Genomic DNA, 115,343 nt, shown 5'->3' on the forward strand with positions numbered 1-115,343 from the left:
CCATCATTATCATAATTAATTTTATCACCAACTCTAGCAGCATTGTTAGGATTGTTAGCATTGTTATTATCTAAAAAATACTGACCTCCTAATAAATCTGTTACCTCTTGAAAGTGAATTCCTTTATATGATCTTAAATCTAAACCAACTTGTAAAACCATTTGGTCATTTAAATTGGTTTTTAAATTTGATAATACACCATACCAATTATGATCATTTCTAGAAGCTCTTAAAATAGTTTCAGAACCTAAAGCTCCTAAATCTTCATTTTCTTGAGCAATTTTATCAAAATCTATTGGCCCGTATAGTCCATCTCTATAATCACTTGTTCCATCTGCATTAAAGGTAAATTTGTTTACACCTCTAATACCTCCTCCACCTCCAGAACCGAAGGATACGTAAGCTGATGAGTTTATTGATGTATTATCGTTTAAATTCCAGTAGTGGTTTAAAGATATTTGTGGTTTGTGATAAAAGTTATCCTCTTGAAAAGTAACTTGCCCGTTGTAGTATCCCCAATCGGCATTAAACTTTCTTCCTCTCTCACTATTTCTGTAAGTTTCAATAAGTTGTCTATTTTGTCTTTGTCCATGACGTTGTTTAGCCCCAAACGCAGAAAAAGATAATTTATGAAAATCGTTGATTTCCTTTGAGATATTTACAAAATAAGATACCCCTGTAAATTGAGTTCCATCTACATAACCATCTCCTTCTGTTCTTGCCGCTGAAACTGTAGCAGCAAAACCATTATCTAACAAACCTGTAGAGTAAGTTAAACCATATTTGAAGTAACCATCATTACCAATTGATGTCATTACATTTCCACCTTCTTCAACATCGGTAGTTTTTGTAATAATATTAATTGTTCCACCTATAGACGGTACAGCAATTTTAGCAGCTCCTAACCCTCTTTGTGTTTGCATAGTACTTGTTACATCACCTAAACCTGCCCAGTTACTCCAAAATACACGTCCGTTTTCCATATCATTAACAGGTATACCGTTAATCATTACAGCAACATTTTCAGAGTTGAAACCTCTCATTCTAATTTGACCATCACCAAATCCTCCTCCTGCTTTAGTTACATAAACTCCAGGGGTAGATTTCAAAATTTCAGGAAATTCTTGAGTTCCTAATTTAAGCTCAATATCTGCAGCTTTTACAGTAGAAACAGCCACAGGCGTTTTTCTATCAACTGCTACAGAAGCAATAATTTGAACCTCTTCAAGACCAACTTGACTTGATTCTAAAGTTACATTACTCAGTGCCATATCTCCAGAAAAAGAGATTGTTTTAGAGTTGTAACCAATATAAGATATTACAATATCTCCAGAAGAAGATTTAGTCTTGATAGTAAAATTACCATCAAAATCTGTAGTAACACCATTAGAAGTACCTTTCTCTATAACATTAGCCCCAGGTAACGGAACATTAGTCCCAGCTTCTAAAACTGTACCAGAGATTGTACTTTGTGCCATAACAACAACTGAAAACAGCATTGCTACAGTAAACATTAAAAAACGCGTAGTTCTTTTCATAATTAATTGTTTGAAATTAGTCGACGCAAAAATACGCATAATATTACTTTTTATATTATGCATGCATAAATTAAATGTTAACAAAAAATTAAGGGTTTAAATATTAGCTGTTAATAACATTAATATTTAAACCCTTAATTCAAATGTTGCAAACTATTGAAAAACAGTTGTTTATTTTAATTTTTTATAGTGACTAAGTAAATTACTCGTAGAAGAATCATGATTATCAACAGATGCATTGTTAAATTCTTTTAAAATTTTTGATGCTAACTGTTTTCCTAATTCCACTCCAAACTGGTCATAACTAAAAATATTCCAGATAACACCTTGTACAAATATTTTATGCTCATACATTGCTATTAACTTTCCTAAACTTTCAGGGGACAACTTATTTATAAAAATAGTGTTGGTTGGTTTATTTCCTTGAAATATCTTAAATGGAATGATATCTTCACGTGTCCCTTCAGCAACAACTTCAGCTTCTGTTTTACCATTTAATAAGGCTTCTGTTTGTGCTAAAAAGTTTGATATTAACTTATCTTGATGATCTTGATTTCCGTGTAAAGATTTTGTAAAACCAATAAAATCTGCAGGAATCAACTTGGTTCCTTGATGAATTAATTGAAAAAACGCATGTTGCGAATTTGTTCCTGGTTCTCCCCAAATCAATGTTCCTGTTTCATAATCAATAGGATTTCCATTTCTATCAATACTTTTCCCGTTACTTTCCATAATACCTTGTTGCAAGTATGTTGCAAACTGATTTAAGTATTGAGAATAAGGAATAACAGCTTCACTTTCAGCATTAAAAAAATTGTTATACCAGACACTGATTAAAGCTAAAACAACAGGGATATTGTTTTCAAAATCTTCATTTTTAAAATGGGTATCCATTTTATGAGCGCCTTTTAATAAGCTATCATAATTATCATAACCAACAGCTAAACTTATAGATAAACCTACTGCACTCCATAAAGAAAAACGACCGCCAACCCAATCCCACATGGGAAATATGTTATTCGGATCAATACCAAAATTCTTAACAGAATCAATATTTGTTGAAACCGCTACAAAATGTTTAGCTATATCAGCTTCACTAGCATATTTTAAAAACCAAGCCTTAATCGTATTAGCATTAGATAATGTTTCTTGTGTTGTAAATGTTTTAGAAACCACAACAAACAAGGTTGTTTCTGGGTCTAATTTCTTAATAACTTCATTTACATGATCGCCATCAACATTACTTACAAAATGAGTTGTTAAATGGTTTTTATAGTACTGTAATGAATCTACAACCATGGCAGGTCCTAAATCTGATCCACCAATACCTATATTAACTACATCAGTAAATGCCTTACCTGTAAAACCTTTTCTTTCTCCATTAACAACTTCACTAGTAAAAGCTTTAATCTTATTTTTTACTTTATAAATTTCTGGTAATACATTCTCACCATCTACTGTAACATTGTAAGACTCTGGTGCTCTTAAAGCAGTGTGCAATACAGCTCTTCCTTCCGTTATATTTATTATTTCTCCTGAAAACTGACTTTCAATAGCCTCTTTAAGTTTTACATCTTCAGCTAATTCTAAAAGATATTTAAAGGTGTCTTCAGTAATTCTATTTTTTGAAAAATCTACATAAAAGTCGTCCCACTTAATTGTAAATTCATTTGCTCTATTCTTATCTTCTGCAAACAAATCTTTCATGTGAACATCTTTTATATAATTAAAATGTTCTTGTAATTTTTTCCACGAATTTGTTGTAGTGGGATTTATATTTGGTAATGGCATTGTATTAATGGTTAAATGATATTGGATTATTATTTTGTTTTATATCGTATTCAGGTTGATTTTGATCTTCAAAAACATCTTCTAAAAAGTGAATATTATCCAATTGGGTTTTTATCGGCTCAATAAAGTTCAAGTATTCAACTTTTAAAGAATCTGAAATTGGTTTAGCCTCTGGCAATTTTTGTTTAAACGGATCGACTTGTTTTCCATTTTTCCAAAAACGATAACAGACATGAGGTCCACCAGTGTTTCCTGTCATACCTACCCAACCAATTACATCACCTTGTTTAACAAACTCACCAACTTTGGCTTTACGCTTTTTCATGTGAAGGTATTGAGTCTCATAGGTGGCATTATGCCTAATCTTTACATAATTACCATTTCCTCCTCGTCTTCTGGAATCAATAACAGTTCCATTAGCTGTTGCCATAATTGGCGTACCAATTGGTGCAGCAAAATCAGTGCCTTTATGAGGACGCACTTTATACCCGTAAACAGCTATTCTTCGTTTTAAATTATAACGCGATGATATTCTACTAAATTTCACCGGAGCTTTTAAAAAGGCACGACGTAAATTTTTAGCTTCTTCGTTAAAATAATCTACAATTCCCTTTGCAGAGTCAGTTACAAATTCAAAAGCATAAAAAGGCTCTTTGTTATGCTCAAAATAGGCTGCTTTTACTTTATGCACACCAGTATAAATTGTGTCATCAATATATTTATCAGTGTAGATAACTTTAAATCTATCTCCTTTTTGAAGTCTTCTAAAGTCAATAGTCCATGCATAAATCTCATCAGCCATTTTATAAGCTAATCTTGGGCTAAGCCCTTGTTCTTCTAAAGTTTCAGAAATATTACTGTTTATTATTCCTGTAGCCGTTTTTTCAACATACTTGATAGGCTTTCTGTTTGTGTAAGCATGAATTGAATCTTGAAAATCTATAACAACATATTCCTCCAAATTAGGTTGATAAATAAAACATCTTGGAGTTTCTAAAGAATCCTTAGCGCATAAAAGTGTATACGGCTTACCTACTTGTAGGCGTCTTATATCAAAAGAATCTTTTGCTTTTTCAGCGATATTGAAAATTTTAGGATACCCAACATGGTTACGTTCTAATATTTCACCAAAACTATCACCACGCTTAATCGTGTCTCTTTTAATAATGTAATCCTCTACATTAAATCCAAATTCAAAAACGTCTTTTGGCTCTTCAACTATCGCCAAAGGTTCCTCAATTATAGTTTTCTCATCGTCTTTACACCCAAACAAACTAAGGGTTAATATTACTATTACTAAATATCTGTACCCCACGTTTCTATTTCTTTATCGGTCCATAAATCAGGAAAAAATATTCTTTTTTGATATTTAGGATGCATATACTTAACCCATTCACTACCTCCAGTAGCTTCTGCAGTTTTTCCACCTATATTTAAATAATGATTTGCAGTGTTATAATGAGCCATAACCCATTTTATATTTACTGTGTAATCGTAATGCCTCATCGCTTTGATCAAACCTTTATTAGACTGATCTTCATTAGGCAAAGTTTTAAACTTACTCCATAAGTTGTTCTCTTGATAAAATTTGGTAAACCTTATAAACTCATCTTTATAGCGATCTTCGAAAGCAGATAAAGTATAACTCTTTTTACCTGTTTTATAATCTTTACCAGCGGCTTGCCAATACAAATGCTCAAAAGCATGCTCATAAGTAGAATTTCTATCAATAGTATCTCTAAAGCGCTTATCGATAAGGTTTATTAACTCTGTAGATGCAAATTCAATTTTTCTATACTGGGCGCTTTGAAACCCACTTGCAGGTGTTAATGTAGTTCTAAACTTATTATATTGCTCAACATCCATTCCATCTTTCATTATACTAAAAGACGAGGTTAACACATCAAAATAACGGCTAATGCGCATTATTTTAGACGTAAATGTATCTGTATCAATATTTTTATGTCTTGCAATCTGATCTATTTCAGAAAGCACCATTTTAAACAACAATTCGTTAACCTGATGATACATAATAAATACGTTCTCATCTGGGAAAACAGTACGTTGTACTTGTAGATTTAATAAAGCATCAGTTTGAATATAATCCCAATAATTAATGGGTTTACTATGCAGTAAGCCTTCTAAATGCACCTCTGCATCTTGGTCTATGGCTTCGTATTTTTCTTTAAGTTGGTCGGTTATTTTAGAGTTCAAAATGCCTTAATTATTAACAACTATTTTAAATGGATGTTTGAGTCCTTTAAAAGCTTCTAAGTCTGCTCTTAAAGACCCCACAGCCAAATCTGCCTTAATGCGCAAAGGTACTTTATTTTTGTCTTTTGACACCCATAGTGTTAAACTTTCTTCCTCTTTAAAAACACGTCCTGCCATAACATAAGGTCTAAATTTTAAAGACTCTACATCTCCAAAATCTGTATCAATGGTTTCCTCACCCAAATACTTCAATTTAAACCCATAATTCTCTTCATCAAAAAACATATCAATCTTAACCTCATCTCCAATTTTTAAGTTTTTTGTATCCAAATTATTACGCAAATAGTAAAACGTAGATACCATATCTTGAATATTAGGCTTCGTATCAATAACTTTTTTAGTTTTCTTCTTCTTATTATTTATATGCGCCTTATTGTTTTTTTGGTCAAACTCAATCTCTAAATTTTTGGTATGCCCACCTTCATTAATATTTCTAACAAACTTATAAGGCATTATAGTCTGTTTGTCAAAATAACTTTCATACCTGTCTTTAACCTTAAAAAACCATTTAATCATACCTGTAGTCCAGCCTTTCCCTACTACATGATAAACATCTTTATTATTTAGTGTTGCATCTTTTACTGCAAGTGTTGCGTTACCAGCTTTAAGCCAATTACTGTAGCTCATTTTAAACTTAAACCATTCGCCATCTTGAAAAGCCGACTCTTGCTGAGAAAAAGCCGTTTGCATAGATATTAATGCGATACATATGAGTAGTAGTTTTTTCATATTCATTGGGTAATTGTAATGTAACTCCTCTGTGCCACATTTATTGTTTTTAAGTAAGAAATTACAATTACTGTTCCAAAAATAAAAATTTTATTGTATTAGCAGTAGTTATGCGTGTTATAGTTGTGTTAGATTAACAAAAATTAACGGTTTATCTGTATTTGGGCGTTACCACAAGGGTCGGGCTATTCGTTACAAGTCCTCGCACTTCCTTCGTCAGGCTGTGGGCTATCCACTGCTATCCCTAACGCAGAAAACCTGCTAGTAAAAAACTAACAGGTTTTTATTTATATAATAGTTAAAAATTAAAGCGTACCTCTTTTTGCTTGCTCGCGCTCAATAGATTCAAACAATGCCTTAAAGTTTCCAGCACCAAAACCTCTTGCCCCCATACGTTGAATAATTTCAAAAAACAAAGTTGGTCTGTCTTCAACTGGTTTAGTAAAAATTTGTAATAAGTAGCCTTCCTCGTCAGCATCAATCATAATTCCCAATTTTTTTAGAGCTTCAATATCTTCACGTAGTTCATGACTATGCTCTTCTAATCTTCCTGGAACTGCTCGATAATACTCCTCTGGCGGAATAGATAAAAACTCTACACCTCTACTTCTTAATTGGCTTACCGTTTTAATAATATCATCTGTAGCAACTGCAATATGTTGCACACCAGAGCCTTCATAAAAATCAAGATACTCCTCAATTTGAGACCTTTTTTTACCTTCAGCAGGCTCATTAATCGGGAATTTTATACGTCCGTTACCATTACTCATGACTTTACTCATGAGTGCAGAATATTCTGTATGGATTTGCTTATCATCAAAAGATAAAAAGTTTTCAAATCCCATAACATCTTCATACCATTTTACCCATTTGTTCATTTGCCCCCAACCCACGTTACCAACCATATGGTCTATATACTTTAAACCTGCTGGTTCTGGGTTATAATCACTCTCCCAAACTTCAAAACCTGGTAAAAAGGCTCCATTGTAGTTTTTGCGCTCTACAAACATGTGTACCGTTTCACCGTAAGTGTATATTCCTGCTCTAACAACTTCACCGTGTTCGTCTTTTTCAACGGTTGGTTCCATGTATGATTTAGCGCCTCTGCTTGTAGTTTCTTGATATGCTTTTCTAGCATCTTCAACCCAAAGTGCAACTACTTTTACACCATCACCATGTTTTACTATATGATCATTAATTGGTGATTTACTACTTAGTGGCGTTGTTAAAACCAATTTTATTTTATCCTGTTTTAACACATAACTTACTGAGTCTTTAGACCCCGTTTCTAAACCTCTATAGGCATAAGATTGAAAACCAAATGCTGTTTTGTAAAAATGTGCCGATTGTTTTGCGTTACCTACATAGAATTCTACATAGTCTGTTCCTAGAAGTGGCAAAAAATCTTGCGCTCCCTCAAATATTTTTTCTAAACCGTAGTTTACTGATTTTATTTCTTTACTCATTGTCTTAAAGTTTATTCGTTTATGAGTTTAATTGTTTTTTTTAAAAAGTTTAATTTTTAACTCTACACCCTAGCCCTGATTGAAACGGCATCCTTTTTTGATTTTTCTTCAAAAAAGATATAGTGGAAAGCAGGAAATAGCTTCTAATGATAAAATTACTCCAACCATGATTTATGGTAACTATCATCGGCTATTTTCATGCCTTCTTCTGTTACCATTAATGGTTTAAAGGTATCTACCATAACAGCAAGTTCTTCGGTTTCTGTTTTTCCAATACTGCGTTCTGTAGCTCCGGGATGTGGACCGTGCGGAATACCTGCTGGATGCAACGAAATATGACCAGCCTCAACATCGTTTCTACTCATAAAATCGCCATCTACATAATACAACACCTCATCACTATCAATATTACTATGATTGTATGGCGCTGGTATAGATTGCGGATGATAATCATACAATCGAGGTACAAAACTGCACACCACAAACGCATCGGTTTCAAAAGTTTGATGCACTGGTGGCGGTTGATGTATACGCCCCGTTATAGGTTCAAAATCATGAATTGAAAAGGCATACGGATAATTATAACCATCGTACCCAATTACATCAAAAGGATGCGATGCGTAAGTCATTTCAATAATATCATCTTGTTTTTTTACTTTGATTAGAAAATCTCCAGACTCATTGTATGTTTCCAATTCTTCCGGTCTACGGATATCACGTTCACAGAATGGTGAATGTTCTAACAACTGCCCAAACCAGTTTCTATACCGTTTTGGCGTGTAAATGGGTCTGCGAGATTCAACAATAAAAAGTCGGTTATCTTCGGTATCAAAATCTATTTTATAGATTATTCCTCTAGGGATTAAAAGATAATCACCATATTTAAAATCGAGATTCCCTAACATGGTCCTCAATTTACCAGTGCCTTTATGGACGAAAATCAATTCATCTGCATCGGTATTTTTATAAAAATAATCTTGAGTAGATTGTTTTGGAGCTGCTAAAATAATGGCACAATCGCTATTAATTAAAACCGTTTTTCTACTATCTAAAAAATCGTTTTCAGGCTGTACTTGAAAGCCTTTTAAACGATACGATTTTATATTATTTGCATTGGCTATTTTTGGCGCCACACTATATTGTTTTCCTATTTTTTTTACTTGTGTAGGGCGTTGCTCATGATAACTGTTTGTAGACATTCCATCAAACCCAATAGTTCCAAACAATTGTTCGTAATACAAACTACCATTTGGTTTCCTGAATTGGATATGTCGTTTATGCGGAATGTTTCCTAATTTATGATAAAAAGGCATACTTTAAATTTTTAAAAATGAATATTAAGTGCTGTCTTAAGCTTTACTTAAGTTGCTAAATAACTCGTATTTATAAAGATACAAAAAGTATACTCATTCAGGATTTCTCTTGATGAGGTAGTGAAGATGTGCCAATAAGTCTTTCCAAAAAGGCTTCATAGTTTCACAAATATCGTAAAAATTATTGACAGTAATATGAAATGAAATTTTAAAAAAACAAGCACTTAAAACCAAAAGCCTATATTAAAAAACCATGTTCCTTCTTTTTGCTCTGGAGAGTAACTGTATTTTGTTTGAATAGGACCAAGAAATGTTTCTATAGCATATCCTAAAGCATAGCCTCTATAATCTGGAAGCGTAAACCATTCACCAGTATCAAAAATATTATCATTAACATTTGCCCAATTTGCTTCAAACGTAAGGTGGTGATTTTTAAAAGCCTCAAAATCTCCAATCACAGATGCTTTTACATAACTATTTCCTGTCAAGGATATAAAATCATAGCCTAAGAAAGGAATAAAATTATTTATTAAATTATTACCATATCCTCCTAGTGCAAAATCTAGAGTTTGGTTAGACTTATCTCCTAATTTAAAACCACCGCTAGTTTTAAAGTTAAACGCTAATTTATCCGAAGCACTAAAAGCATATCCAATATCTGCTTTTGCAATCGAAAAATCTTCAAAATCTTCAACAAACCCTGATGCATTCAAATAAATATTTAAATCGCCATTAAAGTACACACCTCGTTTAGGAAAGTATTTATTATCATAAGTGTCTAATTTTAAATTTCCAAAGAGGCTTATATAATCTGTTTTTTCTAGTAAAAAATCTTCATCAGGATCATCTCCAGAAATTGTTTCAGAATTTATTTCTAATCGTTTATGTTCTAAACCTAGGCTTAATGAGAAATCGCGTCTAAATAAAGTTTGCAAATAAACCTGATTGGTTTGATCTCTGAGCTTAACATCAAGTTTGTTTAAACCCGTGGTCATCATTTGAGCGTCATCCAATACTAATTGAGCGTTTATATTTTTGCGAAATTGATTATATCTAGATTTTATACCAACACTCCAATAAAATCCTTTATCTATTAAATATTCAAAATTATAACGCACATTATCACCTAAAATAACATCTAAAGACCCTACATCATTTTTAAAAAACAACTGCTTCTTTGTTAGATTTATTAAGGCTGCACTTTTGTATAAATCATCAAAATGTATTCCTAGTTTTAAAAACGTATTAACTTCAGACTCCTTTACATTAGCTATTAAATTGTAACCTTCTTTGTTTGGTGTATCTTTTAATTGATAAGTAAAAGCATCAAAATTATTAGTAGCAATCAGATTATTTACTCCTTTACCAAAATCTTTATAACTGATTTTTTCGTTATTTCTAATTTTAAGTTTCCCTAGCACATAGGCTCTCGTATAATTTTTATTACCAACTACTTGAGTGTTATTTATAGTTAAGCTGTCTATTGGTTTTAACTTTGTTTTTTGATTTATAAATGGTTTTTTAGTTGCTACTTCTTTAAGCGTATTTAACTTTAATAAGGCTGCTATTTTGCCAGATTTAATAATAGCATTCCCTTGATTAAAAGAGACTACATTAAAATCTTTTATGTTAGGCTTAATATAAATATCCGTTTTTTTAACCTTAGACTTCATAGCGTTAATCGTTCTAAAATTATTTATTTGAATCAAAACTTCCGGAGCAGATGTTAGTTCTTCACGTGATGCCAAACCATCTTGTACATCAACTCCAATAACAATATCTATATCCTTGGCGCGTAATTCATCAATAGGATAATTATTTACAACGCCACCGTCAATTAAAATATCATCATTGATTGTTACAGGCTGAAATAACGAAGGCAATGCACCACTTGCCATAATAGATTGAGTAAGGTTACCTTTATCTAAAATAACTTGCTTTCCTGTTTCAATGTTTGTTGCTATACAAAAAAACGGAATTGGGAGTTTACTAAAATCATCAACTTGGTTAACATGTATTAGCAACTTTAACAGTAACCCATAAGTATTTTGACCTCTTGATAGGGCCGAAGGTAATTTAATTTTAAAATCGTTGAAGGGTAATTTTACAGCATACTTCTCCATATTATCCCGTTCGCTAAAAGCTGTAGAAGAACGTGGTAAATCATCATTAATAATTTTATCAAAATCAACGTTTTGGAAAATAGAATCGAGTTGTTTTCCTGAATATCCTGAAGCATATAATGCACCAATTATTGAACCCATACTGGTACCGGCAACATAATCAATTTTAACACCTAAACTATCAATAACTTTTAAAACCCCAATATGCGCTAACCCTTTTGCACCACCACCACTTAACACCAAACCTACTTTTGGTCTAGTATTTTCCTTTACTTCGTTTTGCGCTTTCGCGGAAAGTGAAGCGATTAGGAATAGGGTTAATATGATGGGGTTTAGGTTCAAGTTTACTTTTTCTTATTTAAGTGGTTATTTTATCTTTAATTAACTTCACAATTGTTTCAGCTTTTTCAAAATCTACATTTTGCAACCATATTTTCAAAGTATGATTTACCGTTTTTAATTTTATGTTAGCCTCATTTTTATAATTTTCTCCACCTCCACCTGCAATAAATAAATCTACAATCCAACTTAAAGTTGTAACAAACCAATCTGTTTTTTTGGAAGTTAACTCAATATTTATAATATCATTAAATGAAAATGATCCACAATTTTTTGCTTGTGAAGCATCTGTAATTTCAATGCCTAGTCCATCTAACTTTATTTTTAGTAGTGGTTTATATCTCAACTCAAAAGTTTCTGTCATTTAAATACTAAAATTCAATTTTATTCCAAACCTACAAGGTTTTTAAAACCTTGCAGGTTGTTTACGTTTTATGATAATAATTATAAACCTTTTCAGCTCTAGAAACGCCAACCACAGCTTCCAACTCATCTAACTTAGCATTGGCTACCCGTTTTGCCGATTTAAAATGCCTTAGCAATTCTACAACCGTTTTTTCGCCAACGCCACTTATGGTTTCTAGCTCTGTGTTTAACGCTGTTTTACTACGCTTATTTCTGTGATGTTCGATTCCAAAACGGTGGGCTTCGTTTCGTAGCTGTTGAATAATTTTTAGGGTTTCGCTTTTTTTATCTAAATATAAGGGAATTGGATCGTTTGGGTAAAATAATTCTTCCAAACGTTTTGCAATTCCGATAATGGCAATCTTGCCTCTTAAGTTTAAAGCATCTAAACTTTTTAATGCAGAAGATAATTGGCCTTTTCCTCCATCAATGATTATAAGTTGCGGTAGAGGTTGCTCTTCTTCAACCAAACGTTTATAGCGTCGATACACCACTTCTTCCATAGATGCAAAATCGTCTGGACCTTCAACAGTTTTAATGTTAAAATGACGATAATCCTTTTTACTTGGTTTTCCATTTTTAAAAACTACACAAGCTGCCACAGGATGTGTGCCCTGAATATTTGAATTATCGAAACACTCAATATGTCGCGGTTCTTCAGACAAACGTAAATCGGCTTTCATTTGTGCCATAATTCTATTGGCATGTCTATCTGGGTCTACAATTTTCATTTGTTTGAAACGCTCCATTCGGAAGTATTTCGCATTTCTTAATGATAAGTCTAAAATATGTTTTTTATCTCCTAACTGTGGGATAGTCACTTTTACCGCTTCACCTAAATCAACCTTAAAAGGCACATAAATTTCTTTGGAATTGGAGTTAAAACGCTGCCTAATTTCTGTAATAGCCAGTTCTAATAATGCTTTATCAGTTTCGTCAAGTTTTTTCTTTATTTCAAGCGTATGTGAACGGATGATTGAGCCATAAGACAATTGTAAAAAGTTGATATAACCATAACTCTCGTCGCTCATAATAGAAAACACATCTACATTACTAATTTTAGGGTTAACGATGGTAGATTTAGCTTGATAATTTTCTAAAACCTCAACTTTTTCTTTTATTTTTTGGGCTTCTTCAAACTGCATGTTTTCAGCATACTGTTTCATTTGCGTTTTAAACTGAGACAACGAATCTTTAAAGTTTCCTTTTAAAATTTCCTTTATAGCTTTAATATTTTTATTGTACTCTACTTCAGTTTCTAAGCCTTCGCAAGCACCTTTACAGTTTCCTAAGTGGTATTCTAAACAAACTTTATATTTTCCAGCTTCAACTTTTTCTTCTGATAAATTAAAATTGCAAGTTCTTAAACTATACAAACCTCTAATTAAACCTAAAAGAGTATGTACTGTTTTTCCGCTGGTATAAGGTCCAAAATATTCACCGCTTCCTTTAAAAACGCGTCTGGTAGAAAACACTCTGGGGAAACGTTCTTTTTTTATGCAAATCCAAGGGTACGATTTATCATCTTTAAGCAATACATTATAACGTGGCTTATGCTTTTTAATGAGGTTGTTTTCTAGCAAAAGTGCATCCGTTTCAGTCTCAACTACAATATGCTTTATGTTAGCTATTTTTTTAACCAGCACTCTGGTTTTACCATTTTCATGGGTTTTAGTAAAATAAGAACTGACTCGCTTTTTTAAATTTTTTGCTTTTCCAACATAGATTATCGTCCCGTCTTTATCATAATATTGATAAACTCCAGGTTGATTTGGTAAAGTTTTTAATTGTATCTCTAAATTAGGGGTCTCCATTCCCTCAAAGGTATATTAAATTCTAGATAATGTAAAAATTCGTTTCCCTTTTTTAGTATATTGCATTGATAGGCTAAACCGCTTTTATGAATATAGTTATACTCTCTAGAAATCCTAATTTATACTCCACTGATCGTTTAGTTGAAGAAGGTGTAAAAAGAGGACATAAAGTAGAAGTCATAGATCCGCTTAAATGCGATATTATTATCGAAAAGGAAAAACCAACCATCTATTATAAAGATAGATATTTGGACTATGTTGATGCCATTATTCCAAGAATTGGAGCTTCAGTAACTTTTTACGGCTGTGCAGTGGTAAGACAATTTGAAATGATGGGTGTTTTTACTATTGTAACCTCTGATGCGATACAACGTTCTAGAGATAAATTACGCAGTTTACAACGTTTAAGTAAAGCAGGTATTGGTATGCCTAAAACCGTTTTCACTAATTATTCAAGAGATGTTGAAGAAGTTATTGAGCACGTTGGCGGAACACCAGTAATTATTAAGCTTTTAGAGGGCACACAAGGTTTAGGAGTTGTTTTAGCTGAAACTAAAAATGCTGCCGAATCCGTTTTAGAGGCTTTTAATGGTTTGCAGGCACGCGTGATTGTTCAAGAATTTATAAAAGAAGCTGGTGGTGCAGATTTACGTGCTCTAGTTGTGGATGGTCATGTTGTTGGCGCCATGAAACGCCAAGGTAAAGAAGGCGAGTTTCGTTCTAATTTACACCGTGGAGGTTCTGCTAATATTATTAAGTTAAATCATGACGAATTGAAGTTAGCTATGAATGCTTCCAAAGCTTTAAAACTTCCTGTTTGTGGCGTAGATATGTTACAATCTTCTCGCGGACCTTTACTTTTAGAGGTGAATTCTACTCCCGGGTTAGAAGGTATTGAAACTGCTACAGGTAGAAATATAGCCAAAGCCATAATACGTTTTATTGAAAAAAACAGACGATAAATGACGCAAATTAATGATGGTGTTTTAACCATTCTGGGAGAATCTATTAAACCCGGAGAAAGTAAAGAAGTTAATTTTGATGTAGCGAATTTGCACACTTCAACCCCTGTAAATGTTCCTGTTATTGTTGAGCGTTCAAAAAAGCCAGGACCAACCGTTTTATTTACAGCTGGCATTCATGGTGATGAAGTAAATGGTGTTGAAATTGTTAGGCAACTTATTGCTAAAGGTATAAATAAACCCAAATGCGGAACCATTATTTGTATGCCCGTTATAAATATTTTTGGTTTTATTAATTTGAAAAGAGAATTCCCTGATGGCCGTGATTTAAATCGTGTTTTCCCGGGAAGTCCATCTGGTTCTTTGGCTGGACGAGTAGCTCATAAATTAATAAATCAAGTGGTTCCACATGTTGATTTAATTATCGATTTTCATACGGGTGGTTCAGGCAGATTTAATGCCCCTCAGCTTAGATATAGTAAAGAGAATAAAGAGCTAAACGATTTAGCTAAAGTGTTTGGAGCCCCTTTTGTTTTATACTCTAAAAATTTATCAAAATCATTTAGAACAACGTGTTATAAATTAGGGAAACCGCTTTTGCTTTTTGAAGGCGGAAAATCGTTTCATATCGATGATGTGGTAACTAATTCAGGGGTTAATGGTTCTAAACGTATTTTAAAACATTTAGGCATGCTTAAAACGGTTTTTAAATCATCAAAACCAAAAAAAGCATGTGTATTTATAAACGAAAGTAAATGGCAACGTGCTAAATATTCTGGCATGTTTAAAGCTGCTGTTACTATGGGCTCTCATGTTGAAAAAGATGCTATTCTAGGAAATATTACAGACCCTTATGGCAAGTTCAATTATTTTGTTAGAGCGTCTCATACAGGATATATCATTAATGTAAATGAGTCGCCAATTGTGTATCAAGGGGATGCTTTATTTCATATTTCTACCAAACTTAAAAAGTAGAATTATGACAAAAGCTGAATTACGAAAAACATACAAAGCACTTCGGAAAAACTTATCTGAAACTCAGATTGACGATTTGAGTTTAGCTATTTCAAATCAGCTTTTAAAACTTCCTATTTGGGAATATTCATTTTATCATATCTTCCTTCCTATTGAAGAACAGAAAGAGGTAAACACTGAATATATTTTGAATATTCTATCAGGTAAAGACAAAAACATTCTTATTTCTAAAAGTGATTTTACAACTGGTGATATGACGCATTATCTGTTGACTGATAATACCGTTATTAATAAAAACAGTTATAATATTCCCGAACCTGTTGATGGTATAGAAATTACTAATGATAAAATTGAGGTTGTTTTTATTCCTTTATTGGCTTTTGATAAAAAAGGGAATCGTGTAGGCTACGGAAAGGGATTTTATGATCGGTTTTTAGCCAGTTGTAAACCTGAAACTTTAAAAATTGGATTATCTTTTTTTGAGGCTGAAGTAGAAATTAGTGATGTTTTTGATGGGGATATTGGGTTGGATTATTGTGTGACGGCTAATAAAATTTATCAATTCTAACTATTTCTTTTCTTAACAAGACATAATATCATTGAAATTAAAGTTAGAATAAATAATATTATAATCCCCATTATGACTAATTTAATCCAAATTTCAACATAATTTAATTCTGGAGCTACATTCCTTAAAACTGATTCTGCTGAAAAACACCAAATAATTGATAACGCAATAAACGCTGCAAAGTGAAGTAATATTATTTTCCAATTTTTCACTCTTTCGAAAATGCCTTCTTATTAAACACAATAAGCATAATAAAACCTGTACTTATAGCCATATCAGCAATATTAAACACTGGGTCGAAAAAGCTAAAGCGTTTCCCACCATAAAAAGGAAACCACTCGGGTAAATCAACTTCAAATAATGGAAAATGAAGCATGTCGACTACTTTACCATGAAGCAAACTATCGTAACCTCCTGTTTCAGGTAAAAAATTTGCTACTTGACTGTAGCTATCATCAAACAAAACGCCATAAAACACAGAATCAATAATATTTCCTAAAGCACCAGAAAAAATTAAAGCAATGGCTATAATTAATATTTTAGAGCTTTGCTTTTTTGTAGCGTCGTACAGCCAATAACCAATCCCGAAGATAGCCACAATTCTAAATGAGGTTAATATCACTTTAGCTGTTCTGTCTGATATAAAAGACACAAAATCACTAATTTTTGTACCCCAAGCCATTCCATCGTTCTCAACAAAAATAATCTCAAACCAACTAAAAATATCTACACTTTCTTGTAGTGCAAAATTGGTTTTGATGTAAATCTTACTAACCTGATCGATTAATAAAATGATGATGATTAGGATTATGGATTTTTTTAGTGACATCTAACGAAAATCTTCTTTTAATAATGGATTCCTGCCTACGCAGGAATGACAAATAAAAAACGCCTCAAGACTCTTGAGACGTTTCAAATATATCATTTTAAAAAACTATTGTTGCATATTTTTAGCTTCAATACTTAATGTGGCATGTGGCACAAGCTCTAATCGTTTTTTATTGATTAGCTTTCCTGTTACACGACAAACACCATAGGTTTTATTTTCTATTCTTATTAATGCATTCTTTAAATCACGAATAAACTTTTCTTGACGAATAGCTAATTGAGAATTAGATTCTTTACTCATAACAGCACTTCCTTCATCAAAAGCTTTAAATGTTGGTGATGTATCTTCAGTACCATTATTATGGTCATTCATATACGCACTTTTAATCAGCTCTAAATCGCGTTGTGCTTTTTCAATTTTTTCTCCTATCACCCCTTTAAAGTGCTCTAAATCAGCATCTGAATATCTTACGTTATCTGCCATAATTTTTAATGTTTTTGGATAAATAATTTGGTATTTACATCATCAAAAGCAATTTCTATACCATCTTCCAGTTTATCTATAATTTCAAGTTCGTTTGTTAATGTTTCTGTTTTAATGTAAGTCATATTAGCATCAACTGCATGTATAACTTGCTCATCTTTTTGAAGGGTTACATCAATTCTGTCTGTGACTTCAAAACCAGAATCTTTACGTAGATTCTGTATTCTATTAATCAACTCTCTTGCAATACCTTCTTTTTTCAAATCTTCGGTAATTGTTACATCTAAAGCTACCGTTAAAGCACCTTCATTTGCAACCAACCACCCTTCGATATCTTGAGATGTAATCTCTACATCTGTACGTTCTAAAGTAATACTTTTTCCGTTTACTTCGACGTCTAAATTACCATTTTGTTCGATTTTTTTAATATCGTCAGGTGTAAAGTTATTAACTACTTGAGCAACAGCTTTCATGTCTTTTCCAAAACGAGGACCAAGAACTTTAAAGTTTGGTTTTATCTGTTTTACTAAAATATCAGACGCATCTTCTAGAACTTCAATTTCTTTTATATTAACCTCAGATTTTATAAGGTCTGCAACGGCTAATATTTCATTTTTTTGTGATTCGCTATCAATAGGAATCATTATTTTCTGTAATGGCTGTCTTACTTTTATTTTCTCTTTTGCTCTTAACGACAATACTAACGATGATATTGTTTGAGCACTTTCCATCTTGTTTTCCAGAGACTTATCAACATAAGCTTCATCAAAAACAGGAAAGTTTGCTAAATGCACACTCTCAAAATCTTCTTTTTTTGTGGCTGCATTTAAATCTAAATACAAACGATCCATAAAAAATGGAGCAATTGGTGCACCTAATTTAGCAATGGTTTCCATACACGTGTAAAGCGTTTGGTATGCTGAAATTTTATCTTGTTGGTAATCGCCTTTCCAGAAACGTCTTCTACTTAAACGTACAAACCAGTTACTTACATAATCTTGAGTAAAATCTGAAATGGCTCTTGCCGCTCTTGTAGGCTCGTAATCTGCATAAAATGCATCCACTTTTTGAATTAATGTATGTAATTCTGAAAGTATCCAACGATCTATTTCTGGCCTTTCATTTAAAGGAATATCAGCTTCACTATATGTAAAATTATCTAGGTTAGCATATAACTGAAAAAATGAATAGGTATTGTAAAGTGTTCCGAAAAACTTACGTTTAACCTCTTCAATACCATCTAAATCAAACTTTAAATTATCCCAAGGATTAGCGTTTGAAATCATATACCAACGTGTGGCATCTGCACCGTAATTGCCAAGTGTTTCAAAAGGATCCACAGCGTTTCCTAAACGTTTAGACATTTTTTGCCCGTTCTTATCTAACACCAATCCGTTCGACACCACGTTTTTATATGCTACAGAATCAAAAACCATAGTTCCGATAGCGTGAAGCGTATAAAACCAACCTCTAGTTTGATCGACACCTTCTGCTATAAAATCTGCTGGATATGTTGTGCCTTTATCAATTAAATCTTTGTTCTCAAACGGGTAATGCCATTGTGCGTAAGGCATGGAACCAGAATCGAACCAAACATCAATAAGATCGCTTTCTCGGAACATTTTTTGACCTGTTTTAGATACTAATACAATATCATCAACAATATTTTTATGTAAATCAATTTTAGCGTAATTGGCTTCAGAATTGTTCCCAACTTCAAAATCAGCAAAAATATCTGCTTTCAAAACACCTGCTGAAACAGCCTTAAACATTTCATTCTTCAATTCTTCAACCGAACCAATACAAATTTCCTCTTTACCATCTTCAGTTCTCCATATTGGCAATGGAATTCCCCAATAACGTGAACGTGATAAATTCCAATCATTAGCATTTGCTAACCAATTACCAAAACGCCCTGTACCAGTTGATTTTGGCTTCCAGTTTATAGTTTCGTTAAGTTCAAACATTCTGTCCTTAACATCTGTAACTTTTACAAACCAAGAATCTAATGGGTAGTATAAAATAGGTTTATCTGTTCTCCAGCAATTTGGGTAGCTATGTTTATATTTTTCAACCTTAAAGGCTTTATTTTCTTCCTTTAATTTAATAGCTAGCTCAACATCTATAGAACGTTCTGGTGCTTCGCCATCATTATAATATTCATTTTTAACATATTTACCAGCAAATTCAGCCATTTCTGGTCTAAACTTTCCTTGTAAATCTACTAAAGGCACTAAATTATCATTCTCATCCTTAACCAACATTGGTGGAATTTCAGGTGATGCTTGTTTTGCCACTAATGCATCATCTGCTCCAAAAGTTGGTGCGGTATGAACAATTCCTGTCCCATCTTCAGTAGTTACAAAATCTCCAGAAATGACTCTAAATGCATCCTGAGGATTATCATTTGGAAGCGCGTATTTTAAAAGCTGCTCGTATCTTATTCCTAGTAAATCTTCACCTTTACATTCAGCAGCAATTAAAAAAGGAATTTTTTTGTTCTCTTTTGAATAGCTAGATAATTCTGAAACATCTTCAGTTTGCTGATATTTTCCAGTAAATTGTTTACCAACTAAGTTTTTAGCAAGAATAACATGAACAGGCTCAAATGTATATTGATTGTAAGTTGCCACTACAACATAATCAATCTTAGAACCAACTGTTAATGCTGTATTACTTGGTAATGTCCAAGGTGTGGTAGTCCAAGTTAAAAAATGTAAATGATCAAATCTTTTTAAGAATTCAGGTAATGTATTCTCAATTACTTTAAACTGAGCTACCACAGTTGTATCTGTAACATCTTGATAGGTTCCTGGTTGGTTTAACTCATGTGAACTTAGACCTGTACCAGCCTTTGGAGAATATGGTTGAATTGTATACCCCTTGTATAATAAGCTTTTGTTGTAAATCTGTTTTAATAACCACCAAACAGATTCCATATATTTAGGCTCATAGGTAATGTATGGATCGTCCATATCTACCCAATAACCCATTTTTTGAGTAAGGTCGTTCCAAACATCTGTATAGCGCATTACTGCTTTACGACAAGCAGCATTATAATCTTCAACAGAAATGCTTTTACCGATATCTTCTTTAGTAATTCCTAATTCTTTTTCAACACCTAACTCAATAGGTAAACCGTGTGTGTCCCAACCTGCTTTACGCTTAACTTGGAAGCCTTTCATGGTTTTATAACGCGGAAAGATATCTTTAATAGCACGTGCTAAAACGTGGTGTACTCCTGGAAGTCCGTTTGCAGAAGGAGGTCCTTCAAAAAACACGTAAGATTCTTTACCTTCTCTTGTAGATACACTTTTTTCAAAGATGTTGTTTTCTTGCCAATATTGTAGAACTTCGTTTGCTACATTTGGTAAGTCAAGTCCTTTATATTCAGGAAATTTAGCGCTCATTTACTGTTGATTCTTATAAGTTCGCGAATTTAATGAATTATCCTTAAAACATGAATCTTAAAAACAAAAAAGACTACTTAAAAAAGTAGTCTTTTAAAATTTAATTATTTGACATTATTTTAATTTACAATAATTTTTTTAGTAAGCACTTCATTTGTTTCTGTTCTCATACATACTACATAAGCTCCAGATGATACATTGCTGAATTGAATTCCATTCTCTAATTGCGCTCTAGATACATCTGTTAGTTCTATTACTGCCTGCCCACGCATATTTATTAACGATAACTTACCAACATCGCTGCTTAACTTTTTAGCAAATAATGTGTTGGTTGTGTTCTGATAACGAACATAATTTTCACTCACTAATGATTCTTCTGTACTTAAACTTGCTTGCTCTCCTTGGAATACAATCTCAAACCTATCATTGAATATCCCTTGATATGATGTGAAACTATAAGTAGCTTCATTCCTCAAATCAAAATACGTTCCAGTTACATTATCTTTTATGTAAATCTCCTGGTCTGATTCTATGTTGCCTAACTCAGTAATTCTTATTTCAAAACTATTATCACCTGATGATCTGAAGTTTAATGGTACCGTTTTGTCTTCTGTAATCTCAGAATAGGCCTGCATATTCATATTCTGTCCTTCTAACTCTAAATTCAAATCATTATTACTAACCTCTGTGTTTTTGGCATCATAACCATAATCAAAAGCATCTGTTGTATAATCACTAAAGCCTAATAAAAGTTCTCTTGTGGTTTCTGGCCCTGAGGTAGAGTTGAATTCTATACGGATTCTTTGCATACTATCTTCAGACACATCTGTCTTAGAACTGGTATTTGAGGTTTTGCCCTTTGATGTACTTCTTCTTGAAAAGGTAGAACCATTGTTATATGTACCATCTGCGTCTGCTTCTTTTATAAAAATACGTTGGCTGTTGTTAAACTCTACTTGTCCTGTAGCTACTATTTCTGCAATAAATCCTTGCCCTACTGGAAGGTATCTGGTTGGTACAATGGTACCATCTTGATTGCCATTATGGTCTCCATAAAAACTAACAAATTGATAGGCTCTTGTTGATCCTAATTTGTTTACTTGGGCATAACCACCATGGTATTCGTTAAGATTATGTGAGGTTCCGCCCCATTGTTGCCATAGTTGTAAAGTACCATCTATAACACCTACATTATCATCTATAAATTTATGCACGTCTAGTGCTGATGCATAAGGATTACCTAATAAATATTCTGTTTTTGATACATTGGCCACTGATCCTGGTCCGCCAACATCTTCTACGTCTAATAAAATAGTCCCATTGTTTGGTTTGCCTTCAAAGATGTATTCTCCAGTTGCTCCATTTCCTTTTTGTGTATATCCAACCCCTGAACTTAATCCTGTTGACGTTGATATTTGCGCCCAATCCCAATAGGTCTTACCATTTATAAACGTATATAACCAATACGTGCTTATGTTTCCACTTCCTGTATAGCCTGAGGTAAACAAACAATCAGATCCAGATTCATCTTTTAGCATGTTTAATCTAAAATCGGTATTGTTAGTATTATTAGTTGTAGCATTATTATCTGTTAAACTTGTAGCTGATAAAGCGCCTACTGGAGATGACCAATAGTTATACCAATATGGGCTTGATGTCCCTTCTTGTCGCCTTAATATCTTACCTGTTGAAGAGGTTACTAAATCACTCGTTGTGGTTTGAATTAACTGGGAATCATCTTCTAAATCTAATGTCCCGTTAAGCTCTAAATACCAATCATTCTCAACCACACTGTCACTATGAACGGTTAGTTTTGAACTTGAGTCTATTATTAATCCTGAGGCTTTTATTTCATGACAGGCTAAAACTTCGCTTGATATTTTTATTATGTTCCAATCTTTATTACTTGAGGTCTGGTTAATATCCCAAACATCTCCATGTAACCAAACACTTTCACTTGTCCAATTACCATTACTTGAACTCTCATACGGCATTGGTGCTGTTTGCTCTTGAATTGTTGTTATGTTGTGCAAGTATCCTGTATGTCCATTCCCTGAATAATCTGTAGTTCGGCCTGTTTGAATATCTGTCATCGGATAGTAAGCCTTTAAACTTGACCATGGTAATATTGAAGAGGTAGTATTATCTATTATTGGCTTTGGGACTACTGAACCTATAACGTTACCTGAGTCAGATGTCACCTCTTGATATATGATTTTTTGAAGCTGATTTTGTGTTAAAGGTGTATTAAATACACGTACTTCATCTATATTACCTTTAAATAGTTTTAAATGATCTAATCCTCTGGCACCTATGGTAAACTTATTAGTTGAAGTATAAATGGAAGACGACAAAGATGCATTATTACTTGTAGCTGTTAGCACACCATTAATGTAAGCCTTAAGTTTTGATGTTGATAATGAATTATCAAATACTATAGCTACATGCGTCCAAAGATCTTTTTCTATAGATGGCATTGTTACTAATACATTATTAACTCTTGCCCATATTTGTCTTGAACTATGCGCTTCTATACTTAAATCTCCAAAACTCAGTATCTCTGATGAGGTTGTAAAATTCTCATCTAACTTTATCCAAGCCATAAGTGTGGCTTGATTGTAGCCTGTTAAATCTAAATCACTCTCTATATAATCATCAATACCATCAAAATCTATGGTTGCAGATGCTGGTGGGTTAACATTGAATATATCTCGGTAATCTAAATCTCCTCCTGTTGCCAAATCGCCATCACCATCTGGTAAAATACTTAAATCTGTAGGATCGTCAATATCTTCGTTTACATCTAAATTAGCATCATTAATCCCATTCGTTTCAAAAGCATTATCTAAACCATCATTATCAGAATCAGTACCTATAAGTGAATTAGCCATCCCATTCTCTTGTATATCTAGAATACCATCATTATCACTATCTGTATCTAAATAATCAGGTGTCCCATCACCATCTGTATCTTCAGGAGTCATTCCTGTTCCATAATTATCCCACAACCCTGCATAAGGACCAGATGCATTAACTGTTCCACTTGGCGCTATATAACCTGACGTAGTTTGAATTTCTATATTATTAGGAATTCCATCATTATCTGAATCAATATCTATTGGGGGAACACATGCTAAACTATATGCAAAAGTGTCTAAACCATGCGGCTCATGAGTACTAATAATTAATTGCCCAGAAACAACTATGTGCCTAATTGAAACTTTACTCATTCCAGAATTCGATGTAATACCAAAAGTATTTTCAATATTTTGTCCAGCTATTACAGATGTTTTTAAAACCCCATCAGCATCATATAAATTTATTGCTCCAACTGCATCATCTCCTATAAAATTATCATTAAAATAACCTACTAAATTACCATCAACATAAATCTCATAACTATTAACAGTTCCATTACCTGTAGTATCGAAAATATCAATCATATCAAAACTAAAAGAACGAACTGGTGTTGTGAAATTAATATTTACAGTGTAGTAATCCCCCGCTTGGGCTCCAGTTTCTGGGTAAACATAAACACCTTGACCAGAATTACCTGAAATAAACCCTCCAGAGGTTGTTGTCCTCAAAACTGCTATTCTAGGAGAAGTGGTTCTACGATAGTAATTAGACTCAAAGTCTATTGTACCATTTGCAAATGTTCCAACACTTGTATTAGCACTTCCTGCTGTCCATGAACTACCTGGAAAACTATAATCACTTGAACCGTTTAAAACAGTTAAAGCCTCTCCTTTTGAATAGACCTCTTGTTGAAAGCCAGATTCTTGATACCCTAAACCATTAGTATTATTACCAATAGTAAAAATATTTAAACCATTTTTAGACCAAGTTACTGCATCTCCTTTTGGTGATGAAGCTCCAGATAAAGGAGAACAAGTTGCAGTATCAATAATACCATCATTATTATTATCTACATCAAAAGCATCTAACACTCCATCATTATCTACGTCTTGCCCTTTTACAATTTGAGGAAGAAATAATAATCCTATAAGTAGAGTTATTAATTGTAATTTTATTTTCATAATTAATAGATTTGGGTAAACCTTAATTAGTTAATTGTCAGAAAATTAATAGTTTAAAAACTTAACTCTAAAAAATTATACATATAATTAACGTAGCTAAATGATACCCAAATTTTTGATACATTTAACCTGATTCAATTTATATGCCAAAACTATACTGAAACTATACTTGAGGGAAGAATACTTCGATTTTTAGAATCTAACTCTTAAGACTCCTAATAAATTAATAGACAATAATACTACAAATAATCGATAAAAACCAATAAATATCAGTTTAAGTGATTTATTTTTTCGACGAAATACATTTTTAATGAAATGAAAAGATTATATATTTTCAATAAAAAAAAGCAAATTTTAAACAACAAAACCTACCAAATCTTCAATTTTAGAAATCAATTGAATTTTAATAACAGTATTTTTAAGTGAAATTTTATTGTATTTAGATACAAAAATGGTTGAAAATCCAAGCTTTTCTGCTTCTAAAATTCGTTGCTCTACGCGTTGAACCGGACGTATCTCACCAGATAAGCCAACCTCAGCTGCAAAGCAAAAATCTTTTTGAAGCGCTACATCTTCATTAGATGACAAGATAGAAGCTACTACAGCTAAATCTATTGCAGGATCATCAACCGTAATACCACCTGTGATATTTAGAAATACATCTTTGGCTCCTAGACGGAACCCAGCTCGTTTTTCTAAAACTGCCAAAAGCATATTTAAACGTTTGGCATTAAAACCTGTGGCGCTACGTTGTGGTGTGCCATATACAGCTGTACTTACTAAGGCTTGAACTTCAATCATAAGTGGACGCATACCCTCCAAAGTTGCAGCAATAGCATTTCCAGATAATTCTTCGTCTTTTTTAGAAATTAAAATTTCTGAAGGGTTAGAAACCTCTCTTAAACCAGAGCCTTGCATTTCATAAATGCCTAATTCATTGGTAGAACCAAAGCGGTTTTTATGTGCTCTTAAAATCCTAAATACATGGTTCCTGTCGCCTTCAAATTGTAAAACAGTATCTACCATGTGTTCTAAAATTTTAGGACCAGCAATGTTACCATCTTTAGTAATATGACCAATTAACAAAACAGGTGTGGCAGTTTCTTTAGCAAACTTTATTAGTTCAGTTGTACACTCTTTTATTTGGGAAATACTTCCAGAAGACGATTCAATATAATCACTATGTAGGGTTTGAATAGAATCTATTATAACAATATCAGGTTCTAAAGCTTCTATTTGTTTGAATATATTTTGCGTTTTAGTTTCTGTTAAAATATAGCAATTACTATTTTCAGGATTGATGCGTTCAGCACGCATTTTTATTTGTTTTTGACTTTCTTCACCAGAAACATATAACGTTTTGTACGGTAATTTTAATGAGATTTGAAGTAACAACGTACTTTTACCAATTCCGGGTTCTCCTCCTAATAATGTTAATGACCCTGGGACAATTCCACCACCTAATACACGATTAAACTCTGCATCAAAAGTATTTAATCTTGGCTCTTTTGAAGTATCAATTTCATTTATTCTTAATGGAATTGAGGCTTTTTTTACAGGCGATGTTGGAGATTTCCAATCGCTCTTTTCAGGTTTTTGAATAAGCTCTTCAACTATAGTATTCCATTCTTTACAAGCATTACATTGCCCTTGCCATTTAGCATATTGAGACCCGCAATTCTGACAAAAAAAAGTAGTTTTAACTTTAGCCATTTTTAATATCCAAAATCTTCTTTAATTAAATCTGCTTTTTCAAGCATTAAGTCTTTTGTAAGTCCCGCAATTTCTTCTAAAGTATAGGCAGATTGATAGGTGCGCATTGCTTTTTTAGGCTCTCCAGTTTCTTCATAAAAGCGGGCAATATAGTAAGTCCCTAAAAGCGTTTCAGGATATGCTTTTCTAGCCATTTTTCCTAATTCTTCATAATACTCGTATAATTCATTTTTTTCAATAGCTGCAGATATCGCTTTAAAATCATTAATTAAAACTTTCTTTTCTATACTAAACAAATCAGAAATAGCTTGATATTTTTCTTGAAGATAAAGCACTGGAGATATTTCCAGTTCTAATATTACATCTTTGTATTCCTTTTTTGAAATAGGCTGAAACACATTGAAAATATTTTCTAAAGCTTTAGGAATAGCATGAGTTGGCACTGAATAATGAGACGGTCCATTAAAACTGTCAAAATTATATACTAAGTTTTCATTTTCAATAGCATTAACATCAGTATTTAACGCTTCTGTCATTCGCTTTATTGATTTAGCATCACTATTTGTATTTGCTAAATAGTAAAATGTTTTAGATTCAATTTTAGTCATCACTTCAGGTAAATAATCTATCATTTGAGGTGCTAATTCTGGACTTATACTAATATATCCTTGAAATAATGACCTAGGCTTTAATAAATAATAGTTTATAAAGTTTGCTGTTTCACCATGTCCTATGGCCACTCTAAAATTACCTGCTCTGTATGTTTTTTCAATGTACGGCAATAACTCCATACCTATAAATTCAAAAAAAGCAGCACCAGTTTCAATAGGCAATGAGTTTTGTTCAGAATACATACAATCGTCAAATCGTTTATCAATTTGATTAATCCCAACAACAATAGACTCTGGCATGTCTTCCCAATAGGAGTAATAATCAACATTTCCTGCAACTGCTTCAAACAAATAGTCTCCATCTAAAACAACAAATACTGGGTAAGTTTTATCAACATCAGAATTATACCCTCTTGGTAATTGAATTTTTATTTGTCTTTCTTCTCCTAATTTTGAAGATTGAATTGTTTCGTATTTAACTTGAGCATTTGAAGTATTAAAAACTGCAAAAAGAAGCAATAAGAAAACTGCTGTTTTTTTCATCTTAGAATGATTTGAGATTTATAATGGCAAGGTAATAAATTGAACCAAGGATTGAAAGCAAAGATTTTTAAGCTGTAAACAACCTTTTAAACATTTTCTGAAGTTTTCTTTCTGTTATAAATAGGTAAATAAATTAAAGAAAGTCCTCCAAAAATAATAATCATAAGTGTTTGTGAAGCCCACATAATCCATCCGAAAGCAATACTAGGATCTTCAGGAATTCCAAAAATTGAGAATGCTGCATAAATAGCTAATGGGTAAGACCCAATGCCTCCATTTGTAGCTGCAATACTAAAGCTTGCCGAAATAAAACCAATTAAAACGGCTCCTATTGTAATACCATCTAATTCAGCAATAGAAAATGTTGTAACATAAAACATAAGCACATACATTCCCCAAATAAATAGGGTATGAAAAATATAAGCCCATTTCTTTTTCATTTTAAAAATACTAAGTGCACCCTCTATTAATCCATTTACAAATGTTCTTATTTTTAAGGCGATTTTAGATTTACTTTTCTTTATAAATATTAGAAAAAGCACTAATACAAATACACCACCAACCAGAACAATTATAATTTTCTTTGGATCGAATTTTTCAATTAAAAATTGATAAATAAAATCGAATTGAAGAAAAAGTGTAATGCCTATAATTCCAAACATTACTATTAAGTCCGCAATACGTTCTGCTACAATGGTTCCAAATGCTTTTTCAAAAGGAACGCCTTCATAATTAGTGAGAATAGAGGCTCTGGCAACTTCTCCGGCTCTAGGTATAGTATAGTTTATTAAATACGTAGCAAAAACAGCCATAACACTATTACCAAATTTTACGTTATAGCCCATTGGTTCTAGTTGATAACGCCAACGATAAGCTCTAGATAAATGACTTAAAAACCCTAAAAACATTCCTAATACAATCCATGTATAATCTGCATTTTTAGCGTATTCAAGTAACTCATCTATTGATACCTTTGATAGAGAATACCAAACCAAAAAAACTCCCAATAATAATGGGAGTGAAATTTTAAGTATATTTTTTAGCTTTTTATCCAAAAGTCTATTTTAGTAAGTTAGTAGCTTCATCTGGAAACACTAATGATGGTTTAAATACTTTAGCGTCTTCAATATCCATAAAAGCGTAGGTGATTAAAATTAGCGTATCGCCTACTGATACTCTTCTAGCTGCAGCACCATTAAGTGTTATTTCTCCACTTTTTCTAGGCCCTGGAATACAATAGGTTTCTAGACGTTCTCCATTATCGTTATTTACAATCTGAACTTTTTCACCTTGTATAATATTGGCAGCATCCATTAAGTCTTCGTCAATGGTTATACTTCCTATATAATTGAGTTCAGCACCAGTGCATTTAACTCTATGAATCTTAGATTTTACTACTTGAATTTGCATGAGGCAAAGATAATTAATTTAACGCGATATTATCAATAAGTCTAATATCATCTGCATATACTGCAATAAACGCTCTATATGTTTTTTTGTTTGATTTTCGTTTAACTGGTTTTAAGGTTTTTGTATCTGCAATAATGAAATATTCTAACTCTAATATATCATGCATTGCAAACTGTTTTTCAACCCATTCCGAAACTTTATTAGCACTTTTTGTGCCAAATTTCTCTTTGGCTGTTTTTAAAGTTTTATAAATAAAAGGTGCGGCTTTTTTATATTCTGGTTTTAGCCTTGTATTTCTAGAACTCATGGCTAATCCATTAGTTTCTCGATGAATTTTACAGCCAACTATTTTTACTGGAATATTATATTTATCGACCAATTTTTTGATAATGGCTAATTGTTGAAAATCTTTCTCTCCAAAATAAGCGTTGTGAGGCTTTACTATATCAAAAAAACGTTTCACGATAGTTCCTACACCATCAAAATGGCCATGTCTAAATTTACCCTCCATTTCAAACTCCAAACCATCAAAATCAAATTCTTGAGAAACCGTATTACCCTCATAAATATCATCTACCGTTGGCGCATAAACTAAGATATTTGTTTTACTAACAGTTTTTAATAACGTTACATCACTTTCAAGGGTTCTTGGGTATTTTTTTAAATCCTCATTGTTATCAAATTGTGTAGGGTTTACAAAAATACTAACCACAACTTTATCATTATCTTCTAAAGCTTTTTTAACCAATTGCAAATGCCCCTGGTGCAATGCACCCATAGTAGGTACCATACCAATAGTTTGCTCTTTTGCTTTTAAAGCTACAATAGCATGTATTATTTGTTGTTTTTCTGAATAAACTTCCACTATTTAATAAAAAATTAACGCTTGCAAACTTAAGATTTTACAATCAATTAGCATAAATTTTTGTACTTTTGCGTGTTTTTTATTTTGAATTTTCTAAAAAAAGAAGCCTACAAAAATTAGGTTCATGATAATTCTACTAATAAACAAATCAACAATTGCTATAATTTAAGTTGTATTATTTTAAGTCAACAAAATCAAAAATATGAAAGATAAGAGGATATTATACGTATCATCTGAGGTAGTTCCTTATTTGCCTGAAACTGAAATTTCTTCAGCTTCATTTGAAGCTCCAAGATTAGTTAACCAACAAGGTGGACAAATACGAATATTCATGCCTCGATACGGCAATATTAATGAGAGAAGACATCAGCTTCATGAAGTTATAAGGCTTTCTGGTATAAATTTAGTTGTTAACGACTTAGATATGCCACTAATTATTAAAGTAGCTTCGATACCGAAAGAACGTATTCAGGTTTATTTCATTGATAATGATGAGTATTTTAAAAGAAAGGCAACATTAACTGATGAAGATGGTAAATTATTTTCTGACAATGATGAACGTGCTATTTTCTTTGCAAAAGGTGTTATTGAAACTGTAAAAAAATTAAATTGGGCACCAGATATTATCCATGTTCATGGATGGTTAGCGTCATTATTACCTCTATACTTAAAAGAATACTATAAAGACGAACCTCTATTTAATGAAAGCAAAATAGTAACCTCAATATACAATCAAAGTTTTGAAGATACGTTAAACAAAGACATGATTAACAAAATTAAATTTGATAATATTGAAGATGATGCTATTAAAACACTTGAAGAACCATCTTACAACAATTTAATGAAGGTTGCAATTGATTATTCTGACGCATTAATTGTTGGGTCTGAGAATATTCCAGACGATTTAGATTCATATTTAAACGCATCAGATAAACCTATTTTAGAATTCAAAAGTAAAGATGAATTTGGAGAAGCTTACACTACTTTTTTTAACGAAACTGTTTTGAGCTAAACTATAAAATTCATTAAAATATTATATGAAAAATATATTTAAAGCCCTTAAATTATCTACTGTTTTTCTATTACTCTTATCATCCTTTATTGCTTGTGATAAAGATTTTAGCGTTGTAGAAAGTGATGTACTTGGTGAAGGAAATGCTAATTTTTCAACCAACATTGATACTATAAATGTTGTAGCTTACAATAAAAAATTAGACGCACTACAAATTAACAACTTATCTTCTAATTTACTTGGAGTTTTTAATGATCCCGAATATGGAAAAACTACTGCTAGTATTGTAACACAATTAACTCCATCAACTTTTGACGAAGACTTTGGAGTTAACCCTGTTATTGACTCTGTAGTTATAAATATTCCATACTTTAGTACTGTAACTGGAGTCGATACTAATAACAATAATGCATCTACATATTCTTTAGATTCCATTTATGGTAATGAAGACGCTTCTATTAAATTAACTATTTATAAAAACAATTACTTTTTAAGAGATTTTGATCCATCTGGAGATGCTAATAGTGCTCAAAATTATTTTTCTAAAGCTGAAGACAACCCAAATCCAACTCAAAATTTCGTCTTGAATGGTACTCAAACTATAAATTTCGATGACCATGTGGGTGATATAATATATGAAAATGATAATTTAAAGATTAATTCTGAACCTTTTGAACAATGGACTATAAGTGCTACAGATACTGTTAAAACATTTTTAGCTCCTGCAATGAGGATTATTTTTGATAGTCAGGTTATAGAAGACGCTGAAGAAATTTCTTTTTGGCAACAAACAATTATAGATAAAAATGGAGATGCTGTTTTAAGTAATGCTAATAATTTTAGAAATTATTTTAGAGGGCTCTATTTTAAAGCAGAATCTATAGGGAGTGATGGCAATATGGCATTAATGAATGTAGGCTCTACAAATTCAAATATTACTATCTATTACAAAAATGGAGAAGAAACCGCAAGAACTCAAGATATTTTTGTCTTAAATTTTAGCGGAAACAGGCTAAACACTTTTATTAACGAGTTTAACACTTCTTTAATGGATGGGGACAAAATGAATGGAGATGAAAATTTATACCTTAAGGGGTTAGAAGGCTCTATGGCTGTGGTTGACTTATTTGGTAATGAAGATTTCGACAACAACATGATCCCTGACGAATTAGATGATTTTCTGATGGATTACAGAAAAACTGACAGTGAGGGCGCTTTTATTAAAGATAACTCTGGAAGTTACGTCTTAAAAAGATTAATAAATGAAGCGCATTTAATCATTTATGAAGATGAAAGTAAGATATCTAATGATGATGAATACCACAAATACGATCGAATTTATGCTTATGATGTAAAAAATAATAGTACGACCATTGATTATCAAATAGACCCAACTGAAAGCAATGAAGCCGTCAACTCTAAAATATTCAGTCTTGGGCAAAGAGAAAATATCTCTACTAATCTTGGGTTATACAAAATACGTATTACAGAGTACTTAAATAATATTATACAAAATGATTCTACTAACTATCAATTAGGGTTAGTTTTATCTAATAATGTCAATTTTACAGCTAATTCTGAAATTTTAAATAGTGATGATGAATATGTAACTGCTGTTCCTTCAGCATCAATTATATCACCAAGAGGAACAATTTTAAGAGGTAGCAATACTAATAGTTCTAATAAATTAATATTGAAAGTGTTTTTTACTGAACCTAAAGAGAACTAAAAATTTGGATAAAATGTTTTATTCTTTTGAAAATGAACTTTATCGTATAAAACAACATGTTCATATAATAATTATCTATCATTAGAATTTATTTTTACATATTTGCTTGAAATTTAAATAACCCCAAAATTAAATAACTATGTGTGGAATTGTTGGATACATTGGACCTAGAGAAGCATACCCAATTATTATAGAAGGTCTTAAAAGACTTGAATATAGAGGGTATGATAGTGCAGGCATAGCGTTATTTGATGGTACAGATCTTAAAGTATCTAAAACTAAAGGTAAAGTAGCTGATCTTGAAGATCGCTCAGATAAAGAAATTTCTAAAACAGGAAACGTTGGTATTGGTCATACTCGTTGGGCAACTCATGGTGTTCCCAATGATGTAAACTCGCATCCTCATCTTTCTAACTCTGGTGATTTGGTTATAATTCATAATGGTATCATAGAAAATTATGAATCTCTTAAACAAGAACTTATCTCTAGAGGTTATACCTTTAAGTCTGATACTGATACTGAAGTTTTAATTAACTTAATTGAAGACGTCAAAAAAAAAGAAAACGTAAAATTAGGTAAAGCAGTTCAAATAGCATTAAACCAAGTTATTGGTGCATATGCAATTGCCGTTTTTGATAAAAACAAACCTGAAGAAGTTGTAGTTGCTCGTTTAGGTAGTCCATTAGCCATAGGTATTGGAGAAAATGAAGATGAATTCTTTATTGCTAGTGATGCTTCACCTTTTTTAGAATACACAAAAAACGCCGTATATCTGGAAGATGAGGAAATGGCTGTGATTCGTTTTCATAAAGGAATCAAAATTAGAAAAATACATGACGACTCTTTAGTTGATACTTATGTTCAAGAACTACAAATCAATTTAGAGCAAATTGAAAAAGGTGGTTACGACCATTTTATGCTTAAAGAAATTCATGAGCAACCTAAAGCAATTAAAGATACTTACAGAGGTAGATTAAGAAGAAATGATGCTATCATAAAAATGGCTGGTGTTGAGGATAACATGAAAAAGTTTCTTAATGCCAATCGTATAATAATAGTAGCATGTGGTACATCATGGCATGCAGGATTAGTAGCCGAATATATTTTTGAAGATTTAGCTAGAATCCCAGTTGAAGTAGAATATGCTTCAGAATTTAGGTATCGCAATCCAGTTATAAGAGAAGATGATGTTTTAATCGCTATTTCTCAATCTGGGGAAACAGCAGATACGCTTGCTGCAATTAAATTAGCTAAGTCAAAAGGCGCTTTTGTATTTGGAGTATGTAATGTAGTTGGTTCTTCTATTGCTAGAGAATCTGATGCTGGAGCTTACACTCATGCTGGACCAGAAATTGGTGTAGCCTCAACTAAAGCTTTCACAACTCAAATTACAGTACTTACATTAATAGCTTTAAGGTTAGCAAGAGCCAAAGGTACAATTAGTAGTTCTGATTTTCGTCAACACCTTTTGGAACTAGAAATGATTCCTAAAAAGGTTGAAAAAGCACTTGAATCTGATGAAAATATTAAAAAAATATCAGCTGTTTATAAAGATGTTAGCAATTTTCTATATTTAGGAAGAGGTTACAATTTCCCAGTAGCTCTTGAAGGCGCTCTTAAATTAAAAGAGATTTCATATATACATGCAGAAGGTTATCCTGCTGCAGAAATGAAACATGGTCCTATTGCTTTAATTGATGAAAACATGCCCATAGTTGTAATTGCAACCAAAAAAGGGCATTACGAAAAGGTTGTGAGTAATATTCAAGAAATAAAATCTAGAAAAGGTAAAATTATTGGAATTGTTACTGAAGGAGATGTTCAAGTTAAGCAGCTTGCTGATCATGTCATTGAAGTTCCTGAAACATTAGAATCTCTTTCTCCGCTTCTAACAACTATTCCATTACAACTACTATCCTATCATATAGCAGTAATGTTAGATAAAAACGTAGATCAACCTCGAAATCTAGCAAAATCTGTTACTGTAGAGTAGATATTCCACATATAAAACAATTCAAAATATCTATGTTTTTAAACCCAAAACATGGATATTCTTATTTTTAGCATCTTTTTTTTGCTACTTTTTTAATAAAATGAGATGTTTTTTGTTAAAATATACTATGCGTGCATAATTTTTTTTATTTTTATCCACTAGGATAGAATAAAAATTTTATACTATCTTGTTGTTAAACTAAAACTTATATTACTAAATGAAGACAATTCTCCCCTATTTAATGCTTTTGTTTTGTGGGTTATCTTTTTCACAAACAACAATTACAGGTTCAGTCGTCGATGATAATAGTCAGCCAATTCCTGGTGCAAACATTATTATTGTAGGAACATCAACAGGAACTGTAACAGATTTTGATGGTAATTTTTCGTTAACCACAAATTTAAATCCACCTTTTACACTACAAGCAAGTAGCATTGGGTTTGAAACTGTTACTGAAGAAGCAACCTCTAACAATCAAAAAATTAATTTTGTTTTAACAGAAGGTACTTCTCTAGATGAAGTAGTAATTTCTGCGTCAAGAACACCAGAGCGAATTTTTGAATCACCAGTTACAGTTGAGCGTTTTGGGCTTAAAGAAATAAAGAATACAGCTTCTGCTGATTTCTATGATGGCTTAGAAAACTTAAAAGGTGTAGATGTCAATACTAATAGTTTAACTTTTAAATCTGTTAACACAAGAGGTTTTGCCACATTTGCTAATAACAGATTCATGCAATTAGTAGATGGAATGGATAATTCTACTCCCGCATTAAACTTTCCTATTGGAAATTTAGTTGGTATGACAGAAACCGATGTTTTAAGTGTTGAGTTACTACCGGGTGCATCATCTGCATTATATGGAGCAAATGCCTTTAATGGTATTTTGTTTATGCGTAGTAAAAACCCTTTTGATCATCAAGGTATAAGCGCCTCACTTAAAGGAGGAGTTACTTCTCAAGAGGCTGCTGGTGATAATCAATACGTAGATTATAGTATTAGAGTTGCTCATAAATTTAGCGATAAGTTTGCTGTTAAAGTTAATTTCGGTTATTTAAAAGGAACCGATTGGGCTGCAAATAGTGTAGTTGATAAAACAAATATTGGTGGTACTCGTGCAAACATAGACTATGATGGTCTTAACGTTTATGGGGATGAAGTTATTTCAAATCTTAAAGCGGTAAAAGAAAGTCCAGACTTTTTAGCACAACTACCAAACCCAGCACTTGCTAATTTAGTTCCTGATGTTGAAGTCACCAGAACAGGATATGATGAAGGAGATTTAACCGATTATAATGCTAGAAGTATTAAATCTGATTGGGGCTTATATTTCAGACCATGGGAGAATGATTTTGAAATATCTTACGTTGGAAAAGTAGGTACTGGTTCTACTATCTATCAAGGTACAAACAGATATAATATTGATAACTTCTTCCAACAGCAACACAAATTAGAAATAAGAAATGATAATTTCTTTTTAAGAGGATACGTAGTTGCTGATAAAGCAGGAGACTCTTATGATATGGTTTTTACAGGAATAAATATTTTGAACGATTGGAAAGACCATAATACATGGTTTGGTGAATATACTGGTGCTTATATAGCTGCAACACTTGGTGGAGCAACAGACGCACAAGCGCATGCAGCAGGTAGAGCTACTGCAGAGACTGGGCGTTATGAACCAGGGTCACCAGGGTTTGTAGCCGCTTTTAATAAAAGTATAAATGATCCTGATTTAACAACAGGCTCAAAATTTCAAGATGCATCTAAATATTACCATTCTGATGCGAATTATAATTTTAGCCATTTAATTGATTTTGCAGATATTCAAGTTGGTGGATCTTATAGAAAGTATAGTTTAAATTCTTCAGGAACCATTTATACGGATTTAGACGGTACTATTGATTATTCAGAGTTTGGTATTTATACTCAGATTCAAAAAAGCTTAGAGTTAAACGAATCTTTAGAATTAAAACTTACGGGGTCTATTCGTTATGATAAATCTGAATTTTTTGACGGATTTCTTTCTCCTAGAATTTCTGCAGGTTTAACTGTAAATAGAAACCATAATATTAGGGCGTCAGTACAAACTGGGTTTAGAAACCCAACAACTCAAGATTTGTTTATTGGTTTAGATGCTGGTAGAGCTGTTTTAGTTGGTGCTGCACCAGATAATTTAGACAGATGGTCTAGAACTCATGATATAAGTCCTGCCGGCCAATTATTAGGACAGCCTGCAACTATATCACAAACTGGAGCAGCAGCATATAATAATTCTTACACAGCAAGTTCTGCACTAGAATTAGCCGCTACAGGTAACCCTGCTGTATTGGAAGTGTCTAACCCTAGCCTTGTAAAACCAGAGCAAGTATCATCTGCCGAGGTTGGCTATAGAGGCAAGTTTAGTAAGGTTATTGTAGATTTAAGCGTCTATTATAATAGTTACAAAGATTTTATTTCTCAAGAAGTTGTTGTTTCTCCTTTATATGGAACAGCTGGAGATGGCGGATTATCCGTTCTTGCATTAGCAAATGGAGATTCTCAAGCATTTAGCACCTATACAAATGCCGAAGCAGATGTTAATTCATATGGTGCTTCTATTGGCATATCTACTAAAGTTCTTGGAGACTTTGATTTAGGTGGTAGTTATACTTATGCAAAACTTGATTTTGATAGAGTTAAGTTTCCTGATTTTACAACAAACTTTAATACTCCAGAGCACAAATTTAAAGCCTCGTTTGGAAATACTGAAGTCTTTAAAAACTTTGGTTTTAATATCAATTATAGATTTAGTGATGATTATTATTGGGAAGCTACTTTTGGTAATGGTATTGTACCAGAATTCCATGTACTGGATGCTCAAATTAACTTAAGAGTCCCTAGTTTTAAATCTACTTTCAAAGTTGGTGCAACAAATCTTTTAGGAGACGAGTACTTTACAGCTTATGGTACAGGAAACATAGGTTCTATGTATTATGCATCATGGACAATTAACAACTTATAATAATTATGAAAAAGAATAATATTATGAACACAAAATATATATGGCTGTTATTAATTTTAATAAGCTTTTCTGCTTGTAATGAACCTGAAGACGTTTTAGTAGATAACAATGTTTTACCTGAAGAAGAATTACCAGCTTTAGTAGCTGGTTCAGCAGATTTTTCAAACTATGTAGCTATTGGGGCATCATATACTGCTGGAATGACAGATGGGGCAACATTTAAAGCTGGTCAAGAAAATTCTTTTCCCAAAATGTTATCCATGGAATTTGCTAAAGTTGGAGGAGGAGATTTTGTTCAACCTTTAGTAAATGATAATTTTGGAGGTTTGGCTATAGGTGGGAATAGAGTAGCTCCTCCTAGATTGGTTTTTGGAGGTGCTGGACCAGTTCCTCTAGAATCAGTTATCGGACCTGTTACAGTTACAACTGATATTACTGTGAATAATCCAACAGGGCCATTTAATAATCTAGGTCTTATGGGAAGCCCAAAAAGTTTTCATTTTATAGCTCCTGGATATGGAAATATTGCTAATCTTCCTATGGCAAACCCTTATGCCATTAGACTAACAGGAAATACTCCTAATGCATCGCTTATTGATTTGGCCGTTAACCAAAATCCAACCTTTTTTACATTAACATTTTTCTCTGGCAATGATGCTTTAAGTTATGCAACCTCTGGTGGTGATGGATCGGAACCTTTAACAGATCAAGCAACTTTCGATTTTGCTTTCAATACTGCTATACAACAATTAACTGCTAATGGTGCCAAAGGCATTGTTACAAATATGGCTTTCCCTGAAGATTTACCATACTTTACAACTGTACCAAATAATGCATTGGTATTAGACGCAGCAACAGCGGGTCAATTAACTGGTTTTTTTCAAGCAGTTGCGGGAATATTTACTCAAGTATTAATCGCTCAAATGGTGCCTCCAGCTCAAGCCCAAGCTATAGCCTCTCAATACGCTATTACGTTTAATGAAGGACCAAACAGATGGATAATTGATGTGCCTGTTACTCTTGAAAACCCACTTGGTTTTAGACAGATGACAGAAGATGAAAGATTAGTACTTACAATAGATCAAGGTGCGTTAGCACAAGGTTATGGTTCTGTAGCTTTATCTAATGATGTACTTCAAGTACTTGGTTTATTGCAAGCCGGTGGCACACCTACTCCAGAACAAGGTGCTTTAGTTATTGGAGCGGTTAACGGAATAGATGATTCTGATGTTTTAGATAGTGATGAGATTGAAGCCTTGACAAACGCAATTATTGGATATAATAATACTGTCGAAGATTTCGCTGCTTCAAACGAAAATGTAGCATTGTTAGATTTAAAATCAATCTTTGCAGATGCCATTGCTAATGGTATTTCTTTTGGTGATTTTACTATGACAGCAAACCTTGTAACTGGAGGTTTTTTTAGTTTAGATGGAATTCATCCAACTGCTCGTGGATATTCATATTTAGCTTTCAAATATTTAGAGACTATTGATACTCATTTTGGATCAAACTTTGTAGCCTCAGGCAACATTCCAAATCCAGGTAATTTCCCAACAAATTATAGTCCATTACTGCAATAAACAAAGTATAATATAATATTTTAAAACACCTTCGTTGCGAAGGTGTTTTTTTATTCTAAAAAACCTTAAAAACAACTTTCATTTTAAATTAAAAAATATATCTTTGCACGCGAAAACTTGAAGTGTTTTCATAGAATTAAAACGCATAATATTAAACACATAAGTAATGTCTAAAGTTACAGGTAAAGTTGCACAAATAGTTGGACCAGTTATCGATGTTGAATTCGCTTCTGGATCAGAACTGCCAAAAATTTACGATTCATTAGAAATTAACAGACCAGATGGTTCTATTTTAGTACTAGAAGTACAATCTCATATTGGAGAAGATACTGTACGTACTATTGCGATGGATTCTTCAGATGGTTTAAGTAGAGGAACTGAAGTTTCTGCAACTGGTGCTCCTATTCAAATGCCAATTGGGGACGATGTTTACGGACGTTTATTCAATGTAATTGGAGATGCTATTGATGGTCTTGGAGATTTACCTAAAGCAGGTGAAGCTGGATTACCAATTCACCGTCAAGCTCCTAAATTTGAAGACTTATCAACTTCTACAGAAGTTTTATTTACTGGTATTAAAGTAATCGATTTAATTGAGCCTTATGCAAAAGGTGGTAAAATTGGTTTATTTGGTGGTGCTGGTGTAGGTAAAACAGTATTAATTCAGGAGTTGATTAATAATATAGCAAAAGGTCACGGTGGTTTATCAGTATTCGCTGGTGTAGGTGAAAGAACTCGTGAAGGAAATGACCTTTTAAGAGAGATGTTAGAATCTGGAATTATCCGTTACGGAGATGATTTTATGCATTCTATGGAAGATGGTGGATGGGATTTATCTAAAGTTGATAAATCTAAAATGAAAGAATCGAAAGCAACGTTTGTATTCGGACAAATGAATGAGCCTCCTGGAGCACGTGCGCGTGTTGCATTATCTGGTTTAACAATTGCTGAATATTTCCGTGATGGTGCTGGAGAAGGACAAGGAAAAGATGTACTTTTCTTCGTAGATAACATTTTCCGTTTTACACAAGCTGGATCTGAGGTATCTGCATTACTTGGTCGTATGCCTTCTGCGGTAGGTTACCAACCAACATTAGCAACAGAGATGGGTGCAATGCAAGAGCGTATTACTTCAACTAAAAGAGGTTCTATTACATCTGTACAAGCGGTTTACGTACCTGCGGATGATTTAACGGATCCTGCTCCTGCAACAACCTTTGCTCACTTAGATGCAACAACAGTACTTTCTAGAAAAATTGCTGAGCTAGGTATTTATCCTGCAGTAGACCCATTAGATTCTACTTCAAGAATTTTAACTGCTGATATTTTAGGTGCTGAGCATTATGACTGTGCACAACGTGTAAAAGAGTTATTACAGCGTTACAAAGAATTACAAGATATTATTGCCATTCTTGGAATGGAAGAATTATCTGAGGAAGATAAAATGGCTGTAGGTAGAGCTAGACGTGTACAACGTTTCTTATCTCAACCTTTCCACGTAGCTGAACAGTTTACAGGTATCCCAGGAGTTTTAGTAGATATTAAAGAAACTATCAAAGGATTTAACATGATTATGGATGGTGAATTAGATCACTTACCTGAAGCAGCGTTTAACCTTAAAGGTACTATTGAAGAAGCTGTTGAAGCTGGAGAGAAAATGTTAGCTGAAGCTTAAAAATAAGTCGCAGTTTTAAGTCACAGTTTTAAGTGACTAAAACTTCAAACTAAAGATAAGATATATGTATTTAGAAATTGTATCACCTGAAGCAACTTTATTTAGTGGAGAAGTAACTAGCGTTTCTGTTCCTGGTGTAAATGGTGAATTTCAAATGTTGAATAATCACGCACCTGTTGTATCTATTTTAAAAGAAGGAACTGTAAAAATTGCAGGTAATATTGAATTGAATGAAGATGTTCAAGATAAATTTTCTAAAGGTAATGCTGGTGAAACTTTATTAAAAATAAATTCAGGAACCTTAGAAATGAAAGATAATAAGGTTATTGTTTTAGCAGACTAATAAAAATATTATTATATAAATATAAAAAACGCGAAGCTTTATGCTTCGCGTTTTTTTATTCTACGCCATTCCATATATCCAAGTACATTTTCCAATCTCCATCTACTTTTTTCCAAACAATAACGTACTTTCCTTTCCAAGAAGATTCTTCGCCTTTAGCATTTCTAGTTTTGCCTTCATAGTATCCATAATCATATGCCATATCGTTTATAACTTCTATTTCTTCTTGAAAAATTTTATGATGCGTTATACTTAATCCTTTTGGAAGTGTCCAATAACTAACTATATCATCTCCTTCCAGTATTTCAGATTTATTAGGAAAAATCTTAGCATCTTTTGTGTATGATTCACCTATCATTTTATAATCTGAAGCCATAACGTATTCTGAAAACTTATCTGTATTGTTTAATATTATATCAATCTCATTCTTGTCTCCAATGAAGTTTTGGCTTTGTAATTGAAATGAAGTAAAACCTACTAGAAAAAACACTATTAGCGCTCGCATAAATTATCGATTTTAATTAGACTTCTTAAAGCTATAAAAATTGAGTTTACTACCGATGATTTGTTAGTTAAAATTATAATAAATAATATAAACTAAAAATCAAACCTATAATTCATTTTAAAAGCAACACCCCAATTTTGACGTCTAATATCTTGGTTATAATTGTCTGAGACTACAAAATAAATATAAGAAAGTGGCTTATATTCCCACTGTAAACGGCTATTGATATTAAAATTATCCCTTTGCGTATTATATTGCACATACGTCGTCCAGTTTAAGCGATTATTAAAAAAGACTTGTCCTGTAAATCTTGTAAGATGAAAAGTCTCTTTTCCTAATTCATTAAGATCTATTGCATTAATATCATGAAAAACTTCAAGGTTTGCAAATGGTAGTAATTGGTAGTTTAAATAAACCCCTCCTGAAGTTCGTTTTCCACTATAATAATTTCCTTTCTGAAGATTAACACGATATCTGAATTTTTGATTATTAGCCGAATTATATCCTACTTTCAATAGTCCATAACTATATGAGTCTGGTTGCAATGCATTACCATTTGATAAAGGATCAAACCCATATTTTAAATCTACAAAGTCGTGTGTGTAAACATAGTAAACAGCTGATAAATCTTTAAAGAACAATGCTGAATTAAAAAAATGAGATGATTGATTTAGTTTACCCTTTTCGTCAAAATAAGTATTGTTACTATAATTTAATATTCGAAATGAATTTAAATTTTTATGGTTCTCATAAAATTTTTCATGTTCAACTCTTGCTGTAGCTTGTGTATATCCTTCTCTAACAACAATATCATTTATAGCATCATAATTACTAACTCTTGGTGTAAACCCTAAATCTGTAATGTAGTTTTTAGCAATACTTTTTACGGCAGCACTCCACTCAAACCCTCTTTTATTATACCAAATACCTGCATGATAAAAATTATTCTTTTCTGAAACTCCATCATTAAAACTCTTTCCAAAATTAGCGAGTCCCAACCATTTATTATTGTTAGATTTATAATTAAGGTTTAATCCGGTTACACGATTATAATCATTAACAAATTCAAAACCATCGGTTTCTTGTCTATTAATTAAGTAAGCAGTGGCTGTTATGTTTTCTGATAATTGTTGTTCACCTACAAAGACACCATAATTCTGTGAGGCTATATCTTCTTCTTTATCTGATTGTACATTTAAAAGGCCTATTCTAGTTTTAGGTGCAATGTTCCCTGAGAGTTTTAATCCAAATTGAATATCACTATTTACTCCAATACGTCTTGAATAAAACGGATTAACACCATCTACTCCTAAATTGGAAAATAAATCTGAATTTTCAAGAAAGAAGTTTCTACGTTCTGGAAAAAACACTGAAAACCTAGTAAGATTTGTCACTTGCTGATCCACATCAATTTGCGAAAAATCTGGGTTTATAGTGGCATCTAACTTTAAGGAAGATGTTACATTATATTGCGCATCTAAACTAGGTTTTATGTTAGTGTCATCTATATTTTCAATAACATCATTTTGATAGCTTGTTGTTATAGATGGCGTTACTGCAAATTTAGATATTGATTTATCTGGTAGATTTTCAACAGTAAATTTTTCATTGAATCTTAAATCGAGATTGGCATAATTTCGCTTTACATTAGTATGAATAGTCCATGAATTATTTTTAATATCTCTAACATAAAACTGAACACCAAAAACAGCGTTATCTTTATTAAAATTTAAAGCCTTTAACGGAATAGCAATTTCATATTGCTTTTTATTTCCATTTAGTTTTGTTTTAGCTTCCCATACAGCGTTCCAACTAAAACTCAAATCATAACCACCTCCACTTCTACCAACAAGTCCATCAGTTTGATTCCCCAATGAATTTACTGCAAATAAATACCCATTCTGCTCTTGGTTTTGCGTATCTAAAACCATGATAAAGGCATCACTAAAAACTATAGACACATCTCTTTTTAAGGTACTTACCTGTGTTCTCTCAGTTGTATCATTATATATAGCACATACATATAAATATTCACCATTATGAAATAGTTTTACTGAAGTTTGATTCTCTGCCAAACCTATATCTGTAGGCAAATAATTAAAAAAGCCAGTATGTTCTGGTAATTGTTGCCAAACAGATTCAGAAAACTTACCATCAACCTCAATCTTGGTGTCTATATATTTAATATTAGATTCTTGAGCGTATATATTGAATCCGCAAATGGTTATTAAAAATATATAACACTGCTTCATGTTAGTTGTCTTTAGCATTATCAACTCTAGTTGCAGTTTTACTAATTATTTTCCAGCCATTTTCAAGTTTCTTCAGTAAGAATAAATCAATATAAACCCATTTTCTTTCAGGACCTGCAATTTCAACTTTAGCAGTTGCTATATCTTTTACAACTTCTATTGCTAACACTTTAGCATCACGACCATTAAATTGTCCTTTTTCAGCATTCTTAAAAAACCCTGTGTACTCTTTTGGTGTATAAATCTTAAACTCACCATCTCTTCCTGTAAGATATAAAGTGGCATTTTCTGCAAAAGCACTTTCTAGCATTTCTAATTTGTTGTATGAACTGCCTTCCATATAGTTTTGAAGTGTTTTCTCGATTAACGAATAATTAGATTCTATTTTATATGTAGAAGGGTCACTAATAGGATAAAAATCTTCAGTCTGTAAAGAACTTGCTTCATTGTTTTCTTTATTGACTAAAAAGGAACCTCCCCAAATAACATCTGGATAATCCAAAACCTGATTAACCATTTGCCCTAAAGAAGGAATTGTCTCTTTCAATTTTTTTATAGCATCGTCTTTTGAAGCCCAATGAAATTCAACATTTTTATTTTTTGGTAAATCATTAGTCGTAGATTTAGCAACATAAAGTTGTGTAATATATGTTGAACTCTTAAAGCTATATTTATAAGTAAATACACCTTTCAGGTTGGGCTTTGTAATGGATACACCATATCTATTAGAGAGACTGTCAACAACTTCATTAATTGTTTGTCTTTGTTTAAAAGTTGTACTTATTGTAAGCCAACCTATAGTTGAGTTTTTTATTAAAATGTCGCCATTATCGTTTAAGATAACTAATCTAATAACAGTTGAATTTGGATCAGAATTATCTTTAGATTGTCCTAAAAGGAAATTAGACATTAAGACTAATGCAAATAGAATAACTACTTTTTTCATTTGTTTTAATTTTAAGTTCTGTGCAAACTTCAAAAAACAAATAAAATTTAAAGTGTTAGGTTATAATGGAACTGTCCAGAATTATAAAATTGGATAAAATGTCTAAGAGAATTGTTTTTTAAACTCTGATGGTGTTTGTCCTACAATCTTCTTGAATGTAGAATAGAATGTGGATTTTGAAGAAAATCCAGCTTCAAAACCAATAGCTTCAAGAGTGAATTGATTGTTCTCTATTAGTAAGCGTTTTGCTTCTTCAACTCTTCGCTCATTTATATATTGTGCAAACGACTTTCCTAAATTATCGTTTAATAATTGTGATAAATAATGTTTGGAAATATTTAATTGGTCTGCTAAATTCTTCAGTTTTACATCTGGATTTTTAAACAACGTTTGGGTTTCCATTAAAGAAGACAATTCATTAATAAGCTTATCTGCTTCGTTTGTGTCAATCTTTTTTGAAGCATATTTCTCTGGAATATCTTGAAAAACACTTTCTCTATTCTTTTTAAATAGTAAAAAAACCAACAATGCATAAAACACCACTGAAAAAGTAATAGTCCCAATTAAATAAAGATAAAAATAGCCAATTATATACGCTGAATAGATTAATACGTTTGCAATAAAAACGGCAACTAACCATACTTCTGAAGTTGTGCATTTTATATTTTTATTAGTAAGTTTCTGAAAAATATCTTTTAAAACAAAAACAGAGATTAATATATAAATTCCCCAAACTACATAAATAAAATGAACAAAATAATGATGCCAAAAATCCACATTTGTTTTATACGGTTTTAGTACCCCTACCAAAACAATAATTAAGGCAAGAATAATATAGTGTATCTTCCATATTTTCGGAATAACTTTCCTGTTTTCTACTGAAGATTTTAAATAATAAAACAAGGAAACACCAATTAAAAAACATGCAGAAAGACCTATTTGAGGAATTAATAAATCTCGATGAGCCCGTTCTGTAAAAAGTATATATACAGATTTTCCTATTCTAACACTTAGCATTAAAAGTAATAAACCAAAGAATAAATTTTGAACTCGTTTTTGCTTACTGAAAAACAGGAAATAGAAGCTAGCAAAAAAGCCATTAAATACACCAATAGAACATATAAAAAACAGTATTGGATTATCAAATTCCATATAGATTAAATCTTTTTAATCATATCGTTATAATGAACTCATTATGAAATATCCCATTTAAGGATTTCCCAATTTTGAAGCTTAGAGCGGTATGAATATAGCATTTTAAATCCAATTGCATGATGCGCATTAAGGGATCGTAGGTTAGTTTCATCTACCTCTGTTATAATAGCATTATACTCTTGTTTCATCTCATCCCTCATTTTGCTATACATCCCCCTAAAAATTCCTTTTTTTCTAAATGCTTTATCAATACAGATTTGACCCATTACAATGTATTTTAAAGTACTTGGTATGTTTGCTTCAATCTTTGTAAACATGGGTTTTAAAACATCTATATCCTCTTTAAAATCTTTTACCATTGATAATGCATAGCCTACTACATTATTATTGCTGGTAGCAATAATATGGGCACATTTACTATTCATGGCTTTGAGTAACTCAAAACTATGGTGTACAGTAACAAATCCTTCTTTTTGTTTTTCTTCTTCTGAAATTGAAGTTGGAATGTTTTTTTGTTGGAGCTCTAGAATTTGATGTAATTCTTGATCTGTAACCGCTGTTTTATAACTAATACTCACGGTTAATATTTATACCTTTTTTATGACATTTGTTACTATACCCCAAATAACAAAATCATTATCATCAGTTATTTTTATAATTGGGTAATGCGGGTTTTCTGGTTGTAACCAAACACCTTCTTTATTTACTTTTAGGCGTTTTACGGTAAACTCGCCATCTAAAAAACAAACGGCTATTTTATTGTGAGAAGGTTCTAGACTTCTATCTATTACGAGTAAATCTTTATCGTCTAACCCTGCCCCTATCATAGATTGTCCGCTAACACGAGCAAAGAATGTAGCTTCTTTGTTTTTTATAAGCTCCTTATCTAAGGAAAGACGTTGCTCTTTAAAATCCTCAGCTGGTGATGGGAATCCTGCTGAAATTCCTGTATCAAAAAAAGGAGCTCCTAAGCCATTTATTTGGTTTGGAGTGAAAAAGGTTAGGTTGTTAGATTTATGCAATATCATTGGGTATAGAATTTTGTTGGCGGTTAAGTGCGTTAGGGATTGCAGCGGCATCCTTTTTTGCTTTTTCTGCAAAAAAGATATAGCGGAAAGCCCGACCCCTTGTGGTAACGCCCATATACTTATTTTATGTTCTTAAAATTAGTTTATTTTTTTGAGATTCTTAGTTTATTTAACAACTATAATATCATTAATATTGGTTGTGTAACGTGGCGATAAGCGTTCTTGACGCATTTTCCATGTGCGTTTTAGATCTTGGCTAGCTAGTTTTACTTTGTTATTGGCGTATTTGGAGTTTAAACCGTCTATGGCGTGCATTAAAGGTTTGTGCTTAGGGTTTTCGGTATCGAACATTTGTAACTGGTGGTTATTGGTTGGCACCAAGCCCATAACAATGACGCCCGCGCGCTTGTACTTTATGCCGGCTTTGAAAATGCTTTTTACGGCGTTAACAGCTTGCTGGCTAATAATTAGGTTGGAATCTGTGGGATATGGCAAACTGACTACCCGACTTGCACGATGCTGCTCTAAATCTTTTTTATGTCTGTCGCTTTGCAACGTTACATATATCATGTGGCAACTAGAACCCTGTTTGCGTAATTTTTCGGCACAACTTGTGGCAAAAGTGGAAATGCGTTCTTTTATATTATCGATATCTGAATAGGTGTACTCGAAGCTCCTTGTGGTAGCTATGGCTCGTTTTGCTTCTACTTCGTCTAGTTTTATTTTTGAAATGCCTTCCAAATCTTTTTTGAGTTTCCAACCTGTGATTGTAAAGTTTTTGCGTACCCAATGGTCTGGAAGTTGTGTAAAATCATAAGCTTTTTTACAACCTTTGGCTTTTAATCGTTTTTGTAAGCCTCTGCCTATACCCCAAACATCTTCTACTTTTATCCATTTTAAGGCTTTTATTCGCTTTTCTTCAGAATCAATTACATACACGCCTCTTGTTGCTTCTGGAAATTTTCGAGCTACCTTGTTAGCGACTTTACTTAATGCTTTTGTTGGCGCAATACCTACGCTAGTTGGAATACCTGTCCATTTTAAAATGCGCTGTCGCATTTGATTGCCATAGTCTTCAAAATCATGATTTTTGAAGCCTTTAAATTCTAGAAAAGCTTCATCTATACTATATACCTCAACATCTGGAGTGTATTGCTCTAGAATCGTCATAACCCGATGACTCATATCTCCATATAGCGGGTAGTTTGAAGATAATACTTTTATTCCATTTAGTTTACAAAAGCCGTCCCACTTAAAAATAGGTGCGCCCATGGGTAATCCTAATGCTTTTGCCTCATCACTTCTGGATATTACGCACCCATCATTGTTGCTTAAAATAGCAACGGGTTTGTGGCGTAAGTTTGGATTAAAAGCGCGTTCACAAGACGCATAAAAATTGTTACAATCTACTAGGGCGTACATGCGTATAAAAGTAATATGATTTCTTCAATTTTTGAACTAAAGCTCTTTATTATATTTGTTAAATGTTTAAAAGTGACCTTATAATTAGCGAACCCAATAAGCCTCTTATTAATAAAATTATAGTAGCATTATTGTACGCTGGTTTATTTAGTTATGTTATGTATTTATATCGATATAAAGATCTTTTAAATCATCCAGAAAAATGGACAATCATAATATATTTAGTTATTTTATTCCTAATATTATTTTTTTCTTCGTTCATGTCAATAGCATCCCATAGTATACATTTAAATTTCAAGAACAATAAAATACAACACCAATTTAGAGTTGGCCTTTTTAACTACAAAGAAGTGTGGCAAGATTTAGTAGACCTTAAATATATCTCTGTTTTTAAAACTGGTAGTTATTTTCAAATAAATATGTGGTATCAAAAGAATGAAATTTTGAATTTAATGACTTTGGATGATTCAGAAAAAGCAATGGAAAATGGTTTTCTAATTTCTGAAAAATTAGATATAGATTTACTTGATGCAAGAAAAGCTGGATACCACAGATGGGTTAACAAAAAAGTTTACAAAGAAACTAATAAAGTTGTCTACTCAGATTAAAAAAGTTTCTCTTTCTTTATAATAGCATTGCCAATACGCTTGTAAGCTACCTCTTCTCCATTAACGCAAAAAGTATATGTTGCTTTAGATTTTTGCTCTGAGACAGATAATAAAACAACATCTTTTACATCACAATTATGTGCTTTGGCAACTTTCTTCTTAACATGAGACATTGTTGCGCGCCCTTTTTTTAATTGTGCTTGTATTTTTTTGTTTAATTGAGGTTCTGAGTAATTTACAGCTAAATTACAGCTGGTACTTTTTTTAGATTTTATAGTACCTGAATTTTCAGAATCAATATATTCCCAAGTAAAATCAGCGTTTAGTAAAACACTTCTTCCATCTTCGATTTTTACGATATGATTATCTTGAGCAAAACCCATTGAAGATATAAAACATACTAAAAGAAAAAAACAGACTTTCATAACGAAAAATTATATAATTAAAAGCGTCTCAAAAATACAATTTAATCTTCAACATACTCTAAAATATCAGCAGGTTGACAGTCTAAAGCTTTACAAATAGCTTCCAATGTAGAAAATCGTACTGCTTTGGCTTTTCCAGATTTTAAAATAGACATATTTGCTGTGGTTATACCAATAATTTCAGCTAGCTCTTTGCTTTTCATGTTTCGTTTGGTAAGCATGATGTCTAGGTTTACAATTATTGGCATAGTTATATGGTTAAATCGTTTTCTTCTTCAGTTTCTTTACCTCTTTTAAAAATTTCAGCAAGAATAAAGAATGCTAATCCTACTGGTATTAAAAAGGTGAATTCTGCTTTAAGCTCATTAAAAAAGTTAAATGTAGATTCTCCAATTGCTGCCAAAAGAAACCTTAACACTAAAACGCTAATGGTATACCAAACAAAGATATTTCCAATCTTTTTAAAATAACTAATATTCTTATCACTAAAATAATTTCCGTTTTCAATCTCCTTTAATATTGATAAAAAATACGAAAACCCATATATAAGATAGCCTCTCCAGAAAAACAAACCTGCATTAATAGCATAATAACTCCATTGGATAGCATTTTTTGAGGTGAACCAAGGATCATTTTTATTTGCTGTTTTTGCCCAATTTTGAAATTCTTTGAATTGATTAAAATCAAACTCGCGCATATCATTAAGCAATACAGAAACGGCAGACAACAAAAGTCCCCAAGTAATAAATGTTAATATCGTAGTATTGTCTTTCATAATTATATAGTTAAATCGTTTTCTAGTTTTAAATTACTGCCATTTTGAATTATATCTGCAAGTATAAAAAGGCTAAAACCAACCATAATTAATAAGAAGTCTTTCCCTAAATTTGAATATAAAAGCTCTACTATACGGTCAGATATTTTGCTTATCATTACAACATCAAATACAACTCCACCAAAACCAGCAATGAGGAAAAACAAACCTGCTTTTTTAAAATTAGCATGAATAGTACTATTAAAAAAGCCTTTTCTAATGATTGAATACAAAGCTCTTTGTTTAAAGAATAAACCTATGATAATAATCAAAGAAATACTCATGTTTATAATAAAGTGTGAATACAAATATTCTCCTTCAAAAGTTTTAAAATTATAAAGTTCAGCAAAGAAACTTATTGTAAAAAGAGTCAATAAAACTATTAAAAGACCATGTAAAAATTTTATTTTTTTCATAATATTGATAATTAAATTATTGTTTAACAATAACAAACATATAAAAAAATTATCGAAAAACAATAATTTTAATTAAAAAACTTTTAAATCATAAAATCAAGAATGCATTATTTATATTTGTTTTTAGATGAAAGACTTCCCTCAAAAGCTATATCAAAAAATAGAAGAACGCAAAGCGAATAATGCTTTACGCCAACTTGGAGTGCAAAATGATTTAATAGATTTTTCGTCAAATGATTACTTAGGTTTTTCAAAATCTGAAACTATTTTTAATAGCACTCATGAGTTTTTAAAAGCTCATAATATTTCTAATAATGGGTCAACAGGTTCTAGGTTGCTTTCAGGGAATCATAACCTTTATAATATAGTTGAAGATATTATAGCTAATTTTCATAATAATGAAAATGCATTAGTATTTAATTCTGGTTATGATGCAAATCTCGGTTTTTTCTCTAGCGTTCCACAACGTGGAGATGTTATTATTTATGATGAATTTATACATGCCTCAATTAGAGATGGCATTAAAATGAGTAATGCCAAAGCATACAAATTTAAACATAACAATCTCAAAGATTTAGAACAAAAATGTCAGACCGAGCGTAGTCGGATTCCTTTTGATGCTGAAATTTACATCGTTACAGAATCAATCTTCTCAATGGATGGAAATTCACCAGATTTAATAAGTATAGCTCAAATATGTAAAAATTATAATGCCCTTTTTATAGTTGATGAAGCTCATGCTATTGGTGTTTTTGGAGAAAATGGCGTTGGTATGATTCAAGATTTAAAATTAGAACAAGACATTTTTGCTCGTATTATTACTTTTGGTAAAGCTATGGGATGCCATGGTGCAGCCATTTTAGGAAACAAAAAACTAAAACAGTATCTCATTAATTTTTCGCGTAGTTTTATTTACACAACTGCTTTACCACCACATAGTTTAGCAACAATATATTCGGCATATAGCGAATTATCAAATACTAAAAACAGAAGTAAACTCAATAAAAATATTACTTATTTTAAGGCTGAAATAGTAAATAATAAACTTCAACATATTTTTATTGAATCTAACTCAGCCATCCATTGTTGTATTATTTCTGGGAATGATAAAGTGAAATCTATTTCAGAAAAACTTCAGAATAGTGGTTTTGATGTTAAACCCATACTTTCCCCTACAGTTCCAGAAGGACAAGAGCGTTTACGTTTTTGTTTACATAATTTTAATTCTGAAAATGATATTTCTAATGTATTACAACAACTGGCCACTTTAGTAAATATATGAGCAACACATTTAAAACCATCGCTAGATTTCAATACTCTACAGAAGCCCAAATTATAAAGGGTCGTTTGGAAGCTGATGGCATTCAAGTATTTCTATCAGATAACCTAACAATAGATACGGATCCTTTAGTAAGCAACGCTATTGGTGGCGTAAAACTTAAAGTGTTATCTAAAGATGCTTTAAAAGCGCAACATATTTTAGATTCTTTAAATAAATATTCAATAGACGATGACGGAAATACCATAAATTGTCCTAATTGTCTAGGGCAACATATCGAGTTATTTTCAACAATAAAAGATGCTAAATCATTTTTTGCGTTTATTTTTGGTGTATTATTTTCAGCACTTCCATTTTACACAAAACATAAGTACAAGTGCGAAGATTGTAAAACAGAATTTGATTTAAAATGAGTACATATTTCATTACAGGAATTTCAACCGATGTTGGAAAAACAGTAGCATCAGCAATAGTCACTGAAGCTCTAGAAGCCGATTATTGGAAACCTGTTCAAGCCGGAGAGTTAGATAACTGTGATACCAAAAAAGTAAAGCAATTGATATCCAACACTAAATCAATATTTCATCCAAACGCATATGCATTAAAAACGCCTATGAGTCCGCATGGTGCCGCTAATATTGATGGTATTGAAATTGATATCAAAAAAATTAAAACACCAAAAACAAAGAATCACTTAGTTATTGAAGGTGCTGGTGGATTGTTAGTTCCACTAAATGACAGAGACACCGTTTTTGACTTAATAAAACCGGAATACAAAGTTATTGTGGTATCGAGACATTATTTAGGAAGCATCAATCACACCCTTTTAACCATAAATGCTTTAAAGGAAAAAGGATTTGGTGTATCTATTATTTTTAGTGGAGATAAACACCCAACTACTGAAGATATCATCAAAAAAATGACACAAGTTCCCGTGATAGGGCGCATTGATGAAGAACCATATTTTGATAAAAACGTGATAAAAGCGTATGCTGAATTGTTTAAAGAAAAGTTATGAATCTACAAGAACGCGATAAAAAACACCTCTGGCATCCGCTAAAACAGCATCAACTAAACCCAGAAAGTTTAGCCATTGTAAAAGCAAAAGGTTGTATTCTAACTGATGAAAACGGGAATGAATATATTGATGCTATTGCATCTTGGTATACCTGTATGTATGGCCATTGTAACGATTACATTATAGAAGCTACACATAAGCAAATGCAGCAACTAGATCAAGTTATGTTTAGCGATTTCACACATGAGCCTGCTATAAAACTATCTGAAGAACTCATTAAAATACTCCCAGAAAACCAAAATAAGATCTATTTTAATGATAATGGCTCTACTGCAGTTGAATCTGGCATTAAAATGGCACTTCAATATTACTTCAATAAAGAAGATAAACGCTCAACATTTATAGCCTTTGAAAACGGTTTCCATGGCGATACGTTTGGTGCTATGAGCGTATCAGGATTATCAGTATACAATGGGCCTTTTGAAGATTTTCTAATTGATGTAAAGCGTATTCCAACACCAAATGGCTCTAATATCGATATCATTATAAAACAATTAGAAGGTTACATTTCAAACCACAATGTTGCTGGATTTATTTACGAACCATTAATTCAAGGTGCTGCAGGAATGAAAATTCATGATGCCGATGGACTAAATACTATTATAAAATATTGTAAAAATAATAATATCCTAACTATTGCTGACGAGGTGATGACGGGGTTTGGCAAAACTGGGAAACACTTCGCTTCAGATTATATAGACACCAAACCTGATATTATTTGCCTTAGTAAAGCCTTAACGGCAGGTTTAATTCCTATGGCAATTACATCTTGCACCCAAGACATTTTTAATGCTTTCTTAAGTAATGATATGGCAAAAGGGTTTTTCCATTGCCATACGTATTCCGCAAATCCAGTGGCTTGTGCAGCAGCAATAGCAGGAATTGAACTTCTTACCTCAGAAGAAATTCAAAACAACATTAAAAATATAGCTAAAACTCATAATGCTTTTCTAAAACGCATTAAAAATCATCCCAAAATAAAGTCCACAAGACATTTGGGTGTTATTTTAGCCATCGATCTTGACACCAAAATGGAGCGCTATGGTAGTTTACGAGATAAGCTTTTAAAATTTTTTATGGATAGAGGCGTGTTTTTAAGACCTCTTGGAAATACTATTTACATACAAGTTCCTTATGTAATTTCAGATATTGAGCTACGGCAAGTCTATCAAGTTATTGAAGACGTTTTAGAAATTATCTAGGGCGTTACCACAAGGGTCGGGCTATCCGCTATATCTTTTTAATTTTTTTTGAAAATTAAAAAGGATGCCGCTTCTATCCCTAACGCATAAGTATTACTTTTGCCAAAAGCTTTAAAACCTTGCACAAAACAATCTCTATTACTGCTATTGCATCTATATCTTCCTTAGGAAAATCACCTGATGAGGCATGGAAAAACTATCTAAACAATTCACATCATATCACCACAAAAGCATTTTTAGGAAAAGATGTATTTATTTCTAAAATTACTGATGAAGCAGAACAAGAAATTAAACTTTTAAAGCAATCTGATAATAAATACAAATCATTGGACGATACTGTATTATTTGCAATTTATGCATCAAGACAGGCTATAAATCAAGCAGGTTGGAAACATTCTGATAATTTTGGTATTAATATAGGTTCATCTCGTGGTGCTACCTCACTATTTGAAAATTATCATGAAGCTTTTTTAAAGGATGATAAAGCTAAAACGTTAACATCTCCAACAACTACATTAGGAAATATATCTTCTTGGGTGGCTCACGATTTACAAACTCAAGGTCCAGAAATTAGTCATTCTATAACCTGTTCTACAGCGTTACATAGTATGTTAAATGGCATTGCTTGGATTAACTCAGGCATGTGTGATAAGTTTTTAGTTGGTGGTAGTGAGGCGCCATTAACACCATTTACTATTGCTCAAATGCAAGCGCTTAAAATCTATTCGAAGTACGATGCCACCTTGAGCGCAGTCGAAAGGTCTTACCCTTGTCGCGCACTAGATCTTGATAAATCAAAAAATACCATGGTTTTAGGAGAAGGTGCTTCTATGATTTGTTTAGAAAAAGGTAAACTCGATAATGCTTTGGCTTTTATTAAAGGTTACGGTTATGCTACCGAAATATTAAAACACAATATTTCAATTTCTAGTGATGCTAAATGTTTCCAAAAATCTATGAGGATGGCCTTGGGAGAAATGAATCCTGATGAAGTAGATATTATTGTCATGCATGCACCAGGGACTATAAAAGGAGACAAATCAGAATTTAAAGCTATAGAAGCTGTATTTAAAAACAATACACCTGCAGTAACATCAAATAAATGGAAAATTGGTCATACGTTTGGCGCATCTGGAGCTTTAAGTATTGAACTTGCAGTTTTAATGTTACAGCATCAAGAATTTGTTAGTATTCCTTATTTAAAAAATCAAAAAACACCAAATAAAATTCAAAACATATTAGTAAATGCAGTTGGTTTTGGTGGTAACGCCGTAAGTATCTTACTCAGTAAAAACGAATAAAACGGTCTATTAAAATAGAATTTATTTCATTGCTTTTAATTCTTGCATTAACTGTTTTACATGCTCATTTTTTAACATTCCTCCGTATGCAATATTACTCATTGGCAAATGTGGACCAAGATTAGCTTCAATTATTAGTGGACCCTCGTTTGTTATCGCTACATCCCAACCTATTAACCTGTCTGGAATAACCTTTGTTGCACTAATTACAATTTCACAAGCTTCTTTATAAAAAGGAATCTTAAAACCCGCTAATTTAAAAGAGCTATCAGGGTGTTTACTAATCTCCTTACCTCCGAACTCAAGTAAATAATGACCTGTTTTTTTTAATGTACCATCTTCTAAATTAATCCCTACAAAAAAACCACCAGAAGAAGAATTATCAACAACACTTTTCCCCACTCCAAAACGCATAAAAGCACTAATTATCTCGATGCTATTAGTTGAGGTAATTAATGTTATGAGCCTTAAAGTATTTACAGAACTACTGTGTATTTTATTTATCTCAGAATGTTGCTTAACAACTTCAGTATGCACAAAGTGCCCATTCAGTATTGTTAAGTAATAAGCTTCTAGTTCCTTTTCTAAATTCTTTTTTGTTAATTTAAAACAACCTTTTCCAGCATAACCTAAAGGTGGTCTAAAAAAAAGTTCTTCAATATTTAATTCATTGAAAACATTTTCAATAAAAATAATAACACCTTTTAAAGTGCTAACTTCTATAATTCTATTACTTAAACAAAAACTCCTCCCTATGTTATAACTAATCAATTTAGGTGTTTTAATAGAACTTTTTTCAGAAAACAATGTAAAAAACAATTTATTTCCGATTAACGAATTATATTCAGGCTTATGGAGTATTTTACTATTACCAATTTTATTCATCTCTCCAGCACTTAAATAATCTAAATAATTGGTAACCTCTTTCCTATAGATATATTTAAAATAGTAGAATGGAAACTCTCTTTTTTTAACAATTAGAACAAGTACTTCTTTAATTATCTTAAAAAAACTCTTTTTATTTGGATCTTTAATAAAGATCCAAATTCTTGAAATGCCTTCAAAATTTCTCACAAATTAGTTAGTTAAATATAATAACAATAGGAAGTTTTCCAGAATTAGTCTTAATTTAATTCTCCCATTAATTCTTTTACATACGGGTTTCTTAATAAGCCTCCGTAGGCAATATCACTAGTATGCATACCTGGTTCTGCATTTGATTCAATTATTACTGGTCCATCTGGTGTAATAGCCACATCCCATCCTATTAATCTATCTGGAATAATTCTAGAAGCATTAATTACGCTTTCGCAAGCTTCTTCATAAAAAGGAATCTCAAAACCATTAAACCTGAACCCGCTATCTGGATGTTCAGTTGGTTTTTGTCCACCGAATTCGGGCTTAAAATAACCAACAGCTTTTAGTGTTCCGTTTTCTATATTTATTCCTACAAAAAAACCTCCAGACGACGCATTATCAACAATATTATCTCCAACTCCAAATCTTATATATGCACTAATTATTTCAATTTCATTTTTTGAAGTTCTTAATGAAACTAACCTTAGTGTATTTATTGATTTACTATGAATTTGATTAATTAAGCTATGTTGTTCTATAACTTCAGTATACACAAAATCTCCTGTTTTAAGTATATTGTATACTTCTACTAATTGCTTTTTAAAATTTAACCTCGTTATTTTGAAGCAGCCTTTTCCTCCATAATCTGAAGGCGGTCTAAAAAATATTCCATTAACATTTTCTCTGTAGAATATGTTTTCTAAAAACAGATTTAAACCTTCTACATTGTAAATTTGAACTACTTCATTATTATAAAAAAAACTTGTTTTAAAATTAAAACCTAGGAGTTTAGGCATTTTTATTTTTGTGTGTTTACTCAATAAAGAAAAATACAATTTATTATTAATCAATGCAACATAATTGGGGGTGTGTAAGGTTGGATGTAATTGAATTTTCCTTTGTTCGGTAAGACTTAAATAATCTAAATAGTTTGGAATATCTTTTTGATATAAATATTTAAAATAATAAAAAGGAATTTCTTTTTTCTTTATCATTAAAGTAAAAAATTCCTTTGTCATTTTAAATAAGTTCTTTTTCTCAGGACTTTTTAAAAAAACCTTTAACCTATTCATTATGTAAAACTTTGGTTGGTATTATTAAATATATTGAAAATGAATACCTTAAAACAAAATTTAATGACGAACAGTATTAAAAACACTTTGTATGGTATAAATGGAAATGTTCTGTTATGGTTTTAATTTTGTAATAATATTTATAAGTATATCCTGTATAATTACTACTTTTGATTTTAATTAACGAGTAGATTTATGAGCGAGATTAAACACAACTGGACTAAACAGGAAATTCTAGATATATACAACAAACCTTTAATGGAACTGCTTTATGAAGCAGCTACGGTGCATCGTATAAATCATGATCCAAACACGGTTCAAGTATCTACGTTATTATCCATTAAAACTGGTGGCTGTCCTGAAGATTGCGGCTATTGCCCTCAAGCAGCCCGTTACCATACCGACATTGAAGGCAATGATTTAATGAGTGTACAGCAAGTTAAAGCCCAAGCTTTACGGGCAAAATCTAGTGGTAGCTCTCGTGTATGTATGGGTGCAGCTTGGAGAAATGTAAAAGATGGTGAAGAGTTTGATCAGGTTCTGGAAATGGTGCGTACCATTAATAAACTAGACATGGAAGTTTGTTGTACATTGGGTATGATTACCGAAAATCAAGCACAACGTTTAGCTGAAGCTGGTTTATATGCCTACAATCATAATTTAGATTCATCTGAAGAATACTATAAAGAAGTTATTTCTACTCGTGGTTTTGAAGACCGTTTAGAAACTATCGATAATGTTAGAAAAACCAATGTAACCGTTTGTAGTGGCGGTATTATTGGAATGGGTGAAGATATAGAAGATAGAGCTGGTATGCTTGTTGCACTTTCTACTTTAAATCCGCAACCAGAATCTACACCTATTAACGCCTTAGTTGCAGTTGATGGTACGCCTCTTGAAGATCAAAAACCTGTTTCTATTTGGGACATGGTAAGAATGGTGGCAACAACACGTATTGTTTTACCTGAAACTCAAGTACGCTTAAGTGCTGGAAGAACTCAAATGACTAGAGAGGGACAAGCTATGTGCTTTTTTGCTGGTGCTAACTCTATTTTTGCCGGTGATAAATTACTGACTACTCCAAACCCTGATGTTAATGAGGATATGGAGATGTTTAAATTGCTGGGTTTAAATCCACAAAAGCCATTTACTAAAAAAGTACAACCTCAAACAGTTGAAGCTGAAGATTCTAAATACGAGGCTTTAGGTGAAAAACCAAAATGGACAAGGCCAGAACATACTATTGAGCGCAATGAGGTAGCAAAAGAAAAGGCTAAAGCAGTTAAATAATTTTTTGCTTAGTAAAATAACTTTGCAATAAGCCCGCGTTAGGGATTGCAGTGGATAGCCCACAGCCCGATCCCGATAGCTATCGGGAGAGGTGCGAGGACTTGGAACGAAAAGCCCGACCCTTGTGGTAACGCCCAAAATACTATTTAAATATTTAGAACGTTTTCTTAACTTTACACACCTATAATTCATTTAAGCTTTGTCGTTAAATTTACAGGACATTCCGCGTGTAAAAACTATTACTAAAGCGGATTTTTTAAAACATTACTTTAAACCACAAAAACCTGTGGTAATAGAACGTTTTATTGACGATTGGCCTGCATATACAAAATGGAATTTAGACTATATGAAAACTATAGGGGGAGATTTAACTGTTCCGCTTTACGATGATAGACCAGTAGATTACAAAGATGGTTTTAATGAGCCTCATGCTAAAATGAAATTAAAGGACTATGTTGATTTATTAAAACGAGAGCCTACTAAATACCGTATTTTTTTATGGAATGCCCTTAAAGAAATTCCTGAATTACAAAAGGATTTTACATTTCCTGACTTTGGATTGCGTCTTATGAAAGGCATCCCTATGCTGTTCTTTGGGGGTAGAGACTCGCATACGTTTATGCACTATGATATTGATTTAGCAAATATTTTCCATTTTCATTTTGAGGGCACTAAACAATGTATTTTATTTGACCAGAAGCAGAATGATTATCTATATAAAATCCCGCATTCTTTAATAACACGAGAAGATATTGATTTTAATAATCCTGATTTTGAAAAATGGCCAATGCTAAAAAAAGCTAAAGGATACAAAACAGAACTTAATCATGGTGAAGTTTTATACATGCCTGAAGGCTATTGGCACTATATGCGTTATATAACTCCAGGTTTTTCAATGAGTTTACGTGCTATAGCAAGAAACCCTAAAAATTTTAGTAAAGCGGTATACAATGTTTTTATAATGCGCAATTTTGATAATATAATGAGACGCATAAAGGGGCAAGAATGGATTGATTGGAAAAACAAACAAGCCATAACAAAAACACATAAGCATCTGTAAAATAAAGCTTTGATATTAAAAAACTTATAATATATTTGCCGACTTAAATTAAAAACTCAAATCATGAAGAATTTTATTTTATTATTAACAATACTTAGTTTTTCAGCTGTAAATGCTCAAGCTTATAAAGGTAAGGACGATAACAAATTTCAAGTAGGTGCAAACTTTCAAGAAAATGGTACTGGTATTAACGTAAGTTATGATTACGGTATTGGAGAAAACATATCTATTGGTTTATCTACTACATATCTTTTAGGAGTTAATGACGCGCTAAAAAATAATGTAGATGATGATTTAAATGCAGATTTTGACAATCGTTTTGATATTAGAGCTCGTTTTAATGCTAACTTAGGAAACGTAATTAATGTAGGAGACAACTTTGATGTTTACCCAGGATTAAGTCTTGGACTTAAAAACTTTGGCGGTCATTTAGGAGCACGTTACTTTTTTACTGATGGTTTTGGTGTTTATACAGAATTGAATGTGCCATTTGCAAAATATAAAACTGAAAAGTTAAATGCAGCTGAAACATTACACAACCAATTTACTATTAATTTAGGGGCAAGTTTTAACTTATAGGTTCAAACTTAAAATTTTAGTAAAAAGCAGATTAAGTTTAACACTTAATCTGCTTTTTACGGTTTTACCCGAAAAGTTCTCTTGCTTTTTCATACACAAGATGCGTTTCCCAGCCTCTATATAGCAGATAATCGATTAATTTTCGCTTTTTTTTATGTTTGTTGGTTTCCGTAATAGAATTCGCTTTTTTTTCGGCTAAACCATTGAAAACCTCGATGTATTCCGTATTTTCTATTTCTGCAAGTGCCTGATTTATATTAACTTTGCCTATGTCTTTTTTCTTTAATTCATAAGTTAATCGACGTCGGCCCCAAGCCTTAATTTTAAACTTACCGCTTACAAATGTTTTGGCAAAACGTTCTTCATTAAGAAAGTTATGTTCCAAAAGATGGACTATTATCATATCGATAGCTTCGGGTATCATATGTAAAGACTCTAACTTTTTACGAACTTCTTGATGGCAACGTTCTTGATACGCACAATAATGCTCTAGTTTTCTAGTAGCTTCTTGTACGGTATATGTTTTTTTTGAGTGCATAAGCACCAAAAATAACAATGTTATCGATAATAAATTAAAGTTTTTAGAACCAAATCTAGAATTTAAAACTTAACATGATGAAAAAAATTACTTATTTACTAATATTGCTTTTAGCTTTTAATTTTGGTTATGGGCAGACTAAAATTGCTGAATTGACTTTTGAAAATCCAGGAGGTTATTCAACTAATATTACTGAATACATAGATATTATTGGTTCCAATAATCACGATTATTTTACAAGAACTGATGGTTCATCATTTACTTTTGAAACTTATTCAAACATTCAAGGCAATTATTACTTCGCGGCGCAAGATATAGATAACGGTGGTACAATATCTTTCCCAGTAACTCTTTTAATTGATGATATTAATATAAGTGGGTATTCTAGTCTAGAATTTAGAGTTCATTTGGCAGAAGACGATGATGGAGTTAATGAAGATTGGGACAATCTTGATTATATTCACTTTAATTATGATATTGATAATACTGGTGGTTTTACAAATTTATTATGGTTTGAAGGAACTGGAGGGCCAAATACAGAACCTACAATTGATACAAATTTCGATGGAATCGGGGATGTAGCTGGAGCTGTAATAACCGATACCTTTAATCAATTTACCCAAAACATAGCTGGTACTGGTAATTTAATAGATATCCAAATTGATTTTAGACTCAATGGAGGTCAAGAAGATATAGCAATCGATAATATTGAAATATGGGGTGTTGTTGCAGCTTGTGGAGCACCTGTAACTTGGAACGGAACAACATGGACACCTTCTGTACCTGACATATCAACCCCAGCGATTATAGATGGAGCTTATACAACTAATGCTACTGATGGTAGTTTTTCAGCATGTAGTTTAATTATAAATGCAACTACTGGTTCATTAAATGTTACTGATGGTTATTATGTAGAAGTTGAAAATGATGTAACAAATAATGGAACACTTATCGTTGAAAATCATGGTGCATTTGTACAAAATGATGATTCTGCTTCTTTTGGAGGTACCGGTACATCCGTAGTGAGAAAAAGTACCAGTGTTTTAAATAATTGGTATGATTATACTTATTGGAGCTCACCTGTTTCTGGCTTAACTATTGCTACAAGCCCGCTAGTTGATTCTGACAGGGTTTTTAGTTTTGATGCTGGTAATTATTTAGATGTATTACAAGAAATAGCGAATACTAACACATATATTGCTGGAAGTGATGATATAGATGACAATGGTGATGATTGGCAATACGTAAATGCTGCTACTCCCTTAACTCCTGGTGTTGGTTTTGCCGCTACACATGCTCAAGCTGGGTATATTGGAGCACTATCTTATGGTTATGATTTTACTGGTAATTTTAATAATGGTGTATATACAGCTCCTATTGTTTACAATGCTTTGAATACTGGAGGTCATTGGAATTTTATAGGAAATCCTTATCCTTGTGCTCTAGATTTTGATGCTTTTGTTGCAGCAAATTCAGGAATTGTAGATGGTGCAGCATATTTATGGTCGCATTCAACGCCTTTGTCTGGTACAACTAGTGGCGATCAAGCATTTAATTTTTCGCAAAATGATTATGTTATCATTACAGCTGGAAGTGGAAGCGTAAATAATAGTCCTGGCACAGTAGATGATTTCATACCTTCTGGACAAGGATTCTTCATAGCTAGTTTAGCTACTGGAAATGTAACGTTTAATAATTCAATGCGATTAGCTGACGGCACAAGTAACAGTCAGTTTTTTAGAAATTCTAACTCAAAAAGTAAATCTAAAGGAAGTTTAGAAGATAAATTGTGGATAAACTTAACTTCTGATAATGGTGTTTTTAATCAAATACTTGTGGCATATGTTAATGGAGCAACTGATGAATACGATGGTATGTCTTTCGATGCACCAAGAAATTTATCAAGTGGAGTAGCATCAATAATTTATACATTAATTGAAGGTCAAGTCGATAAAAAATATGCTATTCAGGGTAAACAAATAACTAGTCTAAATACTGAAGAGGTAATCCCTCTAGGGTTTTATTCTTCAATAACATCTCCAACTCTATATAAATTTTCAATAGACCGACTACAGGGTGACTTTTTATCAAGTAACACCGTTTATTTAAAAGATAATTTACTTAATAAGTTACATAATTTATCAGCTTCAAATTACACGTTTACTTCTGAAGTTGGTGAATTCAATGAACGCTTTGAAGTTGTATTTAATGCTAACGCTTTATCTACTGAAGATATTAGTAAAGAGCCTGTAACATTGAAAATTATTGAATTAGAAAATGACCATGTTCAGTTTACGACCTCTTCTAAGACAATAAAAACGATAACTATATTTGACTTATTAGGAAGAGAACTTTATAATTTTAAAGGTCAAAGTAATACAGAAACATATAAATTATCTAACTTAAGTAGCACAATTTATATTGCTAAAGTTGAGCTTACAGATGGAACAACTATCAGTAAAAAAGCAATAAAAAAATAAAATATATCAACTATTACAAATCAAAGCTCTAACTTGATAGTTAGAGCTTTTTTTATAAACTATATTTTAAGGACAGAACAAGATTTCTACCTGCAGCAGCAATTCCCGAAGAATAGGTTTTGTAACGCTGATCTGTTATATTTTCTAAACTAGCATTTAAGGTAATAGAACTATTAACCTGATATTGGGCTCTGAAATTAATTGTATACCAAGATGGGCTATATGGGTTTCCGTTTTCATCTAATGCATAGATATAGTCTTTTTCAATTTCAGAAAGGGCTAATTGATTAAAAGATAAGTCCCCATTATAATTTGCGAAGAAATCTAATTTTAAATTATCAGAGTTCCAAACTAAGTGTGTATTTCCAAAATTTGGCGCTACATGTCTTATTGGTACTTCAATATCTCCTGCTTCTTCCGTTCCTCCAATTATTGAATATTGAGATGCTAAATTTAAATTATTAGTAATAGCCATTTTTAAACCAACTTCAAAACCATAAATCCATGCTTTTGATGCATTTTGAATGGCTTGTACATTACTTAACTCTCCATCATAAACTATTTCAGTTTCATCATTTAAACTATAATCTCTTCTAACTAAGGCATTATCTAAGTAGGTATAATATGTACTCATATCAATAACTAACTTGTCATCAAAATTTAGTTTTAAGCCTACTTCTCCACCGTAAGCATATTCTGGTCTTAAATCTTCATTTGGCACCACTACAGACCCTGGTTCTGAATCAAACACCTTACCAACATCATCAATATTTGGTGCTCTAAATGCTGATGATAAGTTAAATTTCCATTGCATTATTGGGTTTGGAGACCAACTAATTCCAGCTGTTCCTGTTAAAGCCTCAGATTCATTTTTTGCGTAATCAAAAGGTAAATTTAAATACTCATTATTTTCTGTGAAATCAGCCTCTGATACTACGTAATTAAATCTTAGTCCTGATTGAAATACAAATTTAGGATTAGGCTTATATTTAATACTTGAATATGCAGCTAGCGATTGCCAACTTGAACCATCTGGATACCTAGAAACTGATGACACTTTTGAATTATTAGATATATTTTCCTCTATACCTGAAGAGTTGACTTTATTAAAAACGTATTCAGCGCCATAATAAAACTGTGTTTTTTGGGAAAATCTTTTTTCTAAATCTAAATTAAAAGAATAAGCCTTAACAGACTCTTCACGAATATTACGAATTGGAGATTGAAAATCTCTGTCTTTTCTACTTTCTTTAAAGTTTTGATATGCTAATGTTGCTTTAATTTTATCATATAAGTTTGATTTACTACTCAACTTTGTTATTTGCAAATTAGACATAAACCATTGTTGTGGTCCGTAATTCCACTCCGTAGAACGCAACACATCATCTCTGTAACGAATTAGTCTATCATACCTAGGGATATCTGAAGTTGTAGTGTAATACAAACCTAAATCAAAACTTAAATCTTCATAGGGTTCATAATGTGCTTTTTGCATTATGTTTAGCTGATTATAGCCAGAGTACTTTTGAACTAAAGGGTTGTTATTTTGTATTATTACATCGCCATTACTTGTGGCTAAAGCAAACTCAGGTCTTAAATAATCCTTAGGACCATGGCTTCCCATCCTTAAATCATCAAAATCTGTATAACTTGCACTCGTTATAAAAGCCCATTTTTTGTAACCTAAATTAAAATCAAAATGCCCAGTTCTTTCATTACTAGCTGTAGCGTATCTAACCAATGTGTTTCCGTTAAACATTAAAGAATCAGTATAAGATAACTTGGGTTTTTGGGTATAAAAACTCATTACTCCTCCAATAGCATCACTTCCATATATTACAGATCCAGACCCTAAAGTAACTTCTGTATTTTGAATTGAAAAAGGATCAATCGATATTACATTTTGAAGATTACCTCCTCTAAAAATGGCATTATTCATTCTAACCCCATCAACCGTTATTAGCAATCTATTAGTTGAAAAACCCCTTATCATTGGACTCCCTCCTCCTAACTGGCTTTTTTGAACATATACCTTACCTGTATTCTCTAATAAATCTGCACTTGTTTGAGGGTTTGAAAACTGAATATTTTCAGCATCGATACTCACAATCTTTTGTGGTATATCCTTTCTGTTTTGCTGAAATTTTGAAGCCGAAATAACAATTTCTCCTAAACCTTGAGTATTAGAATCTAAATAAACTTTATTTGATTTTGTAATTTCTGACTTTTTTAAAGATTTTAAAACATGAGATAAATGCTTGAAATAAATAATTTCAGTATTAGAAAATTTACTTAAATCTGCTTCACCTCTAAAGTTAGTAAACACACTTGTTGATTTATCTACATTATAAATAGCAACGCCAAAAATAGGTTCTTTGGTAATTTTATTGAGAACTTTTACATTTTGAGCATTAATAGTTATTGAAACAAGTATAAAGAAGAAAATGATGTGAAGCGTCTTCATAGTTTTAACTAAAAACTTGATTAAATACTTGTAAAGATTTTGGGGTTTTAAAACTCCCCAAATGTAGTTCAAAATAAAGCAAAATCATACTTAAAAAGGATTGCCTTTGCGTTGCATTAATTTTTATAGTAGGTAATGCATCAAATGTTGTGCCTAATAGGGTTTTTAAAAGTGTTAAATTTTCTCCAGAAATAGCGTACTTACTACTCGGTTTATTTTCAAACTTACCTTCGTATAAATTAAAAAAAGGCCATTCTATCTGATTTATATCTGGATAAAAACCTAAATATTTTGTGAATTTTAAAAGAAATAGTAAGTGAAAATTAGCATATTCAGATTGAGAATCTAACCATAAAAGTGTATTTTCTAAGTAACTGTATAGTATTTCATTTTTTTCTTCCTCTTGTAATGTATTTGACAAGACTTCAGATAAAAACATTACAATCGAGCTCTTTAAAACATGTGAATGCAAAGTTGTGTATATATGATTTAATTTGGCTTCTTTTATACTTTGAAGAGACCTACTGTTTTTAAAAGTAAATTCAAGTTGTAATTGAGATAACAACTGAAAATAAGCGGCTTTAGAGTTTCCTTTTTTACTTTTTAAAACACCTCTCAATAAAAAACTAACAATACCTTTTTCTTGTGTATAGCATTTAACAATTAAATCGTTGTCTTTATATTTTAATTTCGAGAGAACAATGGCGTTTGTAGTGATAAGCATTATCTAACAACCATTAATTTTAAAACTTTAGTTTCAAAGGTATCTAAATCTGAAAGCATTATTAAATATACACCCGAAGCTACTATATTATTTGCAAGATTCTTACCATTCCAGTAAGCTGTACCACCATCAATTTCCAGATTATATCCTTGATATCTTTGATTTATTCTAGATTGCGCTTCTGCAACTAAATTACCTTCAATATCAGTAATTTTAATATTTACGTTCTCTGAAATATCTTTAATTTTAACTTTATCATCTACTAAATTAAATCCAGGTCTTACTGGATTTGGATAAGCATAAGCACTAGACAAATCATCAAAAGTACTTGATCCTCCAGAATTAAAAGAAAGTAACCCTCTACTTGTTGCTATATAAACGATTCCGTTTGCCCCATCTAAGGAGACATCATTAATACTATTTGACGGTAAAGGTGAATTATCTTTTGTGAAATGGAAAATGGTGTTTTGTCCGTCTGAAGACAAGTAAAACAACCCAGAATCTGTTGTACCAATCCACTTGTTATTTGAACCATCAACCTCTATATCAGTTACATATTGTTCGAACAATAACTCTTTAGCTATCCCATCTTCTTCGATAATTATTTCATCAACTGTTATATTTTCTTCTGTAAAAAAATTGGACGTATTAAATAATACTCTTAAGCCTCTAAAAGTACCAATCCATAATTGATTTCTATTATCTAAAGCTAAAGCAGTAGCCAATTCTGTTGGCATATTCTCTTCATCCTTACTTACACTTTTAATTAATGGATTGTTTCCATTCTCATTGAATCCAATAAGACCGTATTTGTAAGAAGCAATCCACTTTGTGTTATCATTACCTATTACAATATCTGCATAACCTAAATTTCCTCCCGTAAAACCATCAATAATAACATCAGTAAAATCAAAAGATCGCCATTGGTTAGTAGCTGGGTTAAAAGATTTTAATGCATCACTAACAAGTGTTGTTAAAGTCCATAATACCCCATTGCTATCAAATACAGGATCTACAACTCGAACGCTTATAGCATTAGGGTTTGAAGGAACTACTAAAGACTCTAATCCGCTATTATTTTGATCATATAGGATCGTAGGAACATTCTCGACAACCTCAATTAATCCATTATGAAATGAACTAATAAAAACCTGATTTGTATCAAAAGGGTTTATTGCAACACCATTAATATCTCTTGCTTCAAAAGCATCAACATATTTAACATTAATCCAACTTTCATTATTTAAATGACTGAAGCCTTTTCTATTATTATCAGGGACATAAAAAATGTCATAACCTCCAAAAGTGACCCATACACCGTTTGGTTCAGCTTCAACAGAAAATGGTGTATTAAAAAGAGGGCCTTCTGGATGAATTTCTTCAAAAACTAATGGATTATTTAAAGGTGTTTTTAGAATACCAAAATCTTTTGTACCAATATAAACATATTCCAGATCTACAGTAGCAGACGTGTATTGTGTTTCGAAATCTGAATTAACAGGTATTTGAGTAATCAGATTGAAACCTGAATCGTATATATAAATCTCATCTTGAGTTGTAACAATAAGATTAGAGTTAATGACTCTAAAATCAAGGGGTATAGATGAATATGCAAATAACTCTGTTATTGCATTCCCTATTACTTGATAAATTCTCCTATTTGTATTAATAGCATAAAGATTACCTTCATTTGCCTCAATAGAAACCCAATTACTAGAATTTACAAGCTGCCAATTTTGAAAATCGATTAAATTAGGACTAGAAACTGGAGCTTTCCGTATACCATTACCTGAAAGACATGAAGCATAAATATGATCTTCAAAAATTGTAGTTTGAGTTACTGGAATTTGACTACCTCCATTTCCAATAAAATAAGTATCTCCAAACTCTAAGCGTTCTAAATCATAAACAGAAATACCATAATTTGTAGATATATAAACAAGGTTTTGATATGGATTTATATGATTTATTTTTTTGTCTGTTGGAGATATAGTAGGCTTATCAATAATATCTACTACTGTTAAAATGTCATCATCATTATCAAACACCACTTCAATAAGTCCGTTTTCGTATCCAACAACTAACAACTGATACTCATCACTGTAATAAATAGTGGAAATGCTTTCTCCCGATAAGCCGTTTACAGTGTTTATTTCTTGTATCTCATTAGTTTGAGTGTCTAACCTGAAAATTGCATTATCTGCAGCTGCGAAAAAGATATTATTACCTTGAGATACATCTTTTATGTCATTGTATGAAAAATGGCCCTCCCAAAGCGCAGAAAAATCTTGAGAAAATTGAAATAAAGGAAATAAAAAAATTACTACTACAATTACTCTTCTAAACATAGGTGTTTTTTGAATATTCAAATATATTTATAACTAACGAGTTTTACTTCAAAATAATATATTTAAAATAAAAAAAGCTTCCCAAATGCATTAGGAAGCTCTTATATTATAAAGTCTATTTTATTTATACAATTCCTTGTGCTAACATAGCATCAGCTACTTTAACAAAACCAGCAATATTTGCACCTTTCACATAATCAATATAACCATCTTCTTCAGTTCCATATTCTATACAAGATTTATGGATGTCAGTCATTATATCCTTAAGTTTATTATCCACTTCTTCTCTTGTCCACTTATATCTAAGTGAGTTTTGAGTCATTTCTAAACCAGAAGTAGCAACACCACCAGCATTTGATGCTTTTCCTGGAGCAAATAATATTTTAGCTTTATGGAATGCAGCAATAGCCTCTTTAGTTGAAGGCATGTTAGCACCTTCACTAACACAAATACATCCATTATTTAGAAGTGTTTTAGCATCATCTTCATTAAGCTCATTTTGAGTGGCACAAGGTAAAGCAATATCACAAGCCTCACCCCAAGGTGTTTTTCCCTTTGTAAATTTAGCGTTTGGATATTCTTTAACATATTCACTTATTCTTCCTCTTTTTTCATTTTTAAGAGTCATTATAAACTTTAATTTACCATCATCAATTCCTTCATCATCATAGATATACCCTGAAGAATCAGAAAGCGTTACTACTTTTGCTCCTAATTGAAGAGACTTTTCTGCGGCAAACTGAGCTACATTTCCAGATCCAGATATAACAATAGTTTTGCCTTTAAAACTATCATTTTTAGTTTTTAACATATTTTCTGCAAAATAAACTGTTCCGTAACCTGTTGCTTCTGGTCTAATTAAAGACCCTCCCCATGTCATCCCTTTACCGGTTAAAACACCAGTAAATTCGTTTCTCATTTTTCTATACATACCAAATAGGAATCCTATTTCTCTTTGCCCAACACCTATATCACCAGCAGGTATATCTGTATTTGGTCCAATATGTCTAAATAATTCACTCATAAAAGCATGACAAAAACGCATGATTTCATTATCAGATTTACCTTTTGGGTCAAAATCACTTCCTCCTTTTCCTCCACCCATTGGCAAAGTTGTTAAAGAGTTTTTAAATACTTGCTCAAAAGCTAAAAACTTTAAAATACTTGCATTAACAGTTGGATGAAAACGTAAACCTCCTTTGTATGGCCCAATTGCAGAGTTCATTTGAATTCGGTAACCTCTGTTTACTTGAATTTCTCCACTATCATCAACCCAACAAACTCTAAACGATATCAATCGTTCCGGTTCAACCATTCTAAGTAAAATGTTTTTCCCATAATAAATATCATGTTTAACAATGTATGGAATTACAGTTTCTGCAACTTCCTCTACTGCTTGTAAAAACTCAGGTTCATGACCATTTCTTTCTTTTACAAGGTCTAAAAATCCTTCAATAGTGTCTTTCATAAGTACAATTATTACATTATAATTTATTGAATATGTAATTTATGGGTACAAATATACGTTATCTTCAAAAAAATATGTGTTTTTTTTTGAATTTCGCAATAAATATTTTTACATGGATTTCGAGCAACTTATTAATATTTGTTTGTTTTCTTAGTTTTTATATATTTGCTCATAATAACGCCCTCGAAAAATAAACCTTTTATGCTTAACTTGAAACATTTAGCTTCTGCTTTTTGCTTGTTTCTTATAGTCCAAACTTCAAGCGCTCAACTAGGCTTTTCTCATGAAGTTGGTGTTATTGCTGGTCCCCTTCAATTCAGATCAGATTTTGGAAGTCGTGATGATTCAAAAACTAATTTTGGAAATTCTGGGTTTGGTATTGGAATTGTTCACTATTTAAACTTTTCATACAGAGCAGATTGTAATTGCTATACAACTGATACTTATTTCAACGATCATTTTAAATTAAGAAATGAGATTTCCTATAACAGAACGAATTTAGAACACCTAGGACAATGGGTTGCGCCAGAGCGTACAACTATTGAAGCAAATCAATTAAGAGGTCATAAAGGTGTTGCAAAAAACTTAGATATTGGTACGCAACTAGAATTTTTCCCATTAAGTATTAGAGATTTTCAAGGTTTTGCTTATAGTTTTGCGCCTTTTGTAAGTTTGGGTGTTCATTACACATCTTTTACACCTGAGGTAAGTACAACTTACGCTAATCCTGATCCAACAGCGGTTGGAGACGTATCAGATCCGAGTAACTTTTATTCTTTTTGGGATGCAGGTTCTGTTGATGCCTCACCAGGGAGCACATGGTCTGTGGTTTCTAGTGTTGGTGTAAGATATAAGCTAACAAAGATTTCTGACCTAATGTTAGATTTAAGATGGCAATACTTTTTTAATGACCGTGTTGATGGTCTAGACCACCAATTGGAATATAACAAGAATGATGATTGGCTGGTTTGGTTAAACTTTGGGTACATCTATTACCTAGATTAACAATTACCCTATAGCCTGCTTTAAATCAGCAATTAAATCATCAATATCCTCGATACCTACACTCAATCTAATTAACGAGTCTACAACACCTGTTTTTTCGCGCTCTTCTTTAGGTATACTAGCGTGAGTCATACTTGCAGGATGACCAGAAAGCGACTCCACCCCTCCCAAAGACTCTGCCAAAGTAAATACTTTCAGTTTTTCAACAATCTTTATTGCTTCTTCGTAATTATTCCCTTTTGATGTAAAAGATATCATGCCTCCAAAATCCTTCATTTGGCTTTTTGCTATACCATGATTAGGATGATCTTCAAACCCTGGCCAATATACTTTCTCAATTTTTGGATGATTTGCCAAATATTCAGCAACTGCTTTACCATTTTCTGAATGACGTTGCATTCTAATATGAAGTGTTTTTATACCTCTTAAAACTAAAAAACTGTCTTGAGGACCACAAATAGCTCCACTTGCATTTTGAATGAAGTATAATCTATCTGCTAAATCTTTATCCTTAACTATTAGTGCTCCCATTACAACATCACTATGTCCACCCATGTATTTAGTTGCAGAATGCATAACAATATCAGCTCCTAAATCCAAAGGTAATTGTAAATAAGGTGTTGCAAATGTATTATCAACAGCCAATAGTATATTATTATTTTTTGCAATTTTAGATACTGCCTCAATATCAATAATATTCATCATTGGGTTGGTTGGTGTTTCCACCCAAATAAGTTTAGTATTTTCATTTATAAAAGCCTCAATATTAGAAGCTTTATCCATGCCTATAAAATGAAATTTGATCCCAAAGTCTTGAAACACTTTTGTAAATAACCTGAAAGACCCACCATACAAATCATTTGTAGAAACAACCTCATCACCAGGTTTTAATAATTTGATAATGGCATCAATAGCTGCTAATCCAGAGCCAAATGCAAGTCCGTATTTTCCATTTTCTATACTTGCAAAGGCATTTTCTAAAGCATTTCTTGTTGGGTTGTGAGTTCTTGAGTATTCATACCCTTTATGTCCTCCTGGAGTGGTTTGAGCGTAAGTAGATGTTTGATAGATTGGTGGCATAACTGCTCCATATGCTTTATCGTGTTCTTGACCTCCGTGTATAACTTTAGTATTGAATTTCATATCTCATTATCTTTTACACAAATGTAAGTTTTAATTCGGGATACTCAAATACAATAATTATCTTTAAACTTGGTTAAACTAATTATATGCGTCAATACAAATACCTTTTAACAATTTGTTATTTCATAGCCTTTTTTAATTGTGAAGAAGAGAAAAAAACTGTTTTTTCTGAAATCAACATTACAACAGAAAACAACAGCTTAGTTGAAGTGAATATTCCTGAAGCAAACGGAAACAAAATAGTTTCAAATCAAATAAATAATAAAATACAAAATACAGTAATTTCTGCTTTGCATATTGGAAATCCAGATGAAATTACATCAGCATCAATAGAAGAAAGTATTACCGCTTTCAATAATGAATTCAAAGTATTTAAAACAGATTTCCCTGAATCCTCACAACTTTGGGAAGCTCAAATTGATGGTGAAATTATACATCAATCTTCAGAATTAATAAGTATTGCTTTAACTTCTTATACCAATACAGGAGGTGCTCATGGAATTTTAAATATTTCTTTTTTGAATTTTGACTCTAAAACAGGACAATCATTAAAAAACAATCAATTGTTTAGTGATGTTGACGCTTTTAAAGAAGTAGCTAAACCCTATTTTAACAAAGTTTTAACCGAAAAAAATATTATTCTGGATAATACATTATTCCAATTACCAGCAAATATTGGTTATACCGAAGATGGTATTGTATTACTTTATAATACTTATGAGGTAGCACCTTATTCTGATGGTATCATAGAATTTGCTATTCCTTATGATGAAGTAGAAGACTATTTAGTTTTTAATAGCCTTTAAAAGTGCTAACACATAACCATAATGTAATCCTTCGTGAATGGCTATAAATTGCAACGCTTCATCTATATTGGTTAATGTATTTCCCGTTGTAGAAACAGTATATGCATTGTAGTTTTTGAAGACACCAGCAGCATAATCAGATTGCGTCTTTTCAATAGTAGAAAACAACAACCCTTTTATTTCGTTAACATCGTCTTGAGTCAAATTGTTTTCAGGTTTTGAATCTTTCCTATATTTATTAATCATATCATCTGAAAGTGTCGATTCTAAACCAGACAATTTGTATGCTAATAATTGCTCTGAAACTATAATATGACCAATATTCCAAATGATGTTATTATTGAATCCTTTGGGAATTTTATTTAAATCTTCTAACGTATTGTTTTCAATAATTTTATCGAAAATGTTTCTAATATTTTTTAAAACCTGAAATGTAAAATCCATTTTATTTAATTTTTCGATAAATATAGTTTTAATTTGTTTTTACAAACAATCAAATACATGAAAAAAGTATATTATTTAAAGACCTGTAATACCTGTACTAGAATTTTAAAAGAACTTAATTTATCTTCTAAATTTATTTTACAGGATATTAAATCAGAACCTATTACAGTTAAGCAAATTGAAGAGATGCAGGCTTTAGCAGGAAGTTTTGAAGCACTTTTTAGTAAACGTGCTAAACTTTACAAAGAAATGGATTTGAAAAACCAAGATTTAACCGAGCGCGATTTTAAACATTATATCTTAGAGCACTACACGTTTTTAAGCAGACCTGTTATTATTACTGATGATAAGATTTTTGTTGGAAACTCTAAGAAAACTATTGAAGCTGTTAGAAACTATCTAAAATTTTAAACTCTAAAACTAATATAGAAACAAAAAAGTCTAACATTTCTGTTAGACTTTTTTTGCTCCTTCTCTAGGGCTCGAACCTGTCCCGAAAGCTTTCGGGACTCTGATTAACAGCCCTTATATTTATCTAGTAGCTTTTTGGCTAACTCTGGATATTTTAAAAAGTTTTCTATATAAACCTTACTCTTCATGCGTTTTATATGAGACTCTATTGCCAAACCTTGCGATTTACTTTTGCAAGCTATTACATAAAAAACTTCCCAATCTGTTGCTTTTCCTGTAAATTTATAACCCTCAGCTTTTTTATGAAATACTAACCTTTCCTCTAAATTAGTTGTAAAACCTACATAATACTTATTTAGCTTATCGGAATAAAGAATATAAACACATGGTTTCATTTATAAAAACTGTTTTAAAACAAAAAAGTCTAACATTTCTGTTAGACTTTTTTTGCTCCTTCTCTAGGGCTCGAACCTAGGACCCTCTGATTAACAGTCAGATGCTCTAACCAACTGAGCTAAGAAGGAATGTGCTTTTTAACTTAGCGAGTGCAAATATATATTGTTTTTTAATTTCTGCAAACCTTTTTTTAATAAATTTTATCCAAATATAGCCTTATAAATATCATTCCCATTCGCGAATAAAACTAAAGCTATTAAAAGAAAGAAGCCAACCATTTGTGCATACTCCATAAATTTATCTCCTGGTTTTCTTCCAGATATCATTTCGTAGAGTAAAAACATCACGTGTCCACCATCTAATGCTGGTATTGGCAATAAATTTAGTACACCTAACATTATAGATAAAAAGGCTGTTATACTCCAAAATACTTGCCAGCTCCAAAAGCTAGGGAAAATATCATATATAGCTTTAAAACCACCTACCCCTTTGTATGCTCCTGTACTCGGTGTGAAAATAGCTCCTAACTGATCCCAATAGGAAACCAACTTATCTTTAGCTTTACCTAAACCAACAGGAAAGGATTCAAAAAAACCGTAATCCTTTACGTCAAAATTATAATAGCCTAATTTTTCTAAAGTATCGGGTGTTGAGGCTCCAGCAAATACAATTCCTAATTTGCCATCATCACTTACTTTAAGAGGTATTTCAATCTCTTTTTCATCGCGCATAACTGTAGCTATAACACTTTGTCCTTTAAGCTTTTCTAAAGCTATTTTAACTTCATCTACATATTTGGTCTTATAATCATTTAATCCTAAAATAATGTCTCCTTGTTTTAGAGTACTTAACTTGTTATAAGAAGTATCTGGAACTTGAATAACAACAAAAGGCTGTCTTAAACTTATAAAACCTTTCTCTTTCGAATCTAATAATTGTGCTAGGAAATCTTCCGGCATTGTTACGGTTGATTGCACACCAGCTCTTTCGATAAGAATTTCATTTCCGAATAATACTTTCTCTGAAATCTCAGAAAATGTTTCTATTTCATCACCATCAACAGCTAATATTTTATCCCCTGTTTGCAAACCTGCCTTATTTGCCACGGTACTTTCTATTTGTAATCCGTCTTTTATATTTTCATTTGGTAGAAATGTATCTCCGTAGAAATAACTCATCCCTATATAGATAAAAATAGCCAATAAAAAGTTAACCGTAACACCACCTAACATAATAATTAAACGTTGCCATGCGGGTTTAGAGCGAAACTCCCAAGGCTGTGGCTCTTGTGCCATTTGCTCAGTATCCATACTTTCATCAATCATACCAGCAATTTTAACATACCCTCCAAGTGGTAACCAACCTATACCGTAAACGGTTTCGCCTATTTTCTTTTTAAATAGTGAAAACTTTACATCAAAAAACAAGTAAAATTTTTCTACTCTGGTTTTAAAAGCCTTAGCAGGGATAAAATGCCCTAATTCATGCAAAATAATAAGCAACGAAAGACTAAGTAAAAACTGAGATATCTTTATAACAAACTCCATATATAGGGTAACTATTTTTTTATAATCGCACAAAAGTAAGCTTTTAAACCAAGTTTAAAAAGCCATTCGTCTAATGGGTTATGATTTAACAATAATTTATGGTTGATATAGCTACTTTTAAGATGAAAATCGTTGTATTTTTGTGTAAATTTTAATCTTCAAAATTAATGCTATCATTTTTTAAGGATTACAAGCTATTTGCTATTGTTTTTGGTGGTATTTCTGTTATTATTACTGCTATTATATACAATACTTTAAACGTTTACCAACCACTACCCATTTACCAACCTACTATGGTAACTAGTGAATTGGTTGATAGTACGATTCAACATCAAAAGAAATATCATAAAATTGCTGATTTTAGTTTTACCAACCAGAATGGAAAAACCATTACTCAGAACGATTATAAGGACAAAATTTATGTTGCTGATTTCTTTTTTACTACGTGTAGAACGATTTGCCCAATCATGACAGATCATATGGCTCAAATTCAAAAGGAAATTATAAATGATAACGAAGTGATGTTATTATCTCATTCTGTTACCCCTGAAATTGATTCGGTGGCGCAATTAAAACGTTATGCTAAGAAAAAAGGTGTTAATGATAAAAAATGGAACTTAGTTACGGGAGACAAAAAAGAAATTTACAAACTGGCGCGTAAAAGTTATTTAGCTGTTAAGGATAATGGTGATGGTGGTCCTTTTGATATGGTGCATACCGAAAACTTTATGCTTATTGATAAGAAACGACAAATTAGGGGATTTTATGATGGCACCAATACTGAAGATATTGATAGACTTTTGGCTGATATTGCCATTTTGAAGCAGGAGAAATAACACCTTTTATAGATAGGTTTTTTTTAAATTTTAAAACTGACTTTTGCGGATGGGTGCGTTAGGGATTGAACGGTATGTTTGAAATCCCCGACGAAGGAGGGATTGAGTAGTGAAAGCCCGACCCCTTGTGGTAACGCCCAAAAAATCTTTTTAATTAAAAACTTTTTAACTTTTTCGTTTTAATCTTTTACACTACTTTTGCTTCTTTAAAATCAATCTAAATAAGCTTGCAGGATACTTTAGCACATTTAAAACGCGGGGAACGAGGTATTATTACTGATGTTTCGTCGCCTAATATTCCTTTAAAATTACTTGAAATGGGTTGTTTACCGGGTAATTTGGTAGAGCTTTTGCAAGTGGCTCCGTTTCAAGACCCTATGTATTTAAATATAAACGGCTCGCATTTGGCGATTAGAAAAGAGACAGCTTCGTTAATTTTAATTGAAAAAGTAGCGCATGAGTAAGCAGATTAATGTGGCGCTGATTGGGAATCCTAACACAGGAAAAACCTCTGTTTTTAATGCTTTAACGGGGTTGAACCAAAAAGTGGGGAACTACCCCGGGATTACGGTTGAGAAAAAAGAGGGGATTTGCAAATTAGCACGTGGTGTGAAGGCACATATTATTGATTTGCCTGGGACGTATAGTTTGAATGCATCATCTCTTGATGAAAATGTAGTTATTGAGCTTTTGCTAAATAAAAATGATAAAGATTTCCCTGATATTGCGGTGGTGGTTACCGATGTTGAAAACCTAAAACGTAATCTGCTACTTTTTACCCAAATTAAAGATTTAGAAATCCCAACGGTGTTAGTTATTAATATGGCCGACCGTATGAGTTACAAGGGTATATCTCTAGATATTGATTACTTAGAAAAGAAACTAAATACTAAAATTGCACTTATTAGTACCAGAAAAAATGAGGGTATTGATACGTTGAAACAACTTATTTCCAACTACAAAGAAGTGTCTGTTACACCTTGTATTGATACGACTCAAATTGATACTGAGTATTTTGGGAATTTAAAAAAAGCATTTCCTAACCAATTACTTTATAAACTTTGGTTAGTAATTACTCAAGATGTAAATTTTGGTAAAACCGACAGAAATGAAATTGATGCAGTTGCCAATTTTAAAACCAAAAGTAAAGGCGATTTAAAACGTTTGCAGCAAAAAGAAACCATAAAACGCTATCAGTTTATTAATAATGCGCTTGATAAAGGGCAAACTGTAGATTTAAGTCAGGCGAAAGATTTACGTATAAAATTAGATAGAATTTTAACCCATAAAGTTTGGGGCTATGCTATTTTTGGAATTATTCTCCTAACTATTTTTCAAGCGATTTACGACTGGTCTAGTATACCAATGGATTTTATTGACAGTGCTTTTGCTAGCTTTAGTGAATGGACAAAAAACATGTTACCGCAAGGTGCTTTTACTAATCTTTTAGCAGAAGGTATTATTCCAGGGCTTGGTGGTATCGTCATTTTTATACCTCAAATTGCTTTTCTGTTTTTATTTATTGCGGTGCTTGAAGAGAGCGGTTACATGAGTCGCGTGGTGTTTTTAATGGATCGTATTATGCGACGCTTTGGTTTGAGCGGAAAAAGTGTTGTACCCCTAATTTCTGGTACTGCATGTGCTATTCCTGCTATTATGGCTACCCGAAATATTGAAAGTTGGAAAGAACGACTAATCACCATTTTAGTAACACCTTTTACAACTTGTTCTGCACGATTGCCTGTTTACCTTATCATTATTGCTTTGGTTATTCCTGAAGGCAGAATTTTAGGTTTAAGTTATCAGGCTTTAACTCTAATGCTACTTTATTTAATTGGGTTTGGAACTGCAATTCTTTCGGCATATATTCTAAATAAAATTTTAAAAATTAAGAGTAAAACCTTTTTTGTAATTGAAATGCCTAATTACAAATTGCCCTTATTTAAAAATGTGGCTTTAACGGTTATTGAAAAAACAAAGTCTTTTATTTTTGGTGCTGGTAAAATTATTTTGGCTATTTCAATTATTCTTTGGTTTTTGGCGTCTTACGGCCCTGGAGAACAATTTAATAATGCTGAAGATATCGTAAAAACTGAATATGCCTCAGAGAATTTATCTTTTGAAGCGTTACAGCAAAAAATAGCCTCGCATAAATTAGAACATTCTTTTATTGGTATTGCGGGTCATGCTATTGAACCGACCATTAGACCACTTGGTTACGATTGGAAAATAGGCATAGCCATAGTGAGTTCTTTTGCTGCTCGAGAGGTTTTTGTTGGAACTTTGGCAACCATTTATAGTGTGGGTAGTGACGAAGAAGAAACCATTAAAAACAGAATGGCAGGAGAGGTAAATCCAATTTTAGGAGGTCCGCTATTTACATTTGCTTCTGGAATTTCCTTATTACTGTTTTATGCCTTTGCTATGCAATGCATGAGTACTTTGGCTATTGTTAAAAAAGAAACCAACTCTTGGAAGTGGCCTATTTTACAACTAGTTATAATGACCGCTTTTGCGTATATTGTAGCTTTAATTGCTTTTCAGTTTTTGAAATGATACTAGTTTAGTTTCGACTTAAAAATTATGAACGACATCATCCAAAATATTTTAGTATTTACAGCAATAGCATTATCTATTGCTTTTCTGATTAAAAAATACTTCTGGAAAAAACCAAAAGCTAAAAAGGCTTGTGGGAGTGATGATGGGTGTGGATGCCATTAAAAAAAATACATTTATAAATCATCATTTTTAAATTTATCAAACACAACATGAAACTTACTTTTGTTACTTTTTTATACACCCTTTTATTTGTTTGCAGTACTTTTTCGCAGGAAAACAATACCATAAAACTGTTAGATGCCAACTTGACAAACTTCGAAACACATATTGGTGTACCACATAGCACTGTAGTTGGTTTACCTGAAGGTACGTTTCAATCTGACAATGTTAGAAGCGGAACTCCTATTGGTTTAAACAACGATTTAAAACATGTTTTTACTACCACTAATATAAATGGTGAAACCATATTAAATATAAGTGGTGAAATTTATGGATGTATTACCACAAAAAAGAATTATAGTAATTACCATTTTAGTACAATGTTTAGATGGGGAAACAAAAAATGGGAACCTAGACTAGATAGACGAAAGGATTCTGGTATTTTATATCACAGTTATGGTGATCATGGAAGGTTTTGGAATACCTGGAAAACATGCTTAGAATTTCAAGTACAAGAAACAGATTTGGGAGATTTTATTTCATTACCAGCTAATGCTTCAACCCCGAAAGCAGGCGGTCCATTAGTACAAATTAGAGGTAATGCAAAAAGTGATATTAAGCAATACAACCCAAGTTTCGATTCATATTTTGAAGGCAAAGGTTACATCCATGCTTATTTAGAGCCTCAAGAGCCACACGGAAGTTGGAACCATTTAGAACTTTATATTATTGGTAATGATGCAGTACATGTTGTAAACGGTAAAATTGTTATGGTTGTAGAAAACGCCATTAATCCTGAAACTAATAAACCTTTAACCGAAGGACAAATACAAATTCAATCTGAAGCTGCAGAATGTTACTACAAAGACATGACAATTACACCAATTACTGAGTTTCCAGAATTTATTCGAGATCAAGTTAAATTTAAATCATAATGTGAATACGACTTAATCACTCCATACATAAAATATTATAATAAAGTTCTTTTTTTCTATTTGAAAAGGAGAACTTTTTATTTTTTTTAGCTACATTTGAAAAATATTTAAGCTTACTTAAAAATATTTTAAAGCACAACAAATGTCAGTAGCTATTGAAAATTTTGTAAAAGCCATTTACAAAAACGGAAAACGAGATAATAACGATACCAAACCTGGTAACATCGCTAAGGAATTAGGTATTTCTAATGCTGCTGCCACCGATATGGCTAAAAAGTTAGCCACTAAAGATTTATTGAACTACAAAAAATACCAAGAGTTAAAACTTACTGATAAAGGCACAAAAATGGCGCTTAATGTAGTTCGTAAACATCGCCTTTGGGAGGCGCTTTTATTCAAACTTTTTGATATGTCTTTACATGACATCCATCGTGAAGCTGAATTATTAGAACATCAAACCTCTGATTTGTTAGCCAATAAAATAAGTGAGTATTTAGGAAACCCTAAATTCGACCCTCACGGAGACCCTATTCCGAATGAAGATGGAGAAATCACAACAACGGATACTTCTATACCCCTCTCAAATACTGAAGAAGGTAAAACTTATACCATATCAAGATTAATGAGCGACGATAAAGAGTTTTTCGATTTTTGTGCACAAAACGGACTAAAATATGGCAACTCTATTTTAATATCGAAACAATTCAGTAAAAATAAAATGACTCAAATTTTAATAAACAATAATACTATTCTTTTAAACCAAGATTTCACCTCAATTATTTACGTAAATGAACAAGATTAAACATATAACTAAATGCCACCTTGAGCATTACAGAAATGAAAATATATTTTCATTGAATGTACTTTGCAAAGCAAAACGAAAGGTCTCAAAAAGTAAATTTATTTTATTATTAGCACTTCTATTATCATTAAATTTTTCTTTTTCACAAGAAGAAAATTTAGGTGCTTTAGTAACCGATAGACCAGATGCTACCGAAGCATCATCAACAGTTGGAAAAGGCATTCTTCAATTTGAAACAGGAGGATTATACGAATCTTTTGAAGCAAATAACACTAAATCTGAAAACTACACTTTTAATACCATGTTAATTCGTTATGGAATTCTCGATAATTTAGAATTACGATTAGGTTGGGATTTTGTAGAAGGTGTTACCACGGTAAATGGTAATAAGCTCGACAATGTTATGAGCGGATTATCGCCATTGTTACTTGGTATGAAAATAGATATTGCCGAAGAAAACGGTTGTATGCCAGAAATTGCCCTTATTGGGCATGTATTTCCTGTTTTTAGCGCATCGGCAGATTACCGACCAGAATACACAGGTATAGATTTCAGATTATCCTTATCGCATACCTTAAGCGAAAAATCTAGCATAGGCTATAATATTGGCGCGCAATGGGGAGATGACTCTCCAGAAGCTGCTGCAATTTATACCGTAGCTTACGGTTACAGTTTTACTGAAAAATTTGGCATGTATGCAGAGTTATATGGCGATTTACCTGAAGATAGTTCTGCCAACCATTACTGGGATGCTGGCTTCACATATTTAGTAAATAACGATTTACAGTTAGACGCCTATTTCGGGACGAGTATTACCGAAGGACAAGACTTATTAATAGGATTAGGATTAAGCTACAGAGTAAGAAAAAAATAATTATAGAAAATGAAAAAACAACTTATATCACTTTTAATCATTACCCTGTTTTTCAGTTGCAAGAACGAAAAGCAAACTAACGGGAAACTAAATGTAGTCACCACCACCACCATGATAACCGATTTGGTTAAAAACATTGGTGGCGAGCATATCAACCTACAAGGATTAATGGGTAGCGGTGTAGATCCGCATTTATACAAAGCCAGCGAGGGCGATGTTACCAAACTATCTAGTGCAGATATTATTTTCTATAACGGGTTGCATTTAGAAGGCAAATTAGTAGAAGTTTTCGAGAAAATGAAAACCAAAAAAACCATAGCTATTTCAGATGCTATTGATAAAAAAACACTCATCGGTTCAGAATATTTCGCATCCAATTACGACCCACATATTTGGTTTGATATAACGTATTGGAAACAAGCCACTCAGTTTATAGTCGAAGTGCTTTCAGAAGAAATTCCGGATCAAAAAGCTAATTTCGAAGCAAATGGCGCGAAATATATCGAAAAACTTAACACATTAAAAACAAAATTAGAAACTACCATTTCTGAGCTTCCTGAAGAGCAACGCATTTTAGTTACTGCTCATGATGCTTTTAATTATTTCGGTAAAGCTTTCAGTTTTCAAGTAGTTGGCTTACAAGGACTTTCAACTGCTACCGAAGCAGGTGTTCAAGATGTTCAAAAACTATCTGCTTTCATAATAGAAAACAAAGTGAAAGCTATTTTTGTGGAGAGTTCAGTTCCTAAACGTACGATTGAAGCCCTACAAGCGGCTGTAAAATCTAAAGGTCATGAAGTCACTATTGGCGGTACTTTATATTCTGATGCACTAGGAAATGCAGGAACTATTGAAGGCACGTATATTGGTATGTTTGAGTATAATGTAAATACAATTGTGAATGCATTAAAGTAAAAGATTATGAGTAAACAAATAGCCGTAAAAGTAGATGATTTAACCGTAGCCTACAACTACAAACCCGTACTATGGGATATCGATTTAGAAATCCCAGAAGGTGTACTTATGGCTATTGTAGGACCAAATGGCGCAGGAAAATCAACGCTCATTAAATCCATTTTAGGCATTTTAAAACCCATTGCAGGAAGCGTTAGTATTTATGACAAACCCTATGAAAAACAACGTCAACTCGTAGCATACGTACCACAAAAAGGAAGTGTAGATTGGGATTTCCCAACCACAGCCTTAGATGTTGTGATGATGGGGACATACGGAAGTCTAGGCTGGATAAAACGTCCAGGACAAAAACAAAAAAAGGCAGCCTTAGAAGCGCTCGAAAAAGTTGGCATGCTTCCCTTTAAAGGCAGACAAATAAGTCAGCTTTCTGGCGGGCAGCAACAACGTATATTTCTAGCCAGAGCTTTGGTACAAAACGCTTCTATCTATTTTATGGATGAACCATTCCAAGGTGTAGATGCCACAACAGAAATTGCGATAATAAATATTTTAAAAGAATTACGAAAAGCAGGAAAAACAGTCATTGTAGTCCATCACGATTTACAAACTGTGCCTGAGTATTTTGATTGGGTAACTTTTTTAAATGTAAAAAAGATTGCTACAGGACCTGTTAAAGACATCTTTAATGATGATAATTTAACAAAAACCTACGGTATTAATTATAAAGTAAGTATACAAGAGTAAAAAAGTAAGCAGTCGCAGTTTACAGTACTTACTCGACTGGTAAAAAATAGAATAAGAAATAAAGCGAAAAAAGGAAGAGATTCCTGCTTTCGCAGGAATTATGGACATAACAGAATACATAAAACTAGTTTTCACAGACTATACACTAAGAACCATAACCTTAGGAACTGCCATATTAGGTGCAGTTACAGGTATGTTAGGTAGTTTTGCAGTATTACGAAAACAAAGTTTATTAGGCGATGCAATATCTCACGCAGCATTACCAGGAATAGCCATTGCATTCTTAATCACAGGAGCAAAAGACAGTAATGTTTTACTATTAGGAGCTTTAATTAGCGGACTGATAGGAACCTTTTGGATTCGAGGTATCATTAGTAAAACACACTTAAAATCAGATACCGCTTTAGGTTTGATCTTATCTCTATTTTTTGGTTTTGGGATGTTATTGCTCACATTTATTCAAAAACAACCCAACGCTAATCAAGCAGGATTAGACAAGTATTTATTTGGGCAAGCAGCCACTTTGGTTGAAAGTGATGTTTGGATGATGGCAATTGTTACAGGCATTTGCTTATTTGTATTACTTCTTTTTTGGAAAGAATTTAAAATCCTTTTGTTTGATGCCGATTATACCAAAACATTAGGTTTTAACACAAAGCTTATAGACATTCTAATTACTTCATTTATCGTTTTAGCTATTGTTTTAGGTTTACAAACAGTTGGTGTTGTATTAATGAGTGCTATGTTATTAGCACCTGCTGCAGCTGCAAGACAATGGACAAACAGCTTAAGTGTTATGGTATTCTTGTCTGCCATTTTTGGCGCATTTTCTGGGGTTTTCGGAACTGCGGTAAGTGCTAGTCAAAACAATCTTTCAACAGGCCCTGTTATCGTTATTGTTGCTGGCGTATTTGTATTGGTGTCTTTTATCTTTTCTCCCAGTCGAGGATTGTTATTCAAACAAATCAGATTCATAAAAAATCGTCGCGATTTAAAGTTGCATAAAACATTGGCTTTTATGTATAACATTGCAGAAACACATGAAAATATTTCGCATCCACATGCCATTAAAATCTTAAATAATTTCCAAGGTTATACTAAAGCTACACTTCAAAAACTAGTTCAAAAAAACTATGTGAAGTTGGATGGCACTATGTGGAGCTTAACCGAAGAAGGTTTTAAAATAGCATCTAATTTATATAACCAACAAAACGACAATAATGAGTAGCGCTCAAATTGAAATACAATTAATTGCGAGTTTGGTAGCTATTGCCTGTGCTATTCCTGGGACATTTTTAGTTCTCAGAAAAATGGCTATGATTAGTGATGCCATAAGTCATTCTATTTTACCAGGTATTGTGGTTGGATTTTTTATTACTCAAGATTTAAACTCGCCTTTATTAATTCTACTTGCGGCACTTACGGGTATAATCACCGTTGTTTTGGTAGAGTATATTCAAAAAACGGGCTTAGTAAAAGAAGATACTGCTATTGGCTTAGTATTTCCCATTCTCTTTAGTATTGGAGTTATCATGATTGCCAAAAACGCCAATGATGTACACTTAGATGTAGACGCAGTTTTGTTAGGCGAATTGGCTTTTGCGCCTTTTGATAGATTAATTGTTTCTGGAATTGATGTCGGTCCAAAATCACTATGGATTATTGGGAGTATTTTAATCATAACTATCGGACTCTTATTCGCCTTCTTTAAAGAATTAAAAATAAGCACCTTTGATGCTGGATTAGCAGCTTCACTAGGGTTTTCTCCTGCCGTTATTCATTACGGATTAATGAGTGTATCCTCCATAACAACCGTTGGTGCTTTTGATGCTGTAGGAGCCATTTTAGTAGTAGCGCTAATGATATCCCCTGCTGCAACTGCTTATTTACTTACCAACAATTTAAAACGAATGCTTATTTATGCCATTTGCTTTGGTGTTTTTAGCGCTATTTCTGGTTATTGGTTAGCCCATTGGTTAGATGCCTCTATTTCTGGTTCTATAACAACCATGTTAGGACTATTGTTTTTAGCCGTTTATTTATTCGCTCCAAACAAAGGGGTTATAGCTGTAATGTATCGAGAAAAACAACAACGCACAGAAGTATCATTATTAACCTTCTTATTGCATTTAAAAAACCATACCGAAGAACGTGAACGCCATGTGAACCATCTCAACGAACATATTAATTGGCAAAAAGTACGCTCTAAAACAGTATTAGATTTAGCCTTGAAAAATAATATGATTAAGTTTGATAAAAATATTGTGTCTTTAACTGAAAAAGGAGAAGATTTTACATCTCAAGCTATTGATTATATTATCACAAATGAAGATGCTCAAATTGAAGACATGAAAGATGATTTCTTTTTGTTTAGGGGGTAAATAATGGCACAACACAACGAACTCGGTAAAAAAGGTGAACAACTTGCAGTAGATTTTCTTCTGAAAGATAACTATGAAGTTATTGAACGCAACTACCGATTTGATAAAGCCGAAGTTGATATCATTGCTCGGAAAAAAGATATTCTAGCCATCATTGAAGTTAAAACACGATCTACAGCTGATTTTGGAGATCCTCAAGATTTTGTGAAACCTAAACAGATTCAACGTTTGGTAAAAGCGGTTGATGAATATGTAACTGTAAACGATTTAGATGTTGAAGTTCGTTTTGATATTATCGCTATTGTAAAAGAAGGTAAAGGTTTTAATATCGAGCATTTAGAAAATGCCTTTTATCATTTTTGAAACTCCTGTTTCATCCTGAACTTGTTTCAAGATCTCATCAATTAAAACTAAAAATACTATTTAATCTTCAGTTTCCTCTACTTCAAAAAATTTCATTAGGGTTTCAAAATCTACTGGTTTTGATTCGATTTTTTTATCGGTATCCAAAATAAAATATGTTGGTGTAGATGTAACGCCATAAGCATCTCCAATTTCGTTATCCCATTTTCCTTCGCCATAAACATGAATAAATTCAGGATAATCATAGGTTAAATTTTTCCAACCATATGGTTCATCTTCCAAACCAATAGCGACTACTTTAACTTTATCTTTTTCAAGTGATTTTATAAACGTTTGAAGTTGAGGAACCTCATCTAAACAATGTGAGCAAGTGCTACTCCAAAATACTATGATGTAATTTTCGGCACCTTTTAAATCGGTTAACTTTTTGGTAACAAGTTTGTCTTTTTCCTTTATTTCGATATCAAAATTTGGTGCAACTGCGCCTTTTGAAAGGTTTTGATATAATATTAATGCTTGTAAAAGTTCTTGATCATTCAATGATACAGCAACGTCCATGAGATAATTTTCAGCAATATAATTTGATACAGATTCATGACCTAAATCAGACATTTGTTGCCATAAATCGAACAATAAAATACGTTGCACTTCTTTAGGTGCTGTTTTCATGTGACTAAAAACCACATCAATATTTTTCTTATAATTATCAAATTCATCTTCAGAATTAGCAGACATCCCAAACACATAATTAAGCATTTTTTCTTCTAAAAGATTGGAACTTTGCAATACAGGGTTATTAAAATCTACAAAATCAAAATAATGCTTTTCTAAGTTTTTAATATATGTTTTTACGTCTTCAATATGTTCAGGAATGTATGGCTTATTGGCTTTGATGAAATCAAGAGCCATAGTGCCTTCTGCTGCTTTCTCAAAACTAGACTGGGTTTCTCTTTGGGTTTTAAAAATGGCTTTTAAAGCGATTGTATCTTTACTTTCTTGACTAAAATAATTACCAATACTTTGGGTAACCATAGACATGCTATTGGTGTAAGATGTCAGTAATTTATTAGGATTAGATTTTTTGAAATCAACACCAGTTTCAGACATGAATGTCAATTCTATATCTTCTTTTCCATTATATATGACATCAAAATTATAATCTTCTTGAGGTACTGCATAAACAATACGATACATCCCTTTTGTAGCTGTAGAATCTAACTTGAATTCAAAAGCCCCATCTTCAGCTATTTCTGCATTAGTAACATAGTCTGATATGGTTGGACCCACCTTATAAAGTAATGCAAAATTGTAATCTTTTGCTGGATAGAAGACACCTTTAATTTTATGTTGTCCAAGCAGTAAACTAGGAACTAAAAGTGTTAAAAAAAGTAATCGTTTCATGTGTGTTATGTATTCTTCATTTAAAAATCAATAATCAAGCCACAATAGGTTTTAAAGCCTCCAAAGCTTGTTTTACTGTTTTTATATTTTCAAAAGTTAGCATTAAACGCAAACCTGTTCGGGTTTGTTTTTCTTTCATCTTACAAGCCTTTGGATGTGTTTGCACAAATTGCAAGACTTTAGTGAAATTAGGGCTTTGATAAAAACGACTTTGTTGATCGTTTATAAAATAACCAATCAGCTTACCTTGCTTCATGATGATTTTTTCAAATCCAATTTTAGTTGCTAACCACTTTATTTGGACACTATTTAATAAATCGGTCACTTGTTTTGGGATTTCTCCAAAACGGTCGATTAATTCTGACTCAAAGGTAGTTAATTCTTCTTCTGTTTTTATGTTATTAAGTTGCGTATAAAGACTTAATCGTTCAGCAATATTATTTACGTAATTATCTGGAAATAAAAGCTCAAAATCAGAATCAATCGTCACGTCTTTTACATAAACTTTATCTGCTTCATCTTCATTATACAAGTCCTTAAATTCATTTTCTTTAAGTTCTTCTATAGCTTCATTTAGAATTTTCTGGTAGGTATCAAAACCTATTTCGTTAATAAATCCACTTTGTTCGCCTCCCAACAAATCCCCTGCTCCACGGATTTCTAAGTCTTTCATGGCGATGTTAAAACCACTTCCAAGTTCGGTAAATTGCTCTAAAGCTGTGATACGTTTTCTGGCATCATCTGTCATTGCTGAATACTCAGGTGTTATAAAATAACAAAATGCTTTTTTATTGCTTCGTCCTACCCTACCACGCATTTGGTGTAAATCGCTCAAGCCAAAATTATTGGCATTATTGATAAAAATGGTGTTGGCGTTAGGTACATCCAATCCGCTTTCTACAATGGTTGTACTTACTAAAACATCAAATGCACCATCCATAAATTGAAGCATGAGTTGCTCTAATTTTTTACCATCCATTTGCCCATGCCCAATGCCTATTTTTGCATCAGGTACTAAACGTTGAAGCATGCCTGCTACCTCCTTAATATTTTCAATTCGGTTATGAATGAAGAAAATTTGTCCGCCACGTTGAATCTCGTAACTTACTGCATCGCGAATGGTTTCTTCATTAAAACGAATAACATGGCTTTCGATTGGATAGCGGTTTGGTGGTGGTGTTGTAATGACTGATAAATCTCTCGCCGCCATTAAACTAAACTGAAGTGTTCTTGGAATTGGAGTAGCCGTTAAAGTCAATACATCTACATTATCCTTCAACGTTTTTAACTTTTCTTTTACTGCTACGCCAAATTTTTGCTCTTCATCAACAATAAGTAGCCCTAAATCTTTGAATTTTACATTTTTGTTTACGAGTTGATGTGTCCCTATGATGATATCTACTTTTCCTGCTTCTAAACCTTCTAAAGTTTCGCGCTTTTCTTTCGCGGTTCTAAATCGATTAACATAATCTACAGTGACAGGAAAATCTTTTAAACGCGCTTTAAATGTTCTGGAATGTTGATATGCTAAAATGGTAGTTGGTACCAAAACTGCCACTTGTTTGCCATTATCAACAGCTTTAAAAGCAGCACGAATAGCTACTTCGGTTTTACCAAAACCAACATCGCCACAAACAAGTCTGTCCATTGGTCGCTCGCTTTCCATATCGGCTTTAATATCGGCGGTTGCTGTACTTTGGTCAGGAGTGTCTTCGTAGATAAAAGAAGCTTCCAACTCGTGTTGCATATAACTATCAGGGTTGTACTGATAGCCTTTTTCGGTTTTACGTTTTGCGTAGAGTTTTATGAGGTTGAATGCCACATGTTTTACACGTGCTTTTGTTTTTTGTTTTAGAGTTTTCCAAGCGTTACTACCCAATTTGTAAATCTTGGGAGGTTTGCCATCTTTACCATTAAACTTGGTGATTTTATGAAGCGAATGAATACTTAAATACAAGACATCACGCTCGCCATAAATCAGTTTTATTGCTTCTTGCTTTTTGCCTTCTACATCTATTTTTTGAAGTCCGCCGAAACGACCAATTCCATGATCGATATGGGTTACATAATCGCCAATGTCAAGATTTGTAAGTTCTTTTAATGTGATGGCTTGCTTTTTAGCGTAACCATTTTTAAGGTGAAATTTATGATAACGTTCAAAAATTTGATGATCGGTGTAGCACACTATTTTATTATCATGGTCTACAAACCCTTGATGAAGCGAAAGCATTACGGTTTGATAGTCTTTAACATCCAATTTGGCATCATCAAAAATATCATGAAAACGTTTGGCTTGTTGCTCGCTTACACAGGCGATGTAATTGGTGTATCCGTTTTCTTGATTGGTGTTTAAATCTTCAATTAATAAATTGAATTGTTTATTGAATGCGGGTTGTGGTGTGGTGTTAAATTCAATATTTTGGGATGTCTCGACTGCACTCGACATGACAGTTGAACTCCCAAACTCAATAATAGAAAAATCTAGTAATTGCTTTTTTAATAATGCTGAATTGCAAAATAATTCGTGTGGTTCGGTATGTTTAATGTCTTCTGAAAGTGCTTTAAAAGCGTCTTCAGCTTTAGAGTAAAAATCGTCTATTCTTGAAAAGAGTAAATCGGCATTTTTTAAACCAACTACTGTTTTTTGAGCAATATATTTTAGAAAACTTTGTCGTTTTTCTTCAACTAATTTATTGGCAACATTAGGGATGATGTTGATTTTTTTAATCTGTTCTATAGATAGCTGCGTTTCTACATCAAAGGTTCTGATGCTGTCTACCTCATCTCCAAAAAACTCAATTCTATAGGGTTCATCATGCGAAAATGAAAATACATCTACAATACCACCTCGCACTGAAAACTCTCCTGGTTCGGTTACAAAATCGACACGTTTGAATTTGTATTCGAATAGCATTTCGTTTACAAAATCAATAGACAAGCTATCATTGACTCCAACTTTAAGCGTATGGCGTTCCAACTCTTTTCTAGTGACTACTTGCTCAAAAAGCGCATCTGGGTAGGTAACAATTATAGCTGGTTTTTTTTGTGAGTTTATACGGTTTAATACCTCGGCACGCAATAGCACATTGGCGTTATCGGTTTCTTCAATATCATAAGGTCTGCGGTAGCTTCCTGGGTAGAACAACACATCTTTTTCGCTGAGTAATTGTTCTAAATCGTTAAGGTAATGTGCAGCTTCTTCTTTATCGTTAAACACTAATAAAAACGGCTTTTCGGCTGTTTTAAAGAGACTTGATATTACAAAAGAAAATGCGGACCCTACAAGGCCTTTTACATGTGTTTTTGTTCCGGTTTGGGCAATAGTGTTTTGCAGATTTTGCGTTTGCAAAGCCTGTAAATAGGTTTGAGAGATTGCAGATTTACTCACCTAATTTTGTTTTGAGGTGCAAATATACGGTTTCGGATTATTTTTGATAATGTTTTGATTCGAATTCGTAATTATTAATTGAAGTACTGCATACGCGTTAGGGATTGTAGTGGATAGCCCACAGCCCGATCCCGATAGCTATCGGGAGAGGTGCGAGGACTTGGAACGAAAAGCCCGACCCTTGTGGTAACGCCCAAAAAATTAAATTTTCGGATAAAAATATTAAAAAAAATATGTAGGTTTGCAGCACTAAAAAAGAAGTATATATGTCGTTTTCAGATTTATTTGATAGTGGTTTTAAAAAGCGTAATGAGAGTCATTTTGCATCGATTGTTCGTGTAGCTATGGCTGATGGTGTTATTACCGATGATGAAAAACAATTTTTGGATCGTTTAGCACAAAGATTAGATATAAATGAGGAAGATTATAAATCTATTTTGAAAGATTATAATTCGCACCCAATAAATCCACCAGTATCTTATGATATTCGATTGGAGCGTTTATACGATTTAGTGCGTATGATTCATGTGGATACCATTACTGGAGATGCTGAAATGTCGCTTTTGAAAAAGATTGCTGTAGGACTTGGGTTTCATGCAGAAAACGTAAAATACATTATTGATAAAGCATTAACTCTGGTTGGTAATGGTGCTGATTTAGATGATTTTGTGGACCAAATAAAGAATATGAATAGATAAACATTCAAAAAAATCTATACTATTTAAAAACGTCCAACATGTTGGACGTTTTTTTTATGAAAAAAATTAAAATAATTTGAATATAAATTTTAAAAACTAAAATATTAGGTATTGAAGAGTAAGCAATTGGTAGACAGACTTTTGCCATTAATCTTGATAATCTGCAAAAATGCGGACAGGAATTACTTTGCTTAAATTTTAATATAACTAATTGATTTTAAGTAAATTAAATTAATATTTTATTTGTTTATTAAAAAAATGTTTTCATCTTTGCACCGCAGTTTTAAATAACTACTGCACAAAAAATTTAATAATTAAAAACAAGAAGCCATGTTAAAACATAGTATACCCTTTCAGAGTGTATATAGTGATCTTGAATCACTCATGAGGCTTCGGTGTTTTCTGTAGATTAACTTTCCTCAGAAAAAAATCCGAAGCAAATAAACTGTTTCGGATTTTTTTATTCCGTATCTCTTGTTCTCGGAATAATAAATTCAAACAAAACCTTTAATAAGGGATTTTTTAGAATTTAAGAATACATCAAATCTAAATGGTTTAATGGCAACGGCCTTTCTGTGTCTTAAATCCAATAATTACTAATTTAAAAAAATGGAAACTAATTTATACTTATGTAGAGCTATAGAAGCCTACCCTTACGAATTAGCCAAAGCTGTTGAAGCATTAAATTTTGCTTTGTCTTACGAGCCTAATAATGTAAAAGCATTACACTTAATTGCAAAAGTACAAAGTGAACAATTTGGAGATTATAAAGCTGCTAAAGGGTATTATGAAAATGTTTTAGCAGTAAACATAGATTATCCTGATGTGTATCCAGACTTTATTAGGTTTTTGATTAACAATGATGATTTTAGCGAAGCACAAAAGTTAATTGACTTTGCCTTGACCATTAAAGGTATAGATAAAGCTGGTGTTAAACTAGCGCAAGGTTATTTATATGAAGCCTTATCCGAATTTGAAAAAGCGGAAGGCGCTTTAAAAGAAACTAAAATGTTTGGACTAAATAGCGAGTTTGATTATTTCGTGGATGAAGTTATTACACGTGTAAGCAAAAAGCGAAAAGTTCAGAATAACAAAAATCGATTAAAAGAGCCTGCTGAAAAAAAGGAGGTTGAAAAGGCAAATAATAACTGGCTTAAAAATCGATTGAATAATTTATTGTAGAAAAGAATCGGCAAACCATGTTTGCCGATTTTATTTTAATTCTATACATACAAAAACCCACATTTCCCTACCTTTGACACCCTATGAACAACCATTTTAAAACCATTATTTTACAAAAAACAGGAGCATCTTCTTTAATTGAAAAAGAAGTCATTCAAGAATTATGGAGTGGCTATGGTAAAATTATTCGTGTTGGATTAGAAAACGCCTCTTTAGAAAGTGTTGTGGTAAAACACGTGCAGTTGCCCAAAAGCCAAAATCACCCAAGAGGTTGGCATACAGATATTGGTCATCAAAGAAAATTGAAATCTTATGAGGTAGAAACTAAGTGGTATCAAACCTATAGTAAACATAGTAAGGCGCGTTTGCCAAAGTGTTTTGGTATTGAAAACTACCAAGACGAGACCCTTATCATTCTCGAAGATTTAGATGCGGCAGGTTTTCCATTACGAAAACAAAACGTGGAATGGGAAGATATCGACAGGTGTTTAGAATGGTTGGCTCAATTTCATGCGAATTATTTGGGAAAAACACCTAACGGACTTTGGGACGTTGGCACCTATTGGCATTTAGAAACCAGACCTCAAGAACTAGAAGTTCTAGACGATATAGCACTAAAAAACGCCGCTACAGCAATTGACAAAAAATTGAACAACTGTAACTTTAAAACCTTTGTGCATGGCGATGCTAAATTGGCCAACTTTTGTTTTTCTAAAAACGGTGAGGTTGCAGGCGTAGATTTTCAATATGTTGGTGGCGGTTGCGGCATGAAAGATGTTGCCTATTTTATAGGCAGTTGCCTTAATGAAAGTGATTGCGAACGTTTAGAATCTAAAATACTAAATACTTACTTTATGCATTTAGATAATGTACTTGGTAAAAAAAATGAAGCCTTAGAAAACGAATGGCGATCATTATACCGTGTGGCTTGGGCAGATTTTCATCGGTTTTTAAAAGGTTGGAGCCCTAGCCATTGGAAAATTAATAGTTATAGTGAACGCATCACTTCTGAAGTTATCAAAAACCTATACTAATGGACTTACAACATTTAGCAAATATAGCCATTGAATCTGCACTTTCTGCTGGAAAAATCATCAAGAAATATATAAATGATGATATTGTTGTGGAGCAAAAAGAAGGCGGTTCTACCTACGCCTCTCAAGTCGTCACAAAAGTAGACCGTGAATGTGAACATATTATTTTGTCGTATTTGCAACCCACTTGTGAAGCGTTTGATATTGGTTTACTATCTGAAGAAACCAAAGATGATGGTAGTAGATTTGAAAAAGATTTCTTTTGGTGTATAGACCCTTTAGATGGAACACTAGCATTTATTAATAAACAACCTGGGTTTTCGGTTTCTATTGCTTTAATTAGAAAAGATGGCATACCTGTAATAGGCGTTGTTTTTAATCCTAGTACCGAAACGTTATACCACGCCATAAAAGGAAGCAGAGTATATAAAAACAGAACACTTTGGACAATTAAAAATACTAATAACTATCTCACTTATATGACCGATAAAACATTAAAAGATACGCCTAAGTTTAGCAAAATACAAGACATACTTAACACGCATAAAACTAATTTAAGATTAAAGGACATTAAAGAAATATCGGGATCAGGTGCAGTAATGTGTGCTATTTTAGCTTTAGAAAATAGACCCGCATGTTTTTTGAAACTTCCTAAAAAAGAAAAAGGAGGCGGTAGTATTTGGGATTATGCTGCCACTGCTTGTATCTATAATGAACTTGGGTTACCTGCAACAGATTTTAATGGTTCACCATTGAATTTGAATAAAAAGGGGGATGCATTTATGAATGAAACAGGCGTTTATTATTCCAATTTTAAAAATTGCAGTTGACTATCGGCATTGAACAACACTAAATGTAATTTATCATTTATCCGAATCTGTTCTATAGCCTTAGTTTCATTATTAGAAATTGTCTGTTCTAAACTTTTGAATTCAGAATTACTACCTGACTTAAGAATATAACCTTGAGAAGCATCATAACGGATAGTTTCCACCTCAGCATCATAAATAACTCCTACGCCAATAACTTCTGGCTTTTCATCTTTATTTACATCTAAAAATTCAAAATCTAAGGTTGGTCCAAATTGTGCTCTATGGGGTAAGCGGTGGAATTGAAAGTTACCGTCACCTTCATTTTCAATATAAAAAGAACTAAACGTTGTAGCTTTTAAGTGTAATGCAGTATCAATATTTTTCTTTCCGTAAACATCAATAATTGTAGCGTTAGCAAAATCTTTATAAGTCCCGATTTTATCCTTTAAAAATGGGGTTTGTTGGGTGGAACATTCTTTCCCTCGAAGCGGAAATAAATCACCATCATAAGATTTACTCAACGCTATATCATAACTATCATTATCATCAAAATAATTAGCATAAACATGTAATGGTTTTGACTCCGTAGGATGAAATTTATTGTTTTCGCCCATGTTGCCAACAAAGTAGTCTTCGTCACCATCGTTATCAAAGTCAATCGCTTTAATCGTTTGAAACCAGCCAGTTTTAGAATCGCTGGGTAATTCTACTTTTTTAAAAATACCGTTATGGTTATTGAAAAACGTTACTGGCATCCATTCGCCCACCACAATTAAATCAGAATCGCCATCACCATCATAATCTGAAAACACCGCGTCATTTACCAAGCCCAAATTATTTAATGCTTTTGCTCGCTTAGTTGTTGCGCTTGTAAACGTGCCATTTCTATTTTCAAGCAAATATGATTCTGTTGCTTTAGGGTATTTTCCAGGAACCACACGTCCGCCAACAAACAAATCTATATCGCCATCACCATCAAAATCATCTGCGGTAATCGCTTTAGTCACGTTTAACATGTTTGGCAATCTTCCTTTAGAAAATTCACCCTTTCCATTATTGATATATAAGCGGTCTTGTAGCAGCTTGTCCTTTTCGGGCAAACTATAATTTCCAGAGGCTACATAGACGTCTACATCACCATCATTATCCGCATCAAAAAACAAAGCATTATTATCGTTGTAAGCTTTATCTTTTTCGAAAATTGGTTGATTAGATAATGTAAATTCTCCTTTGGTATTTTGAAAATATACTTCAGAAGAAAAACCTGCTGTATTGCCTAGAAACAAATCCTCTAAACCATCATTATTTACATCAGCAACTGTTAAAGCTGCATCAATGGTAGATTGTTTTTGTGGTAATAAGACTTGAAGATTGTAGTCATTAAAATTAACTGACTTATGCTTATAGTCTATACCTAAGTTTGAAGCTAAAACAGTTTCAAAAATTGATTCATTTTCTTTCTCAATCTTATGAATGTTTTTAGCATCATTATATGAGATCTTTATATTTTGATTCGCCTTAATATTGGTCAACGTTTTTTCTTTGCCATCATTCCAAATCACTTTTAAACTATCTACAGTCTTTAGCTCACCCAAACCAAAAATCAAATTATTAGTAACCGAAGATTGATAGCCTCTAGTTACATACATGCCTTTTACCTGCTGCATACTATTGGCAAATACTAATACTTTTGCTCCTATTGCATTTCTGTTAGTTTTAGAGCCTTCTATACTTACCTTCAAATAGTTTGATGTACTGTTATTTCGGTATATCGAAGCTTCATCAGATTGATTATTCAATACCAAATCTAAATCGCCATCATTATCAAAATCTGCATAAGCAGCACCGTTGGAGTTCACTTTAGCATCAAATCCAAAGGCTAAAGACATGTCTTTAAAAGTAGCATCTTTGTTATTTAGAAACATGTAATTTTCTAGTTTTGCCGAAGGAATCAGTTGTAATGCGGTTTCTAAATTTTTCTCTTTGTCATAAGTAGATAATTTTTGTTGCATTTGCTGCCTAAAATCCTGATTAGCAATATCTCTTTCAATACCATTGGTTACAAACACATCGTTATAGCCATCATTATTAAAATCGGCCACCAAAGGTGCCCAACTCCAGTCGGTTTTAGCAATGCCCGAAAACTGCCCAATTTCACTATACGTGCCATTGCCCATATTTAACTGTAACATGTTGGACATGTATTGATGATGCCACCCTCTATTGACCATGCGGTTAAATTTGGCAATATCCATAGAGGCCATGTTTTCTTTTCCGCGTTTTCTATCGGCTGCAGACATATCTAAAACCACCAAATCGGGTTTTAAATCATTGTTAATATCAGCAAAATCAGAACCCATACTGTTGTTTGAAATGTGTTTAAATCTAGTTAACACCTCATCTTTAAATGTGCCATCTTTATTGTTTATCCATAGAAAATCAGGTTCTAAAAAATCGTTGGCTATGTAAATATCTGGCCAATTATCATTATTAAAATCACCAATAGATGCACTTAAGCCCCAAGCTTTCTTTTGTATGCCAGCTTCTTTAGATACATCAACGAATTTTCCATTATCATTTCTAAATAATTTATCTAAATCATCTTTAGTAATTCGGGTTTGTAAACTAGGGTTTAGTAATGTTTGCAATTTGGTTTCTAAACTATGATTTACCAAATACATATCTAAATCGCCATCTTTATCGTAGTCAAAAAAATAGGCTTGCGTAGAAAACCCATATTCTTTTAAACCATACTCTAGAGCTTGCTCTTTAAATTTATTGTTTTTTTGATTGATATAAAGCTTGTTTTGCCTTAACCTTCTATCTTTTATGGAAGCTGATTTGCAAACGTAAATATCTAACCAACCATCATTATTAATATCTACCATAGTGACTCCTGTAGACCAACCATTATCGTCTTTTACTCCAGCAGATTCCGTAATATCTTCAAACACAAAATTGCCTTTATTCAGATATAATTTATTCGAATTTTGATTGGACGTGAAGTAAATATCCTCTAATCCATCATTATTGATATCTCCAACAGCAACACCACCACCGTTATAAATATAAGAGTAGTTTAAAAAGTTAAAATCTGGCGTTTCTTTAATCTTATTTTGAAAATTGATATTAGAATGACTCGAAGGAATATTGGTAAACATGACATCCTTACCATCATCAAAAGGTAATGGCAAATTGTCCTTACAGGATAAGCATGCAATAGCAATTATAAGATATAAATATTTTTTCAAAATCATCAATTCTCTACTTTTAACCCAAGATAATAAATTATGTTACCTGTCAAAAGTTTTTAATAACGCTGGCAAATAAAAAATATCGGTAATCAAAGCTATAGATACCGTTACTGCACAAAGTAACCCAAAATGACTCACTGAAGGCACCGCACTAGAACTGATAATTAAAAATCCGCCAACTAATGCAATTGTAGTTGAAAATAGGGCTGTGCCAGTGTACATCATAGCACTATTCATTCGTGCTTCTGGAGAGCCTTTTACTTGTTTGGTTCTCTTGTATTTATAAACCAAATGAATAGTGTCGTCCATGGCTATACCCAGCATTATTGGTGTAATCATAGCAGTTGTAACATCCAAAGTGATATCTAACCAACTCATTATAATAGCGAGTACTACAAGTGGCAAAACATTTGGAATTAGTACTAAGAGGGTCGTTCTTATGTTTCGAATAAATACCCATAAACATAAAAATCCAACGATAAATGCCACAAAAAATGATTTGAATTGCGTTTCCAATATAAAATTATTTAACTGCGCAAAAACTACTGCAAAACCATTAATTTTTAGTTTGTATTTTTCTGTAGGAAAGGTGTTTTTAAAATCATGTTCTATTTCAAACAACAGCTGCTCTAGTTGAGACGTATTCATTTCCTTAAAGCTAATAGTAATACCTGCTGAAGTAAAATCATTTGAAAATAATTTAAAAAAACTGTTTTCTTTAGCATCTATGGGAGCTAACGTATTTTCAATTTTTTCTTTTGAAATATTTGTTTGAAACAACACGGGTGTACGACTCTCCAAAAAAGACTTAACATCTACTACAGATACAGGAGCTGCAATTAGTGAGTTTTGTTCTAATTTAACTTGAAATTCTTCCAAATAACCTATCGCTTCTTTGTGTAATATCTTATCGCCATTTAACATTGAAATATCTAGTTGGATTCTAGAGCTTCCATTTAACTTACTTTCTACCATTCTTAAATCTTGTTTTGCTTGCCCTTCTGCTAAAAGATCCAAAGAATTGGTGTCAATCTTCACTTGAAAAATAGAGTAAATACCATATATCAAAATAATAGAGAACCCTAGTATAATTCTAGTTTTATATTGTGTTGTAAATCTGTTTAACCAATGGATTACTTTGGTTTGACTTATAAAGCTTAGTCTTAAAACAGGTTTTGTTTCTTTAAAATTAAGCGTCATAAAACTAAACCCAATAATGGTAATTATATATACCAGTAAAAAAGTTAAAACAAGACCAATACACGTAAATACTCCCATGTTTTTAAATGCTGGTAATGGTGATAAGTATAATGCAAAATACCCAACAAAGGTTGTAAGGGTGGTATAAAAACAAGGTGTAAAGCTTTTTCTAATCGCTAGTGTAATTAGCTCAATTTTATCAAAATTTTTGTTTTTAAGTCCTTCTTTGTGATAAATATTAATAATATGAACTGCATCACTTACACTGTAAACCATTAGAATGGTTGGAATAAGCATTGATATCATATTTAAAGCAAAACCAAATGATGTGATGATCCCAAACAAGAGTGTTAATGGTATAGCAACAGATAGTAACGAGACTAATAAATACCTTTTACTTGGTAATAAAAACATTAATAAAAGTGTAATTACCAAAACGGTTAAAACCCCAAATAACATGCTCTCTTTATAGATACCTAAGCTATATGCTTCATTTAATACTGGCGGCCCCGTTAGGTAGTAGTTAGGGTATTTTTCGGTTATAATTTGCCTGATTTCTCCAGCTATAATTTTACGTTGGGCTTCAATGGTTGGCGTTGGGTTTAGTTGAATGTAAAAAAATTGATTTTTAAAATCTTTAGTAACTAATTGCGATGCTATATTAGGTAGTTTAGATAATACATTTTTTAAGCCTTTTTCACTTCGTTTTGTATTATATAAATCGTCAAAATTTATTTTGTTATTGGCATAAATAGGATATTGTGCTTTTGCTAAACTAAATGTAGTTTTTACAAAGGGAAGTGCCTCAATAGATTGATGCAATTCTAGTAAATGCTCCTTTTCTTTTAAGCCAATAGCGTTTTCAACAGGAAACATGGCAACAAAGATTTCATCAGAACCTATTTCTTCTTGAAAATCTATATATGCTTTGTAACTGGGGTCATCTTCTAAAAACCAAATAGATAAAGAGTTGTCAACTGTTAAGTTTTTAATCGTTTGTTGTGCAGAAAAACACATAAAAACAAAAAGTAAGATAATAATTGGTAAACGATATACTATGATACCGTTTATAAGTTGCTTTAGCTTTTTCATTTAGGGAATGTGCAAACTATATTTTCTGCAAAGATACTTCTTAGTTAATTAATAGATATGCTAAAAGAAAATCTCCTGTGCCAGCCTAAACGTATTGGCATGCGCTTCAATAATAATTTTAATATCTGGAGAATAACCGCCACCCATGGAGCACATTACTGGTGTTTTATTGTTTTTACAAGTTTGTAAAACAAATCGATCACGCTCCTTGCACCCCTCCAAAGTCAACCCTAATTTCCCTAATTTATCTGAAGCCACAACATCTACACCAGATAAATAATAGATGAAATCTGGTTTTTCATCATTTATTAATTTTGGTAAAATGTCCTTTAAAATAGATAAATAGGTTTCATCATCTGTGTCATTTTCTAAAGCAATATCTAAATCACTTTGCTCCTTTTTAAAAGGGTAGTTCCCTTTTCCATGCATCGAAAAAGTAAATACCGATGTATCATTTTGAAATATTTCGGCAGTTCCGTTACCTTGATGGACATCTAAATCTACAATTAATACTTTTTTTACTAAACCCTTGTCTAGTAAATAACGTGCGCCAATGGCTTGGTCGTTAAGTAAACAAAAAGCTTCTCCTCTATTAGAATATGCATGGTGTGTGCCTCCAGCAATATTCATTGCAATACCATATTTCAAAGCAAATTCTGTTGCTTTAATTGTACCATCTGCGATTATTACTTCGCGCTTTACTAATACTTCACTTAATGGAAAACCTATTTTTCTAGCTGCCCTTGCATTTAAAGTTAAATGTTGCAAATCTTGATAATACCCTTCTGTATGCACTCTTAAAATATGAGCATCCTCAGGAATATGAGGTTCAAAAAAATTATTTGAAGTACATGTCCCCTCATAAATCAATTGCTCTGGTAACAATTCATATTTAATCATTGGAAACCGATGACCTTCAGGAAGTGGATGTTTGTAAATATTGTGATAAGCTATTTTTAGCATTTTTATTTATGCAATTTTAACTGAATACGCTTTCGCGGAACATCAACCTCCAACACTTTTACTATAATTTGCTGATGTAAATGCACATGTTCATTAACATCTTTCACAAAACTATCAGACAGGTTTGAAACATGAATTAATCCGCTTTCTTTAATCCCAACATCTACAAAACAACCAAAATTGGTAATGTTATTTACTATACCCGGAAGTAATTGACCTTCGCGTAAATCATTAATCGTTTTTATGTTTTGATTGAATGTAAATACTTTGGCTTGCTCACGAATATCTAAACCCGGTTTTTCTAATTCTTTAATAATGTCTTCTAGGGTTAATAAACCAACTGCATCTGTACAATACGTTTTCAAGTTTAATTTTTGAATTAGGCCTTTATTTCCAATTAGATCTTCAACCGATTTCCCTAAGTCTTTTGCCATTTTAGTAACAATCGAGTAACTTTCTGGGTGAACCGCAGAATCATCTAGTGGATTTTTAGCGTCTTTAATCCTTAAAAAAGCAGCACCTTGTTCAAAAGCCTTTCCACCTAAACGCGGTACGTTTTTAATATCGTTTCTAGATTTAAAAACACCATTTTCGTTTCTATAATTTAAAATATTCTCAGCTAGTTTTGGTCCAATTCCAGAAACTGAACTTAACAACGGTTTACTTGCGGTGTTAATATTTACACCAACGGCATTTACGCAATTTTCAACCACAATATCCAATTGTTTTTGAAGTTTAATTTGGTCTACATCATGCTGATATTGTCCAACGCCTATAGACTTAGCATCAATTTTTACGAGTTCAGCCAGCGGATCTTGTAATCGGCGACCAATAGATACCGAGCCACGAACTGTAACATCATAATCTGGAAATTCTTCTCTAGCTATTTTTGACGCTGAATAGATACTAGCGCCAGCCTCACTTACTACAAAAACCTGCACATCATTTTTAAAATGTACTTTTCTAATTAAAGCTTCGGTTTCTCTGGATGCTGTACCGTTTCCAATAGCGATAGCTTCAATTTTATGCGCCTCACAAAGCGCACTTATCTTTTTCATTGCACCAACAGCATCGCTTTTTGGTGGATGCGGATAAATGGTTTCGTTATATTTTAATTGCCCTTGTGCATCTAAACACACTACTTTACAACCTGTTCTAAATCCGGGGTCGATAGCTAAAACGCGTTTTTCACCCAAAGGCGAACCTAATAATAATTGCTTTAAGTTTTTAGCGAATACACTTATGGCAGATTCATCAGCTTTATCTTTTGCTAGTTGCAATGCTTCATTGCTTAATGATGGCAGTAATAAGCGTTTGTAAGCATCTTTAGTAGCAATTTCAATTTGTTCCGCGCAAGCGTTATTACTTTTTATGATGCGTCTTTCAATATTATCTAGCGCTCTATCGTTATCAATTTCAATTTTTACACGAATAAACCCTTCTTTTTCAGCTCTTAAAATAGCTAACAAACGGTGTGATGGTATTCTGCTTAGGTTTTCTTCCCAATCAAAATAATCTCTAAATTTTTGTGCGTTCTCCTCTTCAGCTTTTGTTTTTATCACTTTTGTAGAAATCATTGCAAAACGTTCCAACTGCCTTCGGATATTATTTCGAATATCGGTACGTTCGTTTATCCATTCTGCAATAATATGTCTTCCGCCTTCTAAAGCATCTTCAACAGAAAGCACGTCTCCTTTTACATATTTAAACGCAATAGATTCTAAATCGTTTGTATTTTGAGACATGATGATTTTAGCCAAAGACTCCAATCCGTTTTGTCTTGCTTTTTCAGCTTTTGTTTTTCGACTCTTTTTAAATGGTAAGTAAACATCTTCGAGCGTTACTAAATCTTGAGTTGCTTCAATTTTTTGCTTTAATTCTGAGGTTAAAACATCCTGTTCTTCTAAAGCTTTTAAAATAGCTTTTTTACGTTTTTCTAAAGCTTCAAACTGTTCTTTAAACTTTACAATGTCACCTATTTGCACCTCGTCTAAATTCCCTGTACGCTCTTTTCTATACCGCGAAATAAAAGGAATGGTACAATCTTCATTAAGTAATGCTATGGTGTTTTTTACAGATTGCTCTGGAAGTTGCGTTTGGGAGGTAATAAATTTTATCATCTAATTTAAAAAACCTTGTTTTATTAATCTTCTAAAATTTCAATTTGTTTAACAACCTGTGCTTCAGTTACAGGATAAGGCACATTATTCCGAATGGTTTGATAAACGGCTTCAAAAACATTTAAATATGATGCTTTAATAAGTCCTATTTTCTCCTGAGTTTTAACACCATCTTTAATAATAGTTAAAACCCCTTCTTTACCAGGCGGTTCAATACCAAATAATGGATTATTAGGTTTTATCCCTGCATTTAATTGCGTTTCCTGAACATCGGTGCGTTCCTTCATGTACGACCCTTTTGCACCATGCAAAACAAAGGCAGGAAGTGCATCGGCAACTAAAAGATTTGCCGTAAGAAACACTTGCAAACCGTTTGAATATTTTAAATGTATATGTGCATAATCATCAATTTGTGTTTCGGCACGATTTCCATGAAGTGTCTTGTTCCACGATTCTGGAATTCCAAATAATTCTATCGCAGCATCTAAGGTATGTGGTATTAAATTATATAAAACGCCATTGCCAGGAATAGGCAATTCTTTACTTGGGGTTTGATTCATATCAGGCTTATATCTGTCGTAGCGAAAATGAACTTCTACTAAATCGCCTAACTTACCAGATTCTACAACACTTTTAACGGATAGAAAATCACTATCATAACGTCTATTTTGAAAAGGCATTATGAAACAATTGTTTTTTTTAGCTTCTTGGTAAAGTATTTTGGCTTCTGCTGATGTAACAGTAAATGGCTTTTCTACGAGGATGTGTTTATTTAATTGGATTGCTTTTAAAGCAAAATCGAAATGTGTTGCACTTGGCGTATTTATAATCACTAATTCAATAATCGCATCGTTAAGTAATTCATCAACGCTATCATAACTCTTAATGTTTGCATATTCCTGCTGCGCTTTCTTTTTACTCCTTTCAACAATAGCGGTTAATTCAAAACCGTTATGTAATTCTAAAAAAGGACAGTGAAACAAACTTCCAGACATTCCAAAAGATAAAACTCCTGTTTTTATTTTATTATTCATTTTAAAAGTCAATTAAGTAAAATAATCTGTAGTTGTACAAATTTAAAGTTATTTACCAAAAAACGCGCAATACTAGAATGGTATTACGCGTTATATATAAACACTCTTTTAAATATTGTTTTTAGGCCACCTTCTTAATCAAATCGAAGCAAGGGCATTTTTTACAGCGTTTATTTTCGCCTTTTTTAAACTTTTTACAGCAACTACTTTTTACTTTTTCAGGAAAGTCTAGACCCAACTTTCGTAATTTCTTAATTGCCTTTTTTTGTTTCTTTTTTTTGCCCACAGAAAATGAGAATTTCAATCTTCAGGCAAAAATAAGTTATTTTTATTAAATCTAAATAAGCTTAATTGTTAAAATTATTCTGGAGTATTAATTGCTGCTGTAGTTACTGTTAAATTTTCAATATCTCTGTCGAATAAGTATAAGCCACCTTTATCGTCTCCAATCATATTTATTTTATCTAAAATGGTACGTGCTACAGCCTCTTCTTCTATTTGTTCAGCAACATACCATTGTAAAAAATTGTGTGTTGCATAATCTTTTTCCTGAAGAGATATATGTACCAACTCATTAATACTCTGAGATACAAATACCTCATGATCAAAAAGCTTTTCAAACATTTCTTTAAATGATTTGAAAGTTACATTTGGTGCTTTTAATTCTGAAATTTTTGCATGTCCTCCTCTCTCGTTTACAAACTTAACAAGCTTCAACATATGCTCACGTTCTTCATCGCTTTGCGCGTACATAAAGTTTGAAACCCCTTCTAAACCTTTAACCTCTGCCCAACATGCCATGGCTAAATATATTTGAGAAGATTCTGCCTCTACTCGTATTTGATTATTTAATGCGTCTTCTATAGATTTTGATAACATAATATTGGTTTTTTGTAAAGTTAAAGATTTAGTTGATTCTTTTAAATTCAAACCATAAAAAAAGGTTATTCGTTTATAGAATAACCTTTTTCTACTATTAATCAATTTTGAAACTACTGAACTGTCAACGTATATTGTGGTGTTGGGTTCAATGGGCAGAAATACACATATTCTCCTTTTGCTAAAGTTGTTGCATTTGTTTTTTGTGTTTCTCCATCTTTAACAACTTGCGTTACGTAAGCTGTTTTAATATGGTTTTCTGGATTGCTAGCATCAGCTCCTTTTTTTACTAAAACTAAACCAACTTTTTCTGCTGCATGGTTATTTGCTACTTCAAATACATAAGTACCTTCACTAACAGTTAATGCTTTTTGAACAAATTCTCCTTTAGTTTGCTCTAAGGAAATTGTTTTTACTGATGCCATGGCATCTTGTGCATTTGAGTTGAATGTAAATGCTAATACGATTACTAAAATTGATACTACTTTTTTCATTTTGAATTTGATTTTTACTTCCATTTATATGGAAATTTGTTAATTAATTATTGAATTTATTTATAATTAGACCAACAAGGTTTTTGAAACCTCGTAGGTCTGGAAATATTAAATAGTTGCTGCTTCCAAAGGTTGCGCTATTGGAAAATCTACTGGTACTTGTGTTGTACTATGTATATAATTTGAAATGGTTTTATCGCCTACTAACGAAATGGTATCGATTAAGTTTCCTTTTGAATATCCGGCATTAAAGAAGTTTTCTAATACATCTGCATCAGTTCTTCCTCTGTTTTCTGTAATGTTTTTAGCTAATCTTGCTAAAGCGTCTAGTTTGCTATCAAAAGATGCATGTCCAGCTCTTAATTCTAAAATTTGGTCTTCAGAAAAACCATTCATTTTTCCTATTGCGGTGTGCGCAGATAAACAATAAATACAATTATTTACTTGACTTACTGCTAAGTTTACTACCTCTTTTTCTTTTGCAGATAATGATGTTTTCGCATTAGCAAAATTTAAATAGTTTTCTAAAGCAGTATCACTATTGGCATAGGTTGCATATAAGTTTGGTACAAAACCTAAAGCTTTATTTAAATTATCGAAAATAGCTTGATTGTTTTCGCTTACTTCGTCTCTTGTTGGTACATTAAATGTGCTCATAATTTTAATTTTTTTATTTTGATTTTTCTTGTTTGTAATTCTTGGTACAAAGGTGCAAATGTCCTAAAGTTTACACCATGTAGTTAATTCCTTTTGGCTTGTCAATTTTTCCTTTATTGATTTAAACCGAATGTATTAGAAGTGATATGTGGTCTTTCAGCATCACAATAGAAATCTGAAATATGATTTTGCTCACAATGTGTTTTTGGAGAAATTGTATTAACCCCTTCTTTTCTTTTCCCTTTGAATATTTCAATTAGATTGAATATTGATATGTGTTTTAAATTCATGACTTTGTTGTTTTAATTGTTCGGTACAAAGATGAATCAAAAGTAGAAGTGATAAAATGGTAAGATTGCCCTGTGGGTTGTCAATTTTTCCCTAAGATGCCTTTTTAAGCTGTTTTTTGAAATCTGAAGGAGATAATGTAGTGTGTTTTTTAAATAATCGACTTAAGTGCGACGCATCTTCAAAGCCAACTTCGTATGCAATTTCTTTAGCTGTTTTATCGGTATAGATTAATAAGCGTTTAGCTTCAAGGATAATGCGCTCATGAATAATTTGAAGCGGACTTGTATTTAATTTTGCAAATGTATTTGATAAGGTTTTAGGAGATTTGAATAATTTATCTGCATAAAACGATACACTATGCTCGGTTTTAAAATGAGACTCCACCAACATATTATACTCACGTAACAAATCTATTTTTTTGTTTTTGGTAGTTTCAACATAGCCTTCTTTTGATTTTAATAATCGTGTACTTATAATAATGAAACGTGCCATTAGCATACGTAGCATTTCGGCTTGAATAGTGTCTTCTGTTTGCAATTCGTCCAAAAACACTTCATGAAGAATATTTAGCTTTCTATTTTCTTTTGATTCTAATTCAATTATTGGGATATGCACATTCCCAAAGAATAATAAACCTGCGCAACTTACTTCTTGATCGTGATCTTTAATGCAATAAAACTCTCTATTAAATTGATATACCACCAAATCTTTACCTTCTATAAATTGAAAATATTGCACCGTGGTTAATGCTAAAATACTATTTGGTTCGATGGTATAAGGAATACTATCTACTATAATTTCTGCCTTAGAATCAGACGTTCTAATAAAGGTATATAAATCGGGTTGCTTTGATATTTTGTAAGGTTCTAGAAGTTCTTCATCTCCTATTTTAAGGGTAGCGTTGGTTGAGAACTCTTTAAATGTTTTTTGCATTTGAGATTAGTCTACTTTTTTATCTAAAAATTACGAATTGGAACTTAAAATATAATTAATTGGCTGCTATTTCGTTAATAACAAACCCGTTATCTAAAAATCACTTCCTATGAAAAGCATATTCTTTTACTTGTTCTTGTTTATTATTAGTCATATGTCTTTTTCACAAGAACGAATAAGGGAAACTAACCTTCAAAAAGATACAGTATTTAAATTTCACCCAAATCCAGCTCAAGATGATCTATATATTTTAGGTGAAAATAAAATTAAAAGCATTGAGCTCATTAACGTTTTAGGTAAACGTGTTGCCTTTTATCATTTTAATAAAAGTATTATACAAATAGATGTTTCAGAATTAAAAAGTGGTTTGTATCTGATTCAAGTAATAGATGAAAATAATATGGCTGAGACTAAAAAGTTGGTTATTAAATGAGCTTAACTTACCTGTAACCCATTCCCAACCTCAGCATCATCCGGATTAACAAACACCAATTTGCCATCTGGAGTTTCAGTCATTAAAATCATGCCTTGGCTTTCAACACCTCTTAATGCTCTTGGAGCTAGGTTTACTAAAACGGTTACACGTTTCCCAATAACCTCTTCAGCTGCAAAACTTTCAGCAATACCAGAAACAATAGTTCTGGTGTCTATACCTGTATCTACTTTTAGTTTCAACAACTTTTTAGTTTTTGGCATTTTTTCAGCTTCTAAAATAGTTCCCACTCGAATGTCTAATTTTGTAAAATCTTCAAAAGTAATCGTGTCTTTTTGAGGCTCTACAGTTGCATTGGCTATTTCGTTAGCTTTTTTACTAGCTTCTAATTTATCCAATTGTTTTTGAATAGTTTCATCTTCTATTTTAGAGAATAGCAACTCTGCTTTTCCGATTTGATGTCCTGCTGGTAATAAGGTTTTTTTAGTTTTCACTTCATTCCAAGTGGATTCCGCATCAAGTGCGGAATGACAAAGGATTCCTTTTAATTTAGTTGATGTAAACGGTAAAAACGGCTCACTTAATGTTGCTAAAGCAGATGCTATTTGGAGCGCTACATACATGATCGTTTTTGTTCGTGCTTCATCAATTTTTATGACTTTCCAAGGCTCTTCATCAGCTAAATATTTATTTCCAAGTCGCGCTAAGTTCATGAGTTCTTGACCAGCTTCTCTAAAACGGTAACGCTCAATAGAGCTTGCAATAACATCTGGATATGCTTTAATTGCCGCTAAAGTTTCTTCATCTACTTTAGAAAACTCAGAAGGTTCTGGAACAATACCTTCGTAATATTTATTGGTTAAAACAACAACACGGTTTATAAAATTTCCAAAAATGGCTACCAGCTCATTATTATTTCTAGCTTGAAAATCTTTCCAAGTAAAATCTGTATCCTTTGTTTCAGGTGCATTTGCATTTAATGCATAACGTAACACATCTTGCTGCCCTGGAAAATCTTCCAAGTATTCTGGCAACCAAACGGCCCAATTTTTAGAAGTTGATAACTTATTCCCTTCTAAATTTAAAAACTCGTTAGCTGGAACATTTTCAGGCAAAATATAACTGCCTTCAGCTTTTAACATCGCTGGAAAAATAATACAGTGAAATACAATATTATCTTTTCCTATAAAGTGTACAAGCTTGGTATCCTTATCTTTCCAATATGGCTCCCAATCTTTTCCTTCTCTTGCAGCCCATTCTTTGGTAGATGAAATATAACCAATGGGTGCATCAAACCATACATACAATACTTTGCCTTCTCCACCTTCTGCTGGTACTGGGATTCCCCAATCTAAATCTCTGGTCACTGCTCTTGGACGTAATCCATCATCAATCCAAGATTTTACTTGCCCGTAAACATTAGGTTTCCAATCTTTTTTATGACCTTCTAAAATCCATTCTTTTAAAAAAGCTTCATGTTTATCTAAGGGCAAAAACCAATGTTTAGTTTCTTTTAAAGTAGGTACATTTCCTGTAATTGCCGATTTAGGGTTAATTAAATCAGTCGCATTATGGCTTGTTCCGCAGTTTTCACATTGGTCGCCATAACTTTCTTCATTTCCACATTTTGGGCAAGTTCCTATTACAAAACGATCTGCTAAAAACTGATTAGCTTCAGCATCGTATAATTGCTCTGAAGTTTCTTCAATAAATTCCCCTTTATTATTTAAAGTCTTAAAAAACTCTGATGCTGTTTTATGATGAATTGGTGCTGATGTACGCGAATAATTATCATAGGTAATTCCAAAATCTTCAAACGATTTTTTAATAATCGCATGATATTTATCTACAATATCTTGTGGAGATACACCTTCGTTTTTTGCTTTAATGGTAATAGGCACACCATGTTCATCACTACCACCAATAAACGCTACATCATTTCCTGTTAAGCGCAAATAACGCGCATAAATATCTGCTGGTACGTAAACTCCTGCTAAATGTCCAATATGAATGGGTCCGTTAGTATAAGGAAGTGCAGTAGTAATGGTATATCTTTTCGGCATTGTAATATCTTTTGAAGCCGTAAAAGTACACATTTAAAGCCCTTTTTGAAAAAAAAATGTACATTTACATTATGCAGAAAAACCTACTCATTTTAAGCCTGTTTTGTATTGCTTTTTTCTTTGGAATAAAAAGTACGTCTGCACAAAACACAGCTATTGAGAAACAACATAAAACTTTGAAAAAACCACCATACTTAAAAGTAGGCGACACAGTTGCAATTGTTGCGCCATCAGGAATTTTAAAAAACAGAAACGATGAAGTACAACAAGCTCAAGCGCTTTTAAAACGCTGGGGATTACATTCGGTTGTTGGTAAACATGTTTTTAATAAAGCTGACCATTTTGCTGGAACGGACGATGAGCGTTGTGAAGATTTCCAAAATGCTTTAGACGATTCAAAAATTAGTGCCATTTGGTGTGCCCGTGGTGGTTATGGTACAGTTAGAATTTTAGATAAACTTGATTTTTCAACATTTAAAAAACAGCCTAAATGGGTTATTGGGTATTCGGATATTACGGCACTTCATAACGCCATTCATAATGAGGGTGTAGAAAGTTTGCATGCCATCATGTGTGTTAGTTTACCAGATAATGAATCTGAAATTGAGGCTAGCATTTCTACCTTTAAAAACACCTTATTTGGCAAACCGCTAAGTTATATTTTGGATGGATCTACATTTAACAGGACAGGAACTACTTCTGGACAATTGGTTGGTGGTAACTTAACCATGATTCATACCATGTTAGGTTCTAAAACTAGCATAGACACTTCCGGAAAAATATTATTTATTGAAGAAATAGGTGAATACAAGTACCATATTGATCGTATGCTACAAAGTTTAAAACGAGCTGGATATTTTGATAATTGTAAAGGTGTTATTGTTGGCGATATGACAAAACTTAGAAAAAACACAACGCTTTGGGGCACTTCAATACAACAATTAATTTTAGATGCTTTAGCTGATTATGATTTCCCTATTGCTTTTAACATGCCTGCCGGCCATGAAAAGGATAATCGTGCTTTAATTTTAGGAAGAACTATCTCTTTAGATGTAAATAAAAACCAGTCAACAATTAATTTTGAAGAGTAATTAAAAAAATAAGATTTTAACGCCCTAAAAACCCAAGTAAATACTTTCTATCCCTTTATTTATAGGTGTTCTTCACCGATTAAATAAGCCACTTGTAGACACATCTGTTTATTGAACAGGCATAAAGGAACAATCAACTATTATTTTAAAGATTTATTGAAATATGCCATAATCTTGTACGGAAATATTAAAAATCATAAAAACCCCAACAAGATGAAAAAATTACAATTACTATTCGTAGCAATGATGCTATTACTTTCAGTTGACGTTAAAGCTGATGATACTATTAACTCAAGTTTAAATTTAAGTAATCCTGATGTTCGTAAATGTTTAGTTGAAGCAACAAAGAGTGAAGGCTGGAAATTAGCTGCGTTTTATTACAACGCTGATGAAAAATTAGTTATGATCTTTGAAAAAGGAAACAATACCAAAACTTATATGAGTAAATAATTATTATTTAATTAATACATTTTAAACCAGCTATTCATAATAAATAGCTGGTTTTTTTATTTCCTAAACACCAAACTGATTTAAATGATGATCTAAGTGTTTATAAAACATGGTATTCCATTCTTTTTTAGTCAATTTACCAAAAGAGTGCGATTCCATGCCATCAAAATAATCTTCACCTAAATTTTGTGCCTTTTTTAAATAATCCGTTAATCTTGCTTTTTCTTCAACAAAATTTCTAGCATTGGTAATTAAAAATTGTGGTGCTGTTCTACTGTTTCTTTTATAAGGTTTATCACCTACAACCGTGTTTTTTACAAATAACTTCAACATAAATTTTGTAAACCCATTTGGTTTTTTGTGCTTATCCTCAAAAGCCATTTCATAAGTAACATTACAATGGGCTAACATTTGATCTGAGCTCATTTTGCCCCATATTGGTCTGGTAGTAGGTGAGAGTTTATTTATTCTGTCTATAACTAGTTCTGTTTCTTTGGGGTCGAAAATGTTTTTCATAATTCTAAAATTGGCGTGTTAAAAAAGTAGACTGCAATTTATTTATTTTATTTTTACTTTGAAAGTTATCAAAATGGGATTTTACGATTTATCTCAAGAAGAAGCTATTGCCTTTATAGATACAAATTATAAACCCTCTAATTAATTACCTTCTTATTTGTAAATAAATTATACCTATCCCATTTCCAAATGAATAAAACAACAACTAGAAAAAAAGCATTCCAAAGCACTATAAACCCAATATAAAACCACCAAGTATCAAAAGTTACATTGTTTAAAATATATAGAAAACTTTCGCCACTATCACTATTAGTTATTAAATGCCTTGTTGCCCAATTATTACCTAAATGAATTCCAATAGGAAAAAATAAGGTTTTTGACTTTAATAAGGCTATTGCAAATAATAAATGCCCAATAGGAATGGTTATTACAAAGAAAATAACCATTGCTCTATTCTGAAGGATATTGGCATCTAATACATGAACGAGCATAAATACTATTGAAAATATAATATTAGCTACAATAACATTAGAGACACTAATTGTTTTTTTAAACAAATAACCTCTAAACAAAAACTCTTCAACAGCCACAGTTGGCAGTATAGTATACAATCCGTACAAAATAGTTGAATAACTTATTGATGTGCTTATTGCAAATATCTCGCCTGTATAAAGTGCTCTTAAATATTTAGCTATCAAAAATACAGTGGCACCTATAAAAACACCCAAAGGCAAGAATCTAATGTTCTTCCATTTTAAATTAAGACCTATAGTACTAAGTGTTTTACCATCTGTTTTATATAAAAACCAAGTTGCTATTAACAAAAAAAGACTTGACGCAAATGGGAAATACTTTTTTAAAAAAGGATTGTCAATTATACCACTTAAAACAAGGGCTAGTCCTAAAAGTAGAATTGCTAGTATATATCTAGATATAACTGGGTATTTTCTTAATAGAGATTTCATATTACGGTGTATAAGATTAGTTTGAGTTTGTTGTAAACTCAAATTGAATTAAAAAAATTAAGCTGAAAATTTTAGATGTTTTTCTGCTTTAAAAAAGGAATGGACAGTGGGTATTTATAATTGCCCAAACTTAATGCAGACATAATATTGATTATACTAACTACAATTCCGTATAAGAAGACAGCTCCTGTAGCAAAAAAATTATATCCTGGAAATAGAAAAAAGGCTAATAGTGAGATTAAAAATAAAAGAGTTATTGTACAATGAAAATTAATAACGGCTCTTCCATGTGAATCATAAATCTTATTGTCTTCTGCCTTGTGAATCCAGAGGAATAATGGAAATAATATATTTGCGAATGGAATAATTAAACCTAAAAATGGTAAACCATGAATTAAAAGCATCCATTTACGTTTTACAACTTCTTCGTTAGGATTTTCTACAACAATGAGTTCTTCTAGATTTACATCAAGCCCAACAGCTAATAATTTAACAGTTTGTAAATGAGGTTGTACTTCTCCTTTTTCTATACGCTGAATTGTACGAACACCAACTGAAGTTTTCTCAGATAAGTCTTCTTGAGTATACCCTTTTAACTTTCTTTGATAAAGTAAGTTTTCGCTTATTGATTGCTTTTTCATTTCTAATGTTTTGATGCTACAAAGCTAAATCAATGTTCTGGTTTTTAGCACGTCATTTAAATGTCACCTATGTGTCATTCATTGGTTTTAAAGGGGTAGAAAGCGAAATATGTCAAAATTTAGGGAAATATTTAACTTAAGACAAGAACTCTTCTACTTCTTTGGTTAGGTATATTCTATCATCTTTTTTGTACACTAAATATAGAAAATAAGCCAGAACCCCTAGTACTAAAAGAATTATAATACTACTTATAAGAATAACACTACTACCAATTTCTACATAATGTTCTCCTATTATTCCTGAAATTTTATAAAATAACATAGAAGGAATTGTTACTGAAGCCAAAACAATTGCTAAATATT

Annotated in this window: 100 protein-coding genes and 1 tRNA gene (2 of these 101 only partly in view); 42 read left to right on the forward strand and 59 right to left on the reverse strand. The window is 32.3% G+C overall.

Going from position 1 to position 115,343, the window contains the following annotated elements:
* From DIS18_RS03880 to uvrC, 10 genes are all read right to left on the reverse strand, one after another.
* Positions 1 to 1,538 carry the 5' portion of a TonB-dependent receptor gene (locus DIS18_RS03880; RefSeq protein ID WP_109352577.1) on the reverse strand. It extends 1,012 nt beyond the left edge of the window, so only the first 1,538 of its 2,550 coding nucleotides appear in the window; the start codon lies at positions 1,536 to 1,538; its stop codon lies off the left edge, out of view.
* 171 nt (positions 1,539 to 1,709) lie between these two features.
* On the reverse strand, positions 1,710 to 3,329 hold the full coding sequence (pgi, locus tag DIS18_RS03885) for a glucose-6-phosphate isomerase (protein WP_109351710.1): 1,620 nt from the start codon (positions 3,327 to 3,329) through the stop codon (positions 1,710 to 1,712).
* Between the two features lie 4 nt (positions 3,330 to 3,333).
* Positions 3,334 to 4,644 carry a peptidoglycan DD-metalloendopeptidase family protein gene (locus tag DIS18_RS03890; RefSeq protein WP_109351711.1) on the reverse strand — a complete coding sequence of 437 codons (1,311 nt, stop codon included), beginning with the start codon at positions 4,642 to 4,644 and terminating at the stop codon, positions 3,334 to 3,336.
* Complete coding sequence (locus DIS18_RS03895) at positions 4,626 to 5,543, reverse strand: tryptophan 2,3-dioxygenase family protein (RefSeq protein ID WP_109351712.1); 918 nt, start codon at positions 5,541 to 5,543, stop codon at positions 4,626 to 4,628. The genes DIS18_RS03890 and DIS18_RS03895 overlap by 19 nt, the downstream gene beginning before the upstream one ends.
* 6 nt (positions 5,544 to 5,549) lie before the next feature.
* Positions 5,550 to 6,332, reverse strand: a complete 783-nt coding sequence (locus DIS18_RS03900; protein WP_109352578.1) for a DUF3108 domain-containing protein — start codon at positions 6,330 to 6,332, stop codon at positions 5,550 to 5,552.
* 305 nt (positions 6,333 to 6,637) lie between these two features.
* A complete protein-coding gene (gene hppD / locus DIS18_RS03905) occupies positions 6,638 to 7,798 on the reverse strand; it encodes a 4-hydroxyphenylpyruvate dioxygenase (RefSeq protein WP_109351713.1) in 1,161 nt (386 codons plus the stop codon).
* Positions 7,799 to 7,953: 155 nt separating this feature from the next.
* Positions 7,954 to 9,111: a homogentisate 1,2-dioxygenase gene (locus tag DIS18_RS03910; RefSeq protein WP_109351714.1), complete on the reverse strand. Its 1,158-nt coding sequence runs from the start codon at positions 9,109 to 9,111 to the stop codon at positions 7,954 to 7,956.
* Between the two features lie 224 nt (positions 9,112 to 9,335).
* Complete coding sequence (locus DIS18_RS03915; protein ID WP_245925568.1) at positions 9,336 to 11,576, reverse strand: patatin-like phospholipase family protein; 2,241 nt, start codon at positions 11,574 to 11,576, stop codon at positions 9,336 to 9,338.
* A 16-nt stretch (positions 11,577 to 11,592) separates the two neighbouring features.
* Positions 11,593 to 11,937 carry a hypothetical protein gene (locus tag DIS18_RS03920; RefSeq protein WP_109351715.1) on the reverse strand — a complete coding sequence of 115 codons (345 nt, stop codon included), beginning with the start codon at positions 11,935 to 11,937 and terminating at the stop codon, positions 11,593 to 11,595.
* 61 nt (positions 11,938 to 11,998) lie between these two features.
* The gene (gene uvrC, locus DIS18_RS03925) at positions 11,999 to 13,792 is read right to left on the reverse strand and encodes an excinuclease ABC subunit UvrC (protein WP_109351716.1); all 1,794 of its coding nucleotides are present in this window, start codon (positions 13,790 to 13,792) and stop codon (positions 11,999 to 12,001) included.
* An 86-nt stretch (positions 13,793 to 13,878) separates the two neighbouring features.
* Here uvrC and rimK point away from each other — a divergent pair, with 86 nt between their 5' ends.
* The 3 genes from rimK to DIS18_RS03940 are packed head-to-tail and all read left to right on the forward strand — an operon-like array spanning position 13,879 to position 16,297.
* The gene (rimK, locus tag DIS18_RS03930; RefSeq protein ID WP_109351717.1) at positions 13,879 to 14,754 is read left to right on the forward strand and encodes a 30S ribosomal protein S6--L-glutamate ligase; all 876 of its coding nucleotides are present in this window, start codon (positions 13,879 to 13,881) and stop codon (positions 14,752 to 14,754) included.
* Positions 14,755 to 15,729 carry a succinylglutamate desuccinylase/aspartoacylase family protein gene (locus tag DIS18_RS03935; protein ID WP_109351718.1) on the forward strand — a complete coding sequence of 325 codons (975 nt, stop codon included), beginning with the start codon at positions 14,755 to 14,757 and terminating at the stop codon, positions 15,727 to 15,729.
* A gap of 4 nt (positions 15,730 to 15,733) precedes the next feature.
* Positions 15,734 to 16,297, forward strand: a complete 564-nt coding sequence (locus DIS18_RS03940) for a 5-formyltetrahydrofolate cyclo-ligase (RefSeq protein WP_109351719.1) — start codon at positions 15,734 to 15,736, stop codon at positions 16,295 to 16,297.
* Positions 16,298 to 16,505: 208 nt separating this feature from the next.
* Here the strand turns inward: DIS18_RS03940 and DIS18_RS03950 are convergent, their stop codons facing one another.
* The 9 genes from DIS18_RS03950 to panC all read right to left on the reverse strand — a co-directional run bounded on the left by DIS18_RS03950 (position 16,506) and on the right by panC (position 30,201).
* Positions 16,506 to 17,126 carry a lipoprotein signal peptidase gene (locus DIS18_RS03950; RefSeq protein ID WP_109351721.1) on the reverse strand — a complete coding sequence of 207 codons (621 nt, stop codon included), beginning with the start codon at positions 17,124 to 17,126 and terminating at the stop codon, positions 16,506 to 16,508.
* Between the two features lie 105 nt (positions 17,127 to 17,231).
* Positions 17,232 to 17,609 carry a TraR/DksA family transcriptional regulator gene (locus DIS18_RS03955; protein ID WP_109351722.1) on the reverse strand — a complete coding sequence of 126 codons (378 nt, stop codon included), beginning with the start codon at positions 17,607 to 17,609 and terminating at the stop codon, positions 17,232 to 17,234.
* Between the two features lie 5 nt (positions 17,610 to 17,614).
* Entirely contained in the window at positions 17,615 to 21,019 is a 3,405-nt protein-coding gene (gene ileS / locus DIS18_RS03960; protein WP_109351723.1) for an isoleucine--tRNA ligase, read from the reverse strand.
* A 119-nt stretch (positions 21,020 to 21,138) separates the two neighbouring features.
* Positions 21,139 to 25,059: a LamG-like jellyroll fold domain-containing protein gene (locus tag DIS18_RS03965; protein ID WP_109351724.1), complete on the reverse strand. Its 3,921-nt coding sequence runs from the start codon at positions 25,057 to 25,059 to the stop codon at positions 21,139 to 21,141.
* A gap of 354 nt (positions 25,060 to 25,413) precedes the next feature.
* Positions 25,414 to 26,772 (reverse strand): DNA repair protein RadA, encoded by a 1,359-nt coding sequence (radA, locus tag DIS18_RS03970; protein ID WP_109351725.1) that lies wholly within the window; start codon positions 26,770 to 26,772, stop codon positions 25,414 to 25,416.
* Between the two features lie 2 nt (positions 26,773 to 26,774).
* Positions 26,775 to 27,926, reverse strand: coding sequence for an alpha/beta hydrolase (locus DIS18_RS03975; protein WP_109351726.1), 1,152 nt, complete (start codon positions 27,924 to 27,926; stop codon positions 26,775 to 26,777).
* 86 nt (positions 27,927 to 28,012) lie between these two features.
* Positions 28,013 to 28,981 carry a lysylphosphatidylglycerol synthase transmembrane domain-containing protein gene (locus DIS18_RS03980; RefSeq protein ID WP_109351727.1) on the reverse strand — a complete coding sequence of 323 codons (969 nt, stop codon included), beginning with the start codon at positions 28,979 to 28,981 and terminating at the stop codon, positions 28,013 to 28,015.
* A gap of 4 nt (positions 28,982 to 28,985) precedes the next feature.
* Positions 28,986 to 29,336, reverse strand: a complete 351-nt coding sequence (gene panD, locus DIS18_RS03985; protein WP_109351728.1) for an aspartate 1-decarboxylase — start codon at positions 29,334 to 29,336, stop codon at positions 28,986 to 28,988.
* A gap of 13 nt (positions 29,337 to 29,349) precedes the next feature.
* Entirely contained in the window at positions 29,350 to 30,201 is an 852-nt protein-coding gene (panC, locus tag DIS18_RS03990; RefSeq protein ID WP_109351729.1) for a pantoate--beta-alanine ligase, read from the reverse strand.
* Between the two features lie 202 nt (positions 30,202 to 30,403).
* Between panC and DIS18_RS03995 the strand changes: the two genes are divergently transcribed.
* The 7 genes from DIS18_RS03995 to DIS18_RS04025 all read left to right on the forward strand — a co-directional run bounded on the left by DIS18_RS03995 (position 30,404) and on the right by DIS18_RS04025 (position 41,537).
* The gene (locus DIS18_RS03995) at positions 30,404 to 31,213 is read left to right on the forward strand and encodes a glycogen/starch synthase (protein ID WP_109351730.1); all 810 of its coding nucleotides are present in this window, start codon (positions 30,404 to 30,406) and stop codon (positions 31,211 to 31,213) included.
* Positions 31,214 to 31,238: 25 nt separating this feature from the next.
* Positions 31,239 to 32,942 carry a BamH family beta-barrel-assembly machinery protein gene (bamH, locus tag DIS18_RS04000; protein ID WP_109351731.1) on the forward strand — a complete coding sequence of 568 codons (1,704 nt, stop codon included), beginning with the start codon at positions 31,239 to 31,241 and terminating at the stop codon, positions 32,940 to 32,942.
* A 139-nt stretch (positions 32,943 to 33,081) separates the two neighbouring features.
* Positions 33,082 to 34,935 carry a glutamine--fructose-6-phosphate transaminase (isomerizing) gene (gene glmS / locus DIS18_RS04005; RefSeq protein ID WP_109351732.1) on the forward strand — a complete coding sequence of 618 codons (1,854 nt, stop codon included), beginning with the start codon at positions 33,082 to 33,084 and terminating at the stop codon, positions 34,933 to 34,935.
* Between the two features lie 217 nt (positions 34,936 to 35,152).
* Positions 35,153 to 37,936 (forward strand): TonB-dependent receptor, encoded by a 2,784-nt coding sequence (locus DIS18_RS04010; RefSeq protein ID WP_109351733.1) that lies wholly within the window; start codon positions 35,153 to 35,155, stop codon positions 37,934 to 37,936.
* A 5-nt stretch (positions 37,937 to 37,941) separates the two neighbouring features.
* Positions 37,942 to 39,519 (forward strand): G-D-S-L family lipolytic protein, encoded by a 1,578-nt coding sequence (locus tag DIS18_RS04015; protein WP_245925569.1) that lies wholly within the window; start codon positions 37,942 to 37,944, stop codon positions 39,517 to 39,519.
* A 166-nt stretch (positions 39,520 to 39,685) separates the two neighbouring features.
* Positions 39,686 to 41,194, forward strand: coding sequence for a F0F1 ATP synthase subunit beta (atpD, locus tag DIS18_RS04020; RefSeq protein ID WP_109351734.1), 1,509 nt, complete (start codon positions 39,686 to 39,688; stop codon positions 41,192 to 41,194).
* 64 nt (positions 41,195 to 41,258) lie between these two features.
* Positions 41,259 to 41,537 (forward strand): F0F1 ATP synthase subunit delta/epsilon, encoded by a 279-nt coding sequence (locus tag DIS18_RS04025; protein ID WP_109351735.1) that lies wholly within the window; start codon positions 41,259 to 41,261, stop codon positions 41,535 to 41,537.
* Positions 41,538 to 41,592: 55 nt separating this feature from the next.
* On the opposite strand, the gene DIS18_RS04030 is transcribed toward DIS18_RS04025, so the two are convergent.
* From DIS18_RS04030 to DIS18_RS04060, 7 genes are all read right to left on the reverse strand, one after another.
* On the reverse strand, positions 41,593 to 42,042 hold the full coding sequence (locus tag DIS18_RS04030) for a YybH family protein (RefSeq protein ID WP_109351736.1): 450 nt from the start codon (positions 42,040 to 42,042) through the stop codon (positions 41,593 to 41,595).
* A gap of 92 nt (positions 42,043 to 42,134) precedes the next feature.
* Complete coding sequence (locus tag DIS18_RS04035; protein ID WP_181363978.1) at positions 42,135 to 44,294, reverse strand: DUF5916 domain-containing protein; 2,160 nt, start codon at positions 44,292 to 44,294, stop codon at positions 42,135 to 42,137.
* A gap of 1 nt (position 44,295) precedes the next feature.
* The gene (locus DIS18_RS15025; RefSeq protein WP_245925570.1) at positions 44,296 to 45,240 is read right to left on the reverse strand and encodes a nuclear transport factor 2 family protein; all 945 of its coding nucleotides are present in this window, start codon (positions 45,238 to 45,240) and stop codon (positions 44,296 to 44,298) included.
* Positions 45,241 to 45,342: 102 nt separating this feature from the next.
* Positions 45,343 to 46,392, reverse strand: coding sequence for a helix-turn-helix domain-containing protein (locus DIS18_RS04045; RefSeq protein WP_109351738.1), 1,050 nt, complete (start codon positions 46,390 to 46,392; stop codon positions 45,343 to 45,345).
* A 41-nt stretch (positions 46,393 to 46,433) separates the two neighbouring features.
* Positions 46,434 to 46,973, reverse strand: coding sequence for a GNAT family N-acetyltransferase (locus tag DIS18_RS04050; RefSeq protein ID WP_109351739.1), 540 nt, complete (start codon positions 46,971 to 46,973; stop codon positions 46,434 to 46,436).
* Between the two features lie 9 nt (positions 46,974 to 46,982).
* Complete coding sequence (locus DIS18_RS04055) at positions 46,983 to 47,423, reverse strand: LexA family protein (RefSeq protein WP_109351740.1); 441 nt, start codon at positions 47,421 to 47,423, stop codon at positions 46,983 to 46,985.
* 165 nt (positions 47,424 to 47,588) lie between these two features.
* Positions 47,589 to 48,845 carry a Y-family DNA polymerase gene (locus tag DIS18_RS04060; RefSeq protein ID WP_109351741.1) on the reverse strand — a complete coding sequence of 419 codons (1,257 nt, stop codon included), beginning with the start codon at positions 48,843 to 48,845 and terminating at the stop codon, positions 47,589 to 47,591.
* A 260-nt stretch (positions 48,846 to 49,105) separates the two neighbouring features.
* Here DIS18_RS04060 and DIS18_RS14885 point away from each other — a divergent pair, with 260 nt between their 5' ends.
* Positions 49,106 to 49,453, forward strand: a complete 348-nt coding sequence (locus tag DIS18_RS14885) for a hypothetical protein (protein WP_146191791.1) — start codon at positions 49,106 to 49,108, stop codon at positions 49,451 to 49,453.
* On the opposite strand, the gene DIS18_RS04070 is transcribed toward DIS18_RS14885, so the two are convergent.
* The 4 genes from DIS18_RS04070 to DIS18_RS04085 are packed head-to-tail and all read right to left on the reverse strand — an operon-like array spanning position 49,450 to position 51,108.
* Positions 49,450 to 49,878, reverse strand: a complete 429-nt coding sequence (locus tag DIS18_RS04070) for a DUF3157 family protein (RefSeq protein WP_109351743.1) — start codon at positions 49,876 to 49,878, stop codon at positions 49,450 to 49,452. The two genes, DIS18_RS14885 and DIS18_RS04070, sit on opposite strands and share 4 nt — an antisense overlap.
* Before the next feature lie 41 nt (positions 49,879 to 49,919).
* Positions 49,920 to 50,126 carry a helix-turn-helix domain-containing protein gene (locus DIS18_RS04075; protein WP_109351744.1) on the reverse strand — a complete coding sequence of 69 codons (207 nt, stop codon included), beginning with the start codon at positions 50,124 to 50,126 and terminating at the stop codon, positions 49,920 to 49,922.
* 2 nt (positions 50,127 to 50,128) lie between these two features.
* The gene (locus tag DIS18_RS04080; RefSeq protein ID WP_109351745.1) at positions 50,129 to 50,653 is read right to left on the reverse strand and encodes a DUF2975 domain-containing protein; all 525 of its coding nucleotides are present in this window, start codon (positions 50,651 to 50,653) and stop codon (positions 50,129 to 50,131) included.
* 2 nt (positions 50,654 to 50,655) lie between these two features.
* Positions 50,656 to 51,108: a DUF2975 domain-containing protein gene (locus DIS18_RS04085; RefSeq protein ID WP_109351746.1), complete on the reverse strand. Its 453-nt coding sequence runs from the start codon at positions 51,106 to 51,108 to the stop codon at positions 50,656 to 50,658.
* Positions 51,109 to 51,235: 127 nt separating this feature from the next.
* On the opposite strand from DIS18_RS04085, the gene DIS18_RS04090 reads away from it, so the two are divergent.
* From DIS18_RS04090 to DIS18_RS04110, 5 genes are all read left to right on the forward strand, one after another.
* Complete coding sequence (locus DIS18_RS04090) at positions 51,236 to 52,390, forward strand: aminotransferase class I/II-fold pyridoxal phosphate-dependent enzyme (RefSeq protein WP_109351747.1); 1,155 nt, start codon at positions 51,236 to 51,238, stop codon at positions 52,388 to 52,390.
* The gene (locus DIS18_RS04095; protein WP_109351748.1) at positions 52,387 to 52,800 is read left to right on the forward strand and encodes a putative signal transducing protein; all 414 of its coding nucleotides are present in this window, start codon (positions 52,387 to 52,389) and stop codon (positions 52,798 to 52,800) included. The genes DIS18_RS04090 and DIS18_RS04095 overlap by 4 nt, the downstream gene beginning before the upstream one ends.
* The gene (gene bioD, locus DIS18_RS04100) at positions 52,797 to 53,405 is read left to right on the forward strand and encodes a dethiobiotin synthase (protein WP_109351749.1); all 609 of its coding nucleotides are present in this window, start codon (positions 52,797 to 52,799) and stop codon (positions 53,403 to 53,405) included. The genes DIS18_RS04095 and bioD overlap by 4 nt, the downstream gene beginning before the upstream one ends.
* Complete coding sequence (gene bioA, locus DIS18_RS04105) at positions 53,402 to 54,667, forward strand: adenosylmethionine--8-amino-7-oxononanoate transaminase (protein WP_109351750.1); 1,266 nt, start codon at positions 53,402 to 53,404, stop codon at positions 54,665 to 54,667. Before bioD ends, bioA begins: the two co-directional genes overlap by 4 nt.
* A gap of 119 nt (positions 54,668 to 54,786) precedes the next feature.
* Positions 54,787 to 55,968, forward strand: coding sequence for a beta-ketoacyl synthase N-terminal-like domain-containing protein (locus tag DIS18_RS04110; protein ID WP_109351751.1), 1,182 nt, complete (start codon positions 54,787 to 54,789; stop codon positions 55,966 to 55,968).
* Positions 55,969 to 55,989: 21 nt separating this feature from the next.
* Here the strand turns inward: DIS18_RS04110 and DIS18_RS04115 are convergent, their stop codons facing one another.
* Together DIS18_RS04115 and DIS18_RS04120 are read right to left on the reverse strand one after the other, a co-directional pair.
* On the reverse strand, positions 55,990 to 57,042 hold the full coding sequence (locus DIS18_RS04115) for a sugar-transfer associated ATP-grasp domain-containing protein (protein WP_109351752.1): 1,053 nt from the start codon (positions 57,040 to 57,042) through the stop codon (positions 55,990 to 55,992).
* A gap of 50 nt (positions 57,043 to 57,092) precedes the next feature.
* A complete protein-coding gene (locus DIS18_RS04120; RefSeq protein ID WP_109351753.1) occupies positions 57,093 to 58,118 on the reverse strand; it encodes a sugar-transfer associated ATP-grasp domain-containing protein in 1,026 nt (341 codons plus the stop codon).
* Between the two features lie 195 nt (positions 58,119 to 58,313).
* Between DIS18_RS04120 and bioB the strand changes: the two genes are divergently transcribed.
* The 3 genes from bioB to DIS18_RS04135 all read left to right on the forward strand — a co-directional run bounded on the left by bioB (position 58,314) and on the right by DIS18_RS04135 (position 61,047).
* A complete protein-coding gene (bioB, locus tag DIS18_RS04125; RefSeq protein WP_109351754.1) occupies positions 58,314 to 59,408 on the forward strand; it encodes a biotin synthase BioB in 1,095 nt (364 codons plus the stop codon).
* Between the two features lie 199 nt (positions 59,409 to 59,607).
* On the forward strand, positions 59,608 to 60,468 hold the full coding sequence (locus DIS18_RS04130; RefSeq protein ID WP_109351755.1) for a cupin-like domain-containing protein: 861 nt from the start codon (positions 59,608 to 59,610) through the stop codon (positions 60,466 to 60,468).
* A 63-nt stretch (positions 60,469 to 60,531) separates the two neighbouring features.
* Positions 60,532 to 61,047, forward strand: coding sequence for a DUF6646 family protein (locus tag DIS18_RS04135; protein ID WP_109351756.1), 516 nt, complete (start codon positions 60,532 to 60,534; stop codon positions 61,045 to 61,047).
* Positions 61,048 to 61,111: 64 nt separating this feature from the next.
* Here DIS18_RS04135 and DIS18_RS04140 read toward each other — a convergent pair whose 3' ends face one another.
* The gene (locus DIS18_RS04140) at positions 61,112 to 61,585 is read right to left on the reverse strand and encodes a regulatory protein RecX (RefSeq protein ID WP_109351757.1); all 474 of its coding nucleotides are present in this window, start codon (positions 61,583 to 61,585) and stop codon (positions 61,112 to 61,114) included.
* Between the two features lie 77 nt (positions 61,586 to 61,662).
* Between DIS18_RS04140 and DIS18_RS04145 the strand changes: the two genes are divergently transcribed.
* Positions 61,663 to 64,065: a T9SS type A sorting domain-containing protein gene (locus DIS18_RS04145; protein ID WP_181363979.1), complete on the forward strand. Its 2,403-nt coding sequence runs from the start codon at positions 61,663 to 61,665 to the stop codon at positions 64,063 to 64,065.
* A gap of 52 nt (positions 64,066 to 64,117) precedes the next feature.
* On the opposite strand, the gene DIS18_RS04150 is transcribed toward DIS18_RS04145, so the two are convergent.
* From DIS18_RS04150 to gdhA, 4 genes are all read right to left on the reverse strand, one after another.
* Positions 64,118 to 66,529, reverse strand: coding sequence for a TonB-dependent receptor plug domain-containing protein (locus DIS18_RS04150; RefSeq protein ID WP_109352581.1), 2,412 nt, complete (start codon positions 66,527 to 66,529; stop codon positions 64,118 to 64,120).
* A 4-nt stretch (positions 66,530 to 66,533) separates the two neighbouring features.
* Positions 66,534 to 67,253, reverse strand: coding sequence for a DNA repair protein RecO (gene recO, locus DIS18_RS04155; protein ID WP_109351759.1), 720 nt, complete (start codon positions 67,251 to 67,253; stop codon positions 66,534 to 66,536).
* The gene (gene porZ, locus DIS18_RS04160; RefSeq protein WP_109352582.1) at positions 67,253 to 69,601 is read right to left on the reverse strand and encodes a type IX secretion system anionic LPS delivery protein PorZ; all 2,349 of its coding nucleotides are present in this window, start codon (positions 69,599 to 69,601) and stop codon (positions 67,253 to 67,255) included. The genes recO and porZ overlap by 1 nt, the downstream gene beginning before the upstream one ends.
* A gap of 124 nt (positions 69,602 to 69,725) precedes the next feature.
* A complete protein-coding gene (gene gdhA, locus DIS18_RS04165; protein ID WP_109351760.1) occupies positions 69,726 to 71,069 on the reverse strand; it encodes an NADP-specific glutamate dehydrogenase in 1,344 nt (447 codons plus the stop codon).
* Positions 71,070 to 71,270: 201 nt separating this feature from the next.
* Between gdhA and DIS18_RS04170 the strand changes: the two genes are divergently transcribed.
* A complete protein-coding gene (locus tag DIS18_RS04170) occupies positions 71,271 to 72,074 on the forward strand; it encodes a THC0290_0291 family protein (RefSeq protein ID WP_109351761.1) in 804 nt (267 codons plus the stop codon).
* Positions 72,075 to 72,077: 3 nt separating this feature from the next.
* Here the strand turns inward: DIS18_RS04170 and DIS18_RS04175 are convergent, their stop codons facing one another.
* Positions 72,078 to 73,217 (reverse strand): cystathionine gamma-synthase, encoded by a 1,140-nt coding sequence (locus DIS18_RS04175; RefSeq protein WP_109351762.1) that lies wholly within the window; start codon positions 73,215 to 73,217, stop codon positions 72,078 to 72,080.
* Between the two features lie 86 nt (positions 73,218 to 73,303).
* On the opposite strand from DIS18_RS04175, the gene DIS18_RS04180 reads away from it, so the two are divergent.
* Complete coding sequence (locus DIS18_RS04180; protein ID WP_109351763.1) at positions 73,304 to 74,023, forward strand: DUF3298 and DUF4163 domain-containing protein; 720 nt, start codon at positions 73,304 to 73,306, stop codon at positions 74,021 to 74,023.
* Here the strand turns inward: DIS18_RS04180 and DIS18_RS04185 are convergent.
* Positions 74,003 to 74,467, reverse strand: coding sequence for a DinB family protein (locus tag DIS18_RS04185; protein WP_109351764.1), 465 nt, complete (start codon positions 74,465 to 74,467; stop codon positions 74,003 to 74,005). The two genes, DIS18_RS04180 and DIS18_RS04185, sit on opposite strands and share 21 nt — an antisense overlap.
* 57 nt (positions 74,468 to 74,524) lie before the next feature.
* Here DIS18_RS04185 and DIS18_RS04190 point away from each other — a divergent pair, with 57 nt between their 5' ends.
* Positions 74,525 to 74,878 (forward strand): arsenate reductase family protein, encoded by a 354-nt coding sequence (locus tag DIS18_RS04190; protein WP_109351765.1) that lies wholly within the window; start codon positions 74,525 to 74,527, stop codon positions 74,876 to 74,878.
* A 104-nt stretch (positions 74,879 to 74,982) separates the two neighbouring features.
* On the opposite strand, the gene DIS18_RS04195 is transcribed toward DIS18_RS04190, so the two are convergent.
* From DIS18_RS04195 to rseP, 3 genes are all read right to left on the reverse strand, one after another.
* The gene (locus tag DIS18_RS04195; protein WP_109351766.1) at positions 74,983 to 75,273 is read right to left on the reverse strand and encodes a GIY-YIG nuclease family protein; all 291 of its coding nucleotides are present in this window, start codon (positions 75,271 to 75,273) and stop codon (positions 74,983 to 74,985) included.
* Positions 75,274 to 75,328: 55 nt separating this feature from the next.
* A tRNA-Asn gene (locus DIS18_RS04200) sits at positions 75,329 to 75,402 on the reverse strand.
* Between the two features lie 72 nt (positions 75,403 to 75,474).
* A complete protein-coding gene (rseP, locus tag DIS18_RS04205) occupies positions 75,475 to 76,821 on the reverse strand; it encodes an RIP metalloprotease RseP (protein WP_109351767.1) in 1,347 nt (448 codons plus the stop codon).
* Positions 76,822 to 76,988: 167 nt separating this feature from the next.
* Between rseP and DIS18_RS04210 the strand changes: the two genes are divergently transcribed.
* The 12 genes from DIS18_RS04210 (at position 76,989) to DIS18_RS04265 (ending at position 87,389) form a co-directional block, all read left to right on the forward strand.
* Complete coding sequence (locus DIS18_RS04210) at positions 76,989 to 77,657, forward strand: SCO family protein (protein ID WP_109351768.1); 669 nt, start codon at positions 76,989 to 76,991, stop codon at positions 77,655 to 77,657.
* 227 nt (positions 77,658 to 77,884) lie between these two features.
* A complete protein-coding gene (locus DIS18_RS04215; RefSeq protein ID WP_109351769.1) occupies positions 77,885 to 78,121 on the forward strand; it encodes a FeoA family protein in 237 nt (78 codons plus the stop codon).
* Positions 78,114 to 80,213: a ferrous iron transport protein B gene (gene feoB / locus DIS18_RS04220; protein ID WP_109351770.1), complete on the forward strand. Its 2,100-nt coding sequence runs from the start codon at positions 78,114 to 78,116 to the stop codon at positions 80,211 to 80,213. The genes DIS18_RS04215 and feoB overlap by 8 nt, the downstream gene beginning before the upstream one ends.
* Before the next feature lie 27 nt (positions 80,214 to 80,240).
* Complete coding sequence (locus DIS18_RS04225; protein WP_109351771.1) at positions 80,241 to 80,378, forward strand: FeoB-associated Cys-rich membrane protein; 138 nt, start codon at positions 80,241 to 80,243, stop codon at positions 80,376 to 80,378.
* Positions 80,379 to 80,425: 47 nt separating this feature from the next.
* Positions 80,426 to 81,310, forward strand: coding sequence for a 3-keto-disaccharide hydrolase (locus tag DIS18_RS04230; protein WP_109351772.1), 885 nt, complete (start codon positions 80,426 to 80,428; stop codon positions 81,308 to 81,310).
* 142 nt (positions 81,311 to 81,452) lie between these two features.
* The gene (locus DIS18_RS04235; RefSeq protein WP_109351773.1) at positions 81,453 to 82,112 is read left to right on the forward strand and encodes a metal-dependent transcriptional regulator; all 660 of its coding nucleotides are present in this window, start codon (positions 81,453 to 81,455) and stop codon (positions 82,110 to 82,112) included.
* Positions 82,099 to 82,986, forward strand: a complete 888-nt coding sequence (locus tag DIS18_RS04240; protein ID WP_109351774.1) for a transporter — start codon at positions 82,099 to 82,101, stop codon at positions 82,984 to 82,986. Before DIS18_RS04235 ends, DIS18_RS04240 begins: the two co-directional genes overlap by 14 nt.
* A 9-nt stretch (positions 82,987 to 82,995) precedes the next feature.
* Complete coding sequence (locus DIS18_RS04245) at positions 82,996 to 83,901, forward strand: metal ABC transporter solute-binding protein, Zn/Mn family (RefSeq protein WP_109351775.1); 906 nt, start codon at positions 82,996 to 82,998, stop codon at positions 83,899 to 83,901.
* A 6-nt stretch (positions 83,902 to 83,907) separates the two neighbouring features.
* Positions 83,908 to 84,645 carry a metal ABC transporter ATP-binding protein gene (locus tag DIS18_RS04250; protein ID WP_109351776.1) on the forward strand — a complete coding sequence of 246 codons (738 nt, stop codon included), beginning with the start codon at positions 83,908 to 83,910 and terminating at the stop codon, positions 84,643 to 84,645.
* 100 nt (positions 84,646 to 84,745) lie between these two features.
* Complete coding sequence (locus tag DIS18_RS04255) at positions 84,746 to 85,873, forward strand: metal ABC transporter permease (RefSeq protein WP_109351777.1); 1,128 nt, start codon at positions 84,746 to 84,748, stop codon at positions 85,871 to 85,873.
* Positions 85,866 to 87,026 (forward strand): metal ABC transporter permease, encoded by a 1,161-nt coding sequence (locus DIS18_RS04260; RefSeq protein ID WP_109351778.1) that lies wholly within the window; start codon positions 85,866 to 85,868, stop codon positions 87,024 to 87,026. Before DIS18_RS04255 ends, DIS18_RS04260 begins: the two co-directional genes overlap by 8 nt.
* A gap of 3 nt (positions 87,027 to 87,029) precedes the next feature.
* Complete coding sequence (locus DIS18_RS04265) at positions 87,030 to 87,389, forward strand: YraN family protein (protein ID WP_109351779.1); 360 nt, start codon at positions 87,030 to 87,032, stop codon at positions 87,387 to 87,389.
* A gap of 60 nt (positions 87,390 to 87,449) precedes the next feature.
* Here DIS18_RS04265 and DIS18_RS04270 read toward each other — a convergent pair whose 3' ends face one another.
* Together DIS18_RS04270 and mfd are read right to left on the reverse strand one after the other, a co-directional pair.
* Positions 87,450 to 88,790 (reverse strand): peroxiredoxin family protein, encoded by a 1,341-nt coding sequence (locus DIS18_RS04270; protein ID WP_109351780.1) that lies wholly within the window; start codon positions 88,788 to 88,790, stop codon positions 87,450 to 87,452.
* Positions 88,791 to 88,824: 34 nt separating this feature from the next.
* Positions 88,825 to 92,178, reverse strand: coding sequence for a transcription-repair coupling factor (mfd, locus tag DIS18_RS04275; RefSeq protein ID WP_109351781.1), 3,354 nt, complete (start codon positions 92,176 to 92,178; stop codon positions 88,825 to 88,827).
* A gap of 266 nt (positions 92,179 to 92,444) precedes the next feature.
* On the opposite strand from mfd, the gene DIS18_RS04280 reads away from it, so the two are divergent.
* The 4 genes from DIS18_RS04280 (at position 92,445) to DIS18_RS04295 (ending at position 95,922) form a co-directional block, all read left to right on the forward strand.
* Positions 92,445 to 92,876 carry a TerB family tellurite resistance protein gene (locus tag DIS18_RS04280; RefSeq protein WP_109351782.1) on the forward strand — a complete coding sequence of 144 codons (432 nt, stop codon included), beginning with the start codon at positions 92,445 to 92,447 and terminating at the stop codon, positions 92,874 to 92,876.
* Between the two features lie 609 nt (positions 92,877 to 93,485).
* Complete coding sequence (locus DIS18_RS04285; RefSeq protein ID WP_109351783.1) at positions 93,486 to 94,058, forward strand: tetratricopeptide repeat protein; 573 nt, start codon at positions 93,486 to 93,488, stop codon at positions 94,056 to 94,058.
* 83 nt (positions 94,059 to 94,141) lie between these two features.
* The gene (locus tag DIS18_RS04290) at positions 94,142 to 95,092 is read left to right on the forward strand and encodes an oxidoreductase family protein (RefSeq protein ID WP_109351784.1); all 951 of its coding nucleotides are present in this window, start codon (positions 94,142 to 94,144) and stop codon (positions 95,090 to 95,092) included.
* Positions 95,092 to 95,922, forward strand: coding sequence for a 3'(2'),5'-bisphosphate nucleotidase CysQ family protein (locus DIS18_RS04295; protein WP_109351785.1), 831 nt, complete (start codon positions 95,092 to 95,094; stop codon positions 95,920 to 95,922). Before DIS18_RS04290 ends, DIS18_RS04295 begins: the two co-directional genes overlap by 1 nt.
* Here DIS18_RS04295 and DIS18_RS04300 read toward each other — a convergent pair.
* From DIS18_RS04300 to DIS18_RS04340, 10 genes are all read right to left on the reverse strand, one after another.
* Entirely contained in the window at positions 95,895 to 99,161 is a 3,267-nt protein-coding gene (locus DIS18_RS04300; protein WP_109351786.1) for a VCBS repeat-containing protein, read from the reverse strand. The genes DIS18_RS04295 and DIS18_RS04300 overlap by 28 nt on opposite strands.
* Before the next feature lie 36 nt (positions 99,162 to 99,197).
* Entirely contained in the window at positions 99,198 to 101,450 is a 2,253-nt protein-coding gene (locus DIS18_RS04305; protein ID WP_109351787.1) for an efflux RND transporter permease subunit, read from the reverse strand.
* Between the two features lie 60 nt (positions 101,451 to 101,510).
* Entirely contained in the window at positions 101,511 to 102,413 is a 903-nt protein-coding gene (locus DIS18_RS04310; protein WP_109351788.1) for a histone deacetylase family protein, read from the reverse strand.
* 2 nt (positions 102,414 to 102,415) lie between these two features.
* Positions 102,416 to 104,533 carry a Tex family protein gene (locus tag DIS18_RS04315; protein WP_109351789.1) on the reverse strand — a complete coding sequence of 706 codons (2,118 nt, stop codon included), beginning with the start codon at positions 104,531 to 104,533 and terminating at the stop codon, positions 102,416 to 102,418.
* Between the two features lie 23 nt (positions 104,534 to 104,556).
* On the reverse strand, positions 104,557 to 105,567 hold the full coding sequence (locus tag DIS18_RS04320) for a Gfo/Idh/MocA family oxidoreductase (protein WP_109351790.1): 1,011 nt from the start codon (positions 105,565 to 105,567) through the stop codon (positions 104,557 to 104,559).
* A gap of 360 nt (positions 105,568 to 105,927) precedes the next feature.
* Positions 105,928 to 106,446, reverse strand: coding sequence for a ferritin (locus DIS18_RS04325; protein ID WP_109352583.1), 519 nt, complete (start codon positions 106,444 to 106,446; stop codon positions 105,928 to 105,930).
* 113 nt (positions 106,447 to 106,559) lie between these two features.
* Entirely contained in the window at positions 106,560 to 106,940 is a 381-nt protein-coding gene (locus DIS18_RS04330) for a cupredoxin domain-containing protein (RefSeq protein ID WP_109352584.1), read from the reverse strand.
* Between the two features lie 108 nt (positions 106,941 to 107,048).
* The gene (locus DIS18_RS04335; RefSeq protein WP_109351791.1) at positions 107,049 to 107,597 is read right to left on the reverse strand and encodes a carboxymuconolactone decarboxylase family protein; all 549 of its coding nucleotides are present in this window, start codon (positions 107,595 to 107,597) and stop codon (positions 107,049 to 107,051) included.
* Positions 107,598 to 107,710: 113 nt separating this feature from the next.
* Positions 107,711 to 107,887: a hypothetical protein gene (locus DIS18_RS14910; RefSeq protein WP_181363980.1), complete on the reverse strand. Its 177-nt coding sequence runs from the start codon at positions 107,885 to 107,887 to the stop codon at positions 107,711 to 107,713.
* Positions 107,888 to 107,978: 91 nt separating this feature from the next.
* A complete protein-coding gene (locus tag DIS18_RS04340) occupies positions 107,979 to 108,821 on the reverse strand; it encodes a helix-turn-helix domain-containing protein (RefSeq protein WP_109351792.1) in 843 nt (280 codons plus the stop codon).
* Between the two features lie 109 nt (positions 108,822 to 108,930).
* On the opposite strand from DIS18_RS04340, the gene DIS18_RS04345 reads away from it, so the two are divergent.
* Complete coding sequence (locus DIS18_RS04345) at positions 108,931 to 109,254, forward strand: T9SS type A sorting domain-containing protein (protein WP_109351793.1); 324 nt, start codon at positions 108,931 to 108,933, stop codon at positions 109,252 to 109,254.
* Between the two features lie 2 nt (positions 109,255 to 109,256).
* Here the strand turns inward: DIS18_RS04345 and metG are convergent, their stop codons facing one another.
* On the reverse strand, positions 109,257 to 111,350 hold the full coding sequence (gene metG / locus DIS18_RS04350; protein ID WP_109351794.1) for a methionine--tRNA ligase: 2,094 nt from the start codon (positions 111,348 to 111,350) through the stop codon (positions 109,257 to 109,259).
* 38 nt (positions 111,351 to 111,388) lie between these two features.
* Here metG and DIS18_RS04355 point away from each other — a divergent pair, with 38 nt between their 5' ends.
* Together DIS18_RS04355 and DIS18_RS04360 are read left to right on the forward strand one after the other, a co-directional pair.
* Positions 111,389 to 112,408, forward strand: coding sequence for a S66 peptidase family protein (locus DIS18_RS04355; RefSeq protein ID WP_109351795.1), 1,020 nt, complete (start codon positions 111,389 to 111,391; stop codon positions 112,406 to 112,408).
* Positions 112,409 to 112,621: 213 nt separating this feature from the next.
* A complete protein-coding gene (locus tag DIS18_RS04360) occupies positions 112,622 to 112,858 on the forward strand; it encodes a hypothetical protein (protein ID WP_146191792.1) in 237 nt (78 codons plus the stop codon).
* Between the two features lie 63 nt (positions 112,859 to 112,921).
* Here DIS18_RS04360 and DIS18_RS04365 read toward each other — a convergent pair whose 3' ends face one another.
* The 4 genes from DIS18_RS04365 to DIS18_RS04380 all read right to left on the reverse strand — a co-directional run.
* Positions 112,922 to 113,374 carry a DUF1569 domain-containing protein gene (locus DIS18_RS04365; protein ID WP_109351797.1) on the reverse strand — a complete coding sequence of 151 codons (453 nt, stop codon included), beginning with the start codon at positions 113,372 to 113,374 and terminating at the stop codon, positions 112,922 to 112,924.
* Between the two features lie 137 nt (positions 113,375 to 113,511).
* On the reverse strand, positions 113,512 to 114,339 hold the full coding sequence (locus DIS18_RS04370) for a CPBP family intramembrane glutamic endopeptidase (protein ID WP_109351798.1): 828 nt from the start codon (positions 114,337 to 114,339) through the stop codon (positions 113,512 to 113,514).
* Positions 114,340 to 114,410: 71 nt separating this feature from the next.
* A complete protein-coding gene (locus tag DIS18_RS04375; RefSeq protein ID WP_109351799.1) occupies positions 114,411 to 114,980 on the reverse strand; it encodes a helix-turn-helix domain-containing protein in 570 nt (189 codons plus the stop codon).
* Between the two features lie 136 nt (positions 114,981 to 115,116).
* Positions 115,117 to 115,343 carry the 3' end of an MFS transporter gene (locus DIS18_RS04380; protein ID WP_109351800.1) on the reverse strand. Its footprint extends 1,015 nt past the window's final position, so only the last 227 of its 1,242 coding nucleotides appear in the window; its start codon lies off the right edge, out of view; it ends in the stop codon at positions 115,117 to 115,119.

The organism is Algibacter marinivivus (assembly GCF_003143755.1).
Taxonomy (GTDB): Bacteria; Bacteroidota; Bacteroidia; order Flavobacteriales; family Flavobacteriaceae; genus Algibacter_B; species Algibacter_B marinivivus.

Excerpts from the sequence above, each read along its gene's own strand:
- pgi (WP_109351710.1), bottom strand. The coding sequence starts at position 3,329 with ATGCCATTACCAAATATAAATCCCACTACAACAAATTCGTGGAAAAAA.
- DIS18_RS04310 (WP_109351788.1), bottom strand. The coding sequence starts at position 102,413 with ATGCTAAAAATAGCTTATCACAATATTTACAAACATCCACTTCCTGAA.
- DIS18_RS04225 (WP_109351771.1), top strand. The coding sequence starts at position 80,241 with ATGAACGACATCATCCAAAATATTTTAGTATTTACAGCAATAGCATTA.
- DIS18_RS04320 (WP_109351790.1), bottom strand. The coding sequence starts at position 105,567 with ATGAATAATAAAATAAAAACAGGAGTTTTATCTTTTGGAATGTCTGGA.
- atpD (WP_109351734.1), top strand. The coding sequence starts at position 39,686 with ATGTCTAAAGTTACAGGTAAAGTTGCACAAATAGTTGGACCAGTTATC.
- metG (WP_109351794.1), bottom strand. The coding sequence starts at position 111,350 with ATGTGTACTTTTACGGCTTCAAAAGATATTACAATGCCGAAAAGATAT.
- DIS18_RS04370 (WP_109351798.1), bottom strand. The coding sequence starts at position 114,339 with ATGAAATCTCTATTAAGAAAATACCCAGTTATATCTAGATATATACTA.
- DIS18_RS04240 (WP_109351774.1), top strand. The coding sequence starts at position 82,099 with ATGAACAAGATTAAACATATAACTAAATGCCACCTTGAGCATTACAGA.
- hppD (WP_109351713.1), bottom strand. The coding sequence starts at position 7,798 with ATGAGTAAAGAAATAAAATCAGTAAACTACGGTTTAGAAAAAATATTT.
- DIS18_RS04140 (WP_109351757.1), bottom strand. The coding sequence starts at position 61,585 with ATGCACTCAAAAAAAACATATACCGTACAAGAAGCTACTAGAAAACTA.
- DIS18_RS04280 (WP_109351782.1), top strand. The coding sequence starts at position 92,445 with ATGTCGTTTTCAGATTTATTTGATAGTGGTTTTAAAAAGCGTAATGAG.
- porZ (WP_109352582.1), bottom strand. The coding sequence starts at position 69,601 with ATGTTTAGAAGAGTAATTGTAGTAGTAATTTTTTTATTTCCTTTATTT.
- DIS18_RS04235 (WP_109351773.1), top strand. The coding sequence starts at position 81,453 with ATGTCAGTAGCTATTGAAAATTTTGTAAAAGCCATTTACAAAAACGGA.
- DIS18_RS04175 (WP_109351762.1), bottom strand. The coding sequence starts at position 73,217 with ATGAAATTCAATACTAAAGTTATACACGGAGGTCAAGAACACGATAAA.
- DIS18_RS04340 (WP_109351792.1), bottom strand. The coding sequence starts at position 108,821 with ATGCAAAAAACATTTAAAGAGTTCTCAACCAACGCTACCCTTAAAATA.
- DIS18_RS03910 (WP_109351714.1), bottom strand. The coding sequence starts at position 9,111 with ATGCCTTTTTATCATAAATTAGGAAACATTCCGCATAAACGACATATC.
- DIS18_RS04060 (WP_109351741.1), bottom strand. The coding sequence starts at position 48,845 with ATGTACGCCCTAGTAGATTGTAACAATTTTTATGCGTCTTGTGAACGC.
- bioB (WP_109351754.1), top strand. The coding sequence starts at position 58,314 with ATGAGCGAGATTAAACACAACTGGACTAAACAGGAAATTCTAGATATA.
- DIS18_RS04010 (WP_109351733.1), top strand. The coding sequence starts at position 35,153 with ATGAAGACAATTCTCCCCTATTTAATGCTTTTGTTTTGTGGGTTATCT.
- DIS18_RS04355 (WP_109351795.1), top strand. The coding sequence starts at position 111,389 with ATGCAGAAAAACCTACTCATTTTAAGCCTGTTTTGTATTGCTTTTTTC.
- DIS18_RS04055 (WP_109351740.1), bottom strand. The coding sequence starts at position 47,423 with ATGATATTGCATAAATCTAACAACCTAACCTTTTTCACTCCAAACCAA.
- DIS18_RS04135 (WP_109351756.1), top strand. The coding sequence starts at position 60,532 with ATGAAGAATTTTATTTTATTATTAACAATACTTAGTTTTTCAGCTGTA.
- DIS18_RS04335 (WP_109351791.1), bottom strand. The coding sequence starts at position 107,597 with ATGAGCACATTTAATGTACCAACAAGAGACGAAGTAAGCGAAAACAAT.
- DIS18_RS04285 (WP_109351783.1), top strand. The coding sequence starts at position 93,486 with ATGGAAACTAATTTATACTTATGTAGAGCTATAGAAGCCTACCCTTAC.
- DIS18_RS03940 (WP_109351719.1), top strand. The coding sequence starts at position 15,734 with ATGACAAAAGCTGAATTACGAAAAACATACAAAGCACTTCGGAAAAAC.
- DIS18_RS04365 (WP_109351797.1), bottom strand. The coding sequence starts at position 113,374 with ATGAAAAACATTTTCGACCCCAAAGAAACAGAACTAGTTATAGACAGA.
- bamH (WP_109351731.1), top strand. The coding sequence starts at position 31,239 with ATGAAAAATATATTTAAAGCCCTTAAATTATCTACTGTTTTTCTATTA.
- DIS18_RS04190 (WP_109351765.1), top strand. The coding sequence starts at position 74,525 with ATGAAAAAAGTATATTATTTAAAGACCTGTAATACCTGTACTAGAATT.
- DIS18_RS04070 (WP_109351743.1), bottom strand. The coding sequence starts at position 49,878 with ATGAAAGTCTGTTTTTTTCTTTTAGTATGTTTTATATCTTCAATGGGT.
- DIS18_RS04025 (WP_109351735.1), top strand. The coding sequence starts at position 41,259 with ATGTATTTAGAAATTGTATCACCTGAAGCAACTTTATTTAGTGGAGAA.
- DIS18_RS03975 (WP_109351726.1), bottom strand. The coding sequence starts at position 27,926 with ATGAAAAAAACAGCAGTTTTCTTATTGCTTCTTTTTGCAGTTTTTAAT.
- DIS18_RS04145 (WP_181363979.1), top strand. The coding sequence starts at position 61,663 with ATGAAAAAAATTACTTATTTACTAATATTGCTTTTAGCTTTTAATTTT.
- uvrC (WP_109351716.1), bottom strand. The coding sequence starts at position 13,792 with ATGGAGACCCCTAATTTAGAGATACAATTAAAAACTTTACCAAATCAA.
- DIS18_RS04075 (WP_109351744.1), bottom strand. The coding sequence starts at position 50,126 with ATGCCAATAATTGTAAACCTAGACATCATGCTTACCAAACGAAACATG.
- DIS18_RS04295 (WP_109351785.1), top strand. The coding sequence starts at position 95,092 with ATGGACTTACAACATTTAGCAAATATAGCCATTGAATCTGCACTTTCT.
- DIS18_RS03995 (WP_109351730.1), top strand. The coding sequence starts at position 30,404 with ATGAAAGATAAGAGGATATTATACGTATCATCTGAGGTAGTTCCTTAT.
- DIS18_RS04325 (WP_109352583.1), bottom strand. The coding sequence starts at position 106,446 with ATGTTATCAAAATCTATAGAAGACGCATTAAATAATCAAATACGAGTA.
- DIS18_RS04150 (WP_109352581.1), bottom strand. The coding sequence starts at position 66,529 with ATGAAGACGCTTCACATCATTTTCTTCTTTATACTTGTTTCAATAACT.
- DIS18_RS04260 (WP_109351778.1), top strand. The coding sequence starts at position 85,866 with ATGAGTAGCGCTCAAATTGAAATACAATTAATTGCGAGTTTGGTAGCT.
- DIS18_RS14885 (WP_146191791.1), top strand. The coding sequence starts at position 49,106 with ATGTCAATAGCATCCCATAGTATACATTTAAATTTCAAGAACAATAAA.
- DIS18_RS04080 (WP_109351745.1), bottom strand. The coding sequence starts at position 50,653 with ATGAAAGACAATACTACGATATTAACATTTATTACTTGGGGACTTTTG.
- DIS18_RS04345 (WP_109351793.1), top strand. The coding sequence starts at position 108,931 with ATGAAAAGCATATTCTTTTACTTGTTCTTGTTTATTATTAGTCATATG.
- DIS18_RS04195 (WP_109351766.1), bottom strand. The coding sequence starts at position 75,273 with ATGAAACCATGTGTTTATATTCTTTATTCCGATAAGCTAAATAAGTAT.
- DIS18_RS04290 (WP_109351784.1), top strand. The coding sequence starts at position 94,142 with ATGAACAACCATTTTAAAACCATTATTTTACAAAAAACAGGAGCATCT.
- feoB (WP_109351770.1), top strand. The coding sequence starts at position 78,114 with ATGAGTAAGCAGATTAATGTGGCGCTGATTGGGAATCCTAACACAGGA.
- DIS18_RS03965 (WP_109351724.1), bottom strand. The coding sequence starts at position 25,059 with ATGAAAATAAAATTACAATTAATAACTCTACTTATAGGATTATTATTT.
- DIS18_RS04095 (WP_109351748.1), top strand. The coding sequence starts at position 52,387 with ATGAGCAACACATTTAAAACCATCGCTAGATTTCAATACTCTACAGAA.
- rimK (WP_109351717.1), top strand. The coding sequence starts at position 13,879 with ATGAATATAGTTATACTCTCTAGAAATCCTAATTTATACTCCACTGAT.
- DIS18_RS04185 (WP_109351764.1), bottom strand. The coding sequence starts at position 74,467 with ATGGATTTTACATTTCAGGTTTTAAAAAATATTAGAAACATTTTCGAT.
- DIS18_RS04045 (WP_109351738.1), bottom strand. The coding sequence starts at position 46,392 with ATGGAATTTGATAATCCAATACTGTTTTTTATATGTTCTATTGGTGTA.
- DIS18_RS04015 (WP_245925569.1), top strand. The coding sequence starts at position 37,942 with ATGAAAAAGAATAATATTATGAACACAAAATATATATGGCTGTTATTA.
- DIS18_RS04030 (WP_109351736.1), bottom strand. The coding sequence starts at position 42,042 with ATGCGAGCGCTAATAGTGTTTTTTCTAGTAGGTTTTACTTCATTTCAA.
- DIS18_RS04120 (WP_109351753.1), bottom strand. The coding sequence starts at position 58,118 with ATGAATAGGTTAAAGGTTTTTTTAAAAAGTCCTGAGAAAAAGAACTTA.
- DIS18_RS04270 (WP_109351780.1), bottom strand. The coding sequence starts at position 88,790 with ATGAAACGATTACTTTTTTTAACACTTTTAGTTCCTAGTTTACTGCTT.
- glmS (WP_109351732.1), top strand. The coding sequence starts at position 33,082 with ATGTGTGGAATTGTTGGATACATTGGACCTAGAGAAGCATACCCAATT.
- gdhA (WP_109351760.1), bottom strand. The coding sequence starts at position 71,069 with ATGAAAGACACTATTGAAGGATTTTTAGACCTTGTAAAAGAAAGAAAT.
- DIS18_RS04250 (WP_109351776.1), top strand. The coding sequence starts at position 83,908 with ATGAGTAAACAAATAGCCGTAAAAGTAGATGATTTAACCGTAGCCTAC.
- bioD (WP_109351749.1), top strand. The coding sequence starts at position 52,797 with ATGAGTACATATTTCATTACAGGAATTTCAACCGATGTTGGAAAAACA.
- DIS18_RS04330 (WP_109352584.1), bottom strand. The coding sequence starts at position 106,940 with ATGAAAAAAGTAGTATCAATTTTAGTAATCGTATTAGCATTTACATTC.
- DIS18_RS04360 (WP_146191792.1), top strand. The coding sequence starts at position 112,622 with ATGAAAAAATTACAATTACTATTCGTAGCAATGATGCTATTACTTTCA.
- DIS18_RS03920 (WP_109351715.1), bottom strand. The coding sequence starts at position 11,937 with ATGACAGAAACTTTTGAGTTGAGATATAAACCACTACTAAAAATAAAG.
- DIS18_RS04210 (WP_109351768.1), top strand. The coding sequence starts at position 76,989 with ATGCTATCATTTTTTAAGGATTACAAGCTATTTGCTATTGTTTTTGGT.
- DIS18_RS04035 (WP_181363978.1), bottom strand. The coding sequence starts at position 44,294 with ATGAAGCAGTGTTATATATTTTTAATAACCATTTGCGGATTCAATATA.
- bioA (WP_109351750.1), top strand. The coding sequence starts at position 53,402 with ATGAATCTACAAGAACGCGATAAAAAACACCTCTGGCATCCGCTAAAA.
- DIS18_RS03900 (WP_109352578.1), bottom strand. The coding sequence starts at position 6,332 with ATGAAAAAACTACTACTCATATGTATCGCATTAATATCTATGCAAACG.
- panD (WP_109351728.1), bottom strand. The coding sequence starts at position 29,336 with ATGCAAATTCAAGTAGTAAAATCTAAGATTCATAGAGTTAAATGCACT.
- DIS18_RS04085 (WP_109351746.1), bottom strand. The coding sequence starts at position 51,108 with ATGAAAAAAATAAAATTTTTACATGGTCTTTTAATAGTTTTATTGACT.
- DIS18_RS04255 (WP_109351777.1), top strand. The coding sequence starts at position 84,746 with ATGGACATAACAGAATACATAAAACTAGTTTTCACAGACTATACACTA.
- DIS18_RS04170 (WP_109351761.1), top strand. The coding sequence starts at position 71,271 with ATGCTTAACTTGAAACATTTAGCTTCTGCTTTTTGCTTGTTTCTTATA.
- rseP (WP_109351767.1), bottom strand. The coding sequence starts at position 76,821 with ATGGAGTTTGTTATAAAGATATCTCAGTTTTTACTTAGTCTTTCGTTG.
- DIS18_RS04265 (WP_109351779.1), top strand. The coding sequence starts at position 87,030 with ATGGCACAACACAACGAACTCGGTAAAAAAGGTGAACAACTTGCAGTA.
- DIS18_RS03935 (WP_109351718.1), top strand. The coding sequence starts at position 14,755 with ATGACGCAAATTAATGATGGTGTTTTAACCATTCTGGGAGAATCTATT.
- DIS18_RS04300 (WP_109351786.1), bottom strand. The coding sequence starts at position 99,161 with ATGATTTTGAAAAAATATTTATATCTTATAATTGCTATTGCATGCTTA.
- DIS18_RS04230 (WP_109351772.1), top strand. The coding sequence starts at position 80,426 with ATGAAACTTACTTTTGTTACTTTTTTATACACCCTTTTATTTGTTTGC.
- radA (WP_109351725.1), bottom strand. The coding sequence starts at position 26,772 with ATGGCTAAAGTTAAAACTACTTTTTTTTGTCAGAATTGCGGGTCTCAA.
- recO (WP_109351759.1), bottom strand. The coding sequence starts at position 67,253 with ATGCTTATCACTACAAACGCCATTGTTCTCTCGAAATTAAAATATAAA.
- DIS18_RS04180 (WP_109351763.1), top strand. The coding sequence starts at position 73,304 with ATGCGTCAATACAAATACCTTTTAACAATTTGTTATTTCATAGCCTTT.
- ileS (WP_109351723.1), bottom strand. The coding sequence starts at position 21,019 with ATGAGCGCTAAATTTCCTGAATATAAAGGACTTGACTTACCAAATGTA.
- DIS18_RS03950 (WP_109351721.1), bottom strand. The coding sequence starts at position 17,126 with ATGTCACTAAAAAAATCCATAATCCTAATCATCATCATTTTATTAATC.
- DIS18_RS04245 (WP_109351775.1), top strand. The coding sequence starts at position 82,996 with ATGAAAAAACAACTTATATCACTTTTAATCATTACCCTGTTTTTCAGT.
- DIS18_RS04305 (WP_109351787.1), bottom strand. The coding sequence starts at position 101,450 with ATGAAAAAGCTAAAGCAACTTATAAACGGTATCATAGTATATCGTTTA.
- DIS18_RS14910 (WP_181363980.1), bottom strand. The coding sequence starts at position 107,887 with ATGAATTTAAAACACATATCAATATTCAATCTAATTGAAATATTCAAA.
- DIS18_RS15025 (WP_245925570.1), bottom strand. The coding sequence starts at position 45,240 with ATGAAAAAAGTAGTTATTCTATTTGCATTAGTCTTAATGTCTAATTTC.
- DIS18_RS04090 (WP_109351747.1), top strand. The coding sequence starts at position 51,236 with ATGAAAGACTTCCCTCAAAAGCTATATCAAAAAATAGAAGAACGCAAA.
- DIS18_RS04375 (WP_109351799.1), bottom strand. The coding sequence starts at position 114,980 with ATGAAAAAGCAATCAATAAGCGAAAACTTACTTTATCAAAGAAAGTTA.
- DIS18_RS03955 (WP_109351722.1), bottom strand. The coding sequence starts at position 17,609 with ATGGCAGATAACGTAAGATATTCAGATGCTGATTTAGAGCACTTTAAA.
- DIS18_RS04315 (WP_109351789.1), bottom strand. The coding sequence starts at position 104,533 with ATGATAAAATTTATTACCTCCCAAACGCAACTTCCAGAGCAATCTGTA.